A 115343-nucleotide genomic window follows, 5' to 3' on the forward strand; every position below is an offset into this window, starting at 1 on the left:
CCGAGGGTGCCTATGGCGCCAACGTCAATCATCTGATCGATTGCGGCGCCTGGACCGATGAGGACGAACTCGCCGACGTCTACACACGGCGCAAGGGCTTTGCCTACGGCACCGACGGACGCCCTGTCCGGCGCGACGCGTTGCTCGGCCATGTGCTGGCCGGCGTCGATGCGGCCTATCAGAACGTCGACTCGGTCGAGCTCGGCGTCACCACCATCGACCATTATTTCGATACGCTCGGCGGCATCAGCCGCGCGGTGAAGCGCGCCAAGGGCGAGGCGGCGCCGGTCTATATCGGCGACCAGACCCGCGGCGAAGGCACGGTGCGCACGCTGTCGGAGCAGGTGGCGCTGGAGACCCGCACCCGCACGCTCAATCCGAAATGGTACGAGGCGCTGCTCGCCCACGGCTATGAGGGCGTGCGCCAGATCGAGTCGCACGTGACCAACACGGTCGGCTGGTCGGCCACCACGGGCCAGGTCGCGCCCTGGGTCTATCAGCAGATCACGACGACCTTCGTGCTCGACCCCGCGATGCGCGAGCGGCTTGCCTCGCTCAATCCGGCCGCGTCCGCGAAGATCGCCAACCGACTGATCGAGGCGCATGAGCGCAACTACTGGACCCCGGACCCTGACATGCTCGACGTGCTGCGCAAGGCCGGGGAAGAGCTCGAAGATCGCCTCGAAGGCGTGGGAGTTGCCGCATGAACGTGACATTACGACCGCCGCTGACAACGGCGCCGCGGCGCCCCGATGGGGCCGGCAGCGTCCAGGTGCAGCTCGATCCGAACGTCGTCATCGACACCGCGAAGGTGTTCTCGGTGTATGGCAAGGGCGGCATCGGCAAGAGCACGACGTCGTCGAACCTCTCGGTCGCGCTGTCCAAGCTCGGCAAGCGCGTGCTGCAGATCGGCTGCGATCCCAAGCACGACTCCACCTTCACCTTGACCAAGCGGCTGGTACCGACGGTCATCGACATTCTCGAGCAGGTCAATTTCCACGCCGAGGAGCTGCGCCCGGAGGACTTCGTCTACCAGGGTTATAACGGCGTGATGTGCGTCGAGGCGGGCGGGCCGCCGGCCGGCACCGGCTGCGGCGGCTACGTCGTCGGCCAGACCGTCAAGCTGCTCAAGGAACACCATCTGCTCGAAGACACCGACGTCGTGATCTTCGACGTGCTCGGCGACGTCGTCTGCGGCGGCTTCGCAGCGCCCTTGCAGCACGCCGACCGTGCGCTGATCGTGGCTGCGAACGACTTCGACTCGATCTTCGCGATGAACCGCATCGTCGCCGCGATCCAGGCCAAGTCGCGCAACTATCCGGTGCGGCTCGGCGGCGTGATCGCCAACCGTAGCGCAGCGACGGACCAGATCGACAAGTTCAACGAGCGGGCCGGCCTGAAGACGGTGGCGCATTTTCCCGATCTCGACGTGATTCGGAAGAGCCGGCTGAAGAAGTGCACGCTGTTCGAGATGGAGCCCTCGCCGGACGTCCACCGTGCCCAGAACGAATATCTGCGCCTGGCGGCCTCGCTGCTGGCCGGCAGCGAGCCGATGCAGGCGGTGCCGCTGAAGGACCGCGACATCTTCGATCTCCTTGGCTTTGATTGAGTGGAGCCAGCCGATGACCTCAGCGCAATATCTCGCCCGCCGCAGTGAAGTGGAGACCTATTTCGACCGCACCGCGGTCGCCGCCTGGACACGGCTGACGTCGGATGCGCCGGTCGGCCGCATCCGCGCCACGGTGCGGGCCGGCCGTGACGAGATGCGGCGGACGCTGCTGTCATGGCTCCCGCTCGATCTGCGCGGCGCGCGCATTCTCGACGCCGGCTGCGGCACCGGCAGCTTCTCGATCGAGGCGGCCCGTCGCGGCGCCGATGTCGTCGCCGTCGACATTTCGCCGACCCTGATCGAGATCGCCCAGCGCCGGCTGCCCGACGACATCAGCCGCAACGCCATTCAGTTCGTCGCCGGCGACATGCTCGATCCCAGGTACGGCGGCTTCAACTTCGTCGTCGCGATGGACTCGTTCATCCACTACCGCGCCGAGGATGCCGTGCGGATTGTCGCCGGTCTGGCCGCTCGCACCTCCGACGCGATCCTGATGACCTATGCGCCGCGCACGCCGATGCTCGCCGTCATGCATGCCGTCGGTGGCGTGTTCCCGCGCGGCAACCGCGCGCCGTCGATCGAGCCGGTCGCCGAGCAGAAGCTGTATCGCCTGATCGCCGACCATCACGATCTCGCCGACTGGCGCTGCGCCCGCAGCCGCCGCATCGCCAACGGCTTCTATATCTCGCAGGCGCTGGAGCTCCGCCCGGCATGAGCGCACGCGCACCATCGATCATGCAGGCGTGGATGCGGCTGTCGTCGCGCTATCTGCCGTTTGCGGATGCCGCCTCGACCGAGCTGCCGCTGTCGCGCCTGATGCGGCTGTCGCTGTTCCAGGTCTCGATCGGCATATCGGTGGTGCTGCTCAACGGCACGCTCAACCGCGTCATGATCGTGGAGCTCGGCGTGCCCTCCTGGCTGGTCGGGACCATGGTGGCGCTGCCGCTGGTGTTCGCACCGCTGCGGGTGCTGATCGGCTTCAGGTCCGATCATCACCGCTCGGTACTCGGCTGGCGCCGGGTGCCCTACATCTGGATGGGCACCCTGTTGCAGTTCGGCGGCCTCGCGATCATGCCGTTCGCGCTGCTGCTGCTGTCGTCGGCCGATGCGCCGGGCCAGGTGATTGCCGGCCGTCTCGGTGCGGCGCTCGCCTTCCTGCTGGTCGGCGCCGGGTTGCACACCACGCAGACGGCAGGCCTGTCACTCGCGACCGACATCGCGCCGGAGCATTCGCGTCCGCGCGTCGTCGCCTTTCTCTACGTGATGCTGATGTTCGGCATGATGGCGAGCGCGCTGACCTTCGGTGGGCTGCTAGCCGAGTTCAGCGAGATGCGGCTGATCCAGGTGATCCAGGGCGCGGCGCTGACCGAGATGGTGCTCAACGTCATCGCGCTGTGGAAGCAGGAGGCGCGTGATCCGTCGCGCACGTCGGCGGCCCGCGAGCGGCCGCGCTTCGGCGACTCCTGGCGACACTTCCGGGAGGCGGGTGGCTCGGCACGCGTGCTGCTCGCGGTCGGGCTCGGCACCGCCGGCTTCACCATGCAGGACATCCTGCTGGAGCCTTACGGGGCTGAGATCCTGCATCTGACCGTCGGCGAGACCACGGCGCTGACCGCCTTGTTCGCCGCGGGCACGCTGGCCGGCTTCGGTCTCTCCGCGCGCCGCCTCGGCAAGGGCTCCGATCCCTATCGGATCGCCGCCGTCGGCGGACTGGTCGGGCTGTTCGCCTTCTCTGCTGTCATCTTCTCGGCGCCGCTGGCCTCACCCTTGTTGTTCCGGATCGGCACCACGCTGATCGGGTTCGGCGGCGGGCTGTTCGCCGTGGGCACGCTGACGGCGGCGATGGCACTGGTGCAGAACGGCGAGAGCGGGCTTGCGCTCGGTGCCTGGGGCGCGGTGCAGGCGACGGCGGCGGGGCTCGCGATCGCCGGAGGCGGCGCCATTCGCGATGTGATGTCGCAGCTCGCGCTGGATGGCCGCCTCGGCGTCGCCCTTGCCGGTCCCGCGACCGGCTACAGCATCGTCTACCACGTCGAAATCGCGCTGCTGTTCGTCACGCTTGCGGTCATCGGACCGCTGGTGCGGCGGCGAGCGGCGGAGCCGCAGCAACTACAATTCGGAATCGCTGAATTTCCAGGTTAGCCCGGTCGGGGAGGAAACCATGCAGACGTCTTTCACGAGCTACATCGATGTCGCCCAGGTGGTGCTTTACGGGTTCTGGGTGTTCTTCGCAGCCCTGATCTTCTACCTGCGCACCGAGGACAAGCGCGAAGGCTATCCGCTGCAGTTCGAGGGCCGCGTCGGCCGCCGGACCGCCTCGAGCGGTCACGGCTTCCCGACCCCGCCGAGCCCGAAGACCTACCACATGCATGGCGGCCGCACCGCGACCCTGCCGAACTGGGACAACGACCGCGCCGATGCGCCGGTGACGCCGATGTATCCCTGGCCGGGCACGCCCTACCTGCCGACCGGCAATCCGATGCTCGACGGTGTCGGTCCGGGCTCCTTTGCCGCGCGCAAGGACGAGCCGGAGCTGACCATCGACAACATCCCTGCGATCGTGCCGCTGCGCGTCGACGGCAGCATCTTCATCGCCTCCGAAGATCCGGATCCGCGCGGCATGCCAGTGCTGGGTTGCGACGGCAGGCTCGGCGGCAAGGTTCGGGAGGTCTGGATCGACCGCGCCGAGATGCTGATCCGATACCTCGAGGTCGAGGTCGACGGCATCGTCGGACGTCACGTGCTGCTGCCGATGACCATGGCCATCGTCGACAGGTCGCGTAAGGCGGTGCTGGTCGATGCCATCCTCGGCTCGCAATTCGCCAGCGTGCCGGGCCTTGCCAACCCCGACCAGGTCACCAAGCTCGAGGAAGACAAGATCGTCGGCTACTATGGCGGCGGTCATCTCTACGCGACTGCTGCACGGCAGGAGCCGCTGCTGTGAGTACGCGCAGGGAGATGGACACGCTGATGCTGCCGGAGGGCGAGCGGCTGCTTTGGCAGGGACAGCCCACGGTGAAGGCGCTGCTGCTGCGGGTGTTCCACCTGCGCCTCGTGCTGGCTTATTTCGCGGCGCTGTTCGGCGCGCGCGTTGTGGCGGGCGTGCTCGATCATCAGCCGCTCGCGGCCTCGGTCGTCGGCGCCTCGTCGCTGGTGACGCCGGTGGCACTGGCGACGCTGCTGCTCACCGGGCTCGCGGTGCTCTACAGCCGCACCACGCGCTATACCATTACCAGCCGGCGCGTACTGCTGCAGTTCGGCGCCGTGTTGCCGATGACCCTGAACGTGCCGTTCAAGCAGGTGGCACGGGCGGATGCGAAGCTGTTCTCCGATGGCTCCGGCGATCTGCCGCTCGGCGTCACCGCGCTGCAGCGGCTGTCGTATCTGCTGCTGTGGCCGCATGCGCGGCCGTGGCGGCTGAACGAGGTCGAGCCGATGCTGCGCGGCGTTCCGGACGCCCGCAACGTCGCCGAGATTTTTGCCAAGGCGCTGGTTGCGGCGTCGGATGGCGCCGTCGCCGCGCAGCCGCTGCCGACAGCCAATGGTCAGTCGCAAGGCGCACCGCCGGCGGCGGTCGCCAGCGCGGCGTGATCGGGAGGAGGGCGCGATGAGCAACGCCGATAGCCATGCCGAAGCCGAGATCATCATTCCGAAGGGCGCGCTCCGCGCGGCCTTCGCGCTGGTCGCCTTTGCCCTGCTCGCGGCCGGCGTCGGCCGGGTCACGGGTATCGGCACGGTGCGCAACGACCACGTCACGGCGGTGCAGTCGACGGCGCTGCGGTTCGAGGACCGTGCCGATGGCGGCATTGCGGTGGTGTCGCCCGACAGCGGCAAGCTCGTGACCGTGGTCGAGGCCGGCGGCGATGGCTTCCTGCGCACCGTGCTGCGCAGCATGGCCTTCGACCGCCAGCGTCACGCGATCGGATCGGGCCCGGCGTTCACGATCAACCGCTGGTCCGACGGCCATCTGACACTGGACGATCCCGCCACCGGCCGGCGGATCGATCTCGCGCCGTTCGGCGCCGACAACATGCGCCGGTTCACGGGATTGATGGCGATGGGAGAGCCGCGATGAGAGGATTATGGGCCGCCGGGCCGCGCCGCTTCGACATCGGCTGCAGCATCGAGATCGAGCAGACCTCCGAGACCTTGCATGCCCATGTCACGCTCGACCGCGACGTCAACATTCGTCCGGGCGACGAAGTGCTGATCCAGGGCGCGCCGATCGTGGTGAAGTTCGGCGAGCAGCTCAACCTGCGCCGCACCGCCACGGTGGTGCGGGCAGGTCCCTTGAAGCGCCTGATGATGCATGTCGCGGGCTATCTCGAGCTCACGGAATTGTACGACGTCAGCTTTTCGGACGGGAGGGTCAGATGATCGCGATGGAAGGCGGAAGCGGCAACATCTCCACCAAGATGGCATTGGAGGACACGATCCTCACGCCGCGCTTCTACACCACCGACTTTGCGGCGATGGACCGGCTCAACGTCGACCTGGTGCGCCGCGAATGGGATGCGGTCATGGCCGAGCTGCGCGCCGACCACAACCGCAAGCACTTCGTGCGCACGCCGGAATTCGAGAAGGATCTGAACGAGCTGCCCGAGGCGCTTCGCATGGAGTTCAAGGACTTCCTGGTGTCGTCCTTGACCGCCGAGTTCTCCGGCTGCGTGCTCTATGCCGAGATCAAGAAGCGGATCACCAATCCCGATATCCGCGAGCTGTTCCAGTTCATGAGCCGCGACGAGGCGCGCCATGCCGGCTTCATCAACGAGATCCTCAAGGATCACGGCATCGGCGTCGACCTCAGCTTCCTCACCAAGACGAAGAAGTACACCTACTTCAAGCCGAAGTTCATCTTCTACGCGACCTATCTGTCCGAGAAGATCGGCTACGCCCGCTACATCACCATCTATCGCCAGATGGAGCGGCATCCGGAGCGCCAGTTCCACCCGATCTTCAAGTGGTTCGAGCGGTGGTGCAACGACGAGTTCCGGCACGGCGAGGCGTTCGCGCTTCTCATGCGCGCCGATCCGAAGCTGCTCAGCGGCCTCAACAAGCTGTGGATCAAGTTCTTCCTGCTCGCGGTGTTCGCGACGATGCATGTCCGCGACCACATGCGCCCCGCCTTCTACGAGGCGCTCGGCATGCCGGTGGACGAGTACGACATGCGCGTGTTCCGGATCACCTCGGAGATCTCGCGTCAGGTCTTCCCGGTCATGCTGGAGATCGATAATCCGCGCTTCTGGGCCGGCTTGAAGCAGCTGCGCCAGGTGTCGGAGGCGATTGCCGATGCCAAGGCACAGGGGGGCATCATGGGCACGCTGAAGCGCGCCGTGCTGCCGCTCAAGGCGGCGCTGACCTTCGGCCGGCTGTACATGCTGCCGGCCAAGAGCAACGAGCTGCCACGGGAGATCAGGCTGCAACCCGCCTGGTGACAAGGAGCCGGCCATGGGCGCGACCGCGATTGCCATTCCCTACGTCGTGTTCGTCTGGTGGTTCTCGACCGGCGCCGTGCTGGCGCTGGTCGGGCTCGCCGCCCGCCATCCGGCCGCGTTCAAATGGGGCACGGCCGCGGCGTTCGTCGCGGCCCTGTCGGGCGTCGCGGTGTCGAGCCAGGCGGCGGAGGATGCCAACGCCTATTGCGCCTTCACCTGCGCCATTCTCCTGTGGGGCACGGTCGAGATGTCGCTGCTCGCCGGCTGGATCACCGGCCCGCGGCCCGAGTCGTGCCCGCGGGACTGCACACCGGCCTCGCGCGTCGGTTTCGCGCTGCAGGCGATCGCCTATCACGAGTTGGCGCTGATCGCGACCGCGGGCCTCGTCTTCGCGGTGACATCGGGCGCGCCCAACCGTCTCAGCTGGTGGACCTTCGCCGCGCTGCTGGTGCTCAGGCAGAGCGCGAAGATCAATTTGTTCCTTGGCGTGCGCACCCTGAACGACGAGCTGCTGCCGCAGCAGGTCCGCTTCATGCGCAGCTATTTTGCAAAGAAGTCCACCAACCCGTTGTTCCCGTTCTCGATTGCCGCGGCGACCACCGCGACCGTGATGGTCGCCGCTGCCGCGATCGGCGCAACGTCATCGTTCGACGGCGTCGCGCTGTCACTGCTCGCATCGTTGATCGCGCTCGGCCTGCTCGAGCATGGCTTCATGGCGCTGCCGATGCCGGTGATCAATCTGTGGCGCTGGAGCGCGCCAGTCGAGCCTGCCGTGCCTGCGATGGCGGTCGTGGCTGCCGCTCCCGCACCAGTGCCCGCGACGCCTTTGGTCCGGCCGGTGCTCGCGGTAGTCTCTCCTGCGCCGCAGGCCGAGCGTCCCGTCTCTGTTCAGAAGAATGCAGCAGCCGCAGCACGGCAGCGGCTCGAAGAGCAATTCCGCCAAGCCTATCGCCAGGCCCGCGCTGACGCGCAGGCGCAAACCATCACCGGACTGGCCGCGGTGCCGGTCACGCCGCCGGTCGATCCGAACACGACAGCACAGGGGGGAGTACCATGAACTACGAAGACTATTTCCGCCGCCAGCTCGACGGTCTCAGGCGCGAAGGACGCTATCGCGTGTTCGCCGACCTCGAGCGCAAGGCCGGCGCCTTCCCGCGTGCGACCTATCGTGGCCCCCATGGCGAGCGCGATGTCGCGGTGTGGTGTTCCAACGACTATCTCGGCATGGGCCAGCACCCCAAGGTTCTGGAGGTGATGCACGAGGCGCTCGACCGCTGCGGTGCCGGCGCCGGCGGCACCCGCAACATCAGCGGCACCAACCACTATCATGTCCTGCTGGAGGAGGAGCTCGCCGATCTCCACGGCAAGCAGGCTGCGCTCTTGTTCAACTCCGGCTATGTCTCGAACTGGACGTCGCTGTCGACCTTGGCTTCGCGCATGCCCGGCTGCGTGATCCTGTCCGACGAGCTCAACCACGCCTCGATGATCGAGGGCATCCGCCACAGCCGCTGCGACACCCGGATCTGGCGCCACAACGACGTCGCCGATCTCCGCGACAAGCTGTCGGGTCTCGATCCCAAGGCGCCGAAGCTGATCGCGTTCGAGAGCGTCTATTCGATGGACGGCGACATCTCGCCGATCTCGGACGTCTGCGACGTCGCCGACGAGTTCAACGCCATGACCTATCTCGACGAGGTCCACGCCGTCGGCCTGTACGGTCCGCGCGGCGGCGGCATCTCGGAGCGCGACGGCGTGGCCGATCGCCTGACCGTGATCGAGGGTACCCTGGCCAAGGCGTTCGGCGTGATCGGCGGCTATATCACGGCCTCCAACACGGTCTGCGACTTCGTTCGCAGCTTTGCCTCCGGCTTCATCTTCTCCAGCTCGCTGCCGCCGGCGGTGGCGGCGGGGGCGCTGACCAGCATCCGGCATCTGAAGGCCAGCAATGCCGAGCGCGCCCGGCACCAGGACCGCGTCGCTCGGCTGCGCCGCCGGCTCGACGAGGCCGGCGTCAGCCATCTCGACAATCCCAGTCACATCGTGCCGGTGATGGTGCGGGATCCTGTGCTGTGCAAGCGGATCAGCGACATCCTGCTCGAGCGCTATGGCATCTATGTGCAGCCGATCAACTATCCGACGGTGCCGCGCGGCACCGAACGGCTGCGCATCACGCCGTCGCCCTATCATTCCGATGCGGATATCGAGCATCTCGTTGCGGCACTCTCGGAGATCTGGGCCGAGATGGGTCTCGCGCAAGCGGCATGAGGTGACGCTTCGCGCGGCGTTTGAGTCAGATCAAATTGTCAATCGATCTTGACGTTAAGATTGATAGACAAATTGATAGTCGGGGAGAACGCCGTGCGGATCTTGTTGCTGCATCCGAATTATCACTCCGGCGGCGCCGAGATCGCCGGCAACTGGCCGCCCGCCTGGGCGGCCTATATCTCTGGCGCGCTGAAGGCGGCCGGCTTCACCGACCTCCGCTTCATCGACGCGATGACCAACGATCTCTCCGAGGATCAGGTCCGCGCCATCCTGCGCAGCGAAAAGCCTGACGTGATCGGGTGCACCGCGATCACGCCCTCCATCTACAAGGCCGAGCGTCTTCTGGAGATCGCTCGGGAGGAGCACCCGGACGCACTGACCGTGCTCGGCGGCATCCACGCCACCTTCATGTATCAGCAGGTGCTGACCGAGGCGCCGTGGATCGACGCCATCGTGCGCGGCGAGGGCGAGGAGATCATCGTCGACCTGATGCGCGCCCGCGAGGACGGCCGCTGGGCGACGGACCGCCGCAGCATCAAGGGCATCGCCTATCGCGACGGCAGCGAGGTCGTGGCGACGGTGGCGGCGCCGACGGTGAAGAACCTCGATGCGATCACGCCGGATTGGAGCGTGCTCGAATGGAGCAAGTACATCTACATCCCGATGAACAAGCGGGTCGCCATCCCCAACATGGCGCGCGGCTGCCCGTTCACCTGCAGCTTCTGCTCGCAATGGAAATTCTGGCGCGACTATCGCATCCGCGACCCGAAGAAGGTGGTTGATGAGATCGAGACATTGATGCGCGAGCACGATGTCGGCTTCTTCATCCTCGCCGACGAGGAGCCGACCATCAACAAGAAGAAGTTCATAGCCTTCTGCGAGGAGCTGATCCGCCGCGACCTCAAGATCCTCTGGGGCATCAACACCCGCGTCACCGACATCCTGCGCGACGAGGCGCTGCTGCCGCTGTACCGCAAGGCCGGCCTGATCCACGTCTCGCTGGGGACGGAAGCCGCGGCGCAGATGAAGCTCGACCGCTTCAACAAGGAGACCACGGTCGCGCAGAACAAGAAGGCGATCCAGCTCTTGCGCGACGCCGGCATCGTCGTCGAGGCCCAGTTCATCGTTGGCCTCGAGAACGAGACCCGCGAGACCCTGGAAGAGACCTACCAGATGGCGCGCGACTGGAAGCCGGATCTCGCCAACTGGGCGATGTACACGCCCTGGCCGTTCTCCGATCTGTTCCGCGACCTCGGCGACAAGGTCGAGATCTTCGACTACGAGAAGTACAATTTCGTCACCCCGATCATGAAGCCGGACGCGATGGACCGCGGCGAGCTGCTCGACGGCGTCATGAACAACTATCGCCGCTTCTACATCCTAAAGGCGCTGTTCTCCTATCCCTGGGCCGGCTCCGGCGAGCGCCGCCGCTATCTGCTCGGCTGCCTCAAGGCGTTCCTGAAGTCGGGCTTCGAGCGGAAATTCTACGATCTCGGCCGCGTTAATTACTGGGGGCCGCAGTCCAAGGGCAAGGTCGATTTCGGCTTCGATACGTCGCGCAGGCGCGCCGATCCCGGCAAGATCGAATGGAAGACGAGCCATAATCGCAAGCTGAGCGGACCGCAGCAGGCGCAGGTGATGGCCTGTGGCGGCGGCGCCGGGCAGATGAGCGACGAGACCGAGACGCGGGTGCATTGAGATGCACGGCACGTGCGCCCGGCACGTTCCGCTGCCGCGTGCTGACGCCGCGCCTGACCATCAGGACGGCGTTGCTGAAGGCCACATCGCCGGCCGCATCGGTCCCAACGCGATCATCCAGACCGCGGAGGCCTTGCGTCAGCTGCACGGCGAGGAGGCGGCGCGCCGCGTCTTCGCGGCCGCGCGGCTCGACACCTATCTCGCGACGCCTCCGGCGGCGATGGTCGACGAAGCCGAGGTCACGCGGCTCCATCGTGCGCTTCGGACCGAGCTCGACGACGATGCTGCGCGCGCCGTCAGCACCAGGGCAGGGCGGCTGACGGCGGCCTATCTGCTCGCGCATCGCATCCCCTCCGCGGCGCACCGCGTGCTCCGGCTGCTGCCGGCCCGGCTCGCGAGCGGCGTGCTGACGCGGGCGATATCCGCGCATGCCTGGACGTTTGCCGGGACCGGCACCTTCACCGTACGCCCAGGTCGGCCCACCATCTACCAGATCAGCCATTGTCCGCTGTGCCGCGGCCATCACGGCGATCACGCCATCTGCGACTTCTACGCTGGGACGTTCGAGACGCTGTTCGCAAGGCTCGTGCATCCCGACGCCCATGCGCGCGAGATTGCCTGCGAAGCCTGGGGTGACGAGGCCTGCCGGTTCGAGATCGGCTGGTGAGACGGCGCCATGCGAGACGTGACACCGCAATGGCATCGGTTGTCGCGCTCAGCTCGGCAGAAACCGCGCTCCTTCCTTGCCGAAGAAGTCCAGCATCGCCTGCGCCGGCGGCAGCAGCAGCTTGTCGGCGCGCCGCACCGCGTGCCACTGGCGGATGATCGGCAATCCCGCGACCTTCAACGTCACCAGCCGCCCCTCGCTGAGCTCATGGGCGACGGTGTGCTGCGAGATGAAGGCGATGCCGAGGCCGGCGATCACGGCCTGCTTGATGGTCTCGTTGCTGTCCATCTCCATGCTGGTCTTCGGCTTCAGACCATGCTTCTCGAAGAATGTCTCCATCAGCAGCCGGGTGCCCGATCCCGGCTCCCGGGTGATGAACACCTCGCCGGCGAGATCCTCGGCCGCGATCCGCTTGCGGCGCGCCAGCCGGTGGTTGGCTGGGGCGATGATGATGTGCGGGTGCTTTCCGAACGGCCGCATATCCACGGGAACGTCGGCCGGTGGCCGGCCCATGATGGCGATGTCGAGATCATAGCCGCGCAGTGCCTCGCGCAGGCTGTCGCGATTGCCGATCCGCAAGGTGACGTCGATCTTGGGGAAGCGCCGCGAAAATTCCGCGATCGCAAACGGCACGAAATATTTCGCGGTGCTGACCGCGCCGATCGCCACGCGGCCGCCGCTGCGTCCCGCCAGAATGTCGAGCGCCTGCTCGCAGTCCTGCAGCGCGGCTTCGACGCGCTCGGCGAGTGCCAGGACGCTGCGGCCGGCCTCGGTCAGGATCATGCCGTCGGTGGTGCGCTGGATCAGCGGCAGCCCGGCGAGCTCCTGAAGATTGCGAATCTGCAGGGTCACGGCAGGCTGAGTGAGGTTCAAACGGCCGGCCGCAGACGTCACCGACCCCGAGTTTTGCACGGCAGCCAGCGCCCGAAGCTGGCGGATGGTGAGATCGCGAGAGAAGTGCCGGCTCATGGAACCCTCGATGAGATCGCCAGTATAAGGAAAACTTTGGTCTATCCAAAGATAATGAAATTTCCCTAATTAGGCAAATCGAGTGTTGATAGCAGCGCGGCACGACGCATTCGTGCGGCTTCATCAAGTTCCCGGCAGAGGAGCTGATGGCGAGGGAGTGGCCCATGAATCACCAAATGGATCAACATCAGACATTGCAGGCACATCTGGCGGCGCAGGGTGCCGACGCCGATTGCGCCGCGGTCATCGAGGCTCTGGCCGGGGCGGCGCGCGAACTCGCGCGGCAGATCGCGGTCGCACCGCTGTCTGGCGTCGACGAAGGCGCCGCCACCGTGAACGCCGACGGCGACGTCCAGAAGGCGCTCGACATCGTCGCCGACAATCTGATGCGGGATGCGCTGCGCCGGGCTCCGGTCGCTGGCATCCTGTCCGAGGAGGTCGACCGGCCGGAAACGGTCAATGCTGCTGCCCCACTTTGCGTGGCGATCGACCCGCTCGACGGCTCGTCGAACCTGCAGAACAACATCTCCGTCGGCACCATCTTCTCGATCCGCCCGCGGGGCCGCGACGTGCTCTCCAGCTTCTTCGAGCCCGGCACGGCACAGCTTGCCGCCGGCTTCTTTGTCTATGGACCACAGACCTGCCTGGTGCTCGCGATCGACCATCGCGTCGATCTCTACGTCCTGCATCCGACCTTGCACGAGTTCATGCTCGCCAAGTCTGGCATCCGCATCCCGCAGGATACGCCGGAGTTCGCCATCAACGCGTCGAACCGCCGGCACTGGAGCGGGACCGTGCGCAACTATGTCGACGAATGCCTGTCGGGCGCGGCCGGCCCGCGCGGCCGCGACTTCAACATGCGCTGGATCGCCTCGCTGGTCGCCGAGGCCTATCGTATCCTGATGCGCGGCGGCGTGTTCCTCTATCCGGCCGACTCCCGCCCCGGCTATCGCGAGGGCCGGCTGCGGCTGGTCTACGAAGCGCATCCGATGGCGCTGATCATGGAATGGGCCGGCGGCTCGGCCTCGAGCGGCCGTTCGCGCATCCTCGAACTGTCGGCGCGCTCGCCGCATCAGCGCGCGCCGCTGATCATGGGCGACGTCCGCCTTGTCCGCGACGTCGACCAGTTGCATGAGGGCATCGAGCCGCTGTTCGAAACCAGCGATGCGCCCCTGTTCGCGCGGCGCGGCCTGTTCCGCTGAGCCCGCCTGCCGAACGCGCCTTCCGGAGAAAGTTCATGTCACGTCGTCATCCCATCATCTCGATCACCGGCTCGTCGGGCGCCGGCACCACGTCCGTCAAGAAGACCTTCGAGAACATCTTCCGCCGCGAGAACGTCAAGGCGGCCTATATCGAGGGCGACGCCTTCCATCGCTACAATCGCGAGGAGATGCGCCGCAAGATGGTCGAGGAGGCCGAGATCGGCAACAAGCACTTCAGCCATTTCAGCCCCGACACCAATCTGTTCGAGGAGCTCGAGAAGACTTTTCGCGATTATTCCGAGACCGGCACCGGCATGACGCGCCACTACGTTCACGATGAGGAGGAGGCGCGGCTCTACGACACAAGGCCCGGCAACTTCACCGAGTGGAGCCGGCTGCCGGAGGATTCCGATCTGCTGTTCTACGAAGGCCTGCACGGCGCCGTTGTCACGGACAAGGTCAACATCGCGCAGCACGCCGATCTGAAGATCGGCGTTGTTCCGGTGATGAACCTGGAGTGGATCCAGAAGCTGCACCGCGACCGCGCGTCGCGCGGCTACACCACCGAGGCGGTCACCGACACGATCCTGCGCCGTATGCCGGACTACGTGAACTACATCATCCCGCAGTTCTCCGAGACCGACATCAACTTCCAGCGCGTGCCGACGGTCGACACCTCGAACCCGTTCGTCGCCCGCTGGATCCCGACGCCCGATGAATCGATGGTCGTGATCCGGCTGAAGAACCCGCGCGGCATCGACTTCCCCTATCTGCTCTCGATGATTCCGCAGAGCTTCATGTCGCGCGCCAATTCGATCGTGATCCACGGCGCCAAGCTCGATCTCGCGATGCAGCTCATTCTCACCCCCATGATCATGCAACTGATGGACCGAAAGAGGCGCACGCTATGACCGCCACCGCCGTGCAAACGCTGGCTCCGAAAGCCGATCCCAGCCATGCCGAGATGGCGAATGCCATCCGCTTCCTGGCCATCGACGCAGTCGAAAAGGCGAAATCGGGTCATCCGGGCATGCCGATGGGCATGGCCGACGTGGCAACCGTCCTTTTCTCACGCTTCATGAAATTCGATCCCGCCGATCCGGCCTGGCCCGATCGCGACCGTTTCGTGCTGTCGGCCGGACACGGCTCGATGCTGCTCTATGCGCTGCTGCATCTGACTGGCTACGAGGCCGTCACGATCGATGAGCTGAAGCGGTTCCGGCAATGGGGCGCCAAGACGCCGGGGCATCCTGAGTATGGCCACACGCCTGGTGTCGAGACCACCACCGGTCCGCTCGGGCAGGGCATCGCGACGGCGGTCGGCATGGCGCTCGCCGAGCGCCTGATGAACGCGCGCTACGGCGACGATCTGGTCGATCACTATACCTACGTGATCGCCGGCGACGGCTGCCTGATGGAGGGCATCAGCCACGAGGCGATCTCGCTCGCGGGCCATCTCAAGCTGAATCGCTTGATCGTGCTGTTCGACGACAACGGCATCTCGATCGACGGCTCGACGGGTCTTGCCTGCTCCGACGATCAGCTCGCACGCTTCGCGGCGTCGGGCTGGGCGACGTCCCGCATTGACGGCCATGATCCCGAAGCCATCGAGGCTGCTATCGCGGCGGCGCGGCAGAGCAACCGCCCGAGCATGATTGCGTGCCGGACGACGATCGGCTTCGGCTCACCCGGACGGCAGGGCTCGGAGAAGGCGCATGGCGCGCCGCTCGGGCCGGAGGAGGTCGAGAAGACCCGCGCGGCACTGCACTGGCCGCACCGTCCGTTCGAGGTGCCAGCCGATGTGTTGGTGAGCTGGCGCGAGATCGGCGCGCGCGGCCGCAGCGTGCGCCAGGCCTGGAAGGAGCGTGCGCGCAAGCTGTGCACCGCGGACCGATCGCCGTGCCATGACGCGCTGAACAAGAAGCTGCCGGCCGCCTATACCGAGCGCATGGCGCAGTTCATCGCGCAGCTCACGGCCGAGCGGCCGAAGATCGCCACCCGCCAGGCCTCGCAGAACGTCATCGATGTCATTGCGACAGTGCTGCCAAATCTGCTCGGCGGCTCGGCGGACCTGACTCATTCCAACCTGACCAAGGCAAAGACGCACAAATCCGTCACACCGGCCGCAATGGATGGCAACTACGTGCACTATGGTGTGCGCGAACACGCGATGGCTGCGGCCATGAACGGCATCGCGCTGCATGGCGGTTTCATTCCCTATGGCGGCACCTTCCTCGCGTTCGCCGACTACAGCCGGCCGGCGATTCGGCTGGCCGCGCTGATGGGCATCCGCGTTATCCACGTGATGACCCACGATTCCATCGGCCTCGGCGAGGACGGCCCGACGCATCAGCCAGTCGAGCATGTCGCGAGCTTGCGCGCCATTCCGAACCTCCTGGTCTTCCGCCCGGCCGACGCGGTCGAGACGGCGGAAGCCTGGGACTGCGCGCTGCGCGCGGAGACCTCGCCGTCGGTGCTGTGCCTGTCTCGGCAAGCCCTGCCGGCCTTCCGCACCGAGGCATCGGATCACAACAAGGTCGCGCGCGGCGCTTACGTGGTCATCGAGCCCGAGGCTGGGCGCGATGTGACCTTGATTGCGACCGGCTCGGAGGTGGCGATCGCGCTGGAGGCGGCCAAGCTGCTGGCGGCCGAGGGCGTCCAGGCGGCGGTGGTGTCGGCGCCGTGCTTCGAGTTGTTTCGCAAGCAGTCGGCAGAGTATCGCGCCGCGGTGCTCGGCCACGTGCCGCGCATCGGCGTGGAGGCCGCGATCGAGGGCGACTGGGCGCGCTGGCTCGGCGATGCCGGCGAGTTCGTCGGCATGCACGGCTTCGGCGCCTCGGCGCCGGCCGAGGTGCTGTACCGCGAATTCGGCATCACGCCTGCGGCGGTGGCCGATGCGGCGATGCGCAACATCATCCGGGCGCGGGCTTCCTGAGCCGCGCCACCAAGCAGAACATCGAACCAGGGACGGAGACCAACATGGCGCGGATCACGCTCAGACAATTGCTGGACCATGCGGCCGAGCGCGGCTACGGCGTGCCGGCGTTCAACATCAACAACATGGAGCAGGGGCTGGCGATCATGGAGGCGGCCGCGGCCGTCGATGCCCCCGTGATCATCCAGGCCTCGCGCGGCGCGCGCTCCTATGCCGGCGACATCATGCTGTCCAAGATGATCGACGCGCTGGAGGAGATGTATCCGCAGATCCCGCTCTGCCTGCACCAGGACCACGGCAATGACGAGGCGACCTGCGCCACCGCGATCAAGTACGGCTTTACGTCCGTGATGATGGACGGCTCGCTCAGGGCCGATGCCAAGACCGCGGCCGACTACGACTACAACGTCGACATCACCCGCCGCGTCACCGACATGGCGCACTGGGTCGGCGCCTCGGTCGAGGGCGAGCTCGGCGTGCTCGGCTCGCTCGAACATGGTGGCGGCGAGCAGGAGGATGGTCACGGCCTCGAGGGCAAGGTCAGCCGCGAGCAGCTGCTGACCGATCCCGACCAGGCGGTCGACTTCGTCCGCGCCACCAAGGTCGATGCGCTGGCGATCGCGATGGGCACCTCGCACGGCGCCTACAAATTCTCGCGCAAGCCGGACGGCGAGATTCTCGCCATGAACGTGATCGAGGAGATCCATCGCCGGCTGCCGAATACGCATCTCGTCATGCACGGCTCGTCCTCGGTGCCGCAGAGCCTGCAGGACATGTTCAACCAGTTCGGCGGCGAGATGCCGCAGACCTGGGGCGTCCCGGTCGAGGAGATCGTGCGCGGCATCCGTCACGGCGTGCGCAAGGTCAACATCGACACCGACTGCCGGCTGGCAATGACCGCCATCTTCCGAAAAGTCGGCGCGTCGTCGAAGAGCGAGTTCGATCCGCGCAAATTCCTGAAGCCCGCGATGGATTCGATGCGCGAGCTCTGCCGCGAGCGGTTCGAGCAGTTCGGCGCCGCCGGCAATGCATCCAGGATCAAGGTGCTGCCGCTGTCGGAGATGGCCAAGCGCTATCGCTCCGGCGCGCTCGATCCACGAATTGGGGGAATGACCGAAGCTGCGTGACGTCCACAGCCACAACGAAAATCCAGGAGGAACACATGAACGACCAATCGATCACGGTGCGCGGCAAGGATCGCTACAAGTCCGGCGTGATGGAATACAAGAAGATGGGCTATTGGGAGCCGTCCTATCAGCCCAAGGACACCGACGTCATCGCGCTGTTCCGCGTCACGCCGCAGGACGGTGTCGATCCGACCGAGGCCTGCGCCGCGGTCGCCGGCGAATCCTCGACGGCGACCTGGACCGTGGTGTGGACCGACCGGCTGACGGCGGCCGAGAAGTATCGCGCCAAGTGCTACCGCGTCGAGCCGGTGCCGGGCTCGCCCGGCAGCTATTTCGCCTATATCGCCTATGACCTCGATCTGTTCGAGCCCGGCTCGATCTCCAATCTGACCGCCTCGATCATCGGCAATGTGTTCGGCTTCAAGCCGCTGAAGGCGCTGCGGCTGGAGGACATGCGGCTGCCGGTGGCCTATGTGAAGACGTTCCAGGGGCCGGCGACCGGCATCGTCGTCGAGCGCGAGCGGCTCGACAAGTTCGGCCGGCCGCTACTGGGCGCCACCGTCAAGCCGAAGCTCGGCCTGTCCGGCCGCAACTACGGACGCGTCGTCTACGAGGCGCTGAAGGGCGGGCTCGACTTCACCAAGGACGACGAGAACATCAACTCGCAGCCGTTCATGCATTGGCGCGAGCGCTTTCTGTACTGCATGGAGGCGGTCAACAAGGCGCAGGCGGCGACCGGCGAGATCAAGGGCACCTACCTCAACGTCACCGCGGCGACGATGGAGGACATGTATGAGCGCGCCGAGTTCGCCAAGGAGCTCGGCTCGACGATCGTCATGATCGACCTCGTGATCGGCTACACCGCGATCCAGTCGATGGCGAAATGGGCGCGCCGGAACGACATGATCCTGCATCTGCATCGTGCCGGTCACTCGACCTACACGCGGCAGCGCGCGCACGGCGTGTCGTTCCGCGTCATCGCCAAATGGATGAGGCTCGCCGGCGTCGACCACATCCATGCCGGCACCGTGGTCGGCAAGCTCGAAGGCGATCCGAACACCACGCGCGGCTATTACGACATCTGCCGCGAGGACTTCAATCCGATGCGGCTGGAGCATGGCGTGTTCTTCGACCAGAACTGGGCCAGCCTGAACAAGCTGATGCCGGTGGCCTCCGGCGGCATCCATGCCGGCCAGATGCACCAGTTGCTCGACCTGCTCGGCGAGGACGTCGTGCTGCAGTTCGGCGGCGGCACGATCGGCCATCCGCGCGGCATCGCCGCCGGTGCGACCGCCAACCGCGTCGCGCTGGAAGCGATGATCCTCGCCCGCAATGAGGGCCGCGACTACGTGCATGAAGGTCCGGAGATCCTGGCCAAGGCGGCACAGACCTGCACGCCGCTGCGCGAGGCGCTGGAGATCTGGAAGGACGTCACCTTCAACTACGAATCGACCGATTCGCCGGACTTCGTCCCGACCGTGACGCCTGCCGCCTAACAATCGTTCGATGCGACGCCGCGATGCGAGCCGGACACCGGCTCGCCCGTTTCAGCGATATCAGGAGACATCAACATGCGCGTGACCCAGGGTTGCTTTTCTTTCCTGCCCGATCTGACCGACGAGCAGATCTCCGCTCAGATCCAGTATTGCCTCGAGAAGAATTGGGCCGTGAACATCGAGTTCACCGACGATCCGCATCCCCGCAACACCTATTGGGAGATGTGGGGCCTGCCGATGTTCGACCTGCGTGACGCCGCCGGCATCATGCACGAGCTGACCGAGTGCCGGAAGATCTACGGCGACCGCTACATCCGCATCTCGGCCTTCGATTCCAGCCATGGCTGGGAATCGACCCGGTTGTCCTTCATCGTCAACCGGCCGCAGAACGAGCCGGGCTTCCGGCTCGACCGGCAGGAAACCGTCGGGCGCAATCAGCGTTATTCGACGCGGTCCTACGCGGCCGAGCGCCCGGAAGGCCAGCGTTACTGATCCCTGGCGGGCGGAGGTCGCTGCTGCGTCTGCGGGTCTGCGGCGTGGCAGGGATCTCCGCCCGGAGCGGCCATATCACCTTGTATTTGCCGTTGCTTCGTTGCTGCCAGGTTCGCAATCGAACGCACGGCGATCTGATGCGAACGTCCAGAACGGAGCACCAGCCGATGATGCAGGCCACGCAGACGGACACCACCGAGGCGACGCCGGTCGACACCGTCGACCTGCGCCGCGAGTTCGAGAGCGTCGATATTGCGCCGGTGCTGGAGCAGCTCGACCGCGAGCTGGTCGGGCTCACCCCGGTCAAGACGCGAATCCGCGAGATCGCCTCGCTGTTGATGATGGAGCGGATCCGCCGCAAGATGGGGCTGGCGACGACATTTCCGACCCTGCACATGTCGTTCACCGGCAATCCCGGCACCGGCAAGACCACGGTCGCGCTGCGCATGGCCGGCATCCTGCACCGGCTCGGCTTCGTGCGCCGCGGCCACGTCATCAGCGTCACCCGCGACGACCTCGTCGGCCAGTATATCGGCCACACCGCGCCGAAGACCAAGGAGGTGCTGAAGAAGGCGATGGGGGGCGTCCTGTTCATCGACGAGGCCTATTATCTCTACCGTCCCGAGAACGAGCGCGACTACGGCCAGGAGTCGATCGAGATCCTGCTGCAGATCATGGAGTCGCAGCGCGAGGACCTCGTGGTCATTCTTGCCGGCTATGCCGACCGGATGGAGAAGTTCTTCCAGAGCAATCCCGGCTTCCGCTCGCGCATCGCCCATCACATCGACTTCCCCGACTATTCGGAGGCCGAGCTGCTGACGATCTCCGAGATGATGCTGGAAGGGCAGAATTATCGCTTCACGCCGGAGGCCCGCGCCGCTTTCGAAAGATACATCGCCGTCCGGCGCACTCAGCCCATGTTCTCCAACGCGCGCTCGATCCGCAACGCGCTGGATCGGATCCGCCTGCGCCAGGCCAACCGGCTGGTGTCGCGGCTCGACCGCGTGCTGACGTCCGATGACGTGATGTCGATCGAAGCCAGCGACGTGCTGGCAAGCCGCGTGTTCGCCAAGGGGGCCGACGCGGGCGACGGCAGGGCGGAGGCGCAATCATGAGTCTGGCTCTGGTGAGGAACGCGCCGCTCGACGACCTCCGGCGCCGCATCGCCGACGCCGGCGCACTGATCTTCGACGTCGACGGCACGATGGCCGAGACCGAGGAAATCCATCGCGAGGCCTTCAACGAGGCGTTCGTCGCGGTGGGCATCGACTGGCACTGGGGCCGCCGCATCTACAAGGAGCTGCTGCGTGTCACCGGTGGCAAGGAGCGCGTCCGTGCGTTCGACCAGATGCGGCGCACGGGTCCGCCGCTCAGCGACGCCGTCGTTGCCCGGCTTCATCGCATCAAGACGGAGCGGTTTGCCGCGCTGATGGCCGACAAGGGCTGCCCGTTGCGCCCGGGCGTGCAAGCATTGCTGGAGGCTGCCTCGGCCCGCGGGCAGCGGCTCGCGATCGCGACGACGACCACGCGCGCCAATATCGATGCCCTGTTGGCGCCCGCGCTGGGCGCGAACTGGGAGGCAGGATTTGCCGCCGTCGTGGCGGCCGACGATGTCGTGCGCAAGAAGCCTGCGCCCGATGTCTACCTGGAGGTCTTGTCGCAGCTCGATCTACCCGCGGCCAGTTGCATCGCGATCGAGGACTCCGGTAACGGGTTGATGGCTGCGACCCGCGCCGGCGTTCCCGTGCTGATCACGCGCAGCCTCTACTTTCATGACGACGCGTTCGACGGTGCGCTCGCCGTGTTCGACGATCTCGGGGAGCTTGTTACCTGAGGTATTTTGAGGTGTTTGTGCTGATGCGTTGCCGATTATGTACGCCACCATGCGCATAGCCGCGTGGCGTGGTCGTTCTATTGCCGTCTCGACAAGAACGTGTAATCCCTTGACGACATATCTTCATGTCGAGTCGAGGTCGTTGAGTATGGCCCGCACGCAGGCCAAATTGAAACGTACGGACGTTGCACGCACGGAAGCGTTTCGCGGGCGGGTGGGACGGCCGCCGAAGGCGCTGGCTGGAAATATCGAGGAACGTATTCTGGACGCTGCGCGCGCGGTGTTTCTCGAGCGCGGCTTTGACGGCGCCAGCATCGACGAGATCGCCGAGCGCGCCCCCGCCAGCAAGCCGACGATTTATGCCCGATACACCGGCAAGGCCGCCTTGTTTGCCGCCGTCGTCGCGCGCTCCATCAACGACGTGATGAATCTTGGGTCCTACACGCCGGTGGCCGGCACCGCACAGGAAAAGCTGGTTGGACTGGCCATCGCCATCGTCGATCGCGCGCTGAAGGACTCGCTGGGATTGTTACGGGTCACGATCGGGGAGGCTTACCGGTTTCCCGATCTCAGTTGTCAGTTTCATGACGTCTCGCGCAAGCGGGCCACCCATGCTGTGGCGGTGCTGCTCGGCGAGACGATCGGCGCCTCGGCCACGACCGCTCGCCGGACGCCGTCGAAGGCGTCGGCCGTTTCTGCCGAGATCTTCATCGATCTGATCGTCATGCCGGTGATCATGCGCTCGCTCATGGGCGAGAGCGAAAGGACGATCCGCAGGGAGCTGCCCGGCTTCGTCCGTGACCGGGTCAAGACGTTCCTGGCGCTGCAGCCGAAGGTCTGAGCAGCGCGATCAGCGTCGCCGGAGCGATGACGGTTCGAGCGTCACCTGCTTGAGATCGTTGCCGCTGACGACGACCACGACGAAGGCGAGCTTGCCGTCCTTGTTCATCAGGCCGCCACTGATCGCCCGGCCGGCCGCCGAGCGCTCGGCGATCCGAATCGCATCCGACATCTTGAGCCGGACCGTGGTGAGGGCAGCCAGGCTGTTACGATCGCTTTCGCTCAGTCCATCCACAGTGGAGAACAGCACGCTGTTGCGCACCTTCGCCGTGGTGCCGTCGATGTCGGATTCCCAGATCCGTCCGCTCTGCAGGGTTCGGACCTTGTAGACGGGCGCGTCGAGCCCACCCTCGAAGCTGATGTCCGCGGTCTTGGAGCCCGGATGAATCCTTTCGGCGATCCGCAGCGCCTGGTGCAGTGACACCTCCGTCCGCCGGAACTTGTCGAGCTCGCGATCGATCGTCTCCTGGCTCAGTGCCGGATCGGTGGAGGCTGACGGATCCCTCTCGGTCTGCATGCCGGAGCCGGTCCCGGCGACCGCGTGCGCCAGGGGCGCCCATGACAGCAGGATCAAGGTCAACAGAATGATTCGTTTCATGACGGCCTGCTGTCTCCGATCTCGGTCGGTGCTTGTAGAGCATTCCCTCGGAAAACGGTTGTGGTAAAACGAAACTGTATCGTTTTATAATTAAGGGCAGCGTATATGTCAAGGTTACGGTACCGGCGGCGTCATGTAGTCGGTGTCGAAGCCGACGCCGTGGCCCTCGGGGATGGAGGGGCGATCGCCGTCATGTTGAAGGCCAAGCCATTGTGCCTGGCGAACTGATAGGTGGCGGGAGATAGCTCTGGATCTCGCGTTTGCTCTTCATGGCCAGCGAGCGGATCGCGATCGCCTTGGCGCTGTTTTCGACCGGCTGGAAATCGGTGGACGTCCGCCGTTTATGATGATGTAGATGGCGCTGATCACGATTGCGGGAGCTGCATCCTTGGAACCCGCACGGCCACGGATGTCGATGGGCGGCTGCGCAATCACGGGTGCTCGGCGCGTTCATCTGCGGCTAATACGCCGCCGGCTATGATTTTCTTCCATTTCCGATAGGTTGTCGCCGTTTCAACCGGGAGCGGCCGATATTGCCGCGCAGCGGCGTCCGATGTCCCGATAGGGGTCACGATGCAGGCCGCATCGGCGGACGCGACCAGAGGAGTCTGAATGATTAAGCGCCGGGCCATGATCACCTTCACGTTCACCGTCGCGACGCTGCTCGCAGCCTGCGGCGGCGTTGCGCAAGCGGCGCAGTGCGGTTCGTCGCCGGCGGGGTTCGAGGCGTGGAAGCGCGAATTCAGCGAGGAGGCGCGGGCGAAGGGCGTCGGCGGCGCCGCGATCGCCGCGCTGATGCAGACCAACTACGCCTCCGCGACGATCGCCGCCGATCGCGGCCAGCGCAGCTTCTCGCTGTCGCTCGATCAGTTCCTCGCCAAGCGCGGGGCTGCTGCGATCGTCGCGCGCGGCCGCCAGCTCAAGCAGTCGCAGGCGGCGATGTTCGCCTCGATCGAGCAGCGTTACGGCGTGCCGCCCGGACCGCTGATCGCGATCTGGGGCATGGAGAGCGCGTTCGGCAGCCAGCGCGGCAATCAGCACATGCTGTCGTCGATCGCGACGCTCGCCTATGACTGCCGCCGTCCGGAGTTCTTCACCGACCAGCTCTATGCCGCGCTCAAGCTGATCGACCGCGGCGTGCTCTCGGGCAACACCCGCGGCTCGATGCATGGCGAGGTCGGGCAGACGCAATTCATGCCGAAGAACATCCTCGCTTACGGCGTCGGCAATCTCGACGTCGCCGCCAACGCGCTGGCCTCGACCGCGAACTTCCTGCGCGCCAACGGCTGGAAGGCAGGCGCCGGCTATCAGCCGGGCGAGCCGAACTTCGCCGCCATCGAGGCCTGGAACGCCGCCGGCGTCTATCAGAAGGCGATCGCGCTGATGGGCCGCCAGATCGACGGCGGCGGCTCGGCCGCGGCGCGCTGACGGGCCCGCGACTGATAGACATGTCCAATGAAAGAAGCGGCGCTTCATCACTGAAGCGCCGCTTCTCTTTGGTGTCGGTCAGTCGGCTTGTCGCCTCAGGCCTTCAGATCGAACCGGTCGAGGTTCATCACCTTGGTCCAGGCGGCGACGAAGTCCTTGACGAACTTCTGCTTGGCATCCGAGCTGGCATAGACCTCGGCCAGCGCGCGCAACTGCGAGTGCGAGCCGAAGATCAGGTCGGCGCGGGTCGCCGTCCACTTGATCGCGCCGGACTTGCGGTCGCGGCCCTCGAAGGTGTGCTCGCCCTGATCGACCGGACGCCAGGCCACGCCCATGTCGAGCAGGTTGGCGAAGAAGTCGTTGGAGAGCGTCTCGGTCTGCTCGGTGAACACGCCATGCTTGGAGCCGTTGGCGTTGGCGCCGAGCACGCGCAGGCCGCCGACCAGCACGGTCATCTCCGGCGCGGTCAAGGTGAGCAGTTGCGCCTTGTCGACCAGCAGCTCCTCGCCCGACAGCCACTGCTTGCCGCTGAGATAGTTGCGGAAGCCGTCATGGGTCGGTTCGAGCACCGCGAACGACTCGACGTCGGTCTGCTCCTGCGAGGCATCGGTGCGGCCGGGCGCGAACGGCACGGTCACCTCGACGCCGGCCTTCTTGGCGGCCGCCTCGACGCCGGCATTGCCGGCCAGCACGATCAGGTCGGCGAGCGAGATCTTCTTGCCGCCGGAGGCCTGCGCGTTGAACTCCTTCTGGATGGCCTCGAGCGTCGAGAGCACCTTGGCGAGTTCGGCCGGGTTGTTGACCGCCCAGTCCTTCTGCGGAGCCAGGCGAATGCGCGCGCCATTGGCGCCGCCGCGCTTGTCCGAGCCGCGGAAGGTCGAGGCTGAGGCCCAGGCCGTCGACACCAGTTGCGACACCGACAGACCCGAGGCGAGGATCTTCGCCTTGAGCGCCGCGACGTCCTTGTCGTCGACAACGGGATGATCGAGGGCCGGCACCGGATCCTGCCAGATCAGATCCTCCTTCGGCACCAGCGGGCCAAGGTAACGCACCTTCGGACCCATGTCGCGATGGGTCAGCTTGAACCAGGCGCGGGCGAAGGCGTCGGCGAACTGATCCGGGTTCTCCAGGAAGCGGCGCGAGATCTTCTCGTAGGCCGGATCGAAGCGCAGCGCGAGGTCGGTGGTGAGCATCGACGGCGCATGCCGCTTCGACTTGTCATGCGCGTCCGGTACCGTGTTGGCGCCGGCGCCGTGCTTCGGCTTCCACTGATGCGCGCCGGCCGGGCTCTTGGTCAGCTCCCATTCGTAGCCGAACAGATTCCAGAAGAAGTTGTTGCTCCACTTGGTCGGCGTCGTCGTCCAGATCACTTCGAGGCCGGAGGTGATGGTATCGCCGCCCTTGCCCGAGCCGTACTTGCTGGCCCAGCCGAGACCCTGCTGCGCGATGTCGGCGCCTTCCGGCTCGGCCCCGACCAGCGACGCATCACCCGCGCCGTGGGTCTTGCCGAAGGTGTGACCGCCGGCGATCAGCGCCACCGTCTCTTCGTCGTTCATCGCCATGCGGGCGAAGGTCTCGCGGATGTCGCGCGCGGCAGCCAGCGGATCGGGATTGCCGTTCGGGCCTTCCGGGTTGACGTAGATGAGGCCCATCTGCACGGCAGCGAGCGAGCCTGCGAGCTCGCGGTCGCCGCTGTAGCGCTCGTCGGCGAGCCACTTGCCCTCGGGGCCCCAATAGATGTCCTGCTCGGGCTCCCAGGTATCGGCGCGGCCGCCGCCGAAGCCGAAGGTCTTGAACCCCATCGATTCCAGCGCGACGTTGCCGGTCAGCACGAACAGGTCGGCCCAGGAGATCTTCTGGCCGTACTTCTGCTTGATCGGCCACAGCAGGCGGCGGGCCTTGTCGAGGTTGGCGTTGTCAGGCCAGCTGTTCAGCGGCGCGAAGCGCTGCTGGCCGGTGCCGGCACCGCCACGGCCGTCGCCAATGCGATAGGTGCCGGCGGCGTGCCAGGCCATGCGGATGAACAGCGGACCGTAATGGCCGAAATCGGCCGGCCACCAGTCCTGCGAATCGGTCATCAGCGCGTGCAGGTCCTTGACCAGCGCGTCGAGATCGAGGCTCTTGAATTCCTTGGAATAATCGAACGCCTCACCGAGCGGATCGGAGAGGTTCGAGTGCTGATGCAGCACCGACAGATTGAGCTGGTTCGGCCACCAATCCTTGTTCGAAAATCCCTTCAAGCCGCCCGAGAACGGGCACTTGCTGACGTCATCCATGTTTCTCTCCTGACGTGATCGTCATGGTTCCCCCCTGGGGTGGGAGCCGGGACCCTACGCGGCTGCTTCGATCAGGGGAAATTGAGATTGGTGATCGCAACGATAAGATTATCTGATGAACCTGGTCTGACGCCATTCAAACGCATATGGACACGGTGCATGACCGCTGCATCTCAAGATTGTGGTCAGGGAAAATTGACTCCGCGGCGGTGAACGATAAGATAAACTGATGATACATTTGACGATGCGGCAGCTTCGCTATTTCGATGCGCTGGCGCGTCTCGGCCATTTCGGCCGCGCCGCGGAGGCCTGCGCGATCTCGCAGCCGGCGCTGTCGATGCAGATCAAGGAGATGGAGGACGCGCTTGGCGGCGTGCTGCTGGAGCGCAATGCGCGCCAGGTGGTGCTGACGCGATTCGGCGAGCAGCTCGCCGAGCGCGTGCGCGAGATCCTGCGCTCGGTCGATGAGCTCGGCGATTTCGCCCGCGCCTCGCGCGACAAGCTCACGGGCCGGCTGCGGCTCGGCATGATCCCGACGATCGCGCCCTATCTGCTGCCCAAGGTGATCGGGAACCTGACGCGCAGACATCCCGAGATCGACATCCACGTCCGCGAGTCCAAGACGCCGAAGCTGATCGAGGAACTGGTCGAGGGCCGGCTCGATGCCGCGATCGTCGCGCTGCCAGTGTCGGAGCCGTCGCTGACCGAGGTCGCGCTGTTCGCGGAGAGCTTCCTGCTGGTGCGGCCGCCGGAATATGAAGGCGCGGCGGTGCCGAGCAGCGAGATGCTGCGCGAGATGCGGCTGCTGTTGCTGGAGGAGGGGCACTGCTTCCGCGACCAGGCGCTGTCGTTCTGCAACATGCAGGCGCCGCGCGAGATGCTCGATGCCTCCTCGCTGTCGACCCTGGTGCAGATGGTCGGCGCCGGCATGGGCGTGACGTTGATTCCGGAGATGGCGGTCGGCGTCGAGACGCGGTCGGCGTCGGTGTCGCTGGCGCGCTTCGCCGATCCGCAGCCGCAGCGCACGGTCGGCATGGTCTGGCGCAAGACCAGCCCGCTCGCCAAGCAACTGATGCAGATTTCCGAGATCGTCGGCAGCGCGGCCGAGGGTCTGCGCAAGCAGGCCGCGGCAGCGCAGGGCCGCAAACGGCGAAGCTGATCCTTCGGGACCATCCCGTCCGAGGCGGCGTTGTCCTTCCTTAAGGAAGGACATCCTCATGAAATTGGCCTTGATCGCATCCGCTGCTGCGCTCGCGTTGTCGAGCAGCTCGCCTTGGCTGATAGCAGCGGCACGGGTGGCAGCAGCGCCGGCGCCTCCCGCGACGCGACAACCTCAACGCCGGGCGGACCCGGAAACGCGACGGGGACGACCGGAATGGGGTGGGGCGCGGCAGGAGCCGTGCGGCGGGGAACGGATCGGGGCGCACGCCATCGGCGCCGAATGACGCCACCGGCTTGCTCGACAACAACAGCCCGAGCTCCGGCGACGACAATTCCGGCAGCTCGAGCAATCTCGGCCGGCATTGAAGGGATGTCTCGCCGGCGATCGCGCTTTTGCAATGGAACAGTCGCGCCGACAGGTGGTTCGTAGCGACGAGCAACTCATTTGCTCGTCGCCGCGATCGCGGCGGAGGACTGCGCCGGATGACCTTCGCGGGCAGTCATGCGTGATGACCTTGGTCGAGGAGTCCTTGCGATGCGAAGCTTGAACTATGTGGGAGCGCTGGCCCTGTCCGGCGCGCTGCTGGCCGGAGCGAGCGCTCCGGCGTTGTCTGCACCCGTCACTGCGCTGTCGGCCGCGGCGAAGGCCGACGTTGCGCCGCTCAGCACGGTTCAGGTCCGCTATGGCGGCTGGCATGGCGGCGGCTGGCGTGGTGGCGGTTGGCGTGGCGGCGGCTGGGGCTGGGGAGCAGGCGCGCTCGCGGCCGGCGCGCTTCTCGGCGCCGGGATCGCGGCGACGGCATCGCCTTATTACTACGACGATCCCTATTATTATGGTCCGCCCTACGGCTATGTCGGCGTCGGCTACGGGCCGTATTACGGCCGTCCCTACTATGCCCGTCCGTATTGGCGGCATCGCTATTATGGCTGGGGCGGTCCGTGGGGCGGCCCCTGGTGAGATCGGCTGATTGGTTCCGGATGCCCTGGCGTCTGCGCGAGCGATCGCGCAGACGATTTCGTGTTTGCTGCGAGCTGATCGTGATCGCGTGGCAGCCAGAACGCTAAAGGCAAGTTGATCTTGCTCAAAGCTGCTCCTCGCTCCCGTGGTCCAATAAGTTCGACACGGGAGAGGAGCCGGAAATGCAAACACCAGTTCAAATCGAATTTGAAGGGATTCGCGTCTCCGCTGAAATCCGGGCTGCCGTTGAGCAACATGTCGCGGAACTGGAGAGCCGCTTCGGCCGGATCACCGCGGCGCGCGTCATGGTCAAAGGTCCGGGCGGCCATCACCAAACCGGCGGTCAATATCTGGTGAGCGTTCGGCTGGCGCTGCCCGACGGTCGGGAAGTCCACGTTGGACGTACCCCGAAGCTGGATGAACGGTACGTCGACTTGACCTTCGCCGTGGACAACGCATTCAAACGCGCGCGTCGACAACTGCAGGACCGGGCGCGACTGATGCGTGGCGATGTCAAGACGCACGAGCCTCAACCGATCGGAACCGTTGCGCGTATCGATCCAAGCGGCCAGTTCGGCTTTCTGGAAGCCGCCGACGGCCACGAAGTCTATTTCAACTGCAATAGTGTCGTTGATGGTGGACCAAGCATCGTGCCCGGCGCCCGCGTAAGCTACGTCGAGGAGATCGGAGAAAAAGGACCGCAGGCGAGCACAGTCAGATTGCTCGGGAAACATGGGCTGCGGGCTTAGATCGGCGGCCGAGACGCGAGCGGCGAGCAGGTTTGACGTTGGAGGTAACCGATGATTGGTGATCGCCTGCGTTTGTTCTGTCTTCATGGCACGGAAGGGCTTGGCGAAAAAATCGCTCACGCGCTCGGATGCCGTCTCGCCGCTGTCGAAGAACGCAGCTTCGAGGACGGCGAACACAAGGTGCGGCCGCTGGAAGTTGTCGCCGGCTGCGACGTCTACGTTCTGCATAGCCTCCATGGCGGTCCTGACGAGAGTCCGAACGACAAGCTGTGCCGGCTGCTGTTCCTGGTCGGAGCGTTGAAGGATGCCGGTGCTGCGCGGGTGACGGCGGTCGCACCGTATCTGTGCTATGCGCGAAAGGATCGTCGCACCAAGGCCAATGACCCCGTCACGATCCGTTATCTTGCGACCATGTTCGAGGCGATCGGTGTTGACGCAGTGGTGACCCTCGAAGTTCACAACGAGGCCGCGTTCGAGAACGCGTTCCGTTGCCCATCGGTAGCGCTGAGCACGGCGCCGCTCTTGATCGGCAGGATCAAGGCGATCGCGGCTGATCGGCCGATTGCCGTGGTTTCGCCGGATCTCGGAGGCGGCAAGCGCGCGGACCTGCTCCGCGAGGTTCTGGGGAAAGCGCTCGGCCGTCCGATCGGCAAGGCATTCGTGGAGAAGCATCGCAGCTCCGGCGTCGTTTCGGGCGACTTGTTCGCCGGAGAGGTGGCGAACGCGCTGTGCGTGATCGTGGATGATCTCATCAGCAGCGGTGGAACCCTGGTGCGGGCGGCGAAGGCGGCCCGTGCCCATGGGGCCGAAGAGGTGATAGCTTGCGTGGCGCACGGCTTGTTCATGCCGGGCGCGGCAACGACGCTCGCCGACCCTGCGATCGGCCGCATCATCGCGACCGACAGCGTGCCACCGTTCAGGCTTCCGCCGGGCGCGGTTCGCGATAAGCTCGAGATTGTCTCGGCGGCGCCCCTTCTCGGAGAGACCATTCGTCGGCTGCACCACAACGAGCCGCTGACGGAGCTGCTTCCGTATCAGGATTGATCCCCGCAATTCAAATTCTGGCTCACGCCGTGAGCTGCCGCTCAAGCTGCGCTGCGTCCGCCTTGGCAAGTTTGAGATAGGTGCGCGCCAGCCGCGGCCATTTTTCCGGCGTCCGTGGATGGGCGTCGGCGAGATGAGCGATGGATAGCCTGGCGCGCAGCATGGCGCGGCCAATCCGATAGAACAAGAACAGTCCGCTGGCCGGGTCATCATTGAGCTGGACGGCCAGATATCGCCGAAGCCTCTCACCGACCCACGGTCCTCCCAGTCGAGCGCATTCCAAGTGCAGGAAGGCAATTTCGTCCAGTGCATCCGACGTCCGCAAGCGGGCATTGAACTCCAGGCAGTCGATGATGGGGAAGGGAGGGCTCAACCAGATATGTTCCGGCCGCAGATCGCCATGGCCGTCGAGGACGAGCCGGTGATGCACCCGCTGCGCCAGTAGATCGGTCCGCTGCCGCAGGAAACGGCATTGCAGGTTGGCGATGCGCTCGATGGTGCCGCGGGGCAGGTCGAAGGCCGACTCGAGCAAACCTCGCCGATCCGCCAGAACTGCCTTTTGCAGGGTCACCATGTAGCTCTCCGGATTGATCATGATCCGGCGCGCATGCGAATAGAAGCGGCTCAAGCGACTTGCCAAACCATCGATCTGGGCCTGGGAGACCTTGCGATCGCGAAGCCCGACTTCGAGTGTTTGGCCTTCGTCGAGCCGGCGCATGACGACGAGCCAATCAACGATGTGTCCGCCTCCTCCGATGGCGTAACCACCCGGCGCAGCCGTCAGCGGCACCAGGCCGTGATAGACGTCGGGCGCCAGCCTTCGGTTCAGCGAAACCTCAGCGCGGCAGGCCTCTGCGCGGCGCTCAAGGCTGGAGAAATCGAGATATGGAAAATGAACCGGCTTCTTGAGCTTGTAGACGCGCTCGTCAACCATGAAGACCCAGGACATGTGGGTCTCCCGCGTGATCACAGCGTCGGGCACCGGGACATAACTGTCCGGCCGGCTGAGAAACGCCACCTTGCGAGCAAGAGCGGTCGCGCTGCCATTCTCAGCGTCCTCGCCCCAGGGTTCATTCTGCCATCCGGGCATATGATGCCTATCGCCAATCGAGGCAGCCGGCAGCTTGATACGGATCAATAGCAGTGGTTGTCCGGCTCATATCCTGCCCCTCTTCCGCATGAGGTCTGCCATGCTGTTCCAGAACCGAACCGATGCCGGCCGGCAACTCGCCGAGGCGCTGCTCAAATACAAGGGGCGGCACCCGGTCGTTCTTGCGCTGCCACGCGGCGGCGTGCCGGTTGCGGCGGAAGTCGCAGCAGCCCTCAATGCGCCACTCGATCTGCTGCTGGTCCGCAAGATCGGGCTGCCGGGGCAGCCGGAGCTCGCAATGGGCGCCATCGCGGATGGTGAGGGCATGACCACCATACGTAACCAGGACGTGATCGAGCTATCCGGCGTCACCTCCGAAGAATTTGAGGTCGTCTGCAGGGAGGAACGTGCTGAGATCGAACGGCGCCGCAAGCGCTATCTGGGCGATCGGGCTCGCGCCGAAGTCAAGGGGCAGGTTGCGATCATCGTCGATGACGGCGTTGCGACAGGCGCAACCACGCTTGCCGCCATCAAGGCTGTTCGGAAGCAGGAACCGAAAGAGCTCGTGCTTGCGGTCCCGGTCGCGCCGCCGGACGCCATCAGGAAATTGCATGCGGAAGTCGATGCCGTCGTCTGTCTGCATGAGCCTCAGGAGTTTGGCGCGATCGGCTATTTCTATCGCGACTTTCATCAGGTCAGCGACGACGAGGTGATTGCCACTTTGAGGCAGTTTCCATCAAGCAGATCCATGCACGCCTCCTGACGAGCCGGCGCCTAATGGTCGTGGGGCAGCGGCTCCCAGCGGTCGCCGACCTTCACGTAGGATCGCTTCACCGCTGCCCAGGCTGTGCGGTGAGCAATCTCTTCCTGCCGTTCGTCTTCCGCATGGGAGGCAAAGGCGTGGTTGAATGCTTCCCGATAGATGTCCTGCGCGTGCGATGGGAGGTGAGCGCGAACAGCAGGGGGAAGATCGATGTTTGTGCGATAGGGCATGGCTCTTGCCTCGGACGCTCACTGCCGCGCCTTGCTCGCGACGCCGCGGCGTTTCCACCAAAGAGGATAGAGGCAACTTGCTTCCGCCTCTTGACCGGCGTCAAATAGGGATGCGCAGACATCGACAGGATGGCTGACGTCATGTGAGCGCCGAGGACATCGATGGACCCGTTACCGAGCGCGCTGCTAACCGATCTGTATCAGATGACCATGATCGAAGCGTATCTTGAATCGGGCCAGACTGATACAGCCGTATTTGAGTTCTTTGTGCGCAAGCTGCCGCCTCAGCGCAGCTTCCTGATGGCGGCCGGACTGGAGCAGGCGCTCGACTTCCTGCAAAACATACGGTTCTCGCAAGACGAACTCGGCTGGCTTGAGCGAACGGAAAAGTTCAGCAAGTCGTTGATCGACTATCTCGCCAATTTCCGCTTCACCGGCGAGGTTCACGCGATGCCGGAAGGCACCGTGTTCTTTGGCAACGAACCGATCCTTAGGGTTACGGCTCCTTTACCGGAGGCGCAGCTTGTCGAGACGCGCCTGATCAACATCCTGCATTTTCAGACGCTGATTGCCTCCAAGGCCGCGCGCATGGTCTTACTCGCGCCAGACAAGCTCCTGGTCGATTTTGGCTTGCGTCGCTCCCATGGTGCCGAGGCAGGGCTGCTGGCCGCCCGCGCGAGCTATGTCGCTGGGTTCTCCGGTACGGCAACCCTCCTGGCCGAGAAGTCATTCGGCATTCCGACCTATGGCACCATGGCGCATTCGTTTGTTCAATCCTTTGATGACGAAGCTACAGCATTCGAGGCGTTTGCGCGCGCCAGGCCAGAGAATCTCGTCCTGCTGATCGACACTTATGACACCGAGGCGGCCGCGAGGAAGGTCGTCATGCTGGCGCCCCGATTGAAGGAGCTTGGAATTGCGGTCAGCGCCGTGCGGCTTGACAGCGGGGATCTGTCTGCGCTCGCCAAGAAGGTGCGCTGCATTCTGGATTCCGGCGGACTCAAGGACACCGACATCTTCGTCAGTGGCGGGATAGAGGAGGGTACCCTGATTGCCTTCGCTCGGGATGCGGCGCCGATCGACGGTATCGGCATCGGCACGGGCCTCGTCACGTCGTCCGATGCGCCAGCACTCGACTGTGCCTATAAGCTGCAGGAGTATGCGGGCTTGCCCCGTCGCAAGCGCTCGACGGGAAAGGCCACCTGGCCCGGCCGCAAGCAGGTTTGGCGCCGGTATGACAGGGATGGCCGCATGCTCGCAGACATTCTTTCGACCGAGGAGGACCAACAAGAGGGGGAAACGCTGATCCAGGCGGTGATGCTCGGCGGACGCCCTATCGCCTCTCAACCTTCACTTCACGACATCCGGGCTCACGCGCGCCGGCAGCTCGATCTACTGCCTCCGGACCTGAGAACCTCCAAAGCGGTCGCGCCCTATCCGGTGCAGATTTCAAGCCATCTTGAACAGCTGGCAGCTGTCGCCGACCGGATAGGCTCGCGTCCCTGAATTCTGATCTGCATCAAGGGAAGCGGCTCGATCCCTCTCTAGCTTGTCAAGCGACGGAGGTGCATCGATGCCGGTACAGAATGCCGAAATTGCAGAGATGTTCGACCAGACCGCCGAACTTCTCGAGATCAAAGGCGACAATCCGTTTCGTTCGCGGGCCTATCGCAATGCTGCGCGGGTGATTGAACGTCTGCCCAAGAGCATCACCAACCTCTTGAAGGCGGGTGAGGATCTTTCCGAGCTGCCAGGTATCGGCAAGGATCTGGCAGGAAAGATCGAAACGATCGTCGCAACCCATCATTTCGATGTGCTGGACAAGCTCAAGCGTGAACTGCCCGGCGATCTCGGAGAGATCGCGGCACTCCCGGGCTTGGGTCCGAAACGCGTCAAACTGCTCTACGACAAGCTGGGCGTGCGGTCACTCGCGGACCTCAGGCGCGCGGTGAGGTCGGGTCGGCTGAGAGAGCTTCGGGGCTTCGGTGCCAAGAGCGAGGAAAAGCTCACCGCGGCGTTGGCCAAGCCTCGAGCCGAGAGGCGCTTCAGACTATCCGAGGCCGAAGCCGAAGCGGAAGCACTCCTCAGCTATCTGAGGCCAGACGCGACCGATGGAAAGGTGATCGTCGCCGGAAGCTACCGTCGCAGGCGCGATACCGTCGGTGATCTTGATATCTTGATGGTGGCACGTGACGGCCACGCCGCCGGCGGGAGACTCTCTCGATACGACAATGTCGCCAGTGTGCTCGCTCATGGCGATAAGCGGACGGCGGTGGTGCTGCGCTCCGGGCTGCACGTCGACCTGCGCGTTGTTCCTGAGGCCAGCTACGGCGCCGCGCTGATGTATTTCACCGGATCCAAGGCGCACAACATCTCCTTGCGCGGACTCGCTACCGACCACGGCTGGAAGCTGAACGAATATGGTCTGTTCGCCGGCAAACGGCGCATCGCCGGAGCAACCGAGGAGGAGATCTATGGCAAGCTCGGGCTGCCCCTGATTCCGCCCGAGATGCGCGAGGATCGCGGCGAGATCGCGCTCGCAAAGGCAAAGAAGCTCCCGAAACTGATTACGCTGTCCGATATTCGAGGCGACCTGCACGTCCATTCCAAATGGACCGACGGCACCGCCGCGATCGCCGAGATGGCGACTGCCGCCAAGGCAAGAGGCTATGCCTATATGGCTCTGACCGACCATAGCCAACACGTCACTGTCGCCCATGGTCTCGATGCCGGACGTCTGTCGCGTCAGATCGACGAGATCGATCGTTTGAACGACCGGCTGGATGGCTTTACGGTGCTGAAAGGCGCCGAAGTCGATATTCTGGCGGACGGACGGCTTGATCTGCCCGACAAGATCCTGTCGCGGCTCGATCTGGTCGTTGCTTCCGTTCACTACAAGTTCGAGCTCTCGCGCAAGATGCAGACCGAGCGCATCATCCGGGCGATGGACAATCGCCATGTCTCGATTATCGGCCATCCGACCGGACGGTTGATCGGGGACCGCGAGCCTTACGAGATCGACATGGAAGCCGTCATTGCGGCGGCGGGCGAGCGCGGCTGTCATCTCGAGCTCAACGCCGACCCGGACCGGCTCGATCTCAACGATATCCATGTTCATGCCGCCAAGTCCGCGGGCGTCAAGCTGGCGATCTCGACGGACGCACATTCGACCGCTGGATTCGCCAACATGCGTTTCGGCGTCGATCAGGCGCGCCGAGGCTGGCTCGAAGCCGCAGACGTCATCAACACTCAACCCTTGTCGCGGACGAAGAAAATGCTGAAGCGCTAGCCGGATTGCTTGATCCTTCGCAACGTGGCGCACGCGAAGTTGCGCTCATCTTAGATGACAGCAAAGGAGGGGTGAAATGAGCTTCGGGAAGAAGATTGGCACGGTTGCGACCGCGGCCGTCCTGACCCTCGCGCTGCTTGCACCCACGGGTGCCGACGCTCGCAACGGGCGCATTGCCGCGGGAATCGTCGGCGGCCTGGCTGCCGGCGCGCTGTTCGGCGCGGCCCTCGGCGGCGGCTATTGGGGGCCGTATCCCTATTACGGCTATCCGGGGCCAGTCTATTACTACCCACCGGCACCGTATTGGGGGCCAGGACCGTTCTGGGGACCGTACGGATACGGCGACTGCTATGTCCGAGCTGTCCGGCACAGGGGGCATGTGCATTACGTGCGGGTCTGCTATTAAGTTCGCTTGCACTCGAGCAACGGGCGGGGCTGTTATATTGCCGCGGAGAGCCAGACGCATGTCGGGGCGTTTCAAGTTTCGGGCTCTGGGCCTCTTCGTCGGACTGCTCTCGTGTTGGCCGACAAACGTGGACGCCGCGAACCTCAGCAAGGCCGCGCAACGAGGCAGGACCATCCTGCAGGAAAGATGCGGGCGCTGTCATGCCATCAAATCGGTTGGCGAAAGCCCGCTCGAGAATGCTCCGCCGATGCGCGATATCTACGCCCGGTTCAATCGGCGCGAGTTGCAGGCGGAGCTGTCGGAAGGCATGGTGTCGAAGCACAGGGACATGCCGCAAATCGAATTTTCCGACGAGGACGTCTACGCGATCATGAGCTACCTCTACATTCTTGCAGTCAGGAAATGAATGCTCGCTGCTCAGGAAAGCGCTGATCCCTGCACATCGAAGCTCACTTGGGAAGCTCACTTGGCCGGCTGCGCGGTCCATTCGACGGTCTGACGGCATCGCCGCTGGTCTGGCGACACGCGATTGGGCCGGTACGAAGGCGTCCCGTCGCTGAGTGCGCGGCGGACGTGCCGGGCGGGGCCAGATGACCGGATTAGGATTTCAATTCGCGGAGCTGCACCGGCAGATGGTGCATCAGTTTCTCAAATTCACCGGGATCGAGCTTCTCCCACGCGATCTCGAACACCCCGCGAATGACGGTCAGCGGCGCGATGGGAAACTGCTGGGGCAGCTCCATGGCGACGTGATCCGCGAAGTCGCTGGCATGTCGCTCCTTGGTCGGCGTTCTCGCCGCGTGCCAGTTCTCGTAGTAGATCCCGCGCAGGCAGCTGGGCGCCAAGCTTGATCGCCACCTCCGGAGATACGCGATCGCGCAACGCATGCAGAACAGCCCGGAGCGCGTTGTAGGCCTGTTGACGACTACCGAGCTCCAGCTTCTCCTCGATCGCCTTGAGCCAGAGATTGGTCTCCTGAATGGTGTGATCCAGCGCGGTGACGCCTGTTACGCTCATGATGCGTTCTCCTAGATTGGCCACAATAGCGGCATCCCGGATCGACGGCGTCACCGCAATCACGTCCGTTGCCATGATCCGGCGAGCACGGATGCCGGCCTCGATTCAATGCGACAGCAGGGTCGGGATCGTCATCGTCCTCAGCATTTCATGGGTGACGCCGCCGAAAATGCCTTCCCGCAGGCGGGAATGCCCATATGCCCCCATCACCAGCATGTCGAGACTTTCGTCGGCGGCCAGGGACAGGATGGACGGCTGAATTTCGGAATGCTCTGCCGTCAGCTCGAGCAGCGTTGTCGTAAGTCCGGCGCGAGCCATGTGTTCAGTCAATTTCCGCGCTGAGGCCTCGGTGGGAGCAACCTGCGCCTCATTGATCGAAATCGTGACCAGCGCTTCTGCTTGAGAAAGAAACGGTCTTGCGTCCTTTAAAGCGCGGGCGGCAAGGCGGCTTCCATCCCAGCAGATGCCGATACGGTTGGCCCTGAAGGGGCCGCGGAAGATATGCGGCACGAACAGGACGGGTCCGCCCGCCTGGAGCAGGATCTCCGTCGCAGTTCGAGTGTCGTAGCTGTCCTGTGTTGCGTCCGTCTGCAGGACCACCGTCAGTCCATAGAGCCTGGCCGCAGCGCCGAGCGCGGACGCGGCTTCACCGGGCAGGTCCTCGACCGAGCGGCTTGCGTGAGAGATGTTCGCATTCCGGGCTTCCGTCTCGAAAATGGCGAGTGCAGCCGCGCTGCGTTGGGCGGCGCGTTGCCGCTCCATTTCGAAGATCTCTGAAGCGGCGACTGCTGCGCCCGCGCCTCCATCGACCACATACGCGCTACCGGGCGGGATGTATCCGACTGCAATCGCATCGAGATGGGCGTCGAACCGGGCAGCCAACGAGACGGCGGCATCAACGACAGGCTGCGGTGGCTGCTCGGTCGGAATATACACGAGAATGTCGTTGATATCGATCACGACGACCTCCCTCCGGGACCCAATCCATACTCTCCGTCGGATGAAGCGGCATGTTGACTTGAATCAACAGTCAATGGCCGGCCGTCACTAACCGGTCCGCCGCAAAGTTGTGCTCCGCTCGGGGGAGGGGGCACGGCCCCGTTTCGTGGTCTAGCGTCACACCGGAATTTCGGGTTCCGCTAACCGTTCGCGCTTTGGCTCCGCGATTTCGGTCATCGTCGCCTCGGTGAGCAGGAGGATGCCGGCAACCGACACCGCGTTCTCGAGGGCTGTCCGAACGACCTTCGCGGGATCGACAATGCCGGCCTCGACGAGATCGACATATTGCTTGCGCGCGGCGTCAAACCCGAAACTGCCGACGCCACTCAGCATGCGCGCCACGACCACGCCGCCATCCGTTGCCGAGTTCTCCGCGATCTGGCGAGCGGGGGCCTCGAGCGCGCGCTTCAAGATCTGTACACCGGTCTTTTCGTCGCCTTCGCAGAGTGCTTCGTCCTTGCCGACGGCTTCGATGCATCGAAGCAAGGCAAGCCCGCCGCCCGGCACGATACCTTCTGCAACGGCCGCCTTCGTCGAACTGATGGCGTCGTCAAGCGCCTCTTTTCGTGATTTCATCTCAGCTTCAGTCGGCGCTCCGACACGGATAACGGCAACCCCGCCCGACAGCTTGGCGAGCCGCTCCTCAAGCTTCTCCTTGTCGTACTCGCTGGTCGTTTTCTCGATCTCGCGGCGGAGTTGTTGCAGCCGCGCATCGATCTGGCTGCGTTCGCCCTTGCTGCCGATCAGCGTGGTGTTTTCCTTGTCGGCAACCACACGGGCGACATGTCCCAACTGCTGCAAAGTGGCGTTTTCAAGCTTCGAACCAAGATCGTCGGAGATGACCTGGGCGCCGGTGAGGATTGCAATATCCTGCAACATCGCCTTGCGTCGCTCACCAAAACCGGGCGCCTTGACGGCGCAGCCTTTGAGCACGCCGCGAAGCTGATTGACGATGAGCGTGGCCAACGCCTCGCCTTCAATGTCTTCGGCGATGATCAGGAGCGGTTGTGCCGACTTTGCGATCTGTTCGAGCAGCGGAATGAGGTCGCGCAGGGCGCTGATCTTGTGGTCGCACAACAGGATGAATGGCTCTTCAAGAACCGCTTCCATGCGATCGGCATCGGTCACGAAGTAGGGCGACAGGAAGCCGCGGTCGAATTTCATCCCTTCCACCACGTCGAGCGACGTTTCGGTGGTCTTGGACTCCTCCACCGAGATCACTCCATCGCTGCCGACTTTCTCGAGCGCATCGGCGACCAGCGCGCCAATCGATGGATCATTGTGAGCCGAGATGGTGGCGACCTGAGCTCTTTCCGCCTTTGTCTTGACGGGGCGCGCCATGGCATGGAGGGCCGCTATCGTCGCGTGGGCAGCGCGGTCGAGGCCCCGTTTCAGATCGATGGCACTGGCGCCGGCGACCACGTTCCTGACGCCGTCGGCAAGAATCGCATGTGCCAGGATCGTCGAGGTGCTTGTTCCGTCGCCAACGAGATCGCCGGTCTTCTCCGCGGCCTGACGCAGCACCTGCGCTCCGAGATTCTCCTCCGGATCCTTGAGGTCAAATTCCTTGGCGATCGTGACGCCGTCGTTGCATACGATCGGGGTGCCCCAGCTCTTCTGGATCAACACTGATTTTGATTTGGGGCCGAGCGTCACGCGCACGGCGTCCGCAAGCAGCGAGGCTCCGCGCAGGATCTTTTCACGGGCCGCGGAATGAAACAGCACCTGCTTGTGAGGCATCAATCGCTCCTCAGAAGGACGGCTTTCATCAGATCAAGATAGAAGTGACGCCGTTTTGGACGCTTGATCCTGATCAAGCCTAGGCCTGGGAGCAACTCGCCGGTCGGATGCCGCGCGGCCTTGCATTGCCTCCCGAGCAAGCCTACGCTGTTGCAAGCTTTAGTAGAAACAGCTTTGCTGCGGTAACGCGCCGCGCAGCTTGCGCTGCGAAATTCATTGGGAGCGGGACGTGCGCTCTATTCCATTTCCTCGGCTCAATGGGGCTTTTTGGACCATCGTTCTTCAACTGGTGGCCTGCTTGCTTCCCGGCCTCACCTGGGCCGATGCTCCCGGCAAGCCGGCGTTGACGGTTATTCTCGCGCGCAATGAAATCCTCGCCGGCCAGACGATGGGCTTCAGCATATGGATCGAGAATGCGACCGAAGCCAGGATCATGGACGCGGGTCTTAGCTTGTTTGGTCCTCCTTCTTTGAAGATCGGAAGCCTCGGGCCAGACGGCACATGCGACGTGAAAGACACCATCGGTCTCGGCACCGTTGAGCCCGGTTCGACTTTGGTGCGCAGCAGAATGTGCCTCAAAGCCGATTCCAGCATCGCAGAGCGGGACGAGAACCTGGCGTTCAGTGTCAGTTATTCGCTCCAGAACGTGAAGGACAACAAGACGATCGCCGGCGCATCTGTTGCGGAAAAGAAGATGAGCATCGGTCTTTTCGGGACTGAGAGCGTGGGCGGTGTTTCGCTCCGCCTCGCGTCGTACGTCATTCCCGGCACGTTCTTCTTGATGATTTTGCGGCTATTCGCCCCCAAGGAGTCAAGAGTTGAACTGGGCGCGACCGAGTCCGTTACACTCAGCATCTTTATCTCGACTCTTTTGTTCCTTGGGACGGCGTACCTCATTCCTTCCTTGCAGCTGCATTTTGCGGGGATCGGATCGACTGTGAGCGCGATCGCGTTTCTCGCGCTGTGTGGCGCTGCAATTGTGCTTGGCGGAATCTTGGCTGCCGTCTTGCAAGGTATTTCGATGATCGGCGCCCGGGAGCGCAACGCGCGCATTGTCCAGGAAACCGACAGGGTCGGCCCGATCATTCAGAAAGCCGTGCGTGCGGCCGGGGGCAAGCTCGATCCGGTTATGATGATCGCGGATGGCAAGCAATATTTCGGCTCGCTTGTCGTGCCTGCAAGCAATGGCGGCAGGATTTTGCTCGGCTGGTTTCAGCTCAAGGCGCCTGATGCGAAGTGCCGATCGGAAATGAAAGAATGGTTCGATAAAGACGAGTTCATCAAACCCATTGATGCAGCAGCCCGATGGGGAGTCGAACCGACCATGTTCGACCCGATCAAGGAATCAAGAGCCGGCAATCTTGAGCCGACCGAATTTCTCTGGATGTACTTTGACGAAAAGGCAGCGCGGTTGCCGGCCGGGCGCGAGGATCTTGCACAAATGAAACCGCTCACCTTAACCTGAAGAGCCGGCCGGGACCGGCCTTGCGGCCGGTCCCAGGAGATCGCTGCCGCCTTGCTCGCCTGGTCGGTAAGCACTGGCGACATATTTGGGCAGTCGCCCAGCTGTACAGCTCGATGAGAATAGCGCGCAAGGCGCGAGAAGACAATGGTTGCGGATGACCGGCGAAGCGAGATGCCGGGGATGCTGCGCTTGTGAGGAAATCGATCTTGTGAGGAAATCGATAATGGCGCGCGCTGTCTATTGTGTTTTTGACGTCCACCTCTGGTCGCAGCCGTTCGTTGCGGCCGATTTTGATCCACGGGTTCACTTCCTTTGGTCCTCTCGTGATTATCGCGAGATGCGCAGCCAGGGGGCCAAGATTGAGCTCGCGAACCTTGTCCTTCTTCCACTGAATGATGAATTCGACCTGCGTCGGAATCACTTCTGGCCGCGCTATCAGGCGGTCGCTAGCAATATCCCGGGGACCATAACCTCGTTTGGAGATGCCTGCGATCTCGTGTGGCCTCTACGCTGCAGGCCCAAGAATCTCGACTTAACGCTTAACGAGGCCGTGTGGCACAAGGCGGGGAGAGTGCGGTCAACCATCTGGCTGTGGCCGTTCGGCTGGTCTTCCATGCTCGAGATCGACCTGCCTGCAGACGATGACTTTGACGGCCTGCTGGATATTGGAATCGCGTTGCGTGAGAAAGACCCGGCGCCTTTGCTCTTGAAGGGGAAGGCGGTCGGGGTATCAGGCGCGCTTGCTCATCTCTCTCAACTCGTTAGGCAGGATCTGTGCACGCCGGCCGCACAGGGAAAGGCGATGGAAACGACCCGCCTTCCGCGCTACGTAGTCTGCGCGCTTGAACTGTCGAAAGGATTTCAGATCCGTGAGAACATTCCTGTAGCGGATCAGATGCTGCTGATCGGGGCCGTGCGTGGACAGGAGCTCGACCTTGCCAAGTTTCTCAGCAATCGTCCGCTATTTACTCGGCTCGGCTACGGCAATTTTGCCGTTACCGATTTCGATGCGGGGACCGCAATCGTGCAGCGGCATTGGCAGGACCGGCCGGGCACAAAGCTCGAAAGCAATCATTGCTTCTACGTCAACACACGAAACTTTTTCTCGATTTTTCTGACACTTCACCGAATGATCGCCTACATCACCGTGAAATCAAAGGACGATGCAAGGGCGGTGGCGGCCGCATCGGTGCTTGCGTCGTTACCTATCGAGTACCAGAACAAGCTCTGCTCGGATTTCGCAGCCAACTACGCGCCGCTGCACGGCGTTCCTGTTGCCGGCAATAAGAGTCCCGCTGGACCAGCTTCTTGAGGCAACCGTGTGCAGTAGTCGATACGCTGATCGTTCAGTGGATCGCAGGTCAAGGTGCGGGGACATGCGAGGCGGTCTTGGGCTAGGTGCGCCGCGTCCACATGTGCGTCGTAGGCCTTGCGGCGTATGCGGCGGGCTCAACGCGTCAATCGGCACCAGGTGCGCCTCGAAACATGTCCAAGACATCGTTCCACATTGCCGGCGTCATTCCCATTTCGTGGCGCACGTCCGGATAGAGCCTGAAGTGCGCGTCCAGCCCGGCAGCGTGGTACAGCTGCCGTGCGGGCCAACCAGCTTAACGACCGGCTCTGCGTCCTCGCCGCACGTGAAGCCAACCGTGCCATACAGACGCGTGCGGCTGTCAGGGCTGTTGCCGAAGGAGGGGAAGATCTCGCCGCACACGCTGCGCCACACGGCGGCGACGTGGCTCATGCAGCGGCACGCTATCCGGGGCAGGTCTCAGGCCTTCTCGGAATGTCGGTCAAGGTGCTGCTCGACACCTTCGGCCATCATCATCCCGGACTGCATGCGCGAGGCCGCGGCCGCGATTACCTCGAGGGATCGCAAGCAGAACGTTTCGGTGGTCGAAACGGTGGTTCACCTCGAAAAACACTTGGCGCGTGAGCCGTAAACTCTTGAGCTCATTGGTGGGCCCGGCAGGACTCGAACCTGCAACCAGACCGTTATGAGCGGCAGAAGATCAATCGGCTCCGTTGATCTTGCTGCGTTTTCATGCCGGATGGATCGCGTTCGTTGTGTTTTGTCCTCGTTGTTTCTGGTGCGAAACTGGTGCGGTGCCCGGGAAGGCCCAAGCAAGCCAGATCATTCTTGACTGCTGATTCTTAATCAGCGGGTCCTAGATCCGATGCTTCGCGACTCACTCTCCAGCGAGGTTACCCGTCAGCTCAAAAGAGGCTGTGTTGCGCCGGTGCGACCGGGTGTCATCTGCGCTTTAAATCCGCGCTTCACTATCGGGCTCTCAAGTAAAAGGCGAGCGACATGGCCGATATCACCCTCAACCAAGCCGTCGGAGACGAACGGCCGATCGAGCCGGCCGGACGGCCGAACCTGGACAAGGGCTTCAACCCACTGACCCTGATTTTCTTCCTCGGCATTCTTGCCGCGGGACTGCTGTTCGTGGCCTACAGCATCTATCTCGACGTCGACGCCACGGGCGTCAAGGTGACTACATACCTTCCTTATATGCTGCTGTTCGTCGCGCTGCTGATTGCGCTCGGCTTCGAATTCGTCAATGGCTTCCATGACACTGCCAAGGCGGTGGACGCTGTGATCTATACTCATTCGCTGCCGGCCGAGTTTGCCGTGACGTGGTCCGGCTTCTTCAACTTCCTCGGCGTGCTGCTCTCGATCGGCGCGGTGGCGTTCGGCATCGTCTCGCTGCTGCCGGTCGAGCTGATCCTCCAGGTCGGGTCGAGCGCCGGCTTCGCTATGGTGTTCGCGTTGCTGATCGCAGCCATCCTGTGGAATCTCGGTACCTGGTATTTTGGCCTGCCGGCCTCGTCCTCGCATACGCTGATCGGATCGATCATCGGCGTCGGCATCGCGAATGCGCTGCTGCGCGGCCGCGACGGCACCTCCGGGGTGGACTGGAGCAAGGCGATCGAAATCGGTTATGCGCTGCTGCTGTCGCCGCTGGTCGGCTTCATCTGCGCCGCGGCGCTTCTCTATCTGCTCAAATTCCTCGTTCATAACCCGGCGCTCTACGCCGCCCCGGAGGGCCCGAAGGCGCCGCCATTGTGGATCCGCGGCCTGCTGATCCTGACGTGCACGGGCGTCAGCTTTGCTCACGGTTCAAACGACGGTCAGAAGGGCATGGGCCTGATCATGCTGATCCTGATCGGCACGGTTCCGACAGCCTATGCGCTGAACCGCACGCTGCCGGAGTCGTAGATCGCCAAATTCCAGGAGACCTCGCAGGCCGCCTCCAAGGTGGTCGCGGCGAAGGCGCCGGTTACAACGTGATCGGTGATCCGCGTCCCGCGGTGACGCTCTACGTCTCCCAGCGCAAGATCAATGAGGGTACCTATCCCTCGCTCGCCGTGCTGGTTAAGGATGTCGGCGACCAGGTGCAGACCTATGGCTCGTTGAACAAGGTGCCTGCTGACGCCGTCGGTAATACCCGCAACGACATGTACCTGACCTCCGAGGCGATCCGCTTCCTGATGAAGGACAAGGAGAACGATCTCAACAAAGACGAGATCGGGACCCTCAACGCGTACAAGGCCTCGCTCGACAGCGTCACCAAGTTCATCCCGACCTGGGTCAAGATCGCGGTCGCGATCGCGCTGGGGCTCGGCACCATGATCGGCTGGAAGCGCATCGTGATCACGGTCGGCGAGAAGATCGGTAAGTCGCATCTGACCTATGCGCAGGGTGCCTCGGCCGAGCTGGTCGCCGCTGCCACGATCGGCGCTGCCGACGTGTTCGGTCTGCCGGTCTCCACCACGCACGTGCTGTCGTCCGGCGTGGCCGGCACGATGGCGGCCAACGGCTCCGGGCTTCAGATGTCGACCGTGCGCAACATGTTGATGGCTTGGGTGCTGACGCTGCCCGCCGCGATCCTGCTCTCGGGATCGCTCTACGTGATCTTCAGCCGGATATTCTGAAGATGTGCGCTGACAGAGCGGCCCTCGCTGCTGTGACCGTGCCGCCTCTCGAAGGACTGGTGTGGGCCTTCCGCTTCACGGCGGATGGCGCACCCCAGGCGCTGGGCCACGACGTCCCGCTGCATCTCGACCATGAAGGGTGGTATTGGCTGCATTTCAATCTGGCCGATGCGCGGGCGTTGCACTGGCTGGCCAATGCTGAGCCGTCGCCGGCTGTCCGGGCGCTGCTGCTGTCGAAGGAGACCTATCAACAGTTGCACGGATCCGACGCATGCGTGCACGGCGTGATCGCCGACCTGGCGCGCGATATCGGCGGATCCACCGAAGAGGCGGGATTGCTGCGCTTTGCGATGACCGAGCGTCTGCTCATCAGCGGACGTCATCAGGCACCGCATGCGGTCGACGTGACGCGACGTGCGATCGAAGGCGGTCAGCGGGTTCAGAGTGCAGCCGTGCTGTTCGAGCAGATCGTCGAAAACGTCGCCGAAGCCATGGAGCGCATCATCGAATATGTGATGCATCCAGGTGGCGGAAGGCTCAATCCCAACAATCCAACGCAGACTCGGCGAATTCCAGATGCGATCGTATTCGGCCTGCGCACGACCACGACGTTCTGAACAGGCAATACATCCTCATGGCCAAGCCGCGGATGCCGCGCGCTCGATTTCGAGTGTGACAATTTCATGAATGATCCAGCGCAAGACCTTTGTGGTCGATGGCTGTTACGAAGCGCTTCATCAGACTGCGACATCAGCCCATGAAGACAGACATCGTCAAAGAGCTCGGACAGCCCGACATCCTGTTGCCGCAACTGGTTGCGGAAGGCTTGGCGGCGAACGATCGCATCAAGCTCCGTCTCAGTGCGCTGCAGGCGGCGGCACAACATGCAAAGCAACCGCGCGGCAACGTGCCTGATCTCACGATGGAGAGTCGCGCCGCCGGAATTGCGCCTGCCGCGCTGGTCACGCTGATCAGCGGAGCTCATCTCGCCGGCGACGACAAGGTCGTTGCACCGGGACTGGCGCCTTTGCTGAAGAGCATCGAGGGCGATATCGTCGCGATGATCAGCGCGGCGGCCGCTGGCGATCCGGCCGAAGGCCAACACTTCGAAAAGCGCCTGGCTTCGATCCGCAGCGCCGGTCATCTCGACGCGACGCCGGAAATCGAGATCGCCCGCATTGGTCGTCTTACGGGCGTGGACCATGAAGGGCCGGACAGCCTCCATCGGCTGGTGATGGATCTGCACAAAGCTTTGAACGGTCTGGCCGCAAGTCAGTCAGAGGCGGTCATCGCGGGGGCCCATGTGTTCGGCATCCAGGACTCCGATCGCGCTCCGATCGCGAGTTTCATGCGTGGCCTCAACGAGACACGACCGCTCAAGTTCAACCATCCTGGGCTGGATGCGACCGCGATACGGGCGGGCGATCGCCTGGTGATTCAGAACGACATCGGCACCACCGATGCCCATGTGATCGTCATCGTCGTAACGGCAAGTACTGTCACGATCACCTATACCGACATTCATCTTGCGCGCGCGAAATTCTTCGTGTCGCTGTTCGATGGTCGGCCGCTGAAATGGAGCGGGTTGGACAAGCATGCCGCCGCCGGACTCGAGGACGACGGGACCTTCTATCTCATCACCGGATCCTACGAGTATGGCAGGCCTGATGATCGAGACGAATTGCTCGCCGTCATCGGTGCGTCGCTGGTGTTCTTGATCGACTGGAACAAAGCCCGCAAGCTGCTGCGCAGCTGGGTCGCGAAGAACGATGCGGTACGGATCCTGGAGTGGGCGGCTCGCCAGCGGATCGGCCACCGCGGCTTCCTGGAACTCGGCGGCTACGAACTGCTCGGTGCAGCCGTTCGTAGCGCGGCTCCCACGCGCATCGGCTTCGGCGAGAGGCTCGATCAGGTGCTGGGACGGGACGGCGCGGTCAGCTTCCTCAAGACGGCATTGCAGATTTCGACCGAGGCTCTGCTTGGAGGTCAGTCCTCGCGGCTGGCGCGTGACCGGATCGGCGCCGACCTCGTCAGGCATCTCGATCGCGTCGATAGCGCACTGCTTGCCATGGTACTCCGACAGATCGGCCTATCGCGCGATGTCGCTGCGCTCGTTCTGCAATCCTTGTCCATGATTGATCCGGATCCGGTCGCAGTCAGACAGCTAGCGGAACGGGCTGGCCGGATCGAGCGCAAGGCCGACAAGATCGCCATCGAAGCGCGTGCTGAAATTGCACGGCTCAATGCGAAGCCAGTCATCGGCGAGCTCGTTGATCGCATCGAGCAGACGATCGACGAGCTGGAACAAGCCGCGTTCATCGCGTCTTTGGCGCCGGGGCCGATGAAGCCGGAGATCAGATCCGCGCTGGGAAGTCTGGCCTCCATCACCGTCACTGCAACTGAGCAGGCGGCGTCTGGACTGGCTGCCGCCGCAGAGGTCCAGGAAGGCCGCCGCGCGGATTCGGAGGATGCGCTTGCGGCCGTTGCCCGGCTGATGGATGCGGAGCATGAGGCCGATGCCAGGGAGCGCGAGATCACCGCGAGCGTGTTCTCCGGCGGGCTCGACGTCGCCGCATCGCTGGCTGCGCTGGAGCTCGCGCGAGCGATCGAGCGCGCAACCGATTGTCTGGCGGGCTTCGGCCACCTGCTGCGACGCTACACGATGAGTGACCTCTCGGCTTGAGGAATGATGTGATGATGATCGTACGGATCGGTGATGGCCGACGTGAGCTGCCCACGGCGGAAGACATCGGCGCAAAAGCGGCCAATCTCGCCAGAATGGCGGCGCTGGACTTGCCGGTTCCGCCTGCCTTCGTGCTGCCCGTGCAACTTTGCGCGGACGTGGTGGCCGGGAAGGGCCACGCAACGCGCCAACTGGTCGAAGGACTGAAGGAGGGGATCGCCTTTCTCGAGCAGACGACCGGAAAATCGTTCGGCTGCTCCCGCAACCCGCTGCTCGTCTCGGTCCGCTCTGGCGCCGCGCGGTCGATGCCCGGCATGCTGGACACTGTTCTCAACGTCGGCTGTACGTCCCGCGCCGTGCGCGGTCTCATTCGCGCGACCGGACGGCTCCGCCTGGCATGGGACTGCAGGCGGCGCCTGCTCGAGAGCTACGCCGAAACGGTCCTCGGGATCGATCCCGCTCCGCTGGCCGAGCGTCTGAACCAGATGATTGCTGCCGAACGCGTCAGCAACGATCGCGAGCTGGACAGCGAGGCGCTCGAGCGCCTGGCTTCCGATGAGCGCAAGCTCTTGGAAGATTTCGACGACGACGGCTGGCTGGAGGATGCCGCGCTCCAGCTGGAACGTTCGGCACGAGCCGTCTATCGATCCTGGACCAGCGAGCGGGCACAGACCTATCGCGGCCTGCAGGGGATGGAGCATCTGAAGGGCACTGCCGTCACCGTGCAAGCCATGGTCTTCGGTAATGGCGGCACGTCGTCCGGTGCGGGTGTCGCATTCTCGCGCGATCCCTCGACAGGAGCGCGCGAGCCGGTGATCGACGTGCTGTTCGATTCGCAGGGTGAGGACGTCGTGTCCGGCCGACGGACGCCGGAGACGGAGGCGGCTCTCGTGCGGGCGCTGCCGGCGGTGGCGGAGCAATTGCGCGCCACGCTCAAGCGGCTCGAGGGCGAATTTCGCGATGTGCAGGACGTGGAGTTCACGATCGAGGAAGGCCGGCTGTGGATCCTGCAGACACGAGCAGCGAAGCGCACCCCGTATGCTGCGACCCGCATTGCGGTCGATCTGGTGCATGAAGGGCTGACCACGCGCGCGGAGGCGATCGGAAGGATCGAAGGTATCGACCTCACCGCGCTCACGGAGACCTCGCTTGTCGCAACCGGGCAGCCCGCAGCCGTCGGAATTCCGGCGTCGAGCGGCGTCGCAACCGGACGAGTTGCATTCGACAGCGCTTCCGCAGAGCGGCTCGCGGCATCGGGCGATCCAGTCATCCTGATGCGTCATGACACCAGCACCGCTGACGTCGCCGGTTTTGATGCCGCCGCCGGGATCGTCACCGCCGTGGGTGCTCGCACCGCACATGCGTCGCTGGTCGCCCGACAGATGGGCAAACCATGCGTGGTCGGGTGTGGCGCGATCCGGGTTGATGGCGAAGCTCGTCAGGCGCGCATTGGTGAAGCGGTCATTTCCGCAGGTGATTGGATCACCGTCGACGGCAATGCAGGCTGCATCTATCTCGGTCGCTGCGAAATCGTCGCGCGGCGGCCTGAAGCCGAACTCGCGGAGCTGGCGAGCTGGCGCAGCTTGCAGGATTCCGAGTTTGACGGAGCGAACGTGGTCGCGGCGGCACCGGCTGCCTGATCGGCGGCAGCCTTTGCGGCAGAACTTTCGGACGGAGCACAAGGAAAAGCGGACGGTCTCGAATGCCCGTCATATCTCCGTGTTAAGCTCATAACTCGGTCATGGTCTAACATTAGCCTGCAGGTGTTCCAGAGCGTTCGATGGGGAGGGAGCGTCACCATCAAATTGCGGCTGTGTCGGCCAGGAGCGGCGTGCTGCATCGTACCGTCTTGCCGCTGCTGGTCGCCATGGCGTTCATGCTCGTCAATGCGGCGGCGAGTTTGGCTGTCGAAGCCGGCAGCCCAGGCGACGAGCAGCCCCGCTTCTTTACAATTCCAGCGCAGCCACTTGCGGCGGCGCTACAGGCCTTCGGCCAGACGGCTGGAGTTCAATTGCTCTATGAAAGCAGGTCGGCTGAAGGACGACAGTCCGCGGCGATCGACGGACTCTATACCTCCCGTGAGGCCTTGATCAGGCTCCTGGCGGGCACCGATCTCAAAATCCAATACAGCCGCCCTGGAGCGGTGACGCTGATGCTTGATGCTCCGACCGGTTCCGATGGTGTCACGCCACGATTTGGCGCGGATCTGTCGCTCGGAACGCTGCACGTCCGGGGCGAAGCGGCGAGCACGTCACACTCGCAGGAGTTCAGTGACTCGGTGCGGAGGGATGTCCATAACGCGCTGCGCAGCAACCCCCGGACGCGCGACGGCAACTATCGCGCGGTCGTGAACCTGTGGATCAACAACGAGCGCACCATCGAGCAGGTCGAGGTGGCCGCCACATCCGGCGATCCGGCGCGGGATACATCCTTGATCGCGGCATTGCGTGGGCTCACCATGAGTCGCCCACAACCGCCCGGAACGGCGCAGCCGGTCCGTGTCGGCGTCAGTGTCCGGACGTACTGACGTTTCGGTTCTCGCTTGGTCGACCGTCCCGCCGTGGACGTTGGCGGCGGTCATGCGCTCAGGTTGCGTTATTCGACTGGATCGCGCATCCGGCCGGCACGCGGCGTCGACATTCCGCCGATCGCGACCGAAACTCTTTCGGTGCCGGTCCCGATCAATCGTCTGTTTACCAGTGAACCGACCCACAGCGGCGCGCGTCCCGGACGCGCGCTTGGAGGTGAGGTTGCGCGCGCCGGAAATCAGGAGCGAACGATGTCGCAGGGCAGGTCGATGCACGCGAGGCGGGCAGCAGTGGCGATCACGTGCCAGCGACGTGCTGTGCATGCGGGCGACAGCGGCCGGCGCTCGCCGGACATCGGGGTACAGGCGCCGGCTGCAGGTCCCGCCGTCGCGTACCGGCACGCTGCGTGCGGGGCGCATACGTCCCGCTTCAAGCGATTGGTATGGCTCGGTTGCGTGAGTGCAATCGCGCTCTTCTTGAATGGCGCTGCCGTCCAGGCGCGACCACTCGGTGCGTCGGGGGCGGCGTCGGCTGCCGCCGCGGCGAGCGCTGCAGCCTCGGCCGCCTCTCAACAGGCAGCAACGATCGCAAAGCAGTCGCAGGATGCGATGACCAAGGCTGCAGCCATGCTGAAGGCGATGCAAGCGGCGCAGGCTGCTGCCCGCAATGTCGCGACGACCGGCACGTCGAACAGCCTCGGCGTCGGCCTTCCGGCTGTGACCGACGGTTTGTCGCCCGGCGGCCTCGTGGTCGATCCACGCGTCGTGAACGCTTCCCAGGCCGGCACGGCCACCAACCTCTGGAGCGGAGCCGACCAGCCGGTTCAGTCCGCGAGCAATGGCCAGACCACGGTCACGATCAAGCAGACCGCCTCTCAGGCGATCATGACCTGGTACCAGTTCAATGTCGGCAAGAACACCACACTCGTTTTCGATCAGAAGGGCAATCCCGGCTGGGTTGCTCTCAACCGCGTGGATGCGACCGGCAAGCCGAGCCAGATCCTCGGCAACATCAAGGCCGATGGCACGGTTCTGCTGATCAATCCGAACGGCATCATCTTCGGCGGCGCCAGTCAGGTGAATGTCGGGTCACTGATTGCGACCACCCACGATATCGCTGGAACCTCGACCGCTGCTGCCTCGGCCTTCTCGGGTACCAGCCCGAACTACAGCCTGCAGAGCGTCACCGCGAACGGTACGTCGTACTCGTTTGCCGCACCGGCCAACGAGAGCGGCGCTAACGACTTCTTCCTGCAGAGCGGGCTTTTCGTCACGGCCGCAACGAACTCCAACGGACTCTCGGTGGCCAGCGGCAAATCTGCCGTCTTCGTGATGGGCGACCAGACGCTGGGATCGCTCGGCGGCGGCGGCATCGTGGTGCAGCCGGGTGCGAACATCACCGCCAACCCCGGTGGCTCGACGACCAGCAACGGCTATGTAGCGCTGATCGGACCTACGGTCACCAATTCCGGCACGCTGACCGCCATTAATGGCCAGATCGTCCTCGCAGCTGGAAGCGGGATCGTGCTCACCGAGCCGTTCTCGTCGGCGACCGGGGTCAAGCAGGCGCTGACGGCGACCTCGTTCACGCCGGGCACGACCACAGTGTTTGTCAACGTGGCGAATCAGGACCAGATCGCGCTCTCGGCGGCGATCGCGACCAAATCTCTCACCACGGTTTTGCCGAATGGCGGCCTCGTTACCAATGATGGCCTGATCGTCTCCAACGACGGTGCGGTCAGCGTGGTCGCCGATAGCATCCGCCAACTCGGAGTGATCGAAGCTACGACGAGCGTCACCCGACCTGGGTCGATCGGTCTGAGCACATCCTACACGGCTCCGACGGCCAACGGAGCGATCGGGAGCATCGTGCTCGGACCGAGCAGCCTGACGACGATCCTGCCGGACGAGACCAGCAGCACCATCCCCACCAATACGGCCACGTCGACCTATTTCGCGGCCAACATCCAGCCGCAGATCTCGATCAAGGCGAGCGGTGACGTCGACCTGCAAGGCACTGCAGATGGTGCTGGAGGGGCGTTCCTCAGGGCGCCCGGAGCGGCGGTCGAACTGGCGGCCGGAGTTCTGTCAAGTGGGACGAGCGGCACCGTTCTGATGGAAACGGGCAGCAGCATCGACCTGTCAGGTCTCGTCGGCGTGACCTTGCCGACTTCCAACTACATATTGAGCTTTAAGGTGACTGCTGCCGAGGTCGCGGATACGCCGCTGGCGCGGGGGCTGATCGGCAGCACCGTCACGATCGATGCACGGCTCAGCGGAACGCGGGCCGACGGATTTTCGTGGGTCGGTTCGCCGCTTCTCAATGCCCAGGGCTTTACCGGCCTGATTCCGAAGACGATCGAAGAGTTGCTGACCGTGGGCGGCAAGCTCACGATCACTGCGGGACAGAACGCGATCACGCTGCCTGGTTCCTCGATCAACCTCTCCGGCGGCTATGTCCAATATGCCCCGGGCTTCGTGGCCACGACACGGGTGGTCGGCTCCAACGGCCGCGTCTACAACATTGGCAGCGCGCCGTCCGATCTCAGCTACACCGTTCTCAGCGGCTTCACGGTCGATCATGCACGCTGGGGCGTGACCGAGACCTACGCCAGCATGTTGGCGGCCGGCTATTATGATCCGGGCTACGTCTCCGGCCGAAGCGCCGGCTCCGCCGGCTTCACCGCGGCCGCGCCAATTCTGGAAGGATCGTTCGTATCGGGGATCGTTGTCGGTGAGCGCCAGCGCGCCGGCCTCGAAAGCATGCCGAATGGCGCAGGACTCGGCGTGACCCTGTCGGGCACCAACAGCACGACCTACACAGTGTTGCTCGAACCGCGGGCCGACGCCGGCCTGGATCCGTTCGGCATGTCGACGTTCAAGCTCGGAACATCCTGGTCTCCGACGCTGGTCGCGCTTGCCGACGGCACGCTGGCATTCCCGGTGTTCAGCGACCTCCTCACATCGTCAGCCTTCCGCAGTGTCAGCATCAACACCGGCAGCAATGCCATGCTGCAGATGACCGCAGATGCCGCGCTCACCGTGCTGCCCGGTGGCAGCGTGACGCTCGGCAACGTCGAGCGGATCGACGGGACCATCACGGCGCGCAGCGGCAGCATCGTCCTGACGGGATCGACCATCGACACCGGGCTCGCCCGATCCGTGGCGGTGCAGGATCTCCTCGTCACGGGTCGGCTCGATGTCAGCGGACTGTGGATCAACGACAGCGGCGCCGCTAACGGCTCGCTGCTCGGATCCGCCTATGTCGACGGCGGCTTGGTGACGATCAGCACGACGGCGGACATCGTCCCCACGATCGGAGCTTTGATCGGATCGGGAACGACCACCTCCGGAACCGACCTTAGCAAGACGGTCGACAACATCGTCAGTGCGACCGACGACCTCACGCGCAGCATCACGTTGGCGAAAGGAAGCGTCATCGACGTCTCGAGCGGGGGCTATCTCGATCGCGGCGGTGTCCTTAAGAGAGGTGCCGACGGGGTGCCGCTCGGACGAGGTGGAAGTCTCAGCCTCAATACCTACGTCTCGTCTCGTTCGTTCCTGCTGCCGACCTATGACGTTGCGAAGACTGCGATCCTGGACAGCTCAGGAAAAGTCCTGGTGAATGCGGGCGGCACCTTCTATCACGCGTCGGCTACGCTGGATCTCGGCACCGTCATCTTTACGCCGATCCAGAGTGGCTATCGTGCCAACACCTATATGCAAGGGAGCATCTACGCCCAGAGTTTTGCCGGGGGAGGCACTTTCACACTCAAGGCGCCCTACCTCCAGGTCGGTGGGACCGACACGGTCTCCTATGCACCGGGTGAGACCCAGAGTGGCGGCGTCGGCCAGATCAACCTGCCGACCTCCTTCTTCAGCAAAAGCGGGTTCGGCAGCTACGCGCTGATCGGGCTGGCGGAAGCCAATGTAGCCGCAAACACCGCGCTGACGCTGCAACAGTCGAATCTCCTGACCCCGGCTCCCGGATCGCTGGCAGGGACCGCGACGAACGCTGCAAAGGCGAGCGATCTTGCCCAGGCCGGGACCGTGATCGATGGCCTGCGCAAGCCGCTCAATCTGTCGCTCACGCAGTCCGGCATCGATCTGTCCCAGTCCGGCTTTGCGAACGTGACCGGCGGTATCAATGTCGGCGCGGGGACGACGATTACCGCCGATGCCGGAGCAACAGTGAGCTTGGTCGCCGATCAGGCCGTGAGCTTTAAAGGCAGCATTGCCGCCGGGGCGGGCGCCACGGTCACGATGGTCTCGAACAATGCCGCCTTGACCGTCGCCGGCAGCGTCAAGGCGCAAGGCGGGGCTATCAACCTCGCGAGCGCTGGCAACCTCACGATCGCCGCCGGCAGCATGCTCGACGTGAGCGGCGTGTTCGTGCCCGATCCGACAGTGAGCCGTTATACGACCGGAACGGTCTATGATGGCGGCACGGTCACCCTGCTCAGCAACGCCACGGTCGAGGTGCAGCCGGGTGCCACGATCAACATTGCCGGCGCGGCGGGGGTGATCGAAGTCCCCGTCGGGCGCGAGCTCCAGACCCAGGCGGTGTGGAGCAATGGCGGCACGCTGCAGATTGGAGGCGTCACGGTCTATCTCGGTGGCACCTTGTCCGCGGCCGGAGGCGCGCCGCTGGCCACGGGTGGATCCCTGTCACTCGGTGATTTCGCGTTGCCGGGGACGCTTGCGTCCTATGGGTCGATCATCTCCAACATCTACAACGCCGATACGCAATCTGTCATTGGCATCAGGTCCGGCATCCTGATCGCCCAGAGCGGTCTGGCGACGCCGTCCACGACTGTCACGCTCACCGCCGACACGATCAACAATAGCGGACTCAGCTCCGTGTCGCTCGCGGCCGGAGGATATTTGGGCGTGCAAAATAAAGCCACGATCGGGTTTGCCGGGTCGACGGAGATCAGCGTGCCAGGATCGCTGGTGCTTCACAGCGGAAGCAACCTGATCAGCATCCTGGCGGCCGGCGCCAAATTGGCCAATCTCAATGATACTCCGACGAGCGTCGGTGGCGCGACCGTCACGCTCGACGCCGGTTACGTCCGGCTGGCAGGGAGCAGCTATGAGCAATTCCCCTCTCCCCCCGCAGCGAAGAACTTGGCGGACGGCACGCTCTATGTCGGCTCGGACGGCGTATCCCATGGCCGCTTTGTCACGCAATGGATCGATCTCCAGGGTGACCTGTCACTGGTGAATGTCGGCAATGCCACGCTGACCACGGCCGGCGCAGTGCGGCTGCTGCCCGGCCGCTATGGCAGCGAAGCTGTTGCGCCCACCGGCACCACGCTCGGCGGCTACTTCGTCACGCCCGGTCGGCTCACCATCACGGCGTCCGAGATCTTTCCAGCCACGAGCACCGCCTTCCTGCTGATGTCGACGATGAGCGTCAGCGATTCCTCGCCGACGCTGACCATCAGGCAATATGCTGGTAGCTCGCCGACCGCGCCGCTGTCGGCCGGCGGCACGCTCGTGCTCGACGCGCAGAACATCGAGCAGGACGGCACGCTGTGGGCGCCGCTCGGCAACATCGTCATCGGGCTGCGCTCGGCCGCCGACATGCCGCTGGCGGTGACCCAGTCGATCGTGTCGACATCGGCAACGGCCTATTCGGGCGCACTGGCGCAGACCCAGTCGGTGACTCTCGGCGCCGGCAGTCTGACCGCGGTCTCGACCGGCGGTCTCGACATCCCCTATGGAACGACGGTCGATGGCGCGACCTGGTACTACGGCATCAATCTGAACAATAGCTCTAGTCCCGTTCCCCAACAAACCGCAGCGCCGGCAAAATCGATCAGCGTCTTCGGCTCCTCGGTCAAGCTGGGCGGCAGCATCGATGCCAGCGGCGGTGGCGACGTGTACGCGGTCGAATATGTCCCGGGCACTGGCGGGACCCGCAACGTCCTGCTCAACTATCAGACGGTTTCAACCGTCACCTCGAGCGGCACGACCACCAGCTTCACGTCGACATATGCCGATGGACGTCAGGTCTACGCGCTAGTGCCGGCCTACGAGGCCCAGGTGGCCGCCTACGACCCGGCCTTCGCCACCTATCCTTTTTATTCCGGGAAGAGCGTGACGTCCGCCGGTCTCGTTGCAAGCGGGAGCAAGCTGTCCAGCTTCCCCGCTTCGGCCTTGAACAATGCCGCCGGGATCGCGCCGGGGACCTCCGTCACCTTGAGCGGTGGCAACGGAATCGCGGCCGGCACCTATGTGCTGCTCCCCGGCATGTACGCGACCTTGCCCGGCGCCTACCGGGTTGTGCAATACGCAGCCGGTGCTGCAGCATCGACCGGCAGCTTCACCGGGGCCGACGGCTCGGTCTATGTGACCGGCTCTTTCGGCAATGCGATCACGGGTGCCCGCTCGTCGCAAACGGTGCTGTTCCAGCTGCAATCGCAGGCGGTCTGGGGACAGTCCTCCAAGATCAACATCACCAGCGGCACCAGCTATTTCTCGAGCTACGCGGCAAACAACGGCCTCGCGCCGACTGCTCTGCCGGTCGATGGCGGACTGCTCGTGATCGGTGCCACCAGCCGGCTGAGCCTCGGCGGCACCAACAATTTTGCCGCCGGCAGCAGCGATCTGGCGCCGGCGGTCCAGGGGGCGACCGGGCAGATCGACATCGCGGCCGCGAACATCGCGATCGTCGCCAGCGATCGGCTGGGCCAGTTCGGCACCGTCGCCGCCGATGGCAGCTTCACGGCAAGCGCGGCGTTCAGCAATTATCTGTTCCTGGATGCCGACCAGATCAGCAATCTCGGCGCCGGCAGCGTGCTGATCGGCGGCACCGCGTCCGTCACCTCGCCGGGCTCGATCACGGCGATTGCCACGAATCTCGAGGTCGCGTCCGATGCACAGCATCAGCTCGGTGGTCCCGAGCTGATCCTGGTCACCCAGGCCGGCGGCGCCAGAGGACTCACCGTCGATGCCGGCAGCGTGGTTACCACCAAGGGAACCGTATCCGGGACCAGCCGGAACATCACGCTGAGTGGGGACGGCGCATTGCTGCGGGTGTCGAACGGCCGCATGGTTTCCGTTACCCGCAGCGGCGCCACCGGCACCGGGAGCTTCGCCATCGGCACGGCTGTTGGAACGGCGCAGCTCGTGGCCGGCGCCGGCGTCGTGATCACGGCCGGCAATTCGCTCATGGTCGATACCAGCGGCTCGGGTGCGTTCGCGCCCGATTTGGCGAACAGCAATGGTGCGTCCACGACCGGCGTCACGCTCAAGGCGCCCAACCTGTCGATCGCCGCGAACACGTTCAATTTCGGTCCCGAGGGCCTGGCGGCCAGCGGCCTCAATCTGACGCCCGGTCAGTTCAACAGCCTGTTTGCCGGGGCCACGTCGGTGACCCTGCGCAGCAATACCGGATTCGACTTCTACGACCAGGCCGGCCTGACGCTCGGTGACGCCGCCAATCCGATCGGCACGCTGACCTTCGACGGCTCCGGCTTTTACAGCATCGGCAGCAACACGAGCGGGGCTGGCGCCACGGATTGCTCTGCCTACTGTGCCACCATCGCGGCGACCAACATTACTCTCATCAACAGCCGCGGCGCGTCCGGCGTCAGCGCCGACCCGACCGTCGTCGCCGGCGCAGGCGGCACGCTCAACCTCAATGCTGCCAAGGTGATCACCGCAGATGCCGGCGCCAAGAGCTTCGGCGGGTTCAGTAAGGTCAACTGGAACGCTTCCGACGGCATCGTCTTCACCGGAGCAGGCAGCATCGATGCGGCTGTCGCCACCGCGACGGCAAAGTTCAACCTCAGCTCGGTCAAGATCAACAACGCTGGCACGGGATATACCAGCGTGCCGACGGTGACGATCTCCGGCGCCGGCGGAACGACGGCGACCGGCACCGCGCTGCTCGGCATCGTATCGTTCAACGTGTCTACCTCCGGCAGCGGATCGAGCTATCGCAACGGTGATCTGATCACGATCAAGGACTCGGTCACGGGAGCCGTTGCCACCGGAACGGCCGTCATCAGCTCCACGGGCGCCATCACCGGCGTCAACATCATCTCCGGCGGTTCCGGCTTCAGCGGCGTCCTCGCCAACTTGACGCTGACGGTCTCTGCCGGCTCGGGCTCCGGCGCGGCCATCGGCACGACAGCCTCACCCACCGTGGGGCTTCAACCGCAGTTCGGTGTGGTCGGCGTGAACGTGACAGGAGGCACAGGCTACACCGGAATTCCGACGGTCACGATTTCCGGCGGCGGCGGCTCCGGTGCCTCCGTGCAGGCGGTCGCCACGGTTAGTTCCCTGACGGTCGCCAATGGCGGCACCGGTTACACGAGCGCGCCGCTCGTCACCATCACCGGAGGCGGCGGCGCCGGTGCGGCGGCGACGGCCACGCTCGGCGGCACGGGCATCTCCGGGCTGACCCTGACCAATGGCGGAACCGGCTACACCAGCGTGCCGACCATCTCGATCTGGGGCGGCTCCGATCTCACGCTGTCGGCGCCTGACGTCGTGGTGAAAGCCGGCGCCAATCAGACGGTCACCGCACGCGGCAATCTCGTGGTGCAGGGAAATGGCGCCAGCGTGTTTGCCGCCGACAACAGCATCAGCGGCAAGCTGGCGCTGACCGGGGCGTCGGTCACGGCCCGGAACGGCGTGCATATCGATGCCGCCGGCGGCAAGGTCAGCCTGACTGCGGCGGCGGGGGACGTCGCGCTCACGTCCGGCGCCGCGATCAACGCCCAGGGCTTGCGGCTGCCGGTGAACGATCAGTTCATGGATGCGCCGGGCGGCAGCGTGCAGCTGATCTCCAGCCTCGGCAATGTCAGCATCGTCGGCGCGACCGTCGACGTGTCCAATCCCTATGCCGGCTATGCCGGGTCGCTCGCAATCCAGACCGGCAACAACGGCACGACCGGCACCGCCACGCTGGCGGGCACGCTCAATGGCGCAGCGCGGTTCAACGATCTCGGCGGCACTTTCAGCCTGCTAGCGGGCAACCTGAACGGCACGCTGCCGCTCGACGGCGCGACGCCGAACTTCTCGAGCAGTTTCACGGTGAGCTTGCAGAGCGGCAACATCGAGCTTCCGGCAGGCGCGACACTGACGTCGCGCAACGTCCAGCTCACTGCCAATGGCGGCAGCGTCAATGTCGGCGGCACCATCGATGCGCGCGGTCTCAGCGGCGGCCAGATCTCGCTGTTCGGAACGGGAACGTTGCCGTCGTCATCCGGCTGCACGAGCTCCTGTGGCGTGTGGATCCAATCGTCCGCGCGGCTGCTTGCTAGCGCCGTCACCCAGGATGATGCCGCCTTCAGCCGCTATTCCACGCTCGACAACGGCGCCACCAATCCCAACGGCGGCACCATCACCCTCGCCACGACGGGAACGCCGACGCCGAACGCCTATGATCCCACCTACGGCTTCGAGCAGGTGGCGAGCGCCAATTCCGGCTGGATCAAGGTCGATGCCGGCGCGGTTCTCGACGTGAGCGGCGGGCCCACGGCGCCAGCCGGCCAGGTCATCGTGCGCGCGCCACTGCTCAGCGACTCCACGGTGAACGTGCGCTTCAAGGGCAACGTCGTCACCAACGGATCGACGTCCGGCGGCGGCCTGGCGCTGAACGCCTATGCGACCTGGAGCACCACGGACGGCACGACGGCGGGCCGCCATTTCGACGGCATCATCGATCCTGCCGGCTGGTTCGACGGCACGGGCACGCGGGTCGCCGGCACCGTGATCGCCGGAGATACCATCAGCTACAGCTCGACCTCGACCTTCACCGCGGTGCCGACGATTCTGGTGGGTGGCGCCAGCGGGGTGGCCACCGCGATCATGACCACCCAGGCGGGGAATCTTACGCCGACAACAGCCAACAAGGGATCGGGCTTCGGCACAGCGAGTCGAACTTGCAGGGGCGGCGGTGCGACATTCACCTGTTATTCCGATGCTGCCATGACGCTCAATCCGGTCGTCGTGACATTGACGGGCGGCGGCAGCGGCAGCGGACTGGTCGTGAAGTCGCTGACCTTCATTTCGGGTGCCGTCAGCACGGTCACTGTGGATAACACCGCCGCCATCGGCTATACCAGCCCGGTCACGTTGACCGTGACCGGGGGCACGACGGCGGCAACCGTGACAGCCAACCTGCTCATCGCAGGCCTCGTTCCCACCAATCCGAACACGACCTACGCCACTGCTCCGGCCGTGACGGCCAACGGTGTGGCTCTCACCGCCAAATATACGGTCCAGCAATCCTATTCGCTGTCGCAGACGACCAACGTCGCGCAGGGCATCGGCATCTTCGTGCCGACCACGGCGAACGCCGATCACGTCAATTTCTATCAGACCACGCTGACCGGCTTCGTTCAGAAGGCGCTCGCGGGCTCCGTCAGCGCGGGCGACGGCGACGCGTTCGATTTCGCCAGCGGGCTCGGTGCCATCCTGCACGTGCGTCCCGAGCTCGTGCTGTCGAACCCGTCATCGTCGATCAATGCCGGCAACGTCACGGTCGCCAGCAACTGGAACCTCGGCGGCGTGAAGGGCCTGACAAACGCAACAGCATTCACGGCCGTGAACGGCACGTCGGTCGCCGCGAATACCGTCATCACCGACGTCGCCGGCAAGCTTCTCGCCAACTACACGAACTACACCGGGCAGCTCGTCGCCACGGCCAATACGCCGCTGGCTTATCGAACTGCTGCCGGGGAGCCCGGCGTCCTGACCGTGCGTGCGGTCAACGACGTCGCCGTCAAGGCGACCATCAGCGATGGCTTCTACGAGACACGGGACTACTTCGGTGGATCCGTTGCCGTGGCCGACCTGATCGCCAACAATCCGGCGCTGTCGGGCAAAGTGGCCGATTACAATACGACGGCCGCAGCGGATCTGATGTCGCGAGTCCAAGGCGTCAACAATGGCTCGTTCTCGATCAACCTGGTCGCGAGCGCGGCTTTCACCTCCAATCGCGACACGACGGTGAACCCATACGCGGTCACACCTGTGTGGGCGCTCACCGGCGCCTTGACCGGCAATGTCAATATCGACGGCCACGGGAACTATTTCTTGTCGGCGACGAAGCTGCTCATGATCCCGACATTGGTACGCACAGGAACCGGCAACATCTCGATTGCCGCGGCCGGCAATTTCCAGCTGCTCGATCAATTGGCTCCGGGTGCAGTCTATACCGCGGGCGCGGCGACAGCGACGCCCAGCGATTTCACGCCGTTGACGCTCCCGTCCAACTACAATTGCTACGGCTGTTCCAATGGAAGCGTGAACGTGCCGACCTGGGCCGCAGGCGGTGGTTCGGTGTCCATCAGCGCCGGGCAGTCGATCATCGGGGTGGAGACGCCGATCGACAATGCTGCGGGATCACAGACCGGAACGGCCTATCAGTATATGATGCAGCTGTGGAGCAATTGGTACTTCCATGGCGGCTGGGGCAATGGGACGTCGACACCATTCGCCAATTGCACCGGCGTGGCAAGCTGCCAAACCACAGCTTGGATCAACTACGCGTCGTTCTTCCAGGGCATCGGTTCGCTCGGGGGCGGCAACGCGACCCTGGTGGCGGGGAACGACATCAAGCAGATCGGGGTCTCGCTTCCCGAAACCCTGGTCGTCGCCGGTGGCCTCACCGCCAGCGATCCGGCGCACATGGTCACCTATGGCGGCGGCAACCTGTCGGTGCAGGCCGGCGGCAACCTTCTCAGCGGCGACTTCCTGGTCGGGCTCGGCAGCGGTCGGATCAAGGTCGGCGGCTCGATCAGTGCGGACCCCAACTCCGCGCTTTCGGCGACGATCCGGACCGGAAATTCGAACGCGACCGCCAAGGCGAGAACGACTTCGCCGACCGGTAAACCGCTTGATCTGATCCTCGGCGCGCAGAACGGATTCATCAGCGCGATGGCCGGCGGCAGCATCAACCTCCTGTCCGTCTATGATCCGGCGCAACTGCCCGTCGTTTCCAACGTCGCCCTGCCAGCAGCGTCCAATCTGGCGACGTCCTCCTGGATGGGCACGCCTTTCACCAGTTACGGGGCCCAGAGTGGCGTCTCGCTAACCAGCGTCTCCAGCGACATCACTCTCGCAACCGCGACTGCGGGCACATTGGTGCCCAAGGGCACCAACGTCTATGGAACCAGCGTTCCTGGGATTTACCCCGCCACCTTGGACGTCACGGCCCTCAGCGGATCCATCCTCGTCGGTGCCGTGGGGCAGAGCATCAATATCATCCCAATCCCGAGCTCCACCGGGACGGCTTCGGGAACGCTGTCGCTAATGGCGGCCCAGTCGATCAATATCGGTGCCGCCTCAGGGATCTCCATGCTGGATCTGGCGACCGGAGCGTCGAGCAGATACGTGCATAGCGCCGCCACCGGTCAAAGCTACATCAATCCGCTCGGGCAAACCTTTGCCGATCTGACCCAGGCGCTGCACGCCAATGACCCGGTGCCGGTGATCATCGCCGCGGGACAGGATATCACTATAGCGAGCACCGCCGCCATCGCGCTGATCAAGCCGGCCGCCATGACCGCGGGTAACAACATTCTGTCTGAATTAGCGATCAGGTCGGCTGTCGACGGTGTCCCGCAGACCAATGCCGGACTTGCGACCATCACCTTCCAGAACAACAATGTCAGCGACGTCACATCTCTGGTGGCGGGAAACTCCATCATCGGCGGTTCCTATGTTCTCTACGGTCCCGGCTCGTGGCTGATCCAGGCCGGGCGCAACATCGGTCCGCTCCGCCAGAGCCAGAACGGCTACGCGGGCCTGGTCGCGGCAGGCAATGGCACCAACTATGGCACCAATACGGATGTTCCGGGACAACTGGTCAAATACCTGCCGAACCAGAGCGCCGACATCTATGTGATGGCCGGCGTCAGGCCGCAGCACATCGACTACGCGGCAGTGATCGCCGAATATGTCGATCCGGCCCGGTCGGTCACCAGCGGGATCGATCTGTTGCGGCTCATCGCCGCCAGGCTCAACGACGGGATTGATCCGTCCAAGTCGTGGGACACAGCCACCCGCGCCAAGGCATGGAGCGACTTCAATGCGCTTGCCGTAGACAAACAGCACGGCTTGGTCGATCAGGCGCTGAGCGGCTATTTCGGCACCGGCGCGCGCGCCAACTATATCGCCTTCATCAACACCTATATCGCGCCGACGGCGCCGGATGTCGGCTTCGATTTCCTGGCCGACATCGCCGGCGTCCTTGGAATCACGAAGGACGCCGCGAGTGCGAGGTTCGCCACCATCGCCGCCGGACAGGATACGCCCAGCTTGCGCGAGAAGCTCGCCATCGTCAGCAGTTTCAACGACTTCCTCATCCGGGTCGGCAAGGATCGCAACGATCCGGCCAGCGCGTATGCCGGCGAGTATGGCCGCGCCTATGCTGCGATCTCGACCCTGTTCCCGGCGGCGCTCGGCTATACCGACAACCGCCCCGTCAACGGCGTCAACGGCGCAGCCAATCGCGTCGTGACAGGCACGATCTCGCTCGGCGGCTCGGTGCTCGAGACACAGATGGGCAACGACATCAACATCCTGGTGCCCGGCGGCAACATCAATGTCGGCCGCAATGGAAGTGACCTGCTGAGTCCCATTCAGGAAGGAATTTTCACGCTCGCCGGCGGGACGATTCGCGGCTACAGCGACGGCACGATCCAGCTCGCGCAGAGCCGGGTCATGACCATGCAGGGCGGCGACATCGACCTGTTCTCCGCCAATGGCGACATCAACGCCGGGCAGGGCTCCAAGACCTATGCGGCCAGTCCGCCGCAGCAGACCATCTGCGACGCCAACGGCTATTGCTACCTCAATCCGACCGGATTGGTGACCGGCGCCGGCATCGCCGCGCTGGTCACGCGGATGGGGCAGGACCCGAGCCAGAGCGACGTCAACCTGTACGCGCCGACCGGCACCATCGACGCCGGCGCGGCCGGAATTCGCGTCGCCGGCAATCTCAGCCTCGGTGCCGCGCATATCCTCAACGCCTTCAACATCAACGTCCAGGGTGCGACGACAGGCCTTCCGACCGTCGCGCCGCCGCCGGTGGCGGCCTTGACCCTCGGCAACAACACGGCGGCCGCGCCGCAGAAGCTCGCGCCGTCGCAGCAGTCGTCCACTGATGCGCGGCCGTCGGTGATCATCGTCGAAGTGCTCGGCTATGGTGGCAGCGGCCAGGGCAGTTCCGGCACCGACACGCCTGCGCGCAACGGCGCAGGCCAGAGCGGCAACAACAGCGGCGCCATGGCGCCTCAGAGCGGTGGATCCAAGCCCGAGGCCTGCAAGGATGGCGCGGCGGAGTGCCGTCCACAGCCGTGAGCCGGCGTCATATGGCTCCGCGCGAGCAGGCCGGTAACGTCATGTCTTTTCGTCGCGCGGGTAAGCTGCGCTTCGATGAGACCGAGGGCGAGCGCCGCAGGTCGCCTTTTGTTGGCGCTGCGTCGACTCGACGACGACAGGGTCGGAAGGCCCCCGCGAGACAGTCCAGCTTGTGAAAGGTCCGCGGCGATGGCGCGGACGGCCGTCATCGCCGCGGTCCTAACTACCAGTGTCTTCCAGCGCCGGCGTCCAGGCCCGCACGGGAGGGCAAGGCAACAGGCGGGCGTCTGGCCGTGACGGTGCCCGCCGCTCCAGCGAACGATCGAGCTGGCCTGCGCAATGGAGCAGCGCCTCGCGCAACTCGACCTGAATCCGGCGGGTGGAAATCCGGTGCCGTCGGGCGATCTCGTGCACCGATAGCTCATCGACGAAGGTCGCGAAGACGATGTCGCGCTGACGTGCGGAGAGTTGCCCCAGCACACGGCTCAGTGCCGCCATTTCGGAGCGGGACTCTGCGATGCGGGCGGGATCAGGCGAATCGTCCGGAATCTCGAGCAGCGCGTCGATCTCCGATGTCGTGAGCCTGCGGCTCTCAGCCACGCGGCGGTTGGTTGCGAGATTGAGCGCGGTCCGGAACAGATAGGCGCGCGGACTCTGGATGACGCCGACGTCGTTGCCGCATTCCAGGCGCAGGAACGTATCCTGAAGCGCCTCGCCCGCCAGCTCGGTCGAACCTAATCGGCGGGCGAGCCGCCGCTTCAGTTCGTCATAGCCATCGATCAGCGCGCGCAGCAACGCCGCTCGGCCCGGATCCCGCATTTCTGAAACGCCCGCCCCTGGGTGACCTTTCGGAACACGCGGCCGCGAAGGTCTCGTCACTAACAAAGTACCGGCTCACAATGACTGACCCATGACATGTGTTGCAGCACGTGTCTCAAACACAGAGTTGTGCTCGCTCGCAGCCACCAAGGTTCCGGCGCACTGCTCGATCACCGAACGGTAGCGCGAGATTTTTCGAAGAAAGAGATTCGCTGAGACGCCGTGTCGATTGTCTCTCCCATGCAAGCCACCGATTGCAATGATGCGGGCGAGCTTTGTGGGATCGTCAATCCGTCCCCAATGATCGCACCGGTCGTGCCGGAGAGTGGATCGCTCGTCCGACTGATCGTTGCATCACGATGGGTCCTCCTCCCATCGATGATGACCTGCATCATTGTGCATCGAAGGCTCGCAATCCGACTGCAACCCCACGGAGATTTCCGATGACGACTCGTTCTTCGATCAGCCGCCTGCGCTGCACCGCTTCGGTGCTGGTGCTGTCGACCGCCGCGACCTTTGCCGCAGCGGTGCAGCCCGTCGCTGCCCAGACCGCCGTCTACGGCGGCGGCAGCACGCTGGTATCGCTCGCCATGCGTCAGGCGATGGACTGCTATAACGCGCAGACCGTGACCAGCGACGGCTACAGCTTCTCGACCGGCTTCAATGCGGCGACCCCGACTCCCGGATTGCTTCCCGCAACGCCGGACGGCGCCAATTGCAGCCAGCTCGGTGCGCTCGGAACGGTCGGTCTCTACGCCGCGGTCGGCTCCGGTGCCGGCCAGCGCGCCTTCATCACCAACGATCCGAAGCAGCTGCTGCGTGGCAGCGCGCCGTCGCTGTCGCTGCCGGCCGTGCCGCCGGTGTTCCTCGAGAGCAGCGTTCCGGCGCTCGCGACCTATCCCTATGCGCGCGTCGACTTCGGCGCCGGTGACTCGCCGCTTCCGAGCTCGCCGACGAACACGCCGAGCGTGACGGCCCTGACCAACTTCTCCTCGGTCAGCAACTGGCAGAACCAGACCACCATCACGGCCAGCAACGCATCCTCGGCAACGGCCTACAACGCTGCCGCATTCGGTCCGGCGATCCAGCTGCCTATGATCGAGGCGCCGGTCGCGATCGTCGTCAACACCAACGCCACCCCGACGGCCACGTGGACCATCAACTCGGCCGGCACCGCGGGCGCCCCCGGCTCGGCGATCCAGCTCTCGACCGCTCAGCTCTGCGCCATCTTCTCGGGCGAGGTGCGCGACTGGAGCTCCACCGCTGCCATCGCGGCGCTCGACAACGCCGGTCAGGCCCGCGTCCAGACGTTCATGGACGACAACACCGGCAACGGCGGCGCGGCTCAGGCCTATGTGTCGAACTCGCTGCCGATCCAGATCGCGTTCCGTTCCGACGGCTCCGGCACCAGCTTCATCCTCACCAACTTCCTCGCCAACAGCTGCCCGCAACTCGACGACACCGCTGGTTCGCACAACTACGCGAAGATCTTCACCGGCGTGGGCGTCACTTTCGCCAGCACGGTCGTCACGCTCAACGACCAGGTGACCGGTACGACCACGACCACCACGATCGCCGCCAAGACCAACGCGTCGGCCGCCAACCTGCCGTCGACGACCTTCGCCAACCTGATCGCCAACATCAAGGCCGTGAAGGGTGTGGACGTCTCGACCGGCGCCGGCGGCTGGCTCGCGGGCAACGGTACCGGCGAAGTCGCCGACACCGTCAACAGCAACGCGCAGGATGCCAACGGCAACTATCTGGGCGGCCGCATCGGCTATGTCAGCAACGACTTCGCCAAGCCCTACAACCCCGCCGCCAGCGCGCCGCTGTCGGCCAGCGTCCAGAACGATGATCAGCGTGCTCGTGGCGTCTATCACCCGGGTGACCTTGGGGAGAGCTTCGTTGCGCCGACCCCGGCATCGGCCGATAACGCTTTCAGGAGCGTTGCGGTCCCCACTGGCACAACCTATACGGCTTGGAATCTGTACAACCAACAGTATGCGGCCGGTGCAACGTTGGCCGATGGCGTGACGGTTGTTCCTGCCGACGGGAAAGTGAGCGGGGTGAACGTTGTCGGCAAGTCGCAGCTCGGTCTGCCGATCATCGCGGGTGCCTATCCCGTCACGGGCACGACCTTCGCCTATCTCTATAGCTGCTACAACACGGCGTCGGCCCCGACCCGCGTGGCGGACATCACCAACTTCCTGAATTGGTTCTATTCGAGCCAGGATGCGGCCAGCGTGCTGCAGAACAACGGCTTCAATGCTTTGAATAGCGCCTTTGTGACGGCGATCAGCTCGTCGTACCTGGCCTCAGGCAGCGGCACTGCCATCGCCGCCAGCTCGACCCAGGTCGACGGTTGCAGCACCGTCGCCGCTGGCGCCGGCGCTCAGTAAGGCAGCTGCAGGCGACGCGGGTCCCGTGCAGATCGCCCAGTCACGATCCTGAGCCGGGCGCCGTCATGGCGCCCGGTTTCGTTTTGTAGTTGCAGACTCCAAATTGCTGAACGCCTCTGACGTCGAGGCTCCGCGAGCGGCCCAAACGATCGCGCGGCGCCTCGACATCGGATCAATAACGCGATACCAGCTTGGCTATGCCAGGGAAGATGTCCGCGGGAAAGATCATGTGGCGCTCGGCGTCCCTCAGCCGGCCGGTTCATGATTTCGGCATGCGTGCTTGAATGGATTGAATTCGATGGCGCAGAGCGCGTGGTGGTCCAAGCACCTTGATGAGGAGTCGCAGCATCACGACTGGCGTGCGGCGGCCCCGGCAATCGGTCTGCGCTCGCTCGCAGCCGTTGCGATGACCGTGCCAGCCCTTCTGGCCGTCGGCGTGTATTGGCTGCGTCACACGCCGACCGGCACCGGAATGCACTCGAGTGACAACGTGATGCAGGTGCGGCTCGTCGCGTCGCCGGCGGCTGATGCCGCGCGGCCGGCCGTTACACCGACCGCGCCGGCCTTGTCTCCGGCCAGCGCTCCGGCTCAGGATCCGAAAGTCGTCGCTGCTGCAGTCGTGGCGGGGTCCGAGAGCGTGACGACCCGGGATTCAACAGCTTCGGGCCTGGTGTTGTCGCATCTGCCGGCCGCGCCGGCCTGGGACGCGCCTGTTCCTGGCTCGCCGCTGGCCGCCCAGCAGACCAAGCCTGACCAAAAGACGATGACCTTCGTTCGCACGGTCAAGTCGCACATCGCCCGCTTTCAATATTATCCTGAACGTGCCCAGCGCGATCGCATCCAGGGACAGGTCGGCCTTGTGCTCACGCTGCGACGTGACGGCACGGTCACCAACGTCCGCATCGCGTCGAGTTCCGGTTTTGCCTCTCTCGACGCTGCCGCCGTCGACACGGTGAAGAGGGCGCAGCCGCTGCCGAGCATTCCGGTGGAATTGCCCGGGCAGCTCAGCCTGGACTACACGATCGCGTTCGATCTGCCACAGTAGTTGGTCAACGGCGTCGCCATCTCTGGTCGTCACGTCACTGTCATTCTCCGCCGATAGGTACAACAGTGGGGTTGAGAACCGCCTGCAAATGCGGGCGGCGTCACGGGGCTGCGTTGGTGTCCTACTCGAACAGCAAATCGCTGCGTGATGTGCTCGCGGCGGACTATGAAAGTCTGGCCCGCCGCCTGACGCGCTGCCTCGGCTCGCCGGATGTCGCGCGCGAGGCGCTTCACGAAGCCTTCGTACGGGCGGATCGCGTCTCCGATGCCATCCCCGTTCGCAGTCCCGTCGACTATCTGTTCCGGATGGCGCTCAATTTGGCAAAGGATCACCGCAAGAGCGAGCGCCGGCTGCTGAACGCCTCGGAAATCGAAGCGATCATGGCTCTGCCCGACGAGCGGCCGGGACCTGCAGCCGAGGTCGAGGCTCGCTTCGAACTCGAACAATTCGAAAAGGCGCTTGCGGAGTTGCCGCCGCGAAAGCGCGACGTCTTCATCTGTGCTCACCTCGAGTTGATGCCGCATCGTGAGATCGCCCAGCGTTTCAGCATCAACGTACGCACCGTCGAATTCGATCTGCAGCATGCCATGGAGCATCTCGGCCGCCGGCTCGGGCGCAAGGTGGTCCGCCGATTCGGTCCTCGCGCCGTCTCTCAATCCAGCAATCGCAGCTAGCGCGGCGCGATCGAGCGAGAAGGGAGCTTGCTGCATTCCGGCTTTGTACGCTATTCAGCGGTGCACCAGCGCCCGGATAGAACTGCGGCTCCGCCGATATCGAGATTGACGCGTGCGAAGTATTCGATTTTCCCTTTCGGTCCAGCGCTATACGAATCGTCTATCAGATGACCGCAGGGCGTTGCCATGAGGGAACCGTCCTTCGGCCGCCGAAACGAGCGAGCCTCATCTTGATCGCAGGCGACGACAGCCAGTCGGACATGGATCAGACCCTTCGTCAGGCTTTGGCATGGGTGATCCGTCTTCATTCCGGGGAGGCAACCTCGGACGATGCTACTGCGTTGACGTCGTGGCGACAGCGAAGCCCTGAGCACGAAGCCGCGTTTCGGCAGGCGGTCACGCTATGGCGCGGCTTTGGCGACGCCACCCGCAAGCTCGCTGGCGATGCTGCGTTCGTCAAAGCAGCTTCGCGCCCGGAGCCGATGCCTCGTGCTGGTCTCGGCCGCCGCGCGCTGATCGGCGGAGCGATTGCGGCTGCAGCTTCAGTGGCCGGCGGCTATCTGGCGCTCCGTCCGCCGTTGGATCTCTGGCCGTCGCTGCAGGAACTGTCCGCCGACATGCGGACGGCCAAGGGCGAGCGGCGCAGCGTTGCGCTGGCGAGTGACGCCTCCCTGGTGCTCAACACCCAGACCAGCATCGCCTTGCGACCCGCGGATGGGCCACGGCGGTTCGAACTCATTTCGGGAGAGACCGCGGTGCAGTGCGGATCGACCGCACGGGACCCGGTCGTCATCGATGCTGCAGGCGGTCAGATTACGGCGTCGCAGGCCGACTTCAACCTGAAGTGCCTCGATGGTCTCGTGACCGTCTCGTGTCTCGACGGCAGCGTCGATGTTGCGTGCAAGAGCCGTGTCGTCAAGCTCGTCAAAGCTCAGCAGATTTCCTACTCGGGCGACAAAGGGCTTGGCTCGACCTCGCGGCTGGATCTCGACACGGCCAAGGCCTGGCAGAATGGCCTTCTGATCGTGCGCGATTGGCCGGTCAGTCGCCTGGTCACCGAGATCAACCGCTATCGCCCGGGCAAGATCGTGGTCCTGGACGAGCAACTCGGGCGGCGCATGATTTCCGGGACGTTTCATCTCGACCGCCTGGATGATTTCATCAGCCAGGCCGAGAACCTGTTCGGAGCCAAGGCACGCTCGCTGCCGGGCGGTCTCGTTCTGCTGAGCTGATATCTCCTCACGGAGCGTGACGGCGCTGGATCGCCGTAGCTTCAGAACTACAAATGTAGCGCACGGACTACGCCGGAGGCGCTTGCCCGGCGGCTCATCGCGGTCGTTCTGCGAACGGATTGACAGTCTGCGAATCGGCTCGGTCGAACTCGGCATTCGTTAAAATTCCGATTCAGTCTCTTGAGGGGCCGGTCGTCTTTCCTGCTGAGGCACCATGCTCGCGGCTTCCTGCCGTGGCGTCATGGGCGTGCCCGAAGGTGAGCGGAAGTCCGTGCGGGTCAGAATTGGTTACGAGCGTGGCAGGCGCTCGCCTTCGCGGCCGGCATGGATCGGCTCGGTGGCCATGCTCCTGTCGGTGGCAGCTTTTGCAGGCGGCAGCGTCGCGCCGGTTCGGGCCGAGGCTGCGGCAGCACAGCAGCCGCCGACTGGCGCAGCCCTGGCCAAGCCGGCGGCTGGTCCGCTACAGCGCTTCGATATCGATGATTTCGCCGTCCAAGGCGCCGAGAAGCTGGCACAGGTCGACCTCGAAGAGGCTATCTATCCTTTCCTTGGTCCGAACAAGACGGCAGACGATGTCGAGAAGGCGCGCGCGGCGCTGGAGAAGGCCTATCACGACAAGGGGTTTCAGACCGTCTCGGTCGAGGTCCCACCCCAGAATCCGTCGAATAAGGTCGTCATTCTCAAGGTGAGAGAGCTCAAGGTCGGCCGGCTCCGCGTCAAGAACTCGCGCTACTTCGATACTGACAAGATCAAGGACGGGGCGCCTTCGCTCAAGGAGGGCACCGTCCCGAACTTCAACGACCTCACCAAGGATATCTACGCGCTCAACCAATGGCCGGATCGCCGGGTGACGCCGGCACTGCGCGCCGGCGTTGCGCCTGGAACTGTCGATGTTGACCTCACCGTCGAGGATAAGGCGCCGATTCACGGCAGCCTCGAAGTCAACAACCGTCGTTCCGGCGATACGACCGCGACCAGGGCGATCGCCACGGTTCACTACGACAATCTCTGGCAGCTCGGGCACTCCCTGACGCTCAGCTATCAGGTCGCGCCGCAGCGTCCGAAGGACACGGAAGTGTTTTCCGCCTCCTATCTGGCGCGCCTGCCGGTCGATTGGCTGGCGTTGCTGGCTTACGCCGTGAAGTCGAACAGCGACGTCGCCACGGTCGGCGGCACTAACATCGTTGGCCCCGGCCAGATCGTGGGTACGCGTGCGGTCATGACGCTGCCGGGCCGCGATGGGTTCACGCAGACGCTGTCGGCCGGCGTCGACTACAAGCATTTCTTCCAGCTCGTCTCCCTGAACGGCGGCGGTTTCGCGTCCCCGGTCACGTATTTCCCTGCCGTGGCCAGCTATACGGCAACCTTCCAGGGCGAGAAGTTTACGACGCAGTTCAACGCATCGCTGACGTCCAATCTGCGGCCGCTGTCGAGTGATCATGTCGCGTTCGACAACAAGCGCTATGCGGCGTCCGCGAGCTTCACGCATGTGAACGTCGACGTTTCGCACACCCAGGAGCTGCCCGAAGGCTATCTGCTTTGGGGCAGGCTGCAGGGACAGAAGGCGGATGGGCCACTGGTCTCGAGCGAGCAGATCAGCGCCGGCGGCCTCGACACCGTGCGCGGCTATCTGGAATCGGAAGCACTGGGCGACGACGGCATCATCGGCAATATCGAACTGCGCAGCCCCGACATCGGCGCGATGCTGCAGAAGCAGATGAAGGACGAGACCGGGCAGGGCGCGCCGCGCTTTACCACCTTCAACGAGACGCGGCTGTTCCTGTTTGCCGATGCCGGTCTGGTTCACACCCAGCGCACGCTGCCGGATCAGACGTCGCAAACGGACCTCTGGAGCTATGGCGTCGGCACCCGCTTCAAGATGTTCAACGCATTCAATGGTGTGTTCGCGCTGTCGGTCCCGATGACCAACCAAACCTATACCCGCGCGGGCAATCCGCGCCTCAATGTCCGGCTCTGGGGCGAATTCTGATGATCATGGAACGCGAGGACAGGCGAGCGAGCTGCTGTGGGAGAGTTGCGAAGCGCGTCGCCGCGAGGCTGTTCGGTGTGGTCGCCGCATTGGCGATTCTGTCGTCGCCGGCAAGTGCCTGGTGGAACGACGAGTGGCAGCTGCGCAAGAAGATCGGCATCGATGCGAGTGCTGCCGGCGCCAACATCACCGATCCGATCGGCACGACGCCTGTCCTGGTGAGGCTGCATCCCGGCAACTTCCGGTTCAGCGCTACCAAGGACGACGGCAGCGATCTCCGTTTCGTCGCCGGCGACGACAAGACCCCGCTGAAGCACCACATCGAAAAATATGACGCGCTCCTGGGCGAAGCGCTGGTCTGGGTCTCGGTGCCGAGCCTGCCGTCGGGCGCCAAGACGGAGATCTGGCTCTACTACGGCAACAAAAAAGCTGTGCCTGCTGCGGATGCCAAGGGCAGCTACGATCCCGATTTTGCCCTCGTGTACCATCTGGCGGAGCGGGGCACGCCTGCGTTGGACTCCACGGTCTGGGGCAACAACGCGCAAAGCGTCGGACAACCGGCGGAGGGCTCCCTGATCGGGACGGGCCTTCGGCTGGACGGGCGCACGCCTCTCATGCTGCCGTCATCATCGTCGCTGGCGACGGCCGCCGATGCCGGCTGGACGTTCTCGCTGTGGATCAAGCCGGCGACGCTGCAGCCCAATGCAGCGCTGTTCAGCCGCCGCAACGGCGGCAGCGGCATCGTGATCGGCCTCGACAATGGCGCGCCATTCGTAGAGATGACCAATGCCGGCTCCGCGCAGCGGACTTCGGCAGGTGCGGCGATCGCTCCGGCGAGCTGGCATCATCTGGCCGTCGTTGCAGCCGGCGGCAGGATCTCGCTCTATCTCGACGGCAATGCCTACGCAGCGCTTGATGCGAGTCTGCCAGAGCTCGACACCACCGCGCAGATCGGTGGCGGCGATGCCGCGGCGGCCAGCCAGGCTGCCGCTCAACCGGCTTCCGCTGCGGCACCCGGTGATGCGGCCTCGGCGGATGCGAATGGTGTGCCGGAAAGTACCAATGATGCTACCGTCGCGGCGAGCCCGACGTTTGCGGGATTCGTCGGCGACGTCGACGAGATCCAGATCAGCAAGGTCGCGCGCCCGGCAGGTTTCATCCGCATCGCTGCGATCGGTCAGGGGCTGGATCAAGGCAAGCTCGTCACGTTCAGCGTCGACGAGGAGACGGCAAGCTGGCTGTCCGGCTATTTCGCGGTCATTCTGAAGTCGGTCACGCTCGACGGATGGGTGGTGATCGGAATCCTGCTGGTCATGGCCGCGATCAGCTGGATGGTTATGTTCGATCGCGCCTCTTACTTGAGGCATCAGGCGAAGGCCAATGCGCGCTTCCTGAAGGTCTATCGCGATCCGAAGTTCGACCTCGCCATCTTCGGCAGTGGTGATGCCGAGGCCGTCGCGTCGCTCGCGGGCGGCATCGGCAAGCGCGATACGATCGTGCTGCGGTCATCGTCGCTCTATCGTATCTATCGCATTGCAGCCGACGAGATCCAGCGACGTTCGGCCCGAAACGCCCAGCCTTACCTTTCCGCCACGTCGATGGCCGCGATCCGTGCTGCTCTCGACGGCGGCGTCGTCAGGGAGATCCAGCGCCTGAACCGGCTCATGGTGATGTTGACGATCGCGATCTCGGGAGGACCGTTCCTCGGTCTGCTCGGAACGGTCGTTGGTGTCATGATCACCTTCGCTGCGATTGCGGCGAGCGGTGACGTCAACGTCAACGCCATCGCGCCCGGCATTGCCGCGGCGCTGGTCGCCACCGTCGCGGGGCTCGGCGTCGCGATCCCGGCCTTGTTCGGCTACAACTACCTCATCTCACGGATCAAGGATCTCACCGGCGACATCCAGGTGTTCGTCGACGAATTGGTGACGCGGCTCGCGGAGCTTCATTCCGCGGATCAGCCGGATCCGGTCGAGCGCCGCATGGCGGCGGAGTAGCGCCATGCAGATCAATACCGACTCCAAGCCCTATGACGACATCAACATCACGCCGATGTTGGACCTCGCCTACGTGCTGCTCGTCATCTTCATTATCATGACGACGGCGACGGTGCAGGGGCAGAAGGTCAATCTGCCGAAAGCGTCGGCGGCGCCGAGCCTCGCGACGCAGACGACCAAGGCGATCACCGTGGCCAACGACGGCAAGATCTTCCTCGACACCATTCCGGTGACCTTGCCGGAGCTCGAGCAGCGCCTGATCCAGCAGAAGGCATTGACGCCGGAATTTCCGGTGGTGCTGCGCGGTGATGCGCAAGCGCAATATCAGAGCGTGATGGACGTGCTCGACCTGCTGGGCCGCATCGGCCTGACCCAGGTCGGGCTTGCGACCAAGCCGTTGGTGAAGTGATCGAGGTGGACCAGATCATGCGCAAACGGCCTCCGCATCATCCGCCTGGTTCGCATCGCCCTGAAGCTGGCGTGCTCGTGCACATGCGTGAGCTCATCCTGCGGCGGCGGATGCAATTGCTGCCAGCGCGGCCTGAAGGGGAGACGGCGCTGAGTGAATGCGACGAGTCTGCTGCTGTGCTGCCGTTTCCGGTCCGGAGCGAAGCGCTGCTCGCCAGCCTGGTGCCGACACTGCGCGGCCTCTACGTCAGTGGAGAGGATGAGAGCGACCCGTTTCTGATGACCATGTCGCACGGTCCGCGGCCGCGATTGTCGATCGATCGCGACGCCTATGTCGAGCTTCGGCACCAGCCCGAGGCGTTCCTCCTGAAGATCGCCGCCGCGCCGGATTCGAAGATCACGTTCGAAACGCCGGATTTCACAACGCTGGTGAAGTTCGTGCTGCAGTACATGGCCGAGCGTCATGGTGAGCCCAGGCCGGGCGGGAGCTTGTCGTGAGCAAGCTCGAGAGCGGCTGTCAAGCAGCGGCCGAGCCGGCGCGAGCCGGTGCCCAACCAAGCCGGTTGCGCTCGTCGCTGAGTCTGACCGCAAAGATCATGGCGATCGCATTGCCGTTGGGCGGTGTCGCCTATTGGGTTCTCGCCCAGCGCGATCAGCCGCCTCCGCCGCGTCAGGTTCACGAGATCACGCTGCTCAACATCACGCCGCCGCCTCCACCGCCTCCGCCCCCGAAGGTGGCACCGCCGGTCGAGCAGAGGATGATCGAGCAGCAGAAGATGGCGGAGCCGGAATTCAAAGAGGACAAGCCGCTCGACAAGCCGCAGGACAAGCCGGTCAAGGACGCCAAGGACGATCAGCCGCCGGGCCCGCTGTCGCTCGACGCCAAGGCGACCGGCCCCGGCGATCTGTTCGGTCTCGGCGGCAAGCCCGGCGGCAGCCCCTATGGCGGCGGCGGAGGCGGCGGCGGGAGCCGCTGGGGATGGTACGCCTCGATCATTCAGCAGCAGATCGAGGCGGCACTGCGCGCCAACGACAAGACCAAGAAGGCGGTCATCAGAGTGCAGATCAGCCTTTGGGCCGACAGCTCCGGACGCGTCAGCCGCGTCCAGCTGCTCTCGTCAACGGGGGACGCTGCGTTGGATCAGGCGCTGCGCGACGACGTTCTCGGCAGTCTGACGCTGCGCCAACCGCCGCCGAAGGACATGCCGATGCCGATCGTGACACGCGTCACGGCGAGCCGGCCGAGCTGATTTCCGTCAAACACGACGAACTAAAAGGACTGGGGACGATGTTCGAGACTTTTCCAAATGCACGCCGATGTGCGCTTCTGATTGCCGCCTCGCTCGCGGTGGCCGGTAGTGCCGCTCCGGCATTTGGCCAGACTTCCGATCAGGCCACAGCATCCGAGAAGAAGTCGGGCTCGACCAAACCGAGATTGTCCGATGCCCGTCCGACCTCGCCGAACGCCACGATCAATCTCGTCCATCTCCTGGTCAAGCAGGGCGTCCTCACCGAGGACCAGGCGGCGGGGCTGATCAAGCAGGCCGACGACGAAGCCTACATCGCGCGCCAGGCGGCGAAGAACGCGTCGACCAGAGCCGAGGAAGCCGCCAAGGCTGCCAATGCCGCGGCGGCGGCGACCGAGCCGAACGGGACGCGGCACGTCACCTACGTGCCGGAAGTCGTCAAGCGGCAGCTGCGTGAGGACATCAAGCGCGAGGTGATGGCGAAGGCCGAGCACGAGAACTGGGCGTCTCCGGGCAAATACCCGGAATGGGCGCAGCGCATCCGCTTCTACGGGGATATTCGTGCCCGCTACCAGGGCAGCTTCTTCCCGACCGGGAATGATCAGCTCGATGCGTTCAACTTCAACACCGTGAACACAGGCTCTCCGTACGACATGGCGAGTGCCTACAATCTGCCGACTTACAACGCCTCCAAGAACCGCAACCAGGTCAAGCTTCGCGCGCGCCTCGGAATGGAGGCGGATCTCACTAACGGCTTCTATGCTGGACTCCGCATTGCCACGGGAGAGTCGAATTCTCCGGTTTCGACGAACCAGACAATGGGCGGCGGTGGTTCGAATTTTTCCAAGTTCGGGCTGTGGCTCGATCGGGGTTACCTGACCTATCAGGCATGGGACCGGGACCTGGTTGCGTCGGTCGGACGTTTCGATAATCCGTTCTGGTCGCCGACCGATCTCGTCTGGCATCGCGATCTCGGTTTCGACGGCTTTGCGCTACAGGGCAAATATCGCGTGTCCGAGAGCTTCACGCCGTTCGGCGTGATCGGCGCCTTTCCGATCTTCAACACCGACTTCAACGCTGGTACCAATCTGACGCAGCTGGACTCCAAGTTTGCAAGTCACGACAAGTGGCTGTTCGGCGCGCAGGGCGGCTTTGCGTCGCGTTTTGATCCACTGCACGAATTCCGGGTCGCCGCTGCATTCTACGATTTCGAGAACGTGCAGGGCCAGCCTTCCGAGCCTTGCTACGTTCAGTCGAGCTCGGATGTCTGCAACACGGACCAGACGCGGCCATTGTTCGCCCAAAAGGGAAACACCTACACTTTGCTGCGCAACTTCCAGGTGGGCTCCTGGAATAATTACGGCACGACGGGTCTCTATCAATATTTCGGTCTGCTGCAGAAATACCGGCCGCTGACGGTGAGCGCATCGGTCGATCTCGGCGACTTTCATCCCTATCACATCGTGATCGATGGCGAGTTCGTCTGGAATACGGCCTTTAATCGGGCGCTCACTGCCGCCGGCACCGGCCTCGCCGCAAGCACCGGCATCACGGCGCCCGGCATGGCGCTAAACAATCGCGCAGCCACGTCGAACGGACAGACCATCGGCCCGTTCAATGGCGGTGATAAAGGATGGATGACACGTGTTACGGTCGGCAACAAGGAGATCAAGCAGCTCGGCGACTGGAATGTCCACGCCGGCTACAAATATTTGGAGTCCGACGCCACGCTCGATGCGTTCGTCGATTCCGATTTTGGTCTCGGTGGCACCAATCTCAAGGGCTATTTCCTCGGCGGCAGCTACGGTCTCAGCCCGAATGTCTGGGCCTCGCTGCGCTGGATGAGTGCCAATAGCATCGGGGGCGCGCCCTACGCGGTCGACGTGCTGCTCGTCGACCTTAACGCGAAGTTCTGACCCATGCGCAAACGTTGGATCGTCCACAGCATCGCAGCTATCGCCTGCATGCAGGTGAGCCTCGCATACGCCGCCGACAGCGACGCCGACAAGCTGCGCGAGGCGTTGCGCGCGGCCACCATGCAGACGCGCCAGTTGGAGGACCAGCGCGCCGCGCTGCAGGCGAAGCTTGCCGACGCCGACAAGGAGAAGGCCGCCGCCAAGGTCCAGATCGAGGCTGCGAAGGCCGAGACCCGCAGGGTCGAGAAGCGCGAGCGCGAGATGACGGAGGAGTTCAACCGCCGCCTCGCGGAGCGCGACGAGACCCTGGACAAATGGAAGGCCGCCTATGAGGAGGCGGCCAGCGTCGCCCGCGATCGCGACGCGGCGCGCGCCAAGTTCGAGGCTGACGCCAAAGCGTACAAGGCATCGACCGACAGCTGTGTTGCCAAGAACACGCAACTGATCAAGCACGGCCAGGATCTGCTGCAGCGTTATCAAAGTGTCACCATCGGCGACACAATCGTGGCGCGTGAGCCCGTCCTCCGCTTTCGGCGGGTCGAAATCCAGAACGCGATCCAAGATCTCCAAGACAAGATCCTCGACCAGAAGGCAGCACCATGAGCTCTTCATCGTTCGGCAGCACAGTCCGGCTGCGATCGTTCCAGGTTTCCATGCTCGCCGCGGCGCTGGCCTGCGCCCCCTTGGTGGCTTCGGCGCAGACCGCCCCACCGCGTCCTGCTGCGCCGGCCGTCAAGCCGAAGCCGTCAGCACCGGTGGCGGCCACGGCCGCGCAACCTCCGGCCTCGACGCCGGTGCAGAGCGTCGCATCCGGCAAGGGCACGGGAGGCGATGACGTCATCGCGCGCGTGGGTGGCACCAACGTCTCCGCCGACGAGATCCGCGGCTATGTCGCCGCGCTCGGGCCGCGCGAACGCGCTGCGTTCGGACAGGATCCGGGCCTGCTCAGCCAGGCCGTTCGCATGATGCTGGCCAATCGGATTGTGCTGCAGGAGGTCGTCGCCAAGAAGTGGGATCAGCAGCCGAACATCGCCGAACAGCTTGACCGCGTGCGCGAGAACGCCGTGGTGGAGCTGTATCTGCAGTCGGTGTCGACACCTCCCGCCGGCTTTCCCAGCGAGGACGAGCTGCAGAAGGTCTATGATGCCAACCGTGCCGCCCTGCTGATGCCGCGCCAGTTCCAGCTGGCGCAGATCTTCGTGCCGCTGACAAAGGATTCCGACAAGGCGGCCGAGGACAAGAGCAAGAAGACGATCGAGGACATTCAGCGTAAGCTGAAAGCGCCGGGCGCCGATTTCGCGGCCCTCGCCAACGACACCAGCGAGGTCAAGAATGGCGGCGATTTGGGCTGGATCGTCGAGAGCCAGATCCGGCCGGAGATCCGCACCAGCGTGATGGAGCTCGCCAAGGGCGCCGTGTCGGAGCCGATCAAGCTCGACGATGGCTGGCACATCCTCAAGCTGGTGGACACCAAGGCGTCCTACACGCGGACTTTGCCCGAGGTCCGTGATGCGCTCGTGCAGCAGATCCGCAACGAGCGCGCGAGCGCGCTGCGGCGCGCCTATCTCGCCGAACTCGTGAAGCAGCATCCGCCTGTCATCAACGAGCTCGCGCTGTCCAATCTGCTCAGCGAGCAGGTCTCGGCGGCGAGATAGCGCCGCTATGTCTTCTCGCGCTGCCGGCACGCCGGCCGTCCTCTCGTTTCTTCGCCGGAGCTTCTGATGTCCGACACCATCATCGACAGGCTGCCCCTCGATCAGCTGCGCGAGCAGTTCCAGCACGCGGGCTACCGCGTCGAAACACTGACCGATCCCGCCGCGAACGTGTCCTATCTGCGGTCCGCGACCAACGGGATCGCATTCGACATTCGTCCCGGCAATATGGTGCCCGGCGACGAGCAGGTCTTCGTCGATGTCGCGCTGACTGCGGTCCTGCATGTGCAGGGTGAGATGCCGCTCGATCTCGTCAATCGCTGGAACGCGACGCGCCGCTTTGCGCGCCTGCAATTCAGCCCGCCCTTCCTGGCTTTGTCGCTGGACATCTCCCTGGCGGGCGGCGTTTCGCCGGACCATGTACGCGGACAGATCGAGATCTGGGATCAGCTCGTGCAGCAGCTGGTGTCTTTCCTCCGTGAGGAGATCTCAGCCCTTGCCAAGCCGAAGCAGGCCGACGATGCCCAGATGGCGACGACGACCGCGTCCGCAAACGGCCACATCGCTGATGCGGGTCCGGCTCGTCCAGTGCAGTAGCGCGCGCATGGGGGACAGCGTGAGCATCGATCCTGGTAGGCCAAACGCGGCCATACCGTGCGACCGCCGCAGGGGTGTGCTCGCAGCCGTCGCGATTGCACTGGCGGGGGCCGTCTCGGCCGTCCCGTTGCACGCGGAGCCGGCTGCGGAGGATCGCGCCACTCGCGAGAGTGATGCTGGCTCTGGAGCAACGCTGAACGTTGTCGCCAGGCCGCCAGTGGCTTCTGCACTCGCAAAGCCAGGATCATCCTCGTCTCCTTCCCTCGGCACGTCTTCGAATGCAGGTCAGTCAGACGCACTCGGCACCTATCGGGCGTTGATCACCAAGGAGGCTCGGAACTCAACACTTGCGCCGGAGATTGCCGAGGCGGTCATGGCCGTGGAGAGCGGCTACAACCCCGACGCGATCGGCGGCTCCGGCGAGATCGGCCTGATGCAGATCATGCCGTCGACGGCGCGGATGCTGGGGTTTATCGGTAGCAATGCCGAGCTCGCGGTGCCCGAGACCAACATTCACTATGGTGTGCTTTACCTGGCCCAGGCTTGGCGTCTCGCCGGCGGCGATCTCTGTACTGCCACGATGAAATATCGCGCCGGTCATGGCGAGACGCGGTTCTCCTATCTGTCGGTCAACTACTGCCTGGCGGTGCGGGCCAAGCTCGCCGCCCGCGGCTTCGCCGTGACCGGCGAGGTTCCGACGGCGACCTTCGGAGCGCCCGGCAGCGCCGGTTCGAGCAGCGTTGTGCGCGCTGCAGGCGCCTGTGGCCGCCGCTGTCTCATCGGACCGGCGACGGTCGGCCGTGTCGATTTGGCATCCCTCAATGCGAGACTCAGCACGCTAGTCGTGCAGGCGCGCGCGGGCAGGTGACAACCCATGCTGTTCTTGAGCCGATGGCCCATCCCGGCAATGACAACCGTTCCTGCCGTGATGTTGCTCCTCGTCAGCGGGCCTTCCATCGCTGCCGAGCCGCAACTTCTTCCGCCGGTGACGGTGGACCTGCCTGATCGCCCGCCAGCGAGTCCGCTGTTGCCGGGATCAGGGGACGCGGCCGCGGCTCCAGTGCTGGGTGGTCGCATGGCGACGTCTGGCGACAAACCCGAGCGCTGCACGGGCAATGCATCGGCACAGCCTCGCACGTTCGGCTGCATCAACGAGAGCCTCAGGCGCAAGGTGGACGCCGTGAACCCCGCCGAAAACCAGACGCCGATCGACGCGAGATCATCCGATCTCAAAGTCGGCACCGTGAACATTCCCGCGGTACGGCAGCAGTATGGAGCCAATTTCGGACGCTCGGTCGTGCCGTATCGGCCTACGGCGGTGTTTCCTTCGGGCTTGGGGCGACGCTGAGCGGGCGTCGGACGTTCCACGCCCGACATGTCTGCCGCAAGTGCCTCTCGTCAGGGGGCTGCAGAGTCGAGTCTTCGCGAAAATTGGGTTCCACTCTGCGCGAAGCTGCTTCAGTCTAGCTCGCTTATTCCGACCCGGCCTCTCTCAGCGGAAGGCCCATCTCGGCGGCGCGCTGCTTGCGATCTTGCCGGAGGAATTCATTCTCTCGCGCTTCAAATTTAGCGAGTTCGTCGCGCAACGTCTTCAGGAAACGATCGCGCTTGGTCAGGACAATTGAGAGTTGGGTGGACTCCATCGGACCTCGCTCCGGACCTCCGTACCCCACTATTACAAATTTATGAATAGCTGGCAACGACCAACGTTGAGGCTCGTCATCGGACATTCGATCACTCCGGTTCGCGGTACGGCCTGAGCAAGCGCGACGTCGTCTGCAACCTGAACTTCTTCATGAACGTGCCGATCGAGACTTCCGGCAATTCACTGTGCTCGACGGCCCCTCGATACCGGGAACAGTGTCGACGTGACCGCGGAGATCACGTCGTAGAACCTGCGTCGCGTGTGGCTCCAGCACGCTGCGAGCGTGATGCCCTCCTTATCGGCCCGCTGCTCGAAGCCAGCGTATCCATCGACATGCAGGATGCCCTTGAAGGCAGCAAGATGTGCGGCTGGACGTTCGGCTTTGCGGTCCGGCGCGAACAGATAGATGGCTGCCGGAGGTTCGGGTCCGCTCCACGGCCGTTGCTCGCGGGCATAGATCCAGAGCCGCCCCCGTCTTGGTTCGTCCGCGGCCAGGATCGAGTACTGGGATCGGCGTGTCATCGGCGAACAGATGGTTGGAGGCGAACACGTTCTTGCAAAGTCGCTCGTGCAAAGCCTCGAGCCACCAGCATGCACCACCAGCCCAGCCAGTCAGCGTCGAGCGGCGGAGATCGATACCATGACGGTGGAAGATCTGCGACTGCCGATAGAGCGGAAGGTGATCGCAGTATTTGCTGATCAACACGTGCGCGAGCAGCGCGGGGGGCGCCAGGCCGCCAGCGATCAACCAGTCCGGCGCGCCGGCTTGCACGACCTTGTTGCCGGCTCGGCAGGCGTACTTCGGACGGGGTAGTGCGCACGACGCGAAGCTGCGCCGGGACCCAATCCAGCATCTCACTGACACTCTCGCCGATCATATGAAGAGTACCTCCACAGCAGCTGCAGAGTCTGCTGTCGACGTCGAGGAGAACATCTTTTCTCTGCAGGTGATCTGGCAGCGTGCGACGTCGCGGTGGTGCTTTGGTTTCCGGAGCGAGCCTTGGTTGCGCTTCCTCGACGCGGCCGATGTCGCTGTCAAGGTCCTCAAGACCGAGCGTAAGCTGGTCGGGATCGAAGCGCTCGGAGCTGCGTCCGAACTGCATTCGCTGCAGCTGTTTGATGATTGGGCAACACGACACGGCGAGCTTGGAGCGTTTCTTATTCGCGATGCCGAACTGCGCGCGCCAGCGGAACAGCAGCCTGGTGACGATGCCGTGCTTGCGCGCGAGGGCAGAGACCTTGCGCCTGGTAGCTCGGTTTCCCTGGCGATCCCGAGCGTTTCCTCGCCGCTGAAGAAAGCGTCGAACCGGTGCCGGCGGCGCTGCCGGATCGCCGATTTCGGCAGCCGTCAAGCGGCGTTCGGGCTGTGAGTTCCTAGCACTAGTGCTAACGGCCGGACGGGCGGAGGGATGAAGATGGGCGCGCCAGTCGATCGTGACCTCGCCGGTGGCCAGTCGGTCGCGCCATTTGCGCAGCGAATGCGGCGACAACTGCATCGCCGCAGCGTAGGCGCGGAGCTCCATTCCGCTCCAGTTCAGTGCCTCGACATGCATCGCCCAGAATGCCTGGGACGCCCGATTGCGCACATCCGAGGTGACCGTGAACCTGCGCTGCTTCTGCTTTCGGAGCGCCTTTCTTCGCTCTTCCCGGGCGCGCTCGCGGCGCAATTCCGTCTGATATTTCTCGAGCTTAAGCGCAGTCTCGTTGCCGGCCAGCCGCTTCAGCCAACGCCGCAACGTGTTCTCGGTCAGACGTTGTTGCTGGCAGTATTTGCGGATCCCGAGACCGCTCCGACGCCACGCTTCGATGTGCAGCGACCACCACTCGCGGCGCGCTTTGTTCTCGAAATGTTTGGATCCCACCGGAAATTCTCCACAGTAGCAGAGAGACCGAAATGGAACGACAACACACGAGGGGGAAGGCGTGCAGAGACCGGACGGTTACCTGCCGACGGTCGATCGCAAGATAAAAGCGGCTCGCCGGTCGAACAGCAAGCCATTGACTTGGCTTGCGTTCAACCGTGCCGGTCGGTCGGAGGGCGTGCCGCGATTGAGAGTTTTCCCAGCAAACTCAAAGATCATTTCAGCACTGCTCGTGCTGTAGCGAACTCTGGCGAAGACTCGGATCATTCCGCGCCAAGGGCAGAATCCGCTACGCGGTCTGCGCCGGCGGATGAAGCCGTATTGCGGCCTTGGCGCCTGCGAGTCTGCGCTGACGCATTCCACCCAGGGCTGGGGGAAGGCTGTCTTAGACGATGAATCGGATCGCGCATCAGGCGGTGTCGTTGTTGCCGCCTTCGGCCTGCTGTGTGTTCGCATTGACCTCCGATCCCTGTCGCTCCAGCCAGAAACCAGGTGCCTGGTACCAGACCCGTTCGGACTCGGCGGATGATGGAAAGCCACGGTGGAGTGCTTGGATCGGAACATTCATCATCGGCGAGTTCGCGAGGGCGCTCTTCAGCCGGCCGCCAGCGTCCTCATCGCGGCCGTTTATACAGGAGTAGATGCTGACTCCGCCGATCGACGCGGCTTCGAAGGAGGCACCGCGGCGGACCACGCGCAGCAGGAAGCCGGACCAATCTTCGCTGGTCAGCGGGAGCAGCAGCCGACCGTTGTCGGCGAGGCCATCCAGCCATTGCGGAGCGGGGTGCGTGCAGCCTGCGAACACGATCACGACGTTATGGTCGCTCGCGCCGGCATGGAAATCCCGGCCGTCGCCCGAGATCACCTGGACCTGCGGCCAGCCGTTGAGGTTGGCGTGGGCTCGAGCGGCGAGAGCCGGGTCGACTTCGACCGCCGTTACCCGCCCGGTGGGCCCGACGATTTCGGCGAGCACGGCCGAATAGTAGCCGCGGCCCGCTCCGATCTGTAGTACCCGTTCACCTCGGGCGATATCGAGGTGCTCGAAATTGCGCGCCCAAAAGCTCGGCATCCCATTGTTGAGCTTCCGGCCCGGGTCGATCGAGACCAGGACGTCGTGATAGAGCCAACTCGGATCGTCGTCCGGGGTGATGAACGGCTCCGGGTGGGGGTAGGGTATGATCCACCAAGGACCTGGGCCGACGAACGCCTCTCGCGGGACGGCGCCGAAGGCCTCGACTATGTGTGGGTTGCGCAGAATTGGCGTCTTGCAGCGTAGGTCCTCGGCATACCAGCGGCGGGCTTTTGCGATCTGATCCACGGTTCGCTCCTCTCGTCATGGAGAGGATGCGGATCGCGGATCGGTAGCGCGGACACGGCCCAAAATTTTTCCCGAGGGTGTCCGCAACGTATCTACTCGGCCGCATAATAGGGGTGATGGAACGATCGATTGGCACCCCTGGAGTTGGCTCAAACGCCGGTCGCACCGTCGCCGATGCAGCGGCGGCGATCGAGGCCTTGTCCGAGACCGATCTGGTGCGGCTGAAAGCTCTGGCGCAATTGTGGAGCCGCGGGCTGCCCGGAGGGATCGGCTGGACCGACGTGCTGCATGAGGCCACCCTCCGCGTTCTCGACGGATCGCGGGTCTGGCCGATGGGCGTGCCAATCCTGGCTTTCCTGTCCGGCGTCATGCGCAGCCTCTGCGACGATTATTGGCGGCGCGTTTGGAGCGAGAAACGGCTACTGGTCAGCCGCGATGATCCCGGCCAGCACGGCGTCCCGAGCGATCCCGTTGACGAATTGGCCGATCCCGAACGCATGGCTGTGGCGGTCGCAGGGCTCGCCGAGGTGTTCCGGCTGTTTGCAGGAGATCCAGTCGTGTTGCAGATCATCGACGGGCTGGCCAACGGCCTCACGGCCAGGGACATCTGCCGGGCGTATGGCATCTCGGATATCGATTACGATACTGCGCGGCGGCGAATGCGGCGCGCGCTGCTCCGGCACCAGCGGAATTGGAGCACGCCATGACACGTTGGCACCCCCGTCTAGAACTTGCGCGCCTGCTCCAGGCGCTCAGCGATGATATCATTGCGGCGACTGACGAGGAGCTCCGGGAGATCCAGGGACGTGCCCTGGCCGGCACGGCACGGCAGGTCAGGCGTCTCGTCAAGGCGGCGCAGGCGGCCGAGGGCGGCGAGCCCCGCATTGTGAGCTCTAGCGATACAGAACGCGGCCTCGAGTCAGTCCTATCACTTCACAATCGGCACTGATCGAGTGGGAGAAGGCCTGGAAGAGTAGGGGAGCCGGTCTCTCTGAGGGACCGTCGGCTTAGCAGGGGCGGCCGGTTTGGGGGACAGCATGCGGTCCACAGCCTCGCACTGGCGACGCTCATTGTGGTGACGCCCTTACGTCTCCCGGACCCCCGCGACTTGTCGATCGCATAGCGGCGTAGCACAGCGAAGAATCGGCGATATGCGAGCTCGGAGTTGCTGTGGCACAATCGACCTATGTCGTCGTGCAGCCATTGCCAGAGCGAGTTGCGCGCTCCGACGAATGCGAGGTCCTGCAAGCGCCCGAACCGCGCGTATGCTCGTGAGAGCCTCGCGCGCCTTCGCGTAGGGCAATTGGGCCGTCGGCCGGCTGAAGTTCGCAACGGTCTGCATGGGGTCACCTGGACGGTCACCCGCCAGTGACGATCGTCCGTCGGGAGCACAAGGCGCAGTTCACCATCGTCCCGAACGCGGTCTTCGCGGATCCCCGCCTCTCTGTCGAGGCCAAGGGCGTTCTCGGCTATCTCTTGTCACGCCCCCACAAATGGCATGTCCGCCTCGATCATATCGGGCGAACCCTCCTGGTCGGCCGCAAGAAGCTGCAGCGCATTTTCCGCGAGTTGATCGACGCTGGCTACGTCACACGCGAAGCGCAACGAATTGTCGACGGACATCGGTTCGGTGAGATTGATTACGTCGTCCGAGACGTGCCTGCGCCTGTGGATAAGTCGGCGCGTCCGCGGGGTCGAAAGGGACCTGCGGCTCCGCGGGTCCAAAAGGGACCTGCGTATAAAGACTCACCGCGGGGCCCTGAGGGACCTGCCTATAAAGAACTATATAAAAACAGATCTGCATTGCCGGCGGGCCTCCCTCTTGAGGGTCGGCCGGAAACCATCGGCGTGATGCGCGATCAGATGGCCGAGCTCCAGGATGACGCTCGCCTTGATCCGGGGATTGTCCAGCTTTTCGACGACGCTGCTGAAGGTTGGGAGTTGATTGTCGCGATCCCGGACCAAGCTCGGGACGAGCTGCGCCAGCGCTACAAGCGGGGTGAGCTCGATCGATTGACGATGATGGAGCTACGGAACAGATACCGACACTTGCTGCGTGGCAGTCGCCGCAAGTGATCGGCGCTTTTGGGAAAGCGCTGAGAAGCTGCGGACGCCTCGGAGCAGGCGAAGCCGTTTTTCCTCGTTGATCTCCCACCCATTCTACGCGATTGTACGCAATCCTACGCATTCGTCCTACAAGTGGGCAAGAGAACTGTTGTTGGATGATGATTGATTCAATGATCGCACGTCGCACAAGAGTCGAGAGACGTGAATTCATCGATCGCAGCTCAAACGCAGCCCGCCATTACACGGGATACCCCGCTTCGCCTTGCGGATGCCGTGAAGATTGCGTTTCCTATGGGCGGTATGACCGTTGCAGGCTTGCGACGTGAGCGCGACCGGAAGCGCCTGGTCATCGAGAGGATTGCCGGCAAGGAATTTACGACGCTGGCTCACATTGAACGGATGCGAGAGCTATGCCGCGACGAAGCAAGGGAGCTCGACTCCAGCTTAAGGCCGCCCGCCGCGACAAGCGCGGAAAGATCACCCATCGTGCGACCTGGATCATCAGAGACAACGGTCGGGATGTCGGCACAGGCTGCGCTGCGGATGAGGTTGCAGCAGCCGAGAAGAAGCTCGAGGAGTACATAGCGTCCAAATATACGCCGAAGCGACGCGTGCGGCATATCGACGATATCCCGATCGCAGACGTCCTTTCGATCTACATCGATGCGCAGCTCCAAAAGCTTCGGGATCGCTTCGCGGTGGACGGTGAGGCTGAGGACACCGTACCCGCGATCCGGAAGTTCAAGAAGCGGATCGAACGATTGAACGACTGGTGGGGCGCTAAAACTCTTGGCGAGGTCAACGGCGAGGAATGTCGCGCGTACAGGAAGAAGCGTTCCAATCGGGGCGGTGCCCGGCGCGATCTGGAGGATCTGCGCGCCGCCATCGGCCATCATGCATCTGAGGGATTTCATCGGGAGATCGTCAAGGTCTCGTTGCCCGACAAAGGGCAGCCCCGGGACCGGTGGCTCACGCGCAGCGAGGCTGCCAAGCTGATCTGGACGTGCTGGCGTTACCGCGAAAGGCAGAAGTCGTCTCGCCGCCCCGAGGACGACGTCAAGGCGCCGACAGCGAAACGTCCGCTGAGACATCTGTCTCGCTTCATTCTGATTGGGATATACAGCGGGACGCGCGCAGGAGCCATCGCGTCAGCGTCCCCAATGCCGGCGGTCGGGCGCTCCTATGTGGATCTGGAGCGGGGCCGCTACTATCGCCAGAAGCAGGGTATGGCGAAGACGAACAAGCGGCAGCCGACGGTTCCGATCCCTTCGCGCCTGCTGACCCACTTGCGGCGCTGGCACCGTATCGATCCGGAGGCCAAGCATTTCGTCGAGTTCAATGGCAAGCCGGTGGCTTCGGTCAAAACCGCCTTCAAGAGCGCTGTAAAGCTCGCCGAGCTCGGCCCTGGAATATCGCCCCACACGCTCAGGCACACGGCGGCAACGTGGCTGATGCAGCGCGGTGCGGACCCATGGCAGGCCGCGGGCTATCTCGGCATGTCGCTCGAGGTTCTGCTGAACACCTACGGTCACCATCACCCGGACTATCTGTCCGACGCTGTCGAGAAAATCGCGAAGCGCGAGCCCGTTGCCAGGCAAACGGTGATGGCGGCCGGGAAGGTGATTGCGTTGCAACGGACGAAGTCGGAATGAACGTGTCGCGGTCCTGAGCGCCGCAAAGAGCCGACATCGCGTGGATAGTGTTGTGTCATTCGAGTCAGGTGGCCTCGGCGGCGGGGCTTGCTCGGGCTCATTTGCGCTTGAACCATACGGCCGGTGGCAGGGCAGCGTCCCTGGTGCCAAGCGTCTCTTACATCGTTGAGCCGTACCGCCGCTGGCGTGAGCCAGTGGATGCTGAGCCTTGCGGCTTCCACACGAACGAAAAGTGGACGTATCTGGTGCGGTTTCTGGTGCGGCGAGGCAGTCGTGACAAAATCCAAGCCAGCAAGTCGTTGAAATCGCTGGTGGGCCCGGCAGGACTCGAACCTGCAACCAGACCGTTATGAGCGGTCGGCTCTAACCATTGAGCTACAGGCCCCGCGACGCTGAGGTCTTGCCGGCGGCGGGCAGGAGCGGGCCTGTCCGGCGCGGCGTCGGAACCCCAACGACGGCTCGGGCTCCGTTTACAGCCTGGCCAGCCATCCGGCAATGCCGCTGCCCGATTGTTTTGGCGCGCTTCCGTCGACGCCGGACCGTCCAGGCGCGCCGCGACGCTAGTCCACCGAAACCCCGGCGAATTCCACCACCTTGCGCCACTTCTCGGTCTCGTCGACGACCAGCTTGCCGAACTCCGCCGGTGTCATCGCGCGCGGGATGCCGCCGGTCTCGGTGAGACGCGCCACCAGCTTGGGGTCCTTCAGCGCCTCGCCGACCGCCTTGTTGAGGATCTCGACGATGTCGGGCGGCGTGCCCTTGGGCGCCGAGATGCCGTAGAAGCCGACCGATTCGTAGCCCGGCACGGTCTCGGCGATCGCGGGCACGTCCGGCACCGTCGGCCAGCGCTGCGGCGAGGTGACGCCGAGTGCGCGGACGCTGCCGCCGCGCGACTGTTCCAGCGCCGTCGGGAGGTTGTCGAAAATCAACTGCACCTTGTTGGAGATGATATCGGGAAAGGCCAGCGCCGAGCCGCGATAGGGCACGTGCAGCATGTCGCATTTGGTCATCGCCTTGAACAGCTCGGCCGCCATGTGCACCGAGGTGCCGTTGCCGGAGGAGGCGAAGGCGATCTTGCCCGGGTTGGCCTTGCAGTAGTCGATGAACTCCTTGACGGTCTTGGCCGGCACGTCGTTGCTCACCACAAGCATGTTGGTGAGCTGCATGATGCTGGCGACCGGCACGGTGTCACGGATGAAGTCATAGGGCAGCTTCTTGTAGAGCGAGGTGCTGATCGCGTTGTTGGGCGCGACGAACAGCAGCGTATAGCCGTCGGGCGGCGAGTTGATCGCGGCGGCGGCCGCGATGTTGCCGCCCGAGCCGGTGCGGTTCTCGACCACGACCTGCTGGCCCAGGTGGTCGGACAGCCACTGCGCCATGATGCGGGCGACGATGTCGACGGGCCCGCCGGGGGCAAAGCCGATCAGCCAGCGGATGGGACGGTCCGGATAGGCGGCGAGCGCCGGTCCCGGTTTGGCGGCGAGTCCCGCCGCGACGATCAACCCGAACAGCAGCGCGCGCGCCAGCTTCATGCTCGTCTTCCCCCATTGATTGTTGTCGTTCAGCTCGCATGCGGCGGCCCGGTCGCCCCGGCCGCCGATCGTTCAGTGCGCCGTCACTTCTTGATCAGCGGGCACGCCGGATCCGGCGGGCCGAACGCGTCATCGCCTTTGATGGTCGCGAGGATCTTGTAGTAGTCCCAGGGATATTTGCTCTCCTCCGGCGATTTGACCTGCGCCAGCACGAGATCATGCACCATCAGATTGTCGGCTCGCAGCTTGCCGTTGCGGGCGAAGAAGTCCTCGACCGGCGTGTCCCGCATCTTCGCGGCGACCGCGAGGGGATCGTCGCTGCCCGCCGCCTTGATGGCGTTGAGATAGTGCATGACGGCGGAGTAGACGCCGGCCTGCCACATCGTCGGCATCCGGTTCATCTTGGCGAAATAGCGCTTCGACCATTCGCGCGTCTTGGCGTCCATGTCCCAGTAGAACGAGGTGGTGAGCAGGAGCCCCTGCGCCGCCGGCAGGCCGAGCGAATGGATGTCGGTGACCAGCGCGAGCAGCGCCGCCATCTGCTGGCCTCCCTTGAGCAGGCCGAACTCGGATGCGGTCTTGATCTCGTTCATGTTGTTGGGCGGGCCGGCGGCGATGCCGATGATCTTGGCCTTGGAGGCCTGCGCCTGCAGGATGAAGGACGACAGATCGGGCGTCGCGAATGGCGGCCGCACCGCGCCCACGACCTTGCCGCCATTGGCGGTGACGACGCTGGAGGCGTCGCGCTCCAGCGAATGGCCGAAGGCGTAGTCGTCGGTGATGAAGAACCAGCTGTCGCCGCCGCGCTTGACGACCTCCTTCGCCGTGCCGGTGGCGAGTGCGCGGGTGTCGAACACCCATTGCATCGCGTAGGGCGAGCAGAACTTGCCGTGAAAATCGGCGGCACCGGTCGACTGGGTGATGAACAGCTTCTTCTTCTCGGTGGCGATGGTCTGCACGGCGAGACCCACCGCGGAGACCGGCACGTCGACGATGAGATCGACCTGCTCGGTGTCGTACCAGCGGCGCGCGATCGCGGCACCGATGTCGGGCTTGAGCTGATGATCGCCGACGATGACGCTGATCGGCTTGTCCAGCACCTTGCCGCCGAAATCATCGACCGCCATCTGCGCCGCGGTGACGGAGCCTTGTCCGGTCGGCGTCGAGGCCGGGCCGTTCATGTCGCTGAGCACGCCGATCTTGACGACGTTGTCGGAGATCTCGGCCTGCGCGGCGGTCGTGACCAGCAGCGCGGCTGCGGCCCACGCCGCCCGCTTCAAACAGCTGAGTTGCAATCAGTCCTCCACCGGTAGCGGCGTGACGCCGTTGTTTGTTCCGGCTCTGCCGGCCGGTCCGCCTATCTGCAATCAATCCAGGGCGGCCGTCAATCATGCCGGACGGCGGAGCGGTGGAGCGATCCCGTGCGCTGCAATGCCGCAAGCAGTGAGGTCGTCGCGCGCGCGCAGGATTCTCGGCCGTTCAGGCCTTGGCGGTCTTTTGCTCTTCGTGCGCAGCCTCCCACACCTCGCGTGCGGCGTCCGCATTCATGAGCGCGATACCGACGCCCACGATCAGGTCGGGCCAGATCGAGGGCCACACAAAGGCGGTCACGAGACCGACCGCGATGATCGCGATGTTGGCGAAGGCGTCGTTGCGTGCGGACAGGAAGGCGGCGCGGGTGAGGCTGCCCTGGTGGTCCCTGACCCGCGCCAGGATCAACGCGCAGCCGAGATTGACGATCAGCGCGCCGAGGCCGGTCACGGTGAGCGGCAGCGGTGCGGGTACGATCGGCGTGAAGAACTTCTCGCCGGCGGTCCACAGTCCGGCGACCGCCGGCGCCAGCAGGATCAGCGCCAGCACCTTGCCGAGCAGCGCCCGCCGCGGCGCGCTCCAGCGCAGCGCCAGCGCAATCAGGATGTTGACCGAGGCATCCTCCAGAAAGTCGACGCTGTCGGCGAACAGCGACACCGAGCCGATCGCCAGCGCCACGGCGAACTCGATGCCGAAATATCCGAGATTCAGCGCGGCAACGGCAAGCACGGCGCGGCGAACGATGGTTGTCGCGTCCATCAGGCGTCCTCAATCCTCGAGAGCTGCGAGCCGCTCCGCCTCGGCGAGGTCGACTGCGGTATTGGCATTGAAGAACGGATCCAGCGGCACCGTCGGCCAGCTCACGGTCGCGACCTTGTAGCGCGCCGTGAAGCGGGTGACCTTCCGGATGTCCTCCGCGACCAGGGCGTGCCGGAGATCCTCGCGCAGCCCGACCGGCCACAGTCCGATCACCGGGTGGATCTGTCCGCCGGACGCCGCCAACGCCAGCTTGGCCTGCTCGGCCGCCCGTGCTGTCGCCAGCCGCGCGACGAGATCACGCGGTAGGAATGGGCAGTCGCCGGCGGCGCTCAGCATCCACCGGGCCTCCGGCATGTGCGCCGCGACCCAGTCGAGGCCGGCGAGAATGCCGGCGAGCGGGCCGGGGAAGCCTGCGACGCCATCCGGAACGACGGACAGGCCGTTGCCTGCGAACCGCGCGGGGTCGCCATTGGCGTTGAGGATCAGCCGGCTGCACTGCGGCGCCAGCCGCGCGATCGCGCGCTCGAGGATGGTGCGGCCGTCGACCATGCGCAACGGCTTGTCGCCGCCGCCCATCCGCTGCGCGCGACCGCCGGCGAGCAGCACGCCGGGGATCGAAGTCGAGGTCATGGCTGTCATCGCGGGTTCGTTACCACGACTGCTGCCAGGGCGTCAGCGTTGCGCCGCGCGCGATCCACCATTTGCGCCTGCCCGGCGGCCATGCCGGCATGGCCCTCCCCACGGCCCTTGCCTGGTCCATGGGGCTGCTGGCATGACATCGCCAAGAGTGGACGTGGCGTTCCACGGGGCCTTCGGGCCATCGATCGATCCCGCGCTCCTGGCTGTACGAAAACGCCGGGGCCTTTCTGGAGACCGCGATGAAAGTCATCGGCCTCGCCGGCTGGAGCGGCGCCGGCAAGACCACGCTGCTGACGCGGCTGATTCCTCATCTCAGGGGGCAGGGACTGCGCGTCTCGGTGATCAAGCACGCCCATCACAAGTTCGACGTCGACGTCCCGGGTAAGGATTCGTGGCGGCATCGCGAGGCCGGGGCCGAGGAGGTCCTCGTCGCGTCGGGCACGCGCTGGGCGCTGATGCACGAGCTGCGCGGCGCAAGGGAGCCCGCACTCGCGGAGCTTCTGGCGAAGTTGTCTCCCGTCGATCTGGTCGTCATCGAAGGGTACAAGGCCGGGCCGCATCGGCGCATCGAGGTGCATCGCACGGCCAATGGCAAGCCGCTGCTGTTTCCCGACGATCCAGGCATTGTCGGGCTCGCCAGCGACGGCGATGTCGAGACGGCGTTGCCGCGCGTTCATCTCGACGACATCCCGGCGATCGCGGCGCTCGTCCAACATCTGGCGACGCCGCGGGCGGACGTTCTCGCGCTGTGCGACAAACCTGGTGTTCCGTGATGGAACTCGCTCGAGCTCGCACTCATCGCTTCTGGCATCCAACCCTGCTCCGAGTTCCATAGGATGGTGCCGCCCCGGTTGACGTGCCGGAACCGCTTCTCCATGGTCGCGCGCATGATGACGAGGCTGGATCTGACGGGCCTGAAGTGCCCATTGCCGGTGCTGAAGACCCGGAAGGCGCTGCAGACGCTCAAGGCGGGAGAGCGGCTCGAAGTGTGCTGTACCGACCCGCTTGCCGTGATCGACATCCCGAATCTGGTCCGGGAGACCGGAGATCGGGTCGAGAGCGTCGATCGCACTGAGCGCGGCATCCTATTTCGGATCGAGAAGGCCGCGGAAGCGGCCGGATCCGTGCGGCGGTGAACATCCTCTGCTGCGGGTTGCTCGAACTACGTAGTTCGCGCGCGGTCTTGGTCGGACTGTCAAGAGATCGCGCTGCTTCCTATCGTCGCAGCGGCGCCAACCCGAGCTCACAACAATGCCGCGTTCTCAGTCCAGGCTTGCGACGCTGTTGCAAGGCAAGGACAAGTTGTTCTTCTTCACGTTTCCGCGAGCGCGCGCATGCTGATGGTCGGCACATCTCATTAGTTGATTTCATCAGGGATGGTCGTGACGCGTCGAGAAAGTAATCGAGAGCAACATGACTACAGCCGTGAGTGGCGGTCGCGTTGGTTGCACGTGAATTTGTGTGTGTGTTAGCAACACATTCGCGCTGCAGTGCGATCAATCCACCAAGATTGACCGATTATTACCATTTTACTATCGACAATTTGCCTCGGTTCTGCACCAATTGGGGCGCTTCCGCGGAGGTTGCGGGGGGCGAGTCATGCCCGCTGGGGAGCGGGCCAGGCAGACCAGCGGCACAAGAATGGTGAGGGCATAACGTCTCGGGTGGGGTGTTATGCGCATCGAGGCAGTGATGAGCGTTTGTGCGTTGCAAGACTGCTCTGGTACGCGATAGCGGGCGGGGTGAGTGGGCGTATTGATTCTGATCAAGGGGACAGAACATGACGTTGTTGCGTTGGACGAGAGTCCGTAGGGGAGGGATGCATGGCTACCATTGAAAGCGCGGGCACGCTCCCGGGCGCGCAGGCGGGGATCTTCGATCGTGAGCACACGGTCGCCAAGGCGGGGTTCAACCGCTGGCTGGTTCCTCCGGCTGCGCTGTGCATCCATCTCTGCATCGGCATGGCCTATGGCTTCTCGGTGTTCTGGCTGCCGTTGTCGCGCGCGATCGGCGTGACCAAGACCCAGGCCTGCCCGGACATGACCCTGGTGCAGGAGCTGTTCACGACGACCTGCGACTGGAAGGTCGCGAGCCTCGGCTGGATGTACACCCTGTTCTCCGTGCTGCTGGGCGGCTCCGCTGCCGTCTGGGGCGGCTGGCTCGAGCGGGCCGGACCGCGCAAGGCGGGTGCCGTCGCGGCCTGCTGCTGGGGCGGTGGCCTCCTGATCGCGGCGCTCGGCATCTATGTTCACCAGCTCTGGATGATGTGGCTCGGTGCCGGCGTCATCGGCGGCATCGGCCTCGGCCTCGGCTACATCTCGCCGGTGTCGACCCTGGTGAAATGGTTCCCGGACCGGCGCGGCATGGCGACCGGCATGGCCATCATGGGCTTCGGCGGCGGCGCGATGATCGGTGCTCCGCTCGCCAACCTGCTGATGAACTACTTCAAGACCCCGACCTCGGTGGGTGTCTGGGAGACTTTCGTCACGATGGGCGTGATCTACTTCGTCTTCATGATGATCGGTGCCTTTGCCTATCGCGTCGCTCCGGTGGGCTGGCAGCCCGAAGGCTGGACGCCGCCTGCGGTCAAGAAGGCAATGATCTCGGAGCACCATGTGCACCTCGACAACGCGCACAAGACTCCGCAGTTCTGGCTGGTCTGGTGGGTGCTCTGCTTGAACGTGTCGGCCGGTATCGGCGTGATCGGCATGGCCTCGCCGATGCTGCAGGAGATCTTCGCCGGCAAGCTGATCGGTTTGCCCGACGTCAGCTTCAATCAGCTCGACGCCGGCCAGAAGGCCGCGATCGCGGGCATCGCGGCAGGCTTCGCCGGCCTGTTGTCGTTGTTCAACATCGGCGGCCGCTTCTTCTGGGCGTCGCTGTCGGACCACATCGGCCGCAAGAACACCTATTACTGCTTCTTCCTGATCGGCATCGTGCTCTATGCGCTGGCGCCGACCTTCGCAGCGATGGGTTCGAAGCTGTTGTTCGTGGCGGCCTTCGCCATCATCCTCTCGATGTATGGCGGCGGCTTCGCGACGGTGCCTGCCTATCTGGCCGACCTGTTCGGCACCCAGTTCGTGGGCGCCATCCACGGCCGTCTGCTGACGGCCTGGGCGACGGCCGGCATCATCGGTCCGGTGGTCGTCAACTACATCCGCGAGTTCCAGCTTGCCGCCGGCGTGCCGCGCGACCAGCTGTACAACACGACGATGTATATTCTCTGCGCCATGCTGCTCGCCGGCCTGATCTGCAACTTCCTGATCAAGCCTGTCGATGACAAGTGGAACATGAGCGCGGACGAAGTCGCGAAGTACCAGGCAGAGCTCGCCAAGAACGAGTCGGCGATCCAGCACGGGTCGTTCGGCATCGGCAAGGGCGGTCTCGACGTCAAGGCCGCCCTGTTCTGGGCCTTTGTCGGCGTGCCGCTGGCATGGGGTGTCTGGAAGACGTTGGAAAGCGCGGTCAAGATCTTCTGACCGATCGGCGATGAGACAAGCGGGGCGGCCGGATCGGCCGCCCCTTTTTTTTGCGGCGCGGGGGCTTGGTTTCCGGACGACTGAATCAGCGCCATCGCCGCGCAAAAGAGCGCGGTGTAGCCGATCATTTCGTCCCAATGGTTCAGGCCCGCGGCGAACACGCCCTCGCGGCGCAGCACCGCAAGCATGGCACACAGGATCATGGTCATCCAGAGCAGGGCGGCGAGGCTGCGACCGAAGCCGATGCGGCCGAACGTGGCGAACAGGATGAGGATTGCTAGTCGCAGCACAAATCGCAGCAGGACCCTGGCCGCCGGACGCTCAGCGGGCTTGTCGGTGGAGATCAGCGTCGCGCAGGTAACACCGGCTCAGAAGTTGTCGCAGCAGAGCAGGTCGGCAAGCCCCGGTTCGGCCTGGACGCCGCGCCTTGCGTCAGTCTGCGAGACGCCGGGCTCGAGACGGCGGGCCTCGGCGGCTGCGTGGAGAATGGCGAGGGCGAGATCGGCGTGGCGGGCTTCGACGCAATGATCGAGCCAGTCCGGCAATTCGCGTTGTTGCGACAATGCGCAGTGCCATTCGCCGTCATCATAGGCGATGCGCCGGAGCTGCCATCGTGGCAATTGCAGCGCGACGAGCTCCAGTGCGGCATCGATCCGCGCGTCGGTCTCCAGCAATCGTGCGATCCGCAGCCGGCGTCGCCCTCGCGCCGACAACGGTGAGACGCCCTCGTCTTCGCCAAGCAGGGCCGTCAGCATCGCCGTCGTGGTCTGCGCGAGTTGTACCCGCTCGGGCACATCCGGTCGTGTCGTCAAGGCAGCCATGCCGGCCTCCCGTCGTCAGTGAGCGATGGCCCGATGGGCCTTGATCGGCAATGTGGTCGACGGCGGCGTAGGAATGCGAGAGGGGCGAAGGCGGGAAGAAATAGCCGGCGCATAAAGACGCCTCGGCGGCATGGCCGGTTCATATGCGGCTGCGGCCGCGCGGTTCTGCCGGGGGGCGGGAGAACGCCGCGGTCTTTATGAGATTCCTATAACTCTGTCGGCAGTGCTGTCTCGAAAACCTATGAGGTCGGATGCCATCTGTCCGCCATGGAGCGGACCGTGGCCGCACCGGCGCTCCCGGCCGCTCCAAGCGTTGCGCGTCGTTCGCGCGCATGAGGAGCACACCCATGTTGGACATCCTGATGCTGGCGCTGGCCGCCGGCTTGTTCGCCCTGGCGATCGGCTACACCTACGCCTGCGAGCGGCTCTAGGAGACGAGCCATGATCTTCGACTATTCGCTCGCCGGCGCGGTATCGCTCGGCCTTCTGATCTACCTCACCTACGCGCTGTTGCGGCCCGAGCGGTTCTGACCGCCACCGTCGCACCTTCAAGGACAACATCCCCATGACTGTGATCGGCTGGATCCAGATCCTGCTCTACTGCGCCGTCATCGTCGCGCTTGCCAAGCCGCTCGGCTGGTACATGACGCGCGTCTTCAATGGCGAGCGCACCTTCCTGTCGCCGGTGCTGCGGCCGGTCGAGTCCGCAATCTACTGGATCGGCGGCGTCGACGAGCGCCGCGAGCAGCATTGGCTGACCTACACGGTCGCGATGCTGCTGTTCCATGTCGGCGGCTTCCTGATCATCTACGGCGTGATGCGCTTGCAGGCCGTGCTGCCGTTCAATCCCGCTGGACAGTCAGCGGTCGCCGAGGATCTCTCCTTCAACACCGCGATCAGCTTCCTGACCAACACCAATTGGCAGAACTACGGCGGCGAGAGCACACTCTCCTATCTCGTGCAGATGCTCGGGCTCACGCACCAGAACTTCCTGTCGGCCGCGACCGGCATCGTGCTCGCGATCGCGCTGATCCGCGGCTTCTCACGCGCCTCGGCGCGGACCGTCGGCAATTTCTGGGTCGACGTCGTCCGATGCACGCTCTATGTGCTGCTGCCGCTCTGCATCGTCTACACGCTGTTCCTGGTCTGGCAGGGCATCCCGCAGACGCTCGGGCCCTATGTCGAGGCCACGACGCTGGAAGGGGCGAAGCAGACCATCGCGGTCGGCCCGGTGGCCTCGCAGGTCGCGATCAAGATGCTCGGCACCAATGGCGGCGGCTTCTTCAATGCCAACGCCGCGCATCCGTTCGAGAACCCGAACGCGCTGTCGAACTTCATCCAGATGCTCTCGATCTTCGCGCTCGGTGCCGCGCTGACCAACGTGTTCGGCCGCATGGTCGGCAACCAGCGCCAGGGCTGGGCGCTCCTCGCCGTGATGGGCGTCCTGTTCATCGCCGGCGTCGCCATCACCTACTGGGCCGAGGCCAACAGTACGACCACGTTGAACGCGCTCGGACTGACGGGCGGCAACATGGAAGGCAAGGAGGTCCGCTTCGGCATCGTCGCGTCGTCACTGTTCGCCGTGATCACGACGGCCGCCTCCTGCGGCGCGGTCAATGCCATGCATGACAGCTTCACCGCGCTGGGCGGCATGATCCCGCTGATCAACATGCAGCTCGGCGAGATCATCATAGGCGGCGTCGGCGCCGGGCTCTACGGCATACTGCTGTTCGTCGTGCTCGCGATCTTCGTCGCCGGCCTGATGGTCGGGCGCACGCCGGAATATGTCGGCAAGAAGATCGAGGCGCGCGAGGTCAAGATGGCGATGCTGGCGATCCTGGTGCTGCCGCTGATGTATCTCGGCTGGACCGCGGTCGCGGTGGTGCTGCCCTCGGCCGTCGCGTCGATGGCCAATGCCGGTCCGCACGGCTTCACCGAGGTGCTCTACGCCTACACTTCCGCGACCGCCAACAACGGCTCGGCATTCGCAGGACTCACGGGCAACACCTTCTTCTACAACCTCACGCTCGCGTCCTCGATGTTCGTCGGCCGCTTCTTCATGATCATTCCGGCGATGGCGATCGCGGGCTCGCTCGCCGGGAAGAAGTCGATCCCGCCCTCGGCCGGCACGTTCCCGACCACGGGCGGCCTGTTCGTCGGCCTCGTGGTCGGCGTCATCCTGATCATCGGCGGCCTCACCTTCTTCCCGGCTCTCGCCCTCGGTCCGATCGTCGAGCATCTCGCGATGGCCGCCGGCACCGTGTTCTGATCTCGGAGCAACCTCCATGGACACCATGAAACTGCAGAAGCGCTCGTCGATGTCGACGATGCTCGACCCGAAGATCGTGCTGCCGGCCATCAAGGCCGCGGTTGTCAAGCTCGACCCGCGGCTGATGATCAGAAACCCGGTGATGTTCGTGGTCGAGGTCGTCGCCGCGCTCACCACGGTGATCTTTCTGCGCGACGTCGTGACCGGCGGAGCGAATCTCGGCTTCACCTTCCAGATCATTCTCTGGCTGTGGTTCACCGTGCTATTCGCCAATTTCGCCGAAGCCGTCGCCGAAGGCCGCGGCAAGGCGCAGGCGGATTCGCTGCGCAAGACGCGCACCGAGAGCCAGGCCAAGCTGCTGACGGGCACGAACCCGGCCGATCACACCTACAAGCTCGTGCCCGGCACCAGCCTGAAGGTCGGCGATCTCGTGCTGGTCGAGGCCGGCGACACCATCCCTTCCGACGGCGAGGTGATCGAGGGCGTCGCCTCGGTCAACGAGGCCGCCATCACCGGCGAATCCGCGCCCGTCATCCGCGAATCCGGCGGCGACCGCTCGGCGGTGACCGGCGGCACGCAGGTGCTGTCGGACTGGATCCGCGTCAGGATCACGGCCGCGCAAGGCTCGACCTTCATCGACCGCATGATCAAGCTGGTCGAGGGCGCGGAGCGGCAGAAGACGCCGAACGAGATCGCGCTCAACATCCTGCTCGCCGGCCTCACCATCATCTTCGTGTTCGCGACGGTGACGATCCCGAGCTACGCGGCCTATGCCGGCGGCTCGATCTCGGTGGTGGTGCAGGTGGCGCTGTTCGTGACCTTGATCCCGACCACGATCGGCGCGCTGCTGTCGGCGATCGGCATCGCCGGCATGGACCGCCTGGTGCGCTTCAACGTGCTGGCGATGTCGGGCCGCGCGGTCGAGGCCGCCGGCGACGTCGATACGCTCCTGCTCGACAAGACCGGCACCATCACGCTCGGCAATCGCCAGGCGACTGCATTCCGTCCCGTCAAGGGCGTGAGCGAGCAGGAGCTCGCCGACGCGGCGCAGCTCGCCTCGCTCGCCGACGAGACACCGGAGGGCCGCTCGATCGTGGTGCTGGCCAAGGACAAATACGGCATCCGCGGCCGCGACATGGCCGAGCTCGGCGCCACCTTCGTGCCGTTCACGGCGCAGACCCGCATGAGCGGCGTCGATGCCGGCGGCTCCTCGGTGCGCAAGGGTGCGGTCGACGCCATCCTCAACTCCATCGGCGGCGGCCCGACCCAGCCCGTCTCCGGCAACACGGTGCGCGTGGTCCAGCCGGTCGAGAGCGAGCTTGTCCGCGAGATCCGTGCCATCTCCGACGACATCGCCAAATCCGGCGGCACGCCGCTCGCGGTCGCCAGGGACGGGCGCCTGCTCGGCGTCGTCCAGCTCAAGGACATCGTCAAGGGCGGCATCCGCGAACGCTTCGCCGAGCTGCGTCGGATGGGCATCCGCACCATCATGATCACCGGCGACAACCCGATGACCGCGGCGGCGATCGCCGCCGAAGCCGGCGTCGATGATTTCCTGGCGCAGGCGACGCCTGAGGACAAGCTCAAGCTCATCCGCGACGAGCAGGCCAAGGGCAAGCTGGTGGCGATGTGCGGCGACGGCACCAACGATGCGCCGGCGCTGGCGCAGGCCGATGTCGGCGTCGCCATGAACACCGGCACGCAAGCCGCGCGCGAGGCCGGCAACATGGTCGACCTCGACTCCAACCCGACCAAGCTGATCGAGGTGGTGGAGATCGGCAAGCAGCTCTTGATGACGCGCGGCGCGCTGACGACGTTCTCGATCGCCAACGACGTCGCGAAGTATTTCGCGATCATCCCGGCGATGTTCCTGGCGTTCTACCCGCAACTCAATGTGCTGAACGTCATGAGCCTGGCGAGCCCGCAGAGCGCGATCCTGTCGGCGATCATCTTCAACGCGCTCGTCATCATCGCGCTGATCCCGCTGGCGCTGAAGGGCGTCGCCTACCGCGCCATCGGCGCCGGCGCGCTGCTCGGCCGTAACCTGATGATCTACGGGCTGGGCGGCATCATCATCCCCTTCATCGGCATCAAGGCGATCGACCTGATCGTGACCGCCTTGCATCTGGCCTGAGGCCCCAACCGCCGTCATTGCGAGCGAAGCGAAGCAATCCAGGACTGTCTCGGGCCACGCGACTCTGGATTGCTTCGTCGCTTCGCTCCTCGCAATGACGGGAGACACAGGAGATTCCCATGCTCAAAGAAATCCGTCCCGCCATCTTGGTCCTGCTCGCGCTGACCCTGATCACCGGGCTGCTCTACCCGCTCGCCATGACCGTCGTCGCCGGCACCATCTTTCCGGCGCAGGCCGAGGGCAGCCTGATCACGCGCAACGGCAAGGTGATCGGATCGGCGCTGATCGGTCAGGAGTTCAAGGACGACAAATATTTCCACGGCCGTCCGTCGGCGACCTCGGCCGCCGATCCGAACGACTCCACCAAGACGGTTTCTGCGCCCTACAACGCCGCCAACTCGTCCGGCTCCAATCTCGGCCCGACCAGCAAGGCGCTGGCCGACCGCGTCAAGGAGGACGTCGACAAGCTGAAGGCGGAGAATCCCGCGCAGGCCGTGCCGGTCGATCTGGTGACGACCTCGGCGAGCGGGCTCGATCCGGACATCTCGCCGGAGGCGGCGCTGTTCCAGGTGCCGCGGGTGGCCAAGGCACGCGGCTTGCCGGAGGCGAGCGTCCAGGCCGTGATCGCCCGGCAGACCCAGGGCCGTCTGCTCGGACTGCTCGGCGAACCCCGCGTTAACGTGCTTGCGCTCAACCTGGCACTCGATGCTGCCAAACCGCAATGACGCCCTGAAGGTCTTGGCCTTGGCGCCGAGGTCCCTCCGTCTATAATGCCGCATGGCCAGTCAACGCCGCGATCCTGACCAACGTCCCTCGCCGGAGGCCCTGCTCGAAGCGGCCCGGCGGGAGGACAGTCCTGCCGGCAAGCTCAAGATCTTCGTCGGCGCCGCCCCCGGCGTCGGCAAGACCTATGAGATGCTGTCGAGCGCGCATGCCAAGCTGAGGGCCGGCGTCGACGTCGTGATCGGCTTCGTCGAGACGCATGGCCGCGCCGAGACCGAGGCGCTGGTGCGCGGCCTGGAGATCGTCCCGCGCAAACGTATTTCCTACAAGGACCAGATCGTCGAGGAGATGGATCTGGATGCCGTGATCGCGCGCCGCCCCAAGCTCGCGATCGTCGACGAGCTCGCGCATACCAATGCGGTGGGCAGCCGCCACCCCAAGCGCTATCTCGACGTCGAGGAGCTGCTGTCGCACGGCATCGACGTCTACACGGCGGTCAACGTCCAGCACATCGAGAGCCTCAACGACGTCGTCGCCCAGATCACCCATGTGCGCGTGCGCGAGACCGTCCCGGACTCGGTCCTCGACCGCGCCGACGCCATCGAACTGATCGACCTCACGCCCGACGATCTGATCCAGCGACTGAAGGAGGGCAAGGTTTATGTACCCAAGCAGGCAGAGCGGGCGCTGGAGCATTATTTCTCGCCCGGCAACCTGACCGCGCTGCGCGAGCTCGCGCTGCGCCGGACGGCCGAGCGCGTCGACGAGCAACTGCTCACCCACATGCAAGCCAATGCCATCGCCGGCCCCTGGGCAGCCGGCGAGCGCATCCTCGTCTGCGTGTCGGAGGACCCGCGAGCGACAGGGCTGGTGCGCTACACCAAGCGGCTCGCCGACCGCGTCCACGCGCCGTGGACCGCCGTTACCATCGAGACCCGGCGCAACCTGCAACTCACGGACAAGCAGCGCGACCGGCTCGCCGATACGCTGCGGCTGGCCGAGACTCTCGGCGGCGAGGCGCTGACGATTCCGGGCGTCGGCCGGCGTATCGCGGATGACCTCATCAACTTCGCGCAGGCCAACAACGTCACCCAGATCATCATCGGCAAGTCGAGCCGCTCGCGCCTGTTCGAGATCATCAGGGGCTCCGTGGTCCACGACCTCGTCAGGGGCGCCGGCAACATCAGCATCCACGTCATCGCCGGCGAGGAGGCGCCGGACACCACGAGCAGCTCGGTCCAGACGCGAGCGCGCAGCGAGCCGCTGCAGCCGAAGCCCTATCTGAAGGCGCTGCTGATCACGGCTGTCGGCCTTGGCCTCGCCGAGCTGATCCAGCCCGTCTTCGGCATCGAGAACGTCGATCTGGTGTTCCTCACGGCCGTGGTCGGCGTCGCCGCACGCTACGGCCTGTGGCCGTCACTGCTGGCGAGCCTCGCCGCCTCGCTCTGCTACAACTTCTTCTTCCTGCCGCCGCTGTATACGTTCACGATCACCGATCCGACCAACATCGGCGCGTTCTTCTTCTTCATGTTGATCGCGATCCTGGTGTCCAACGTCGCCGCGCGCGTTCGCGTTCAGGCTGACGCCGCCACCCACCGCGTCCGGACCACCGAGCAGCTCTATGCCTTCAGCCGCAAGCTTGCGGGCACCGCGACCCTCGATGACGTGCTGTGGGCCACGGCCTATCAGGCGGCGTTGATGCTGAAGGTACGGGTCGTGCTGCTGCTGCCGCAGGACGGCAAGCTCACGGTCATGACCGGCTACCCGCCGGAGGATCAGCTCGACGACGCCGACCTCGCCGCCGCGAGCTGGGCCTGGAGCAACGACCGCGCCGCCGGGCGCGGCTCCGACACGCTGCCGGGCGCCAAGCGGCTGTTCCTGCCGATGCGCACGGGGCGCGGCTCGATCGGCGTCATCGGCATTGATGACGATCGCACCGGGCCGCTGCTGACGCCGGACCAGCGCCGGCTGCTCGATGCCCTGGTCGACCAGGGCGCGCTCGCGATCGAGCGCGTGCTGCTGGTCGAAGACATGGACAAGGTCAAGCGCACCATGGAGCAGGACCGGCTGCGCTCGGCACTGCTCACCTCGATCTCGCACGATCTGAAGACGCCACTCGCCTCCGTGCTCGGCGCGGCCTCGACGATGCGCGATCTCGCGGCCCAGCTGTCCGACAAGGAGAAGCTCGACCTGCTTGCCACCGTCATCGACGAATCCGAACGGCTCAACCGCTTCATCGCCAATCTCCTGGACATGACCAAGCTGGAATCGGGCGCGATCGTGCCGAACGCCGCGCGCCACGACGTCGGCGAGATCGTCGGCAGCGCGCTGCGGCGCGCGAGCAAGATCCTCGCCGGTCATCATGTCTCGCTGGAGCTGGCCCCCGATCTGCCGATGGTCGAGGTCGACGCGGTGCTGTTCGAGCAGGTGCTATTCAATCTGCTCGACAACGCCGCCAAATATGCGCCTCCCGAGACCTCGATCGCGATCCGCGCGGCCCGCGACAACAACTGGGTCATGCTCGAGATCCGTGACGAAGGCGACGGCATTCCCGCCGCGGAGGTCGAGCACGTGTTCGACAAGTTCTATCGCGTGCAGAAGGGCGACCAGGTGCGGCCCGGCACCGGTCTGGGGCTCGCGATCTCGCGCGGCTTCATCGAGGCGATGCATGGCCGCATCTTCGCCGGCAACCGCACCGATCGGCCCGGCGCGGTCCTCACCATCCGCCTGCCCGTGCCCGCGCAGGCCAGACCGCTGGATACGGCCGCATGACCGGCGCTCCGATCAAGGTGCTCGTGATCGACGACGAGCCGCCGATCCGCAAGCTGCTGCGGATGGGCCTGACCACGCAGGGCTACGAGATTCTCGAAGCCTCGAACGGCAGGATCGCGCTGGAGCTGTTGGGCCAGGAGCCGGCGCTGATCATTCTCGACCTTGGCCTGCCCGACGTCGACGGGCTCGAGCTGCTGCGAACCATCCGTGGCCGCAACGAGGCCGTGCCGGTCGTGGTGCTGTCCAGCCGCGGCGACGAGGCGGGCAAGGTCCAGGCGCTCGATCTCGGGGCCGACGACTACATCACCAAGCCGTTCGGCATGGACGAGCTGCTGGCGCGGCTGCGCGCGGCGCTGCGGCACCAGTTGCAGGTGCAGGGCGAGCGGCCGGTGTTCCGCACCGGCGATCTCTCCGTCGATCTGGTGCGCCGCATCGTCAAGGTCGGCGAGCGCGAGATCAAGCTGTCGCCGAAGGAGTACGATCTGCTGCGCGTGCTCGTGCAGCACGCCGGCAAGGTGCTGACGCACCGCTTCCTGCTCAAGGAGCTGTGGGACGAATTGACCGACGCGCAATATCTGCGCGTCTATGTGCGTCAGCTGCGGCAGAAGATCGAGGCCGATCCCGAGCGCCCGCAATTCGTATTGACCGAGACCGGCATCGGCTATCGGCTGCGCGCGCCGGACTGAGCTTTGGCCGTATCGGCCGACTGGTCCTGTGTGTCAGGGGCGTTGGCATCGCCATTCGATGGGCGAGCTTGCGTGTCCCGCGGGCGGCATCAGCTCGTTTCGTTATATTTTCGAGCAATTTTGACCAGCCGGTCATCTCGCGCTGCGGCACAGTACGTCCGCAGGCGCCCGTTCTCTGGATCAACGGATGATCGAGACCGCGGTCGTGCCACCTCATCGGCGCAGCTGATCGTGCGTTTGCATGCACGACGGTGTAAACACGGGACGTGCCATGTCTCGGCTTGTCAGAACACGATCTGAATTTGGGGGGGCGAGGCTGCCGACTGCGGCGCAGAGATTGTCATCGGCGATACTGGGAAGAGCATCATGCCCGAAATTCATCTCAATCAAGGTCAGCCCGACGCGTTGCGGTGCCGCTTTGGCATGAAGGCCGGCCTATGTCCCGGTGAGGGGTTCTGCGCGTTCGATCTTTCAGCCTGCAGGGACTGTTCGAGATCGCAGCACAAGATCCAGACCTTGACGGGTTCGGAAGACCCGATGAGATCAAAGATATTGCACACCTGGATTTCGTTTGCCGTTCGTCCATCGACGTCGTTCTTGGCTCCCATCAGTGAGGTCGGTCATGGAAGAATACATTCATCTGCAGAACCTCATCCTGTTCAGGAAACGTCTCGCTGAATTCAACGATGAGTCCAAGCGGACGGTGCTCCTGAAATTGCTGACTGAGGAAGAGGCCAGGGACGCATCATTCGGACCGTCGCCTTGTCCAGTTGCGCCTCATGCAGCGGATCAGAACGTCTGATTGGCTTCTCGGTCTATCCGTCATCGAAACGATGAGCGCGAAGCTGCATTGGAATCTCGATGTATCGACGGGCTTCGATTCCCGCGATCGTGAAAGCATGGGTGGAGGTACGCGGCATCAGCTTGCGCTTTGGAACTTTCGTCTCGCCGACGCGGTTTACGTGTCGCAATCGGGAGGATGTTCATGGCACGACAATACTCGCGCAAGGCATCGGCCAAGGTCGGCCGGGCCATGAAGAAGCGCAAGGCCGGCACGCTGCGCAGCGGCGGTTCCGGTCGCAAGGTCAAGAGCCGCAAGCAGGCCATCGCGATCGGCCTGTCGGAGGCGCGCCGCGAAGGCAAGAAGGTGCCCGCGAAAAAGAGCGCGAGGGCCTCGGCGAAGAAGACGGCCAAGAAGGCGAGCAAGAAGAGCACGAAGAAGACTACCAAGAAAACGACGAAGAAGAAGTCGAAGAAGAGCTGACGAGGCGATCATTCGGGCTACGATCATCGCGCACGCCATGACCCGCAGCCGTCGCAAAATTCTCCGCTGTCGTCCCGGCGAACGCCGGGACCCATAACCCCAGGGAGATGTTATTGCGCGGGATGTGGGACAAGTCTTGTCTTACAACACCCGCCGCGGAGTATGGGTCCCGGCGTTCGCCGGGACGACGGCGGTGGGTGTGGAGGCCGCTTGCGCCACGCAGGCAGCTGCTGGCTTTCACCCCGCCTTCCTCTGCCGCGCCGCCGACCGATGCGCCTTCTTCGCCGGGCGTCGATGCGTGCTCGTCCGCCGCGACGCCGCACGCGCGGTCTTTTTTCCGCTCTTGCCGTTCAGGCTCTGCTTCAGCGCATCCATCAGGCTGACGACGTTGTCGGGCCGCTCCGCCGGCTCCGGCAGCTTGATCGGCTTGCCCGAGGCCTTGCGCTTCACCAGCGCCTTCAGCGCGGTCTCGTACTGGTCCTTGAACTCCGAGGGGTCGAAATGGGCTGCCTTGGTCTGCAAGATGTGGCCGGCCAGCTCGACCATGTCCTTGCTGATCTTCGGCGCCCTGATGTCGTCGAAGAACTCGGCTTCGTCGCGCAGCTCATAGGGAAAGCGCAGCGTGGTGCCGAGCATGCCCTTGCCCATCGGCTCGATGGCGATGACGTGCTCACGGTTGGTCAGCACGATCCGCGCCAGCGCCACGCGCTCCTGGTCCTTCATGGCGTCGCGGATGACCGCGAAGGCGTCGAGCGCCGCCTTGCCGTCGGGGGCGATGTAGTAGGGGTGGTTGAGATAGCGCTGGTCGATCTCGTCGCGCGGCACGAAGCTGTCGATGTCGATCGTATGGTTGCTCTCGATCTGGACCGCCTCGAGCTCCTCCGGCTCGATCTCGACATACTGTCCCTTGGCGAGTTCATAGCCGCGGCCCTTCTGGTCGCCCTCGACGATGTCGCCGGTCTCGGCGTCCACCATCTGCTGCTTGAGCCGGTTGCCGGTCTCGCGGTTGATCAGATGGAAGCGCGTCTTCTCGACCGACGTCGACGCCGGATAGAGCACGACGGGGCAGCTGACGAGCGAGAGTTTGAGCGAGCCTTTCCAGTAGGCGCGGGGGGCCATCGTGGTCTCCTTGGACAATCCGGACGAGGCTGCAACGGGCAAGCATCGGTGTGGGTTCCATGGGCCCGGCGAAGGTCGCTTCGGGAAAAAATAATTCGCTTGACGACTTCGTAAAATCAGCATTATGGTCCGACCCGTTCCGTTGCGTCGGAGGGGACGTATCGCGGTCGTCACGGACGTCGGCAGCGGAATGCGATGGGTGTGCCGGGTTGCAGCGTGATTCAGTCGCGCCGACGAACAATCCGGCATGCACGGTCAAGTCGCGCGGTCCTGATACCCCGATGCTGGTATCCAGCGCAATGCGCGCAGGCGCATTGTCGCGACACGGTGGCCAACAAGCCCGGCGCACCGGGGAGAACGCGAAGCAGCCGTTAAAGCCGTCGCGCAGGGAGGGCCGGGATGTCTCGGCTGCACCTGTGGTACCTGCCGCCTGCATTTCTTTCTGCAGGCGGGCCATGGGGGCGGCGAGCTCCCGGCCTTCCCTGCGCCCTCTCGACTGGCAGAGGGCGGACGCCAGCACAGCCTGGGCCCTCCATGAGCCGCGGGAACGCGGAACTTTGCCCGAAGTTATCCTGCCGATGCGGCCGGTTCCACGAGTTCGCCGGCTTTGCTACGCTACCACTCAACGCGAGGGATCACCGTGGCGCTCGGGAAGCTTTCCACCTATCGCAAGAAGCGCGATTTCGACAAGACGGCGGAGCCGTCCGGCGACGCCAAGGTCGCGCGTACGGCGCGGCCGCGCTTCGTCATCCAGAAGCATGATGCAACGCGCCTGCACTACGACCTGCGGCTCGAATTCGACGGCGTCTTCAAGTCGTGGGCCGTCACCAAGGGGCCGTCGCTCGATCCGCACGACAAGCGGCTGGCGGTCGAGGTCGAGGATCATCCGCTCGACTACGGCGATTTCGAAGGTACGATCCCGGAAGGCGAGTATGGCGGCGGCACCGTCATGCTGTGGGACCGCGGCTATTGGGACAGCGAGGACCCGGAGCGCGGGTTCAAGAAGGGCGATCTCAAATTCACTCTCGAGGGCGAAAAGCTGCATGGCAGCTGGGTGCTGGTGCGGATGCGCCACGATCGCACCGGCGGCAAGCGGACCAATTGGCTGCTGATCAAGCATCGCGACGAGTTTGCCCGGGAAGGCGAGGCCAACGATATCCTGGATGCCGACAAGTCGGTCGCCTCGGGCCGCACGATGGAGCAGATCGCGGCCGGCAAGGGCAAGGCGCCGAAGCCGTTCATGCTCGCCAAGACGCAGCGCATGAACGCGGATGCGGTGTGGCACTCCAACCGCAGTGACAGCGAAACCAAGCCGACTACGAAGGCCTCATCACCGAAAGCGAGGGCCGAGAAGGCAAACGGCACCAAAGCCCGCGTTGCGCCGAAGACGGTATCGTCGCTGCCCGACTTCGTGCTGCCCGAGCTTTGCACGTCGGTCGCGCAACCGCCGAGCGGCGAGGGCTGGGCGCACGAGATCAAGTTCGACGGCTACCGCGTCCAGATCCGGGTCGAGAACGGCGAGGCGACCTTGAAGACCCGCAAGGGCCTGGACTGGACCGCCAAGTTCGGCGCGATTGCGGAGGAGGCTGCGAAGCTGCCGGACGCGATCATCGACGGCGAGATCGTCGCGCTCGACAAGGACGGCAATCCGAACTTCTCCGCCCTGCAGGCGGCGATCTCGGCGGGTGAAACCGACGAGCTGATCTTCTTCGCCTTCGACCTGATGTTCGCCGAGGAGTTCGACCTGCGCCGCCAGCCGTTGCGCGAGCGCAAGGCACGGCTGGCGAAGCTGCTGAAGGCGCATATCAAGGGCAAGACACCGCGGATCCGCTACGTCGAGCATTTCGAGAGCGACGGCGAAGCCGTGCTGGAGTCGGCGCGCAAGCTGAACCTCGAAGGAATCGTCTCGAAGAAGTTGGACTCGGCCTATCATTCGGGACGGACGGAGAGCTGGACCAAAGCCAAGACCAGGCCCGGCCACGAGGTCGTCATCGGCGGCTGGAAGACGACCAACGGCAAATTCCGATCGTTGATGGTCGGCGTCAACAAGGACGATCATCTCGCTTATGTCGGGATCGTCGGCACCGGCTTCGGCCAGGACACGGTGAAGGAGATCATGCCGGCGCTGAAGGCGGCGGCATCCGACAAGAGCCCGTTCAGCGGCAAGAACGCGCCGCGCAAGTCGCGTGACGTGCATTGGCTCAAGCCCGAGCTGGTCGCCGAGATCGAGTTTGCCGGCTTCACCGGCGACGGCAATGTCAGGCAGGCCTCGTTCAAGGGACTGCGCGAGGACAAGCCGGCCCGCGAGGTCGTTGCCGAGGCGCCGGTGGTGACGACGAAGGTTGCCAGGCCGGTGGCGCGGGCCGCCGCGAGCATCGCGACCGTCGGCACCACGCTGCACAAGACGCCGTCACGCACGAAGGGCTCGGCGACCGTGATGGGCGTTGCAATCTCCAAGCCCGACAAGGCGCTGTGGCCGGACGCCGGCGACGGCGAGCCCGTCACCAAGCTTGATCTTGCGACCTATCTGGAAGCCGTCGGCAACTGGATGATCGGGCATCTGAGGGGGCGGCCGTGCTCGATCGTGCGTGCGCCTGATGGCATCGGTGGCGAAAAATTCTTCCAGCGGCACGGCATGCAGGGCATGTCGGACCTGCTGGAGCTGGTCAAGGTCTCGGGCGACCGCAAACCGTATCTGCAGATCGACCGCGTCGAGGGATTGATCGCGGTGGCCCAGGTCGCCGCCGTCGAGCTGCATCCATGGAATTGCGCGCCGGACGCCTATGACGTGCCGGGTCGGCTGGTGTTCGATCTCGATCCGGCGCCGAACGTCGCGTTCGAGGAGGTGATCGCGGCCGCCAAGGAGATGCGCCAGCGCTTGAAGAGCCTCGGACTCGATAGCTTCTGCAAGACCACGGGCGGCAAGGGTCTGCATGTGGTGACGCCGTTGCTGCACGGAGCGCGCGACAAGGTGAGCTGGCCCGAAGCGAAGGCGTTTGCACAGGGCGTGTGCCAATGGATGGCGAACGACCGCCCGGAGCAGTACCTGCTCAACATGTCGAAGAAGCTGCGCAAGGGGAAGATCTTCCTCGACTATCTGCGCAACGACCGGATGTCGACGGCGGTCGCCGTGCTGTCGCCGCGCGCTCGCGAAGGCGCCACCGTGTCGATGCCGCTGACCTGGGCGCAGGTGAAGAACGGGCTCGAACCCGAGCGGTACACGGTCCGAACCGCGCCGGCGCTCTTGCCCAAGACCAAGGCGTGGGAGGGCTATGACGACGCGGCCGGAGCGATCAAGCCGGCGATGAGGAAGCTCGCGAACGAAGTGTAAGGGATACGATGCGGGGGCGCAATCAAGGCCAGGCCGACGTGGCGCGGCCACGTCAGCCCGAGCTGATCAGTTGGATGGCTATGAGATCGATCGGATCAGATGCGTCCGAGCAGGACGAGAATCAGCACGATGACGATGATCAGGCCGAGGCCGCCGCCGCCGTAGTAGCCGGTGCCGTAGAACGGACCGCCGCCGATGCCGGAAAAGCCGCCGAGCAGGGCGATGATGAGAATGATGAGGATGATAGTTCCGATGGACATGTGCTTCCCTCCAGTGCCCGGCAGCGGGGCGACAACGTGCTCTGCCTTCGCCGAGGAAACTGGTTGGAACTTCGAAAGTTCCGCGTGGGAACAAGTAAAATGCAGCGTGTGTCTTTGCGGTCGTAGTCACCGATGACTACGTAGAGAGGGTTGTTAGTCAGGAGATCGCGATGTCAAGACCGCTTGTCGTTTCCATTCCGCATCGCCTCGGCAAGGACGAGGCCGTGCGCCGGCTCCAGGCCGGTCTCAGCCGCGCCGCGACCAGCGTTCCGGTCCTGAAGGTCGACGAAGAGCGCTGGGAGGGCGACAAGATGATCTTTCGCGTTCGCGCGCTCGGTCAGGCGGCCTCGGGCCATGTCGACGTCGCCGACGATCACGTGCGTGTCGAGGTCGTGCTGCCCTGGCTGCTGCAGCGCTTTGCCGAGGTGGCGCAATCCGCGATCCGCAGCCGCGGCCAGCTGCTGTTGACGAAGAAGAGCTGATCAGGTCGGCGCCGCTGCTGTCCGACGTCGACCAGGCGGGTGGGCTGCCGCGTCGGTCCGCGCCGGGATCGCCGCTGCAGGCAAATGCGTGAAGATGGAGGACACCGCCAGGATGCCGTCCTGCATGTCTGCCGGTATGTAGCCGCGGGCATGAACCTCGGCGTCGAAACCATCTGCGTGGGGCCACACCCGGCCACCGTCGGTGAAGGGTGCAAAGTTGCGCACAGTGACGACGACGACGGCGTCCCGCCCACGCCGCCGTGCGAAGGCAATGACGTGATCGGCATGACGTCCGCTCACCTCGAGCGGCTCGTAGGAGCCGTCGGTGAACACGGCGGGCATCTGGTTGCGAAGCTTCAGCAGCTCCCGCGTCCAGGCGAGCTTGATGCGGCCGTCCGGCCAATGGTCCGCGAGGTGGGCCCAGTCGGGAGTCTCGCACGCACGCTGCGCGTGCTCACGCGCGGCGAAATCGACCGGGCGGCGGTTGTCCGGATCGACCATCGAAAGGTCCCAGAACTCGGTGCCCTGATAGAAATCCGGCACGCCGGGCATCGTCGCCTTCAGCGTGAGCTGGGTCAGCGAGTTCAGCGCGCCGAGCAAAGCGAGTCGCCTGGAAAGCGTCTCCAGCGACTGCAGGAACTCGGGCGAGCGCTCGCGATCCAGGATGCGGTCGATGAAGGCGCGCAGGCCGTTCTCATAGGCCTCGTTCGGATTGAGCCAGCTGGTCTCCTCCTTGCCCTCGCGCGCGGCCTTCAGCGCATAGGCCTGCAGCCGCTCGGGCAGGGTGCCATCGGTGCCGCTTGCCGGCCAGATGCCGACGAGTGTCTGATACAGCATGTATTCGAACGCCGCCGAGGGCGCGCGCATCTTGCCATCCGTGATGACGTGCGGCGCGTTCAAGGTCTTCCAGCGCGCCATTGCGGACGTCCAATCGTTGGGCAGCTCGGTGATGGCGGCGAGCCGCGTGCGCGCATCCTCGCCGCGCTTGGTGTCGTGGGTAGCAGTGGCGGTCATGCCGTGCGGCCAATGCCTGCCGCGGTCCCGCATCAGCTTGTGGAAGTCGGCGATCGCCAGAGCATGCGCCGCTGGATCGCCACCGACCTCGTTGAGCGCGAGCAGTCGGTGGAAGCGGTAGAAGGCGGTGTCCTCCAGCGACTTCGCCATCATCGGCCCGGTGAGCTGCTGCACCTTGAGGGCGAAGCGGCGCACACGCGGGACGCTGTGGTTGGTGCTGCGGTCGCGCTTGATGAGATCCATGGTCAGCGCATCGCGCAGGAACTCGAAGATCGAGCCGTCGGAGGCGAACCATTCGGCCCGGGCGCCTGCGATGGCGTGGTCGATCAGCTTGCGGTCGGTCTCGGTCGGGCCGGCTGTGGTGAGATAGGTGCGATAGACCGGGAAGTGAAGAACATACAGCTCGAGCGCCTGGCGCAGGATGTCTTCCGAATAGTCGCGCGTCGAGTAGTGGCCGTTGGCGATGCGCGCCAGCAGGCGGGTCAGCACGGTGAACTCGCTGGTCAGCAGCGTCTCCAGCACGCGCCGCTTGGCCTCCTTGATCACAGGCGCGAGCTTCGGCGGCTTGTTGCTGATCTGGCGCCAGATCTCGTCCAAGGGCTCCAGACCTTTGCCGTCGATCAGCACCTGGGTGATGACGTTCATCCACTCGTAGCCGGTGGTGCCGTGCACGCCGGCAAAACCCGGCAGCTTCTCGTGCTCGCAGAGAATCTTCTCGATGACGACGTAGAACGGCCCGGCTGCGGGCCCCCGAGCGTCGCGGATCAGCCGGCGCAGGCGCTGAAAATATTGTGCGGGATCGCGCAGGCCATCGATATGGTCGAGCCGCAGACCCTGCAACTGACCATCCGCGATCAGCTTCTTGACCAGCCGGTGGATAGCCTCGAACGTGCCGGCGTCCTCGACGCGCAGGCCCGCCAGCGTGTTGACGTCGAAGAAGCGGCGGTAGTTGATGTCGCTGGACGCAAGCCG

At 64.5% G+C, this 115343-nt stretch carries 90 protein-coding genes, 1 tRNA gene and 5 pseudogenes (2 of these 96 cut by a window edge); 74 read left to right on the forward strand and 22 right to left on the reverse strand.

Annotated elements, in window-relative coordinates:
* The 13 genes from ACQR03_RS10025 to bchJ all read left to right on the forward strand — a co-directional run.
* On the forward strand, positions 1-707 hold the 3' portion of the coding sequence (locus ACQR03_RS10025; RefSeq protein ID WP_434841327.1) for a magnesium chelatase subunit H. 2884 nt of this gene lie to the left of the window's left edge; 707 of the gene's 3591 nt are visible here — the last part of the coding sequence; its start codon lies beyond the left edge, outside the window; it ends in the stop codon at positions 705-707.
* Positions 704-1609 (forward strand): ferredoxin:protochlorophyllide reductase (ATP-dependent) iron-sulfur ATP-binding protein, encoded by a 906-nt coding sequence (gene bchL, locus ACQR03_RS10030; protein WP_316172518.1) that lies wholly within the window; start codon positions 704-706, stop codon positions 1607-1609. Before ACQR03_RS10025 ends, bchL begins: the two co-directional genes overlap by 4 nt.
* A gap of 13 nt (positions 1610-1622) precedes the next feature.
* The gene (gene bchM, locus ACQR03_RS10035) at positions 1623-2324 is read left to right on the forward strand and encodes a magnesium protoporphyrin IX methyltransferase (RefSeq protein ID WP_316172517.1); all 702 of its coding nucleotides are present in this window, start codon (positions 1623-1625) and stop codon (positions 2322-2324) included.
* On the forward strand, positions 2321-3751 hold the full coding sequence (locus tag ACQR03_RS10040; protein ID WP_316172516.1) for a BCD family MFS transporter: 1431 nt from the start codon (positions 2321-2323) through the stop codon (positions 3749-3751). Before bchM ends, ACQR03_RS10040 begins: the two co-directional genes overlap by 4 nt.
* 19 nt (positions 3752-3770) lie before the next feature.
* The gene (puhA, locus tag ACQR03_RS10045) at positions 3771-4553 is read left to right on the forward strand and encodes a photosynthetic reaction center subunit H (protein ID WP_316172515.1); all 783 of its coding nucleotides are present in this window, start codon (positions 3771-3773) and stop codon (positions 4551-4553) included.
* The gene (gene puhB / locus ACQR03_RS10050; protein ID WP_316172514.1) at positions 4550-5200 is read left to right on the forward strand and encodes a photosynthetic complex putative assembly protein PuhB; all 651 of its coding nucleotides are present in this window, start codon (positions 4550-4552) and stop codon (positions 5198-5200) included. Before puhA ends, puhB begins: the two co-directional genes overlap by 4 nt.
* Before the next feature lie 16 nt (positions 5201-5216).
* The gene (gene puhC, locus ACQR03_RS10055; RefSeq protein ID WP_316172513.1) at positions 5217-5684 is read left to right on the forward strand and encodes a photosynthetic complex assembly protein PuhC; all 468 of its coding nucleotides are present in this window, start codon (positions 5217-5219) and stop codon (positions 5682-5684) included.
* Positions 5681-5986, forward strand: a complete 306-nt coding sequence (locus tag ACQR03_RS10060) for a hypothetical protein (protein WP_315714327.1) — start codon at positions 5681-5683, stop codon at positions 5984-5986. The genes puhC and ACQR03_RS10060 overlap by 4 nt, the downstream gene beginning before the upstream one ends.
* A complete protein-coding gene (gene acsF, locus ACQR03_RS10065) occupies positions 5983-7044 on the forward strand; it encodes a magnesium-protoporphyrin IX monomethyl ester (oxidative) cyclase (RefSeq protein WP_316172512.1) in 1062 nt (353 codons plus the stop codon). Before ACQR03_RS10060 ends, acsF begins: the two co-directional genes overlap by 4 nt.
* 13 nt (positions 7045-7057) lie before the next feature.
* Entirely contained in the window at positions 7058-8101 is a 1044-nt protein-coding gene (gene puhE / locus ACQR03_RS10070) for a putative photosynthetic complex assembly protein PuhE (protein WP_316169204.1), read from the forward strand.
* A complete protein-coding gene (gene hemA, locus ACQR03_RS10075) occupies positions 8098-9309 on the forward strand; it encodes a 5-aminolevulinate synthase (protein ID WP_316169203.1) in 1212 nt (403 codons plus the stop codon). The genes puhE and hemA overlap by 4 nt, the downstream gene beginning before the upstream one ends.
* A gap of 93 nt (positions 9310-9402) precedes the next feature.
* Positions 9403-11007, forward strand: coding sequence for a magnesium-protoporphyrin IX monomethyl ester anaerobic oxidative cyclase (gene bchE / locus ACQR03_RS10080; RefSeq protein WP_316172511.1), 1605 nt, complete (start codon positions 9403-9405; stop codon positions 11005-11007).
* Between the two features lies 1 nt (position 11008).
* Positions 11009-11674 carry a bacteriochlorophyll 4-vinyl reductase gene (gene bchJ / locus ACQR03_RS10085; protein WP_315714333.1) on the forward strand — a complete coding sequence of 222 codons (666 nt, stop codon included), beginning with the start codon at positions 11009-11011 and terminating at the stop codon, positions 11672-11674.
* A gap of 48 nt (positions 11675-11722) precedes the next feature.
* On the opposite strand, the gene ACQR03_RS10090 is transcribed toward bchJ, so the two are convergent.
* A complete protein-coding gene (locus tag ACQR03_RS10090) occupies positions 11723-12643 on the reverse strand; it encodes a LysR family transcriptional regulator (protein WP_315714335.1) in 921 nt (306 codons plus the stop codon).
* Between the two features lie 146 nt (positions 12644-12789).
* On the opposite strand from ACQR03_RS10090, the gene ACQR03_RS10095 reads away from it, so the two are divergent.
* The 9 genes from ACQR03_RS10095 to ACQR03_RS10135 all read left to right on the forward strand — a co-directional run bounded on the left by ACQR03_RS10095 (position 12790) and on the right by ACQR03_RS10135 (position 22570).
* Positions 12790-13845 (forward strand): class 1 fructose-bisphosphatase, encoded by a 1056-nt coding sequence (locus ACQR03_RS10095; protein ID WP_315714336.1) that lies wholly within the window; start codon positions 12790-12792, stop codon positions 13843-13845.
* A 35-nt stretch (positions 13846-13880) separates the two neighbouring features.
* Positions 13881-14756, forward strand: a complete 876-nt coding sequence (locus ACQR03_RS10100; protein WP_315714337.1) for a phosphoribulokinase — start codon at positions 13881-13883, stop codon at positions 14754-14756.
* The gene (tkt, locus tag ACQR03_RS10105; protein WP_315714338.1) at positions 14753-16780 is read left to right on the forward strand and encodes a transketolase; all 2028 of its coding nucleotides are present in this window, start codon (positions 14753-14755) and stop codon (positions 16778-16780) included. Before ACQR03_RS10100 ends, tkt begins: the two co-directional genes overlap by 4 nt.
* 44 nt (positions 16781-16824) lie before the next feature.
* Complete coding sequence (gene fba, locus ACQR03_RS10110; protein WP_315714339.1) at positions 16825-17907, forward strand: class II fructose-bisphosphate aldolase; 1083 nt, start codon at positions 16825-16827, stop codon at positions 17905-17907.
* Between the two features lie 35 nt (positions 17908-17942).
* Positions 17943-19403: a form I ribulose bisphosphate carboxylase large subunit gene (locus ACQR03_RS10115; RefSeq protein WP_315714340.1), complete on the forward strand. Its 1461-nt coding sequence runs from the start codon at positions 17943-17945 to the stop codon at positions 19401-19403.
* 75 nt (positions 19404-19478) lie between these two features.
* On the forward strand, positions 19479-19895 hold the full coding sequence (locus ACQR03_RS10120) for a ribulose bisphosphate carboxylase small subunit (RefSeq protein WP_316172510.1): 417 nt from the start codon (positions 19479-19481) through the stop codon (positions 19893-19895).
* Between the two features lie 170 nt (positions 19896-20065).
* Complete coding sequence (gene cbbX / locus ACQR03_RS10125) at positions 20066-21010, forward strand: CbbX protein (protein ID WP_316172603.1); 945 nt, start codon at positions 20066-20068, stop codon at positions 21008-21010.
* The gene (locus tag ACQR03_RS10130) at positions 21007-21729 is read left to right on the forward strand and encodes an HAD-IA family hydrolase (protein ID WP_315714342.1); all 723 of its coding nucleotides are present in this window, start codon (positions 21007-21009) and stop codon (positions 21727-21729) included. Before cbbX ends, ACQR03_RS10130 begins: the two co-directional genes overlap by 4 nt.
* A 148-nt stretch (positions 21730-21877) precedes the next feature.
* Positions 21878-22570, forward strand: a complete 693-nt coding sequence (locus ACQR03_RS10135; RefSeq protein ID WP_315714343.1) for a TetR/AcrR family transcriptional regulator — start codon at positions 21878-21880, stop codon at positions 22568-22570.
* 9 nt (positions 22571-22579) lie between these two features.
* Here the strand turns inward: ACQR03_RS10135 and ACQR03_RS10140 are convergent, their stop codons facing one another.
* Positions 22580-23167, reverse strand: a complete 588-nt coding sequence (locus ACQR03_RS10140) for a PepSY domain-containing protein (RefSeq protein ID WP_315714344.1) — start codon at positions 23165-23167, stop codon at positions 22580-22582.
* 612 nt (positions 23168-23779) lie between these two features.
* Between ACQR03_RS10140 and ACQR03_RS10145 the strand changes: the two genes are divergently transcribed.
* A complete protein-coding gene (locus ACQR03_RS10145; protein ID WP_409977953.1) occupies positions 23780-24595 on the forward strand; it encodes a lytic murein transglycosylase in 816 nt (271 codons plus the stop codon).
* Positions 24596-24690: 95 nt separating this feature from the next.
* Here the strand turns inward: ACQR03_RS10145 and katG are convergent, their stop codons facing one another.
* Positions 24691-26871 (reverse strand): catalase/peroxidase HPI, encoded by a 2181-nt coding sequence (gene katG, locus ACQR03_RS10150; protein ID WP_315714346.1) that lies wholly within the window; start codon positions 26869-26871, stop codon positions 24691-24693.
* A 229-nt stretch (positions 26872-27100) separates the two neighbouring features.
* On the opposite strand from katG, the gene ACQR03_RS10155 reads away from it, so the two are divergent.
* From ACQR03_RS10155 to ACQR03_RS10170, 4 genes are all read left to right on the forward strand, one after another.
* On the forward strand, positions 27101-28030 hold the full coding sequence (locus ACQR03_RS10155; protein WP_315714347.1) for a hydrogen peroxide-inducible genes activator: 930 nt from the start codon (positions 27101-27103) through the stop codon (positions 28028-28030).
* Positions 28031-28567: 537 nt separating this feature from the next.
* Complete coding sequence (locus tag ACQR03_RS10160; protein ID WP_315827733.1) at positions 28568-28990, forward strand: hypothetical protein; 423 nt, start codon at positions 28568-28570, stop codon at positions 28988-28990.
* Between the two features lie 182 nt (positions 28991-29172).
* Positions 29173-29739, forward strand: a complete 567-nt coding sequence (locus tag ACQR03_RS10165) for an HPF/RaiA family ribosome-associated protein (RefSeq protein WP_315714350.1) — start codon at positions 29173-29175, stop codon at positions 29737-29739.
* A gap of 51 nt (positions 29740-29790) precedes the next feature.
* A complete protein-coding gene (locus ACQR03_RS10170; protein ID WP_315714351.1) occupies positions 29791-30783 on the forward strand; it encodes a ribose-phosphate diphosphokinase in 993 nt (330 codons plus the stop codon).
* Between the two features lie 22 nt (positions 30784-30805).
* Here ACQR03_RS10170 and ACQR03_RS10175 read toward each other — a convergent pair whose 3' ends face one another.
* Positions 30806-31921 (reverse strand): hypothetical protein, encoded by a 1116-nt coding sequence (locus tag ACQR03_RS10175; protein WP_315827734.1) that lies wholly within the window; start codon positions 31919-31921, stop codon positions 30806-30808.
* Positions 31922-31973: 52 nt separating this feature from the next.
* On the opposite strand from ACQR03_RS10175, the gene ACQR03_RS10180 reads away from it, so the two are divergent.
* Positions 31974-32636 (forward strand): phosphoribosyltransferase, encoded by a 663-nt coding sequence (locus ACQR03_RS10180; RefSeq protein WP_315714353.1) that lies wholly within the window; start codon positions 31974-31976, stop codon positions 32634-32636.
* Positions 32637-32647: 11 nt separating this feature from the next.
* On the opposite strand, the gene ACQR03_RS10185 is transcribed toward ACQR03_RS10180, so the two are convergent.
* Positions 32648-32866, reverse strand: coding sequence for a ChaB family protein (locus tag ACQR03_RS10185; protein WP_315714354.1), 219 nt, complete (start codon positions 32864-32866; stop codon positions 32648-32650).
* Between the two features lie 162 nt (positions 32867-33028).
* Between ACQR03_RS10185 and ACQR03_RS10190 the strand changes: the two genes are divergently transcribed.
* The 4 genes from ACQR03_RS10190 (at position 33029) to ACQR03_RS10205 (ending at position 36967) form a co-directional block, all read left to right on the forward strand.
* Positions 33029-34372: a nicotinate phosphoribosyltransferase gene (locus ACQR03_RS10190; protein ID WP_315827735.1), complete on the forward strand. Its 1344-nt coding sequence runs from the start codon at positions 33029-33031 to the stop codon at positions 34370-34372.
* 67 nt (positions 34373-34439) lie between these two features.
* Positions 34440-36155 (forward strand): DNA polymerase/3'-5' exonuclease PolX, encoded by a 1716-nt coding sequence (gene polX, locus ACQR03_RS10195; protein ID WP_316191935.1) that lies wholly within the window; start codon positions 34440-34442, stop codon positions 36153-36155.
* Positions 36156-36231: 76 nt separating this feature from the next.
* Complete coding sequence (locus ACQR03_RS10200) at positions 36232-36561, forward strand: hypothetical protein (RefSeq protein WP_315827737.1); 330 nt, start codon at positions 36232-36234, stop codon at positions 36559-36561.
* Between the two features lie 58 nt (positions 36562-36619).
* On the forward strand, positions 36620-36967 hold the full coding sequence (locus tag ACQR03_RS10205; RefSeq protein WP_315718648.1) for a c-type cytochrome: 348 nt from the start codon (positions 36620-36622) through the stop codon (positions 36965-36967).
* A 193-nt stretch (positions 36968-37160) separates the two neighbouring features.
* Here ACQR03_RS10205 and ACQR03_RS10210 read toward each other — a convergent pair.
* The 3 genes and pseudogenes from ACQR03_RS10210 to groL form a co-directional block, all read right to left on the reverse strand.
* A pseudogene (locus ACQR03_RS10210) lies at positions 37161-37653 on the reverse strand (DUF2267 domain-containing protein).
* Between the two features lie 30 nt (positions 37654-37683).
* The gene (locus ACQR03_RS10215) at positions 37684-38538 is read right to left on the reverse strand and encodes a universal stress protein (protein WP_315827739.1); all 855 of its coding nucleotides are present in this window, start codon (positions 38536-38538) and stop codon (positions 37684-37686) included.
* A 156-nt stretch (positions 38539-38694) separates the two neighbouring features.
* Positions 38695-40317: a chaperonin GroEL gene (gene groL / locus ACQR03_RS10220; protein ID WP_434841326.1), complete on the reverse strand. Its 1623-nt coding sequence runs from the start codon at positions 40315-40317 to the stop codon at positions 38695-38697.
* 229 nt (positions 40318-40546) lie between these two features.
* Between groL and ACQR03_RS10225 the strand changes: the two genes are divergently transcribed.
* The 9 genes and pseudogenes from ACQR03_RS10225 (at position 40547) to ACQR03_RS10265 (ending at position 65256) form a co-directional block, all read left to right on the forward strand.
* A complete protein-coding gene (locus tag ACQR03_RS10225; RefSeq protein ID WP_434841325.1) occupies positions 40547-41782 on the forward strand; it encodes a hypothetical protein in 1236 nt (411 codons plus the stop codon).
* 223 nt (positions 41783-42005) lie between these two features.
* The gene (locus ACQR03_RS10230) at positions 42006-43094 is read left to right on the forward strand and encodes a hypothetical protein (RefSeq protein ID WP_434841324.1); all 1089 of its coding nucleotides are present in this window, start codon (positions 42006-42008) and stop codon (positions 43092-43094) included.
* Between the two features lie 279 nt (positions 43095-43373).
* Positions 43374-43718, forward strand: coding sequence for a hypothetical protein (locus ACQR03_RS10235; RefSeq protein WP_315750188.1), 345 nt, complete (start codon positions 43374-43376; stop codon positions 43716-43718).
* A 375-nt stretch (positions 43719-44093) separates the two neighbouring features.
* Positions 44094-45721: pseudogene (locus ACQR03_RS10240) on the forward strand (inorganic phosphate transporter).
* A complete protein-coding gene (locus ACQR03_RS10245; protein ID WP_315718475.1) occupies positions 45649-46338 on the forward strand; it encodes a CorA family divalent cation transporter in 690 nt (229 codons plus the stop codon). The pseudogene ACQR03_RS10240 and the gene ACQR03_RS10245 overlap by 73 nt, the downstream one beginning before the upstream one ends.
* 140 nt (positions 46339-46478) lie before the next feature.
* A complete protein-coding gene (locus tag ACQR03_RS10250) occupies positions 46479-48404 on the forward strand; it encodes a hypothetical protein (protein ID WP_315718493.1) in 1926 nt (641 codons plus the stop codon).
* A gap of 11 nt (positions 48405-48415) precedes the next feature.
* The gene (locus ACQR03_RS10255; RefSeq protein ID WP_315718476.1) at positions 48416-50044 is read left to right on the forward strand and encodes a PEP/pyruvate-binding domain-containing protein; all 1629 of its coding nucleotides are present in this window, start codon (positions 48416-48418) and stop codon (positions 50042-50044) included.
* A 191-nt stretch (positions 50045-50235) separates the two neighbouring features.
* Entirely contained in the window at positions 50236-50931 is a 696-nt protein-coding gene (locus ACQR03_RS10260) for a TonB C-terminal domain-containing protein (RefSeq protein ID WP_315718477.1), read from the forward strand.
* Between the two features lie 609 nt (positions 50932-51540).
* On the forward strand, positions 51541-65256 hold the full coding sequence (locus ACQR03_RS10265) for a filamentous haemagglutinin family protein (protein ID WP_434841323.1): 13716 nt from the start codon (positions 51541-51543) through the stop codon (positions 65254-65256).
* Positions 65257-65475: 219 nt separating this feature from the next.
* Here the strand turns inward: ACQR03_RS10265 and ACQR03_RS10270 are convergent, their stop codons facing one another.
* Positions 65476-66051, reverse strand: coding sequence for an RNA polymerase sigma factor (locus tag ACQR03_RS10270; protein ID WP_315718479.1), 576 nt, complete (start codon positions 66049-66051; stop codon positions 65476-65478).
* Positions 66052-66518: 467 nt separating this feature from the next.
* On the opposite strand from ACQR03_RS10270, the gene ACQR03_RS10275 reads away from it, so the two are divergent.
* From ACQR03_RS10275 to ACQR03_RS10345, 15 genes are all read left to right on the forward strand, one after another.
* A complete protein-coding gene (locus ACQR03_RS10275; protein ID WP_315718480.1) occupies positions 66519-68474 on the forward strand; it encodes a substrate-binding domain-containing protein in 1956 nt (651 codons plus the stop codon).
* Between the two features lie 298 nt (positions 68475-68772).
* Entirely contained in the window at positions 68773-69519 is a 747-nt protein-coding gene (locus ACQR03_RS10280; RefSeq protein WP_315718481.1) for an energy transducer TonB, read from the forward strand.
* Positions 69520-69635: 116 nt separating this feature from the next.
* Complete coding sequence (locus tag ACQR03_RS10285) at positions 69636-70193, forward strand: RNA polymerase sigma factor (protein ID WP_315718482.1); 558 nt, start codon at positions 69636-69638, stop codon at positions 70191-70193.
* A 260-nt stretch (positions 70194-70453) separates the two neighbouring features.
* Entirely contained in the window at positions 70454-71425 is a 972-nt protein-coding gene (locus ACQR03_RS10290) for a FecR family protein (protein ID WP_315718494.1), read from the forward strand.
* A 343-nt stretch (positions 71426-71768) separates the two neighbouring features.
* Positions 71769-73415 (forward strand): ShlB/FhaC/HecB family hemolysin secretion/activation protein, encoded by a 1647-nt coding sequence (locus ACQR03_RS10295; RefSeq protein ID WP_315718495.1) that lies wholly within the window; start codon positions 71769-71771, stop codon positions 73413-73415.
* Positions 73415-75412, forward strand: a complete 1998-nt coding sequence (locus ACQR03_RS10300; protein WP_315718483.1) for a MotA/TolQ/ExbB proton channel family protein — start codon at positions 73415-73417, stop codon at positions 75410-75412. The genes ACQR03_RS10295 and ACQR03_RS10300 overlap by 1 nt, the downstream gene beginning before the upstream one ends.
* A 4-nt stretch (positions 75413-75416) precedes the next feature.
* Positions 75417-75821, forward strand: coding sequence for an ExbD/TolR family protein (locus ACQR03_RS10305; protein WP_315718484.1), 405 nt, complete (start codon positions 75417-75419; stop codon positions 75819-75821).
* An 83-nt stretch (positions 75822-75904) separates the two neighbouring features.
* Positions 75905-76318 (forward strand): hypothetical protein, encoded by a 414-nt coding sequence (locus tag ACQR03_RS10310; protein WP_315718485.1) that lies wholly within the window; start codon positions 75905-75907, stop codon positions 76316-76318.
* On the forward strand, positions 76315-77070 hold the full coding sequence (locus ACQR03_RS10315) for a TonB C-terminal domain-containing protein (RefSeq protein ID WP_315718486.1): 756 nt from the start codon (positions 76315-76317) through the stop codon (positions 77068-77070). Before ACQR03_RS10310 ends, ACQR03_RS10315 begins: the two co-directional genes overlap by 4 nt.
* 38 nt (positions 77071-77108) lie before the next feature.
* Positions 77109-78983 carry a putative porin gene (locus tag ACQR03_RS10320; RefSeq protein WP_315718487.1) on the forward strand — a complete coding sequence of 625 codons (1875 nt, stop codon included), beginning with the start codon at positions 77109-77111 and terminating at the stop codon, positions 78981-78983.
* Between the two features lie 3 nt (positions 78984-78986).
* Positions 78987-79586 (forward strand): hypothetical protein, encoded by a 600-nt coding sequence (locus ACQR03_RS10325; protein ID WP_315718488.1) that lies wholly within the window; start codon positions 78987-78989, stop codon positions 79584-79586.
* Complete coding sequence (locus ACQR03_RS10330) at positions 79583-80638, forward strand: peptidylprolyl isomerase (protein ID WP_315718489.1); 1056 nt, start codon at positions 79583-79585, stop codon at positions 80636-80638. Before ACQR03_RS10325 ends, ACQR03_RS10330 begins: the two co-directional genes overlap by 4 nt.
* A 66-nt stretch (positions 80639-80704) precedes the next feature.
* A complete protein-coding gene (locus ACQR03_RS10335; protein WP_315718490.1) occupies positions 80705-81232 on the forward strand; it encodes a YbjN domain-containing protein in 528 nt (175 codons plus the stop codon).
* A gap of 7 nt (positions 81233-81239) precedes the next feature.
* A complete protein-coding gene (locus ACQR03_RS10340; protein WP_409998037.1) occupies positions 81240-82100 on the forward strand; it encodes a lytic transglycosylase domain-containing protein in 861 nt (286 codons plus the stop codon).
* Between the two features lie 6 nt (positions 82101-82106).
* On the forward strand, positions 82107-82580 hold the full coding sequence (locus tag ACQR03_RS10345; RefSeq protein ID WP_315718491.1) for a hypothetical protein: 474 nt from the start codon (positions 82107-82109) through the stop codon (positions 82578-82580).
* Between the two features lie 124 nt (positions 82581-82704).
* Here ACQR03_RS10345 and ACQR03_RS10350 read toward each other — a convergent pair whose 3' ends face one another.
* Positions 82705-82875 carry a hypothetical protein gene (locus ACQR03_RS10350; RefSeq protein WP_315718492.1) on the reverse strand — a complete coding sequence of 57 codons (171 nt, stop codon included), beginning with the start codon at positions 82873-82875 and terminating at the stop codon, positions 82705-82707.
* 104 nt (positions 82876-82979) lie between these two features.
* On the opposite strand from ACQR03_RS10350, the pseudogene ACQR03_RS10355 reads away from it, so the two are divergent.
* Positions 82980-83089 (forward strand): annotated as a pseudogene (locus ACQR03_RS10355) (DUF1989 domain-containing protein); the annotation flags it as partial.
* 16 nt (positions 83090-83105) lie between these two features.
* On the opposite strand, the pseudogene tnpC reads toward ACQR03_RS10355, so the two are convergent.
* The 3 genes and pseudogenes from tnpC to ACQR03_RS10370 form a co-directional block, all read right to left on the reverse strand.
* Positions 83106-83998 (reverse strand): annotated as a pseudogene (gene tnpC, locus ACQR03_RS10360) (IS66 family transposase); the annotation flags it as partial.
* 627 nt (positions 83999-84625) lie between these two features.
* Positions 84626-84739 (reverse strand): annotated as a pseudogene (tnpA, locus tag ACQR03_RS10365) (IS66 family insertion sequence element accessory protein TnpA); the annotation flags it as partial.
* A gap of 409 nt (positions 84740-85148) precedes the next feature.
* A complete protein-coding gene (locus ACQR03_RS10370) occupies positions 85149-86057 on the reverse strand; it encodes a protein-L-isoaspartate O-methyltransferase family protein (RefSeq protein WP_315717969.1) in 909 nt (302 codons plus the stop codon).
* Positions 86058-86134: 77 nt separating this feature from the next.
* On the opposite strand from ACQR03_RS10370, the gene ACQR03_RS10375 reads away from it, so the two are divergent.
* The 3 genes from ACQR03_RS10375 to ACQR03_RS10385 all read left to right on the forward strand — a co-directional run bounded on the left by ACQR03_RS10375 (position 86135) and on the right by ACQR03_RS10385 (position 89776).
* Positions 86135-86764 carry an RNA polymerase sigma factor gene (locus ACQR03_RS10375; protein ID WP_315717970.1) on the forward strand — a complete coding sequence of 210 codons (630 nt, stop codon included), beginning with the start codon at positions 86135-86137 and terminating at the stop codon, positions 86762-86764.
* 661 nt (positions 86765-87425) lie between these two features.
* Positions 87426-88133, forward strand: coding sequence for a hypothetical protein (locus ACQR03_RS10380; protein WP_315717971.1), 708 nt, complete (start codon positions 87426-87428; stop codon positions 88131-88133).
* A gap of 401 nt (positions 88134-88534) precedes the next feature.
* Positions 88535-89776: a tyrosine-type recombinase/integrase gene (locus ACQR03_RS10385; protein WP_315810715.1), complete on the forward strand. Its 1242-nt coding sequence runs from the start codon at positions 88535-88537 to the stop codon at positions 89774-89776.
* Between the two features lie 309 nt (positions 89777-90085).
* On the opposite strand, the gene ACQR03_RS10390 is transcribed toward ACQR03_RS10385, so the two are convergent.
* The 5 genes from ACQR03_RS10390 to mobA all read right to left on the reverse strand — a co-directional run bounded on the left by ACQR03_RS10390 (position 90086) and on the right by mobA (position 94017).
* A tRNA-Ile gene (locus ACQR03_RS10390) sits at positions 90086-90161 on the reverse strand.
* A 175-nt stretch (positions 90162-90336) separates the two neighbouring features.
* Positions 90337-91308 (reverse strand): Bug family tripartite tricarboxylate transporter substrate binding protein, encoded by a 972-nt coding sequence (locus tag ACQR03_RS10395; protein WP_315750189.1) that lies wholly within the window; start codon positions 91306-91308, stop codon positions 90337-90339.
* Between the two features lie 83 nt (positions 91309-91391).
* The gene (locus tag ACQR03_RS10400) at positions 91392-92603 is read right to left on the reverse strand and encodes an ABC transporter substrate-binding protein (RefSeq protein WP_434841322.1); all 1212 of its coding nucleotides are present in this window, start codon (positions 92601-92603) and stop codon (positions 91392-91394) included.
* A 184-nt stretch (positions 92604-92787) separates the two neighbouring features.
* Positions 92788-93378: a cation transporter gene (locus ACQR03_RS10405; protein WP_315717976.1), complete on the reverse strand. Its 591-nt coding sequence runs from the start codon at positions 93376-93378 to the stop codon at positions 92788-92790.
* A gap of 9 nt (positions 93379-93387) precedes the next feature.
* Positions 93388-94017, reverse strand: coding sequence for a molybdenum cofactor guanylyltransferase MobA (mobA, locus tag ACQR03_RS10410; RefSeq protein WP_316201199.1), 630 nt, complete (start codon positions 94015-94017; stop codon positions 93388-93390).
* Positions 94018-94256: 239 nt separating this feature from the next.
* Between mobA and mobB the strand changes: the two genes are divergently transcribed.
* The 4 genes from mobB (at position 94257) to ACQR03_RS10430 (ending at position 97777) form a co-directional block, all read left to right on the forward strand.
* The gene (gene mobB, locus ACQR03_RS10415) at positions 94257-94790 is read left to right on the forward strand and encodes a molybdopterin-guanine dinucleotide biosynthesis protein B (protein WP_315717978.1); all 534 of its coding nucleotides are present in this window, start codon (positions 94257-94259) and stop codon (positions 94788-94790) included.
* A gap of 102 nt (positions 94791-94892) precedes the next feature.
* Positions 94893-95153: a sulfurtransferase TusA family protein gene (locus ACQR03_RS10420; protein ID WP_316201197.1), complete on the forward strand. Its 261-nt coding sequence runs from the start codon at positions 94893-94895 to the stop codon at positions 95151-95153.
* Positions 95154-95840: 687 nt separating this feature from the next.
* Positions 95841-97496, forward strand: coding sequence for an OFA family MFS transporter (locus ACQR03_RS10425; RefSeq protein WP_434925365.1), 1656 nt, complete (start codon positions 95841-95843; stop codon positions 97494-97496).
* 65 nt (positions 97497-97561) lie between these two features.
* Positions 97562-97777, forward strand: coding sequence for a hypothetical protein (locus tag ACQR03_RS10430; RefSeq protein WP_434841321.1), 216 nt, complete (start codon positions 97562-97564; stop codon positions 97775-97777).
* Positions 97778-97864: 87 nt separating this feature from the next.
* On the opposite strand, the gene ACQR03_RS10435 is transcribed toward ACQR03_RS10430, so the two are convergent.
* Positions 97865-98317, reverse strand: a complete 453-nt coding sequence (locus ACQR03_RS10435) for a hypothetical protein (RefSeq protein ID WP_315717983.1) — start codon at positions 98315-98317, stop codon at positions 97865-97867.
* Between the two features lie 441 nt (positions 98318-98758).
* On the opposite strand from ACQR03_RS10435, the gene ACQR03_RS10440 reads away from it, so the two are divergent.
* From ACQR03_RS10440 to ACQR03_RS10475, 8 genes are all read left to right on the forward strand, one after another.
* Complete coding sequence (locus ACQR03_RS10440; RefSeq protein ID WP_042340291.1) at positions 98759-98848, forward strand: K(+)-transporting ATPase subunit F; 90 nt, start codon at positions 98759-98761, stop codon at positions 98846-98848.
* A gap of 34 nt (positions 98849-98882) precedes the next feature.
* Positions 98883-100586 carry a potassium-transporting ATPase subunit KdpA gene (gene kdpA / locus ACQR03_RS10445; RefSeq protein ID WP_434841320.1) on the forward strand — a complete coding sequence of 568 codons (1704 nt, stop codon included), beginning with the start codon at positions 98883-98885 and terminating at the stop codon, positions 100584-100586.
* Positions 100587-100602: 16 nt separating this feature from the next.
* A complete protein-coding gene (gene kdpB / locus ACQR03_RS10450) occupies positions 100603-102720 on the forward strand; it encodes a potassium-transporting ATPase subunit KdpB (protein ID WP_434841319.1) in 2118 nt (705 codons plus the stop codon).
* Between the two features lie 119 nt (positions 102721-102839).
* Complete coding sequence (locus ACQR03_RS10455; protein WP_315717986.1) at positions 102840-103445, forward strand: K(+)-transporting ATPase subunit C; 606 nt, start codon at positions 102840-102842, stop codon at positions 103443-103445.
* Positions 103446-103497: 52 nt separating this feature from the next.
* Positions 103498-106215, forward strand: coding sequence for a DUF4118 domain-containing protein (locus ACQR03_RS10460; protein ID WP_434841318.1), 2718 nt, complete (start codon positions 103498-103500; stop codon positions 106213-106215).
* Entirely contained in the window at positions 106212-106901 is a 690-nt protein-coding gene (locus tag ACQR03_RS10465; protein ID WP_315750195.1) for a response regulator transcription factor, read from the forward strand. The genes ACQR03_RS10460 and ACQR03_RS10465 overlap by 4 nt, the downstream gene beginning before the upstream one ends.
* A 622-nt stretch (positions 106902-107523) precedes the next feature.
* Positions 107524-107703 carry a hypothetical protein gene (locus tag ACQR03_RS10470; RefSeq protein ID WP_315717991.1) on the forward strand — a complete coding sequence of 60 codons (180 nt, stop codon included), beginning with the start codon at positions 107524-107526 and terminating at the stop codon, positions 107701-107703.
* A gap of 183 nt (positions 107704-107886) precedes the next feature.
* Positions 107887-108165 carry a DUF6496 domain-containing protein gene (locus tag ACQR03_RS10475; RefSeq protein ID WP_315750196.1) on the forward strand — a complete coding sequence of 93 codons (279 nt, stop codon included), beginning with the start codon at positions 107887-107889 and terminating at the stop codon, positions 108163-108165.
* Between the two features lie 237 nt (positions 108166-108402).
* Here the strand turns inward: ACQR03_RS10475 and ACQR03_RS10480 are convergent, their stop codons facing one another.
* Positions 108403-109284 (reverse strand): Ku protein, encoded by an 882-nt coding sequence (locus ACQR03_RS10480; RefSeq protein ID WP_434841317.1) that lies wholly within the window; start codon positions 109282-109284, stop codon positions 108403-108405.
* A gap of 640 nt (positions 109285-109924) precedes the next feature.
* Between ACQR03_RS10480 and ligD the strand changes: the two genes are divergently transcribed.
* Entirely contained in the window at positions 109925-112615 is a 2691-nt protein-coding gene (gene ligD / locus ACQR03_RS10485) for a DNA ligase D (RefSeq protein WP_434841316.1), read from the forward strand.
* Positions 112616-112710: 95 nt separating this feature from the next.
* Here the strand turns inward: ligD and ACQR03_RS10490 are convergent, their stop codons facing one another.
* Positions 112711-112875 (reverse strand): DUF3309 family protein, encoded by a 165-nt coding sequence (locus ACQR03_RS10490; RefSeq protein ID WP_006614022.1) that lies wholly within the window; start codon positions 112873-112875, stop codon positions 112711-112713.
* A 170-nt stretch (positions 112876-113045) separates the two neighbouring features.
* On the opposite strand from ACQR03_RS10490, the gene ACQR03_RS10495 reads away from it, so the two are divergent.
* Positions 113046-113357 carry a polyhydroxyalkanoic acid system family protein gene (locus tag ACQR03_RS10495; protein ID WP_316172481.1) on the forward strand — a complete coding sequence of 104 codons (312 nt, stop codon included), beginning with the start codon at positions 113046-113048 and terminating at the stop codon, positions 113355-113357.
* Here ACQR03_RS10495 and treY read toward each other — a convergent pair whose 3' ends face one another.
* On the reverse strand, positions 113358-115343 hold the 3' portion of the coding sequence (gene treY / locus ACQR03_RS10500) for a malto-oligosyltrehalose synthase (protein WP_434841315.1). 816 nt of this gene lie beyond the right edge of the window; 1986 of the gene's 2802 nt are visible here — the last part of the coding sequence; the start codon falls outside the window, past its right edge — the gene reads right to left on this strand; the stop codon is at positions 113358-113360.

The sequence above is a fragment of the Bradyrhizobium sp. HKCCYLS3070 genome (assembly GCF_051167575.1).
Classification (GTDB): domain Bacteria; phylum Pseudomonadota; class Alphaproteobacteria; order Rhizobiales; family Xanthobacteraceae; genus Bradyrhizobium.

What these genes read in the sequence shown, in the direction of transcription:
- bchL (WP_316172518.1), top strand. Translation starts at nt 704, where the DNA reads ATGAACGTGACATTACGACCGCCGCTGACAACGGCGCCGCGGCGCCCC.
- bchM (WP_316172517.1), top strand. Translation starts at nt 1,623, where the DNA reads ATGACCTCAGCGCAATATCTCGCCCGCCGCAGTGAAGTGGAGACCTAT.
- ACQR03_RS10040 (WP_316172516.1), top strand. Translation starts at nt 2,321, where the DNA reads ATGAGCGCACGCGCACCATCGATCATGCAGGCGTGGATGCGGCTGTCG.
- puhA (WP_316172515.1), top strand. Translation starts at nt 3,771, where the DNA reads ATGCAGACGTCTTTCACGAGCTACATCGATGTCGCCCAGGTGGTGCTT.
- puhC (WP_316172513.1), top strand. Translation starts at nt 5,217, where the DNA reads ATGAGCAACGCCGATAGCCATGCCGAAGCCGAGATCATCATTCCGAAG.
- ACQR03_RS10060 (WP_315714327.1), top strand. Translation starts at nt 5,681, where the DNA reads ATGAGAGGATTATGGGCCGCCGGGCCGCGCCGCTTCGACATCGGCTGC.
- acsF (WP_316172512.1), top strand. Translation starts at nt 5,983, where the DNA reads ATGATCGCGATGGAAGGCGGAAGCGGCAACATCTCCACCAAGATGGCA.
- puhE (WP_316169204.1), top strand. Translation starts at nt 7,058, where the DNA reads ATGGGCGCGACCGCGATTGCCATTCCCTACGTCGTGTTCGTCTGGTGG.
- hemA (WP_316169203.1), top strand. Translation starts at nt 8,098, where the DNA reads ATGAACTACGAAGACTATTTCCGCCGCCAGCTCGACGGTCTCAGGCGC.
- bchJ (WP_315714333.1), top strand. Translation starts at nt 11,009, where the DNA reads ATGCACGGCACGTGCGCCCGGCACGTTCCGCTGCCGCGTGCTGACGCC.
- ACQR03_RS10090 (WP_315714335.1), bottom strand. Translation starts at nt 12,643, where the DNA reads ATGAGCCGGCACTTCTCTCGCGATCTCACCATCCGCCAGCTTCGGGCG.
- ACQR03_RS10095 (WP_315714336.1), top strand. Translation starts at nt 12,790, where the DNA reads ATGGCGAGGGAGTGGCCCATGAATCACCAAATGGATCAACATCAGACA.
- ACQR03_RS10100 (WP_315714337.1), top strand. Translation starts at nt 13,881, where the DNA reads ATGTCACGTCGTCATCCCATCATCTCGATCACCGGCTCGTCGGGCGCC.
- tkt (WP_315714338.1), top strand. Translation starts at nt 14,753, where the DNA reads ATGACCGCCACCGCCGTGCAAACGCTGGCTCCGAAAGCCGATCCCAGC.
- fba (WP_315714339.1), top strand. Translation starts at nt 16,825, where the DNA reads ATGGCGCGGATCACGCTCAGACAATTGCTGGACCATGCGGCCGAGCGC.
- ACQR03_RS10115 (WP_315714340.1), top strand. Translation starts at nt 17,943, where the DNA reads ATGAACGACCAATCGATCACGGTGCGCGGCAAGGATCGCTACAAGTCC.
- ACQR03_RS10120 (WP_316172510.1), top strand. Translation starts at nt 19,479, where the DNA reads ATGCGCGTGACCCAGGGTTGCTTTTCTTTCCTGCCCGATCTGACCGAC.
- cbbX (WP_316172603.1), top strand. Translation starts at nt 20,066, where the DNA reads ATGCAGGCCACGCAGACGGACACCACCGAGGCGACGCCGGTCGACACC.
- ACQR03_RS10130 (WP_315714342.1), top strand. Translation starts at nt 21,007, where the DNA reads ATGAGTCTGGCTCTGGTGAGGAACGCGCCGCTCGACGACCTCCGGCGC.
- ACQR03_RS10135 (WP_315714343.1), top strand. Translation starts at nt 21,878, where the DNA reads ATGGCCCGCACGCAGGCCAAATTGAAACGTACGGACGTTGCACGCACG.
- ACQR03_RS10140 (WP_315714344.1), bottom strand. Translation starts at nt 23,167, where the DNA reads ATGAAACGAATCATTCTGTTGACCTTGATCCTGCTGTCATGGGCGCCC.
- ACQR03_RS10145 (WP_409977953.1), top strand. Translation starts at nt 23,780, where the DNA reads ATGATTAAGCGCCGGGCCATGATCACCTTCACGTTCACCGTCGCGACG.
- katG (WP_315714346.1), bottom strand. Translation starts at nt 26,871, where the DNA reads ATGGATGACGTCAGCAAGTGCCCGTTCTCGGGCGGCTTGAAGGGATTT.
- ACQR03_RS10155 (WP_315714347.1), top strand. Translation starts at nt 27,101, where the DNA reads ATGATACATTTGACGATGCGGCAGCTTCGCTATTTCGATGCGCTGGCG.
- ACQR03_RS10160 (WP_315827733.1), top strand. Translation starts at nt 28,568, where the DNA reads ATGCGAAGCTTGAACTATGTGGGAGCGCTGGCCCTGTCCGGCGCGCTG.
- ACQR03_RS10165 (WP_315714350.1), top strand. Translation starts at nt 29,173, where the DNA reads ATGCAAACACCAGTTCAAATCGAATTTGAAGGGATTCGCGTCTCCGCT.
- ACQR03_RS10170 (WP_315714351.1), top strand. Translation starts at nt 29,791, where the DNA reads ATGATTGGTGATCGCCTGCGTTTGTTCTGTCTTCATGGCACGGAAGGG.
- ACQR03_RS10180 (WP_315714353.1), top strand. Translation starts at nt 31,974, where the DNA reads ATGCTGTTCCAGAACCGAACCGATGCCGGCCGGCAACTCGCCGAGGCG.
- ACQR03_RS10185 (WP_315714354.1), bottom strand. Translation starts at nt 32,866, where the DNA reads ATGCCCTATCGCACAAACATCGATCTTCCCCCTGCTGTTCGCGCTCAC.
- ACQR03_RS10190 (WP_315827735.1), top strand. Translation starts at nt 33,029, where the DNA reads ATGGACCCGTTACCGAGCGCGCTGCTAACCGATCTGTATCAGATGACC.
- polX (WP_316191935.1), top strand. Translation starts at nt 34,440, where the DNA reads ATGCCGGTACAGAATGCCGAAATTGCAGAGATGTTCGACCAGACCGCC.
- ACQR03_RS10200 (WP_315827737.1), top strand. Translation starts at nt 36,232, where the DNA reads ATGAGCTTCGGGAAGAAGATTGGCACGGTTGCGACCGCGGCCGTCCTG.
- ACQR03_RS10205 (WP_315718648.1), top strand. Translation starts at nt 36,620, where the DNA reads ATGTCGGGGCGTTTCAAGTTTCGGGCTCTGGGCCTCTTCGTCGGACTG.
- groL (WP_434841326.1), bottom strand. Translation starts at nt 40,317, where the DNA reads ATGCCTCACAAGCAGGTGCTGTTTCATTCCGCGGCCCGTGAAAAGATC.
- ACQR03_RS10230 (WP_434841324.1), top strand. Translation starts at nt 42,006, where the DNA reads ATGGCGCGCGCTGTCTATTGTGTTTTTGACGTCCACCTCTGGTCGCAG.
- ACQR03_RS10250 (WP_315718493.1), top strand. Translation starts at nt 46,479, where the DNA reads ATGAAGACAGACATCGTCAAAGAGCTCGGACAGCCCGACATCCTGTTG.
- ACQR03_RS10255 (WP_315718476.1), top strand. Translation starts at nt 48,416, where the DNA reads ATGATGATCGTACGGATCGGTGATGGCCGACGTGAGCTGCCCACGGCG.
- ACQR03_RS10265 (WP_434841323.1), top strand. Translation starts at nt 51,541, where the DNA reads ATGACCAAGGCTGCAGCCATGCTGAAGGCGATGCAAGCGGCGCAGGCT.
- ACQR03_RS10275 (WP_315718480.1), top strand. Translation starts at nt 66,519, where the DNA reads ATGACGACTCGTTCTTCGATCAGCCGCCTGCGCTGCACCGCTTCGGTG.
- ACQR03_RS10280 (WP_315718481.1), top strand. Translation starts at nt 68,773, where the DNA reads ATGGCGCAGAGCGCGTGGTGGTCCAAGCACCTTGATGAGGAGTCGCAG.
- ACQR03_RS10290 (WP_315718494.1), top strand. Translation starts at nt 70,454, where the DNA reads ATGGATCAGACCCTTCGTCAGGCTTTGGCATGGGTGATCCGTCTTCAT.
- ACQR03_RS10295 (WP_315718495.1), top strand. Translation starts at nt 71,769, where the DNA reads ATGCTCCTGTCGGTGGCAGCTTTTGCAGGCGGCAGCGTCGCGCCGGTT.
- ACQR03_RS10300 (WP_315718483.1), top strand. Translation starts at nt 73,415, where the DNA reads ATGATCATGGAACGCGAGGACAGGCGAGCGAGCTGCTGTGGGAGAGTT.
- ACQR03_RS10305 (WP_315718484.1), top strand. Translation starts at nt 75,417, where the DNA reads ATGCAGATCAATACCGACTCCAAGCCCTATGACGACATCAACATCACG.
- ACQR03_RS10310 (WP_315718485.1), top strand. Translation starts at nt 75,905, where the DNA reads ATGCGTGAGCTCATCCTGCGGCGGCGGATGCAATTGCTGCCAGCGCGG.
- ACQR03_RS10320 (WP_315718487.1), top strand. Translation starts at nt 77,109, where the DNA reads ATGTTCGAGACTTTTCCAAATGCACGCCGATGTGCGCTTCTGATTGCC.
- ACQR03_RS10325 (WP_315718488.1), top strand. Translation starts at nt 78,987, where the DNA reads ATGCGCAAACGTTGGATCGTCCACAGCATCGCAGCTATCGCCTGCATG.
- ACQR03_RS10330 (WP_315718489.1), top strand. Translation starts at nt 79,583, where the DNA reads ATGAGCTCTTCATCGTTCGGCAGCACAGTCCGGCTGCGATCGTTCCAG.
- ACQR03_RS10335 (WP_315718490.1), top strand. Translation starts at nt 80,705, where the DNA reads ATGTCCGACACCATCATCGACAGGCTGCCCCTCGATCAGCTGCGCGAG.
- ACQR03_RS10340 (WP_409998037.1), top strand. Translation starts at nt 81,240, where the DNA reads ATGGGGGACAGCGTGAGCATCGATCCTGGTAGGCCAAACGCGGCCATA.
- ACQR03_RS10345 (WP_315718491.1), top strand. Translation starts at nt 82,107, where the DNA reads ATGCTGTTCTTGAGCCGATGGCCCATCCCGGCAATGACAACCGTTCCT.
- ACQR03_RS10350 (WP_315718492.1), bottom strand. Translation starts at nt 82,875, where the DNA reads ATGGAGTCCACCCAACTCTCAATTGTCCTGACCAAGCGCGATCGTTTC.
- ACQR03_RS10385 (WP_315810715.1), top strand. Translation starts at nt 88,535, where the DNA reads ATGCCGCGACGAAGCAAGGGAGCTCGACTCCAGCTTAAGGCCGCCCGC.
- ACQR03_RS10395 (WP_315750189.1), bottom strand. Translation starts at nt 91,308, where the DNA reads ATGAAGCTGGCGCGCGCGCTGCTGTTCGGGTTGATCGTCGCGGCGGGA.
- ACQR03_RS10405 (WP_315717976.1), bottom strand. Translation starts at nt 93,378, where the DNA reads ATGGACGCGACAACCATCGTTCGCCGCGCCGTGCTTGCCGTTGCCGCG.
- mobA (WP_316201199.1), bottom strand. Translation starts at nt 94,017, where the DNA reads ATGACAGCCATGACCTCGACTTCGATCCCCGGCGTGCTGCTCGCCGGC.
- mobB (WP_315717978.1), top strand. Translation starts at nt 94,257, where the DNA reads ATGAAAGTCATCGGCCTCGCCGGCTGGAGCGGCGCCGGCAAGACCACG.
- ACQR03_RS10420 (WP_316201197.1), top strand. Translation starts at nt 94,893, where the DNA reads ATGGTCGCGCGCATGATGACGAGGCTGGATCTGACGGGCCTGAAGTGC.
- ACQR03_RS10425 (WP_434925365.1), top strand. Translation starts at nt 95,841, where the DNA reads ATGGCTACCATTGAAAGCGCGGGCACGCTCCCGGGCGCGCAGGCGGGG.
- ACQR03_RS10435 (WP_315717983.1), bottom strand. Translation starts at nt 98,317, where the DNA reads ATGGCTGCCTTGACGACACGACCGGATGTGCCCGAGCGGGTACAACTC.
- ACQR03_RS10440 (WP_042340291.1), top strand. Translation starts at nt 98,759, where the DNA reads ATGATCTTCGACTATTCGCTCGCCGGCGCGGTATCGCTCGGCCTTCTG.
- kdpA (WP_434841320.1), top strand. Translation starts at nt 98,883, where the DNA reads ATGACTGTGATCGGCTGGATCCAGATCCTGCTCTACTGCGCCGTCATC.
- kdpB (WP_434841319.1), top strand. Translation starts at nt 100,603, where the DNA reads ATGGACACCATGAAACTGCAGAAGCGCTCGTCGATGTCGACGATGCTC.
- ACQR03_RS10455 (WP_315717986.1), top strand. Translation starts at nt 102,840, where the DNA reads ATGCTCAAAGAAATCCGTCCCGCCATCTTGGTCCTGCTCGCGCTGACC.
- ACQR03_RS10460 (WP_434841318.1), top strand. Translation starts at nt 103,498, where the DNA reads ATGGCCAGTCAACGCCGCGATCCTGACCAACGTCCCTCGCCGGAGGCC.
- ACQR03_RS10465 (WP_315750195.1), top strand. Translation starts at nt 106,212, where the DNA reads ATGACCGGCGCTCCGATCAAGGTGCTCGTGATCGACGACGAGCCGCCG.
- ACQR03_RS10470 (WP_315717991.1), top strand. Translation starts at nt 107,524, where the DNA reads ATGGAAGAATACATTCATCTGCAGAACCTCATCCTGTTCAGGAAACGT.
- ACQR03_RS10475 (WP_315750196.1), top strand. Translation starts at nt 107,887, where the DNA reads ATGGCACGACAATACTCGCGCAAGGCATCGGCCAAGGTCGGCCGGGCC.
- ACQR03_RS10480 (WP_434841317.1), bottom strand. Translation starts at nt 109,284, where the DNA reads ATGGCCCCCCGCGCCTACTGGAAAGGCTCGCTCAAACTCTCGCTCGTC.
- ACQR03_RS10490 (WP_006614022.1), bottom strand. Translation starts at nt 112,875, where the DNA reads ATGTCCATCGGAACTATCATCCTCATCATTCTCATCATCGCCCTGCTC.
- ACQR03_RS10495 (WP_316172481.1), top strand. Translation starts at nt 113,046, where the DNA reads ATGTCAAGACCGCTTGTCGTTTCCATTCCGCATCGCCTCGGCAAGGAC.